The 115,343-nt window shown below is 59.9% G+C and carries 102 protein-coding genes and 6 pseudogenes (2 of these 108 running past the window's edge); 62 read left to right on the forward strand and 46 right to left on the reverse strand.

Going from position 1 to position 115,343, the window contains the following annotated elements; translation table 11 throughout:
- The 5 genes and pseudogenes from FZ934_RS21275 to FZ934_RS21295 all read right to left on the reverse strand — a co-directional run.
- Positions 1-1,231, reverse strand: partial view of an FAD-binding oxidoreductase gene (locus tag FZ934_RS21275; RefSeq protein WP_153272886.1) — the 5' portion only. It extends 179 nt beyond the left edge of the window; only the first 1,231 of its 1,410 coding nucleotides appear in the window; the start codon lies at positions 1,229-1,231; its stop codon lies beyond the left edge, outside the window.
- A 1-nt stretch (position 1,232) separates the two neighbouring features.
- A complete protein-coding gene (locus FZ934_RS21280) occupies positions 1,233-2,546 on the reverse strand; it encodes a cytosine deaminase (protein WP_153272887.1) in 1,314 nt (437 codons plus the stop codon).
- Positions 2,546-3,391, reverse strand: coding sequence for an ABC transporter permease (locus FZ934_RS21285; RefSeq protein ID WP_153272888.1), 846 nt, complete (start codon positions 3,389-3,391; stop codon positions 2,546-2,548). The genes FZ934_RS21280 and FZ934_RS21285 overlap by 1 nt, the downstream gene beginning before the upstream one ends.
- Positions 3,388-4,214, reverse strand: a pseudogene (locus tag FZ934_RS21290) (ABC transporter ATP-binding protein). Before FZ934_RS21290 ends, FZ934_RS21285 begins: the two are co-directional and overlap by 4 nt.
- Positions 4,215-4,276: 62 nt before the next feature.
- The gene (locus FZ934_RS21295) at positions 4,277-5,293 is read right to left on the reverse strand and encodes an ABC transporter substrate-binding protein (protein ID WP_153272889.1); all 1,017 of its coding nucleotides are present in this window, start codon (positions 5,291-5,293) and stop codon (positions 4,277-4,279) included.
- 185 nt (positions 5,294-5,478) lie between these two features.
- Here FZ934_RS21295 and FZ934_RS21300 point away from each other — a divergent pair, with 185 nt between their 5' ends.
- Positions 5,479-6,429, forward strand: a complete 951-nt coding sequence (locus FZ934_RS21300; RefSeq protein WP_153272890.1) for a LysR family transcriptional regulator — start codon at positions 5,479-5,481, stop codon at positions 6,427-6,429.
- Between the two features lie 3 nt (positions 6,430-6,432).
- On the opposite strand, the gene FZ934_RS21305 is transcribed toward FZ934_RS21300, so the two are convergent.
- Complete coding sequence (locus tag FZ934_RS21305; RefSeq protein WP_153272891.1) at positions 6,433-7,230, reverse strand: creatininase family protein; 798 nt, start codon at positions 7,228-7,230, stop codon at positions 6,433-6,435.
- 254 nt (positions 7,231-7,484) lie between these two features.
- Here FZ934_RS21305 and FZ934_RS21310 point away from each other — a divergent pair, with 254 nt between their 5' ends.
- Positions 7,485-7,622 (forward strand): DUF1127 domain-containing protein, encoded by a 138-nt coding sequence (locus tag FZ934_RS21310; RefSeq protein ID WP_113361522.1) that lies wholly within the window; start codon positions 7,485-7,487, stop codon positions 7,620-7,622.
- 300 nt (positions 7,623-7,922) lie between these two features.
- On the opposite strand, the gene FZ934_RS21315 is transcribed toward FZ934_RS21310, so the two are convergent.
- On the reverse strand, positions 7,923-8,702 hold the full coding sequence (locus FZ934_RS21315) for an alpha/beta fold hydrolase (protein WP_153272892.1): 780 nt from the start codon (positions 8,700-8,702) through the stop codon (positions 7,923-7,925).
- A 319-nt stretch (positions 8,703-9,021) separates the two neighbouring features.
- Here FZ934_RS21315 and FZ934_RS21320 point away from each other — a divergent pair, with 319 nt between their 5' ends.
- Positions 9,022-10,179: a CaiB/BaiF CoA transferase family protein gene (locus FZ934_RS21320; protein WP_153272893.1), complete on the forward strand. Its 1,158-nt coding sequence runs from the start codon at positions 9,022-9,024 to the stop codon at positions 10,177-10,179.
- Positions 10,176-11,306 (forward strand): extracellular solute-binding protein, encoded by a 1,131-nt coding sequence (locus tag FZ934_RS21325; protein ID WP_153272894.1) that lies wholly within the window; start codon positions 10,176-10,178, stop codon positions 11,304-11,306. Before FZ934_RS21320 ends, FZ934_RS21325 begins: the two co-directional genes overlap by 4 nt.
- A gap of 100 nt (positions 11,307-11,406) precedes the next feature.
- Here the strand turns inward: FZ934_RS21325 and FZ934_RS21330 are convergent, their stop codons facing one another.
- On the reverse strand, positions 11,407-12,195 hold the full coding sequence (locus tag FZ934_RS21330; RefSeq protein WP_153272895.1) for an IclR family transcriptional regulator: 789 nt from the start codon (positions 12,193-12,195) through the stop codon (positions 11,407-11,409).
- A gap of 169 nt (positions 12,196-12,364) precedes the next feature.
- Here FZ934_RS21330 and FZ934_RS21335 point away from each other — a divergent pair, with 169 nt between their 5' ends.
- From FZ934_RS21335 to FZ934_RS21385, 11 genes are all read left to right on the forward strand, one after another.
- Positions 12,365-13,681, forward strand: coding sequence for an ABC transporter substrate-binding protein (locus FZ934_RS21335; RefSeq protein WP_153272896.1), 1,317 nt, complete (start codon positions 12,365-12,367; stop codon positions 13,679-13,681).
- Between the two features lie 132 nt (positions 13,682-13,813).
- Positions 13,814-14,710 (forward strand): carbohydrate ABC transporter permease, encoded by an 897-nt coding sequence (locus FZ934_RS21340; protein ID WP_153272897.1) that lies wholly within the window; start codon positions 13,814-13,816, stop codon positions 14,708-14,710.
- Between the two features lies 1 nt (position 14,711).
- Positions 14,712-15,578, forward strand: a complete 867-nt coding sequence (locus FZ934_RS21345) for a carbohydrate ABC transporter permease (RefSeq protein ID WP_153272898.1) — start codon at positions 14,712-14,714, stop codon at positions 15,576-15,578.
- Between the two features lie 3 nt (positions 15,579-15,581).
- Positions 15,582-16,679, forward strand: a complete 1,098-nt coding sequence (locus FZ934_RS21350; protein ID WP_153272899.1) for an ABC transporter ATP-binding protein — start codon at positions 15,582-15,584, stop codon at positions 16,677-16,679.
- 5 nt (positions 16,680-16,684) lie between these two features.
- On the forward strand, positions 16,685-17,803 hold the full coding sequence (locus tag FZ934_RS21355) for a mandelate racemase/muconate lactonizing enzyme family protein (RefSeq protein WP_153272900.1): 1,119 nt from the start codon (positions 16,685-16,687) through the stop codon (positions 17,801-17,803).
- 3 nt (positions 17,804-17,806) lie between these two features.
- On the forward strand, positions 17,807-18,136 hold the full coding sequence (locus FZ934_RS21360) for an L-rhamnose mutarotase (protein ID WP_153272901.1): 330 nt from the start codon (positions 17,807-17,809) through the stop codon (positions 18,134-18,136).
- Positions 18,129-19,205, forward strand: coding sequence for a Gfo/Idh/MocA family protein (locus FZ934_RS21365; protein WP_153272902.1), 1,077 nt, complete (start codon positions 18,129-18,131; stop codon positions 19,203-19,205). The genes FZ934_RS21360 and FZ934_RS21365 overlap by 8 nt, the downstream gene beginning before the upstream one ends.
- Positions 19,206-19,217: 12 nt before the next feature.
- Entirely contained in the window at positions 19,218-19,670 is a 453-nt protein-coding gene (locus FZ934_RS21370; protein WP_153272903.1) for a MaoC/PaaZ C-terminal domain-containing protein, read from the forward strand.
- 24 nt (positions 19,671-19,694) lie between these two features.
- The gene (locus FZ934_RS21375; protein WP_153272904.1) at positions 19,695-20,429 is read left to right on the forward strand and encodes an SDR family oxidoreductase; all 735 of its coding nucleotides are present in this window, start codon (positions 19,695-19,697) and stop codon (positions 20,427-20,429) included.
- Between the two features lie 18 nt (positions 20,430-20,447).
- On the forward strand, positions 20,448-21,290 hold the full coding sequence (locus FZ934_RS21380; protein WP_153272905.1) for a fumarylacetoacetate hydrolase family protein: 843 nt from the start codon (positions 20,448-20,450) through the stop codon (positions 21,288-21,290).
- Between the two features lie 24 nt (positions 21,291-21,314).
- Positions 21,315-22,592, forward strand: coding sequence for an L-fuconate dehydratase (locus tag FZ934_RS21385; RefSeq protein WP_153272906.1), 1,278 nt, complete (start codon positions 21,315-21,317; stop codon positions 22,590-22,592).
- Positions 22,593-22,634: 42 nt separating this feature from the next.
- Here the strand turns inward: FZ934_RS21385 and FZ934_RS21390 are convergent, their stop codons facing one another.
- Positions 22,635-23,405: an SDR family oxidoreductase gene (locus tag FZ934_RS21390; RefSeq protein ID WP_153272907.1), complete on the reverse strand. Its 771-nt coding sequence runs from the start codon at positions 23,403-23,405 to the stop codon at positions 22,635-22,637.
- Positions 23,406-23,588: 183 nt separating this feature from the next.
- Here FZ934_RS21390 and FZ934_RS21395 point away from each other — a divergent pair, with 183 nt between their 5' ends.
- Together FZ934_RS21395 and FZ934_RS21400 are read left to right on the forward strand one after the other, a co-directional pair.
- Positions 23,589-23,801: a hypothetical protein gene (locus tag FZ934_RS21395; protein ID WP_153272908.1), complete on the forward strand. Its 213-nt coding sequence runs from the start codon at positions 23,589-23,591 to the stop codon at positions 23,799-23,801.
- Between the two features lie 29 nt (positions 23,802-23,830).
- Complete coding sequence (locus tag FZ934_RS21400) at positions 23,831-24,280, forward strand: hypothetical protein (protein WP_153272909.1); 450 nt, start codon at positions 23,831-23,833, stop codon at positions 24,278-24,280.
- A gap of 50 nt (positions 24,281-24,330) precedes the next feature.
- On the opposite strand, the gene FZ934_RS21405 is transcribed toward FZ934_RS21400, so the two are convergent.
- Positions 24,331-25,020 carry an ROK family protein gene (locus tag FZ934_RS21405; protein WP_432443654.1) on the reverse strand — a complete coding sequence of 230 codons (690 nt, stop codon included), beginning with the start codon at positions 25,018-25,020 and terminating at the stop codon, positions 24,331-24,333.
- A gap of 93 nt (positions 25,021-25,113) precedes the next feature.
- Entirely contained in the window at positions 25,114-25,725 is a 612-nt protein-coding gene (locus FZ934_RS21410; protein ID WP_153272910.1) for a nucleotidyltransferase domain-containing protein, read from the reverse strand.
- 586 nt (positions 25,726-26,311) lie between these two features.
- Here FZ934_RS21410 and FZ934_RS21415 point away from each other — a divergent pair.
- Together FZ934_RS21415 and FZ934_RS21420 are read left to right on the forward strand one after the other, a co-directional pair.
- Positions 26,312-27,484, forward strand: a complete 1,173-nt coding sequence (locus FZ934_RS21415; protein WP_194273864.1) for a M20 aminoacylase family protein — start codon at positions 26,312-26,314, stop codon at positions 27,482-27,484.
- Positions 27,485-27,674: 190 nt separating this feature from the next.
- A complete protein-coding gene (locus tag FZ934_RS21420) occupies positions 27,675-27,938 on the forward strand; it encodes a DUF982 domain-containing protein (protein WP_153272911.1) in 264 nt (87 codons plus the stop codon).
- A 63-nt stretch (positions 27,939-28,001) separates the two neighbouring features.
- Here the strand turns inward: FZ934_RS21420 and FZ934_RS21425 are convergent, their stop codons facing one another.
- Entirely contained in the window at positions 28,002-28,814 is an 813-nt protein-coding gene (locus tag FZ934_RS21425; RefSeq protein ID WP_153272912.1) for a helix-turn-helix transcriptional regulator, read from the reverse strand.
- A 188-nt stretch (positions 28,815-29,002) separates the two neighbouring features.
- On the opposite strand from FZ934_RS21425, the gene FZ934_RS21430 reads away from it, so the two are divergent.
- From FZ934_RS21430 to FZ934_RS21450, 5 genes and pseudogenes are all read left to right on the forward strand, one after another.
- Entirely contained in the window at positions 29,003-30,094 is a 1,092-nt protein-coding gene (locus FZ934_RS21430) for an ABC transporter ATP-binding protein (RefSeq protein ID WP_153272913.1), read from the forward strand.
- A 22-nt stretch (positions 30,095-30,116) separates the two neighbouring features.
- Complete coding sequence (locus FZ934_RS21435) at positions 30,117-31,280, forward strand: ABC transporter substrate-binding protein (RefSeq protein ID WP_153272914.1); 1,164 nt, start codon at positions 30,117-30,119, stop codon at positions 31,278-31,280.
- Between the two features lie 72 nt (positions 31,281-31,352).
- A pseudogene (locus tag FZ934_RS21440) lies at positions 31,353-32,217 on the forward strand (ABC transporter permease).
- A complete protein-coding gene (locus tag FZ934_RS21445; RefSeq protein ID WP_113361496.1) occupies positions 32,217-33,029 on the forward strand; it encodes an ABC transporter permease in 813 nt (270 codons plus the stop codon). Before FZ934_RS21440 ends, FZ934_RS21445 begins: the two are co-directional and overlap by 1 nt.
- Before the next feature lie 15 nt (positions 33,030-33,044).
- Complete coding sequence (locus FZ934_RS21450) at positions 33,045-33,806, forward strand: SDR family NAD(P)-dependent oxidoreductase (RefSeq protein WP_153272915.1); 762 nt, start codon at positions 33,045-33,047, stop codon at positions 33,804-33,806.
- Between the two features lie 3 nt (positions 33,807-33,809).
- Here FZ934_RS21450 and FZ934_RS21455 read toward each other — a convergent pair whose 3' ends face one another.
- Positions 33,810-34,709, reverse strand: coding sequence for a LysR family transcriptional regulator (locus FZ934_RS21455; RefSeq protein WP_153272916.1), 900 nt, complete (start codon positions 34,707-34,709; stop codon positions 33,810-33,812).
- Positions 34,710-34,828: 119 nt separating this feature from the next.
- Between FZ934_RS21455 and FZ934_RS21460 the strand changes: the two genes are divergently transcribed.
- The 4 genes from FZ934_RS21460 to FZ934_RS21475 all read left to right on the forward strand — a co-directional run bounded on the left by FZ934_RS21460 (position 34,829) and on the right by FZ934_RS21475 (position 38,880).
- Positions 34,829-35,761, forward strand: coding sequence for a VOC family protein (locus tag FZ934_RS21460; protein ID WP_153272917.1), 933 nt, complete (start codon positions 34,829-34,831; stop codon positions 35,759-35,761).
- Between the two features lie 105 nt (positions 35,762-35,866).
- Positions 35,867-36,556 (forward strand): hydrolase, encoded by a 690-nt coding sequence (locus tag FZ934_RS21465; protein WP_153272918.1) that lies wholly within the window; start codon positions 35,867-35,869, stop codon positions 36,554-36,556.
- A 66-nt stretch (positions 36,557-36,622) separates the two neighbouring features.
- Entirely contained in the window at positions 36,623-36,910 is a 288-nt protein-coding gene (locus FZ934_RS21470; protein ID WP_153272919.1) for a XapX domain-containing protein, read from the forward strand.
- A 92-nt stretch (positions 36,911-37,002) separates the two neighbouring features.
- The gene (locus FZ934_RS21475) at positions 37,003-38,880 is read left to right on the forward strand and encodes an amidohydrolase (RefSeq protein ID WP_153272920.1); all 1,878 of its coding nucleotides are present in this window, start codon (positions 37,003-37,005) and stop codon (positions 38,878-38,880) included.
- Positions 38,881-39,001: 121 nt separating this feature from the next.
- Here FZ934_RS21475 and FZ934_RS21480 read toward each other — a convergent pair whose 3' ends face one another.
- Together FZ934_RS21480 and FZ934_RS21485 are read right to left on the reverse strand one after the other, a co-directional pair.
- On the reverse strand, positions 39,002-39,154 hold the full coding sequence (locus FZ934_RS21480) for a hypothetical protein (protein WP_153272921.1): 153 nt from the start codon (positions 39,152-39,154) through the stop codon (positions 39,002-39,004).
- A gap of 138 nt (positions 39,155-39,292) precedes the next feature.
- A complete protein-coding gene (locus FZ934_RS21485) occupies positions 39,293-40,345 on the reverse strand; it encodes a glycosyltransferase 61 family protein (protein WP_194273865.1) in 1,053 nt (350 codons plus the stop codon).
- Between the two features lie 195 nt (positions 40,346-40,540).
- On the opposite strand from FZ934_RS21485, the gene FZ934_RS21490 reads away from it, so the two are divergent.
- Positions 40,541-41,512: a DMT family transporter gene (locus tag FZ934_RS21490; RefSeq protein ID WP_153272923.1), complete on the forward strand. Its 972-nt coding sequence runs from the start codon at positions 40,541-40,543 to the stop codon at positions 41,510-41,512.
- A 27-nt stretch (positions 41,513-41,539) separates the two neighbouring features.
- Here the strand turns inward: FZ934_RS21490 and FZ934_RS21495 are convergent, their stop codons facing one another.
- From FZ934_RS21495 to FZ934_RS21540, 12 genes are all read right to left on the reverse strand, one after another.
- On the reverse strand, positions 41,540-42,193 hold the full coding sequence (locus tag FZ934_RS21495) for an isochorismatase family cysteine hydrolase (RefSeq protein WP_153272924.1): 654 nt from the start codon (positions 42,191-42,193) through the stop codon (positions 41,540-41,542).
- 17 nt (positions 42,194-42,210) lie between these two features.
- Positions 42,211-42,753: a hypothetical protein gene (locus FZ934_RS21500; protein ID WP_153272925.1), complete on the reverse strand. Its 543-nt coding sequence runs from the start codon at positions 42,751-42,753 to the stop codon at positions 42,211-42,213.
- Between the two features lie 64 nt (positions 42,754-42,817).
- Positions 42,818-44,113 (reverse strand): epoxide hydrolase family protein, encoded by a 1,296-nt coding sequence (locus tag FZ934_RS21505; RefSeq protein ID WP_153272926.1) that lies wholly within the window; start codon positions 44,111-44,113, stop codon positions 42,818-42,820.
- Between the two features lie 124 nt (positions 44,114-44,237).
- The gene (locus tag FZ934_RS28260; protein WP_246738004.1) at positions 44,238-44,699 is read right to left on the reverse strand and encodes a sensor histidine kinase; all 462 of its coding nucleotides are present in this window, start codon (positions 44,697-44,699) and stop codon (positions 44,238-44,240) included.
- A complete protein-coding gene (locus tag FZ934_RS28265) occupies positions 44,696-46,117 on the reverse strand; it encodes a PAS domain-containing protein (protein WP_246738005.1) in 1,422 nt (473 codons plus the stop codon). The genes FZ934_RS28260 and FZ934_RS28265 overlap by 4 nt, the downstream gene beginning before the upstream one ends.
- Before the next feature lie 35 nt (positions 46,118-46,152).
- Positions 46,153-46,860 carry a PAS domain-containing protein gene (locus FZ934_RS28270; protein ID WP_246738006.1) on the reverse strand — a complete coding sequence of 236 codons (708 nt, stop codon included), beginning with the start codon at positions 46,858-46,860 and terminating at the stop codon, positions 46,153-46,155.
- A 114-nt stretch (positions 46,861-46,974) separates the two neighbouring features.
- Positions 46,975-47,340 carry a response regulator gene (locus tag FZ934_RS21515; RefSeq protein WP_153272927.1) on the reverse strand — a complete coding sequence of 122 codons (366 nt, stop codon included), beginning with the start codon at positions 47,338-47,340 and terminating at the stop codon, positions 46,975-46,977.
- Positions 47,337-49,988, reverse strand: coding sequence for a PAS domain-containing sensor histidine kinase (locus tag FZ934_RS21520; RefSeq protein ID WP_153272928.1), 2,652 nt, complete (start codon positions 49,986-49,988; stop codon positions 47,337-47,339). Before FZ934_RS21520 ends, FZ934_RS21515 begins: the two co-directional genes overlap by 4 nt.
- 141 nt (positions 49,989-50,129) lie before the next feature.
- The gene (locus FZ934_RS21525) at positions 50,130-50,501 is read right to left on the reverse strand and encodes a response regulator (protein WP_153272929.1); all 372 of its coding nucleotides are present in this window, start codon (positions 50,499-50,501) and stop codon (positions 50,130-50,132) included.
- Positions 50,498-52,837 carry a PAS domain-containing protein gene (locus FZ934_RS21530; protein WP_246738007.1) on the reverse strand — a complete coding sequence of 780 codons (2,340 nt, stop codon included), beginning with the start codon at positions 52,835-52,837 and terminating at the stop codon, positions 50,498-50,500. The genes FZ934_RS21525 and FZ934_RS21530 overlap by 4 nt, the downstream gene beginning before the upstream one ends.
- Positions 52,838-52,889: 52 nt before the next feature.
- On the reverse strand, positions 52,890-53,549 hold the full coding sequence (locus FZ934_RS21535; protein ID WP_153272931.1) for an MEDS domain-containing protein: 660 nt from the start codon (positions 53,547-53,549) through the stop codon (positions 52,890-52,892).
- Positions 53,550-53,815: 266 nt separating this feature from the next.
- Positions 53,816-54,484 (reverse strand): VOC family protein, encoded by a 669-nt coding sequence (locus FZ934_RS21540; protein WP_153272932.1) that lies wholly within the window; start codon positions 54,482-54,484, stop codon positions 53,816-53,818.
- Between the two features lie 249 nt (positions 54,485-54,733).
- Here FZ934_RS21540 and FZ934_RS21545 point away from each other — a divergent pair, with 249 nt between their 5' ends.
- The 3 genes from FZ934_RS21545 to FZ934_RS21555 all read left to right on the forward strand — a co-directional run bounded on the left by FZ934_RS21545 (position 54,734) and on the right by FZ934_RS21555 (position 57,295).
- The gene (locus FZ934_RS21545; protein WP_153272933.1) at positions 54,734-55,543 is read left to right on the forward strand and encodes an SDR family NAD(P)-dependent oxidoreductase; all 810 of its coding nucleotides are present in this window, start codon (positions 54,734-54,736) and stop codon (positions 55,541-55,543) included.
- Between the two features lie 92 nt (positions 55,544-55,635).
- On the forward strand, positions 55,636-56,664 hold the full coding sequence (locus FZ934_RS21550; RefSeq protein ID WP_153272934.1) for a D-cysteine desulfhydrase family protein: 1,029 nt from the start codon (positions 55,636-55,638) through the stop codon (positions 56,662-56,664).
- A 37-nt stretch (positions 56,665-56,701) separates the two neighbouring features.
- Positions 56,702-57,295: an NADPH-dependent FMN reductase gene (locus tag FZ934_RS21555; RefSeq protein WP_153272935.1), complete on the forward strand. Its 594-nt coding sequence runs from the start codon at positions 56,702-56,704 to the stop codon at positions 57,293-57,295.
- Positions 57,296-57,631: 336 nt separating this feature from the next.
- On the opposite strand, the pseudogene FZ934_RS21560 reads toward FZ934_RS21555, so the two are convergent.
- The 4 genes and pseudogenes from FZ934_RS21560 to FZ934_RS21575 form a co-directional block, all read right to left on the reverse strand.
- Positions 57,632-58,617 (reverse strand): annotated as a pseudogene (locus FZ934_RS21560) (enoyl-CoA hydratase/isomerase family protein).
- A gap of 35 nt (positions 58,618-58,652) precedes the next feature.
- Entirely contained in the window at positions 58,653-59,123 is a 471-nt protein-coding gene (locus tag FZ934_RS21565; RefSeq protein WP_153272936.1) for a RidA family protein, read from the reverse strand.
- The gene (locus tag FZ934_RS21570) at positions 59,117-59,842 is read right to left on the reverse strand and encodes an SDR family NAD(P)-dependent oxidoreductase (RefSeq protein WP_153272937.1); all 726 of its coding nucleotides are present in this window, start codon (positions 59,840-59,842) and stop codon (positions 59,117-59,119) included. The genes FZ934_RS21565 and FZ934_RS21570 overlap by 7 nt, the downstream gene beginning before the upstream one ends.
- A 406-nt stretch (positions 59,843-60,248) precedes the next feature.
- Entirely contained in the window at positions 60,249-60,929 is a 681-nt protein-coding gene (locus tag FZ934_RS21575) for a response regulator transcription factor (RefSeq protein WP_153272938.1), read from the reverse strand.
- A gap of 325 nt (positions 60,930-61,254) precedes the next feature.
- Here FZ934_RS21575 and FZ934_RS21580 point away from each other — a divergent pair, with 325 nt between their 5' ends.
- Both FZ934_RS21580 and FZ934_RS21585 read left to right on the forward strand, forming a co-directional pair.
- A complete protein-coding gene (locus tag FZ934_RS21580) occupies positions 61,255-61,929 on the forward strand; it encodes a type 1 glutamine amidotransferase domain-containing protein (RefSeq protein ID WP_153273978.1) in 675 nt (224 codons plus the stop codon).
- Positions 61,930-61,947: 18 nt separating this feature from the next.
- Positions 61,948-62,412: a YybH family protein gene (locus FZ934_RS21585; RefSeq protein WP_153272939.1), complete on the forward strand. Its 465-nt coding sequence runs from the start codon at positions 61,948-61,950 to the stop codon at positions 62,410-62,412.
- A gap of 284 nt (positions 62,413-62,696) precedes the next feature.
- On the opposite strand, the gene FZ934_RS21590 is transcribed toward FZ934_RS21585, so the two are convergent.
- From FZ934_RS21590 to FZ934_RS21610, 5 genes are all read right to left on the reverse strand, one after another.
- Positions 62,697-63,737 (reverse strand): alpha/beta fold hydrolase, encoded by a 1,041-nt coding sequence (locus tag FZ934_RS21590; protein ID WP_153272940.1) that lies wholly within the window; start codon positions 63,735-63,737, stop codon positions 62,697-62,699.
- 773 nt (positions 63,738-64,510) lie between these two features.
- Positions 64,511-65,395, reverse strand: a complete 885-nt coding sequence (locus tag FZ934_RS21595; RefSeq protein WP_246738008.1) for an N-acyl homoserine lactonase family protein — start codon at positions 65,393-65,395, stop codon at positions 64,511-64,513.
- Positions 65,396-65,638: 243 nt separating this feature from the next.
- A complete protein-coding gene (locus FZ934_RS21600; protein ID WP_153272941.1) occupies positions 65,639-66,592 on the reverse strand; it encodes an aldo/keto reductase in 954 nt (317 codons plus the stop codon).
- Between the two features lie 330 nt (positions 66,593-66,922).
- Positions 66,923-67,711, reverse strand: a complete 789-nt coding sequence (locus FZ934_RS21605) for a hypothetical protein (protein ID WP_246738009.1) — start codon at positions 67,709-67,711, stop codon at positions 66,923-66,925.
- Positions 67,712-68,253: 542 nt separating this feature from the next.
- The gene (locus FZ934_RS21610; protein ID WP_246738010.1) at positions 68,254-68,595 is read right to left on the reverse strand and encodes an RT0821/Lpp0805 family surface protein; all 342 of its coding nucleotides are present in this window, start codon (positions 68,593-68,595) and stop codon (positions 68,254-68,256) included.
- Between the two features lie 310 nt (positions 68,596-68,905).
- Between FZ934_RS21610 and FZ934_RS21615 the strand changes: the two genes are divergently transcribed.
- Positions 68,906-69,535, forward strand: coding sequence for an outer membrane protein (locus FZ934_RS21615; RefSeq protein ID WP_153272943.1), 630 nt, complete (start codon positions 68,906-68,908; stop codon positions 69,533-69,535).
- A gap of 360 nt (positions 69,536-69,895) precedes the next feature.
- Here the strand turns inward: FZ934_RS21615 and FZ934_RS28710 are convergent, their stop codons facing one another.
- Entirely contained in the window at positions 69,896-70,426 is a 531-nt protein-coding gene (locus FZ934_RS28710) for a formate/nitrite transporter family protein (protein WP_432443661.1), read from the reverse strand.
- 172 nt (positions 70,427-70,598) lie between these two features.
- Between FZ934_RS28710 and FZ934_RS21625 the strand changes: the two genes are divergently transcribed.
- From FZ934_RS21625 to fabI, 18 genes and pseudogenes are all read left to right on the forward strand, one after another.
- The gene (locus tag FZ934_RS21625; protein ID WP_153273980.1) at positions 70,599-71,843 is read left to right on the forward strand and encodes an MFS transporter; all 1,245 of its coding nucleotides are present in this window, start codon (positions 70,599-70,601) and stop codon (positions 71,841-71,843) included.
- A 377-nt stretch (positions 71,844-72,220) separates the two neighbouring features.
- Positions 72,221-73,270, forward strand: a complete 1,050-nt coding sequence (locus FZ934_RS21630) for a LacI family DNA-binding transcriptional regulator (RefSeq protein ID WP_153272945.1) — start codon at positions 72,221-72,223, stop codon at positions 73,268-73,270.
- Positions 73,267-74,271 carry a Gfo/Idh/MocA family protein gene (locus FZ934_RS21635; RefSeq protein WP_153272946.1) on the forward strand — a complete coding sequence of 335 codons (1,005 nt, stop codon included), beginning with the start codon at positions 73,267-73,269 and terminating at the stop codon, positions 74,269-74,271. Before FZ934_RS21630 ends, FZ934_RS21635 begins: the two co-directional genes overlap by 4 nt.
- 8 nt (positions 74,272-74,279) lie before the next feature.
- Positions 74,280-75,893, forward strand: a complete 1,614-nt coding sequence (locus tag FZ934_RS21640; protein WP_153273981.1) for an acyl CoA:acetate/3-ketoacid CoA transferase — start codon at positions 74,280-74,282, stop codon at positions 75,891-75,893.
- Positions 75,886-76,664 (forward strand): annotated as a pseudogene (locus tag FZ934_RS21645) (enoyl-CoA hydratase/isomerase family protein). Before FZ934_RS21640 ends, FZ934_RS21645 begins: the two are co-directional and overlap by 8 nt.
- Complete coding sequence (locus FZ934_RS21650; RefSeq protein ID WP_153272947.1) at positions 76,664-78,184, forward strand: aldehyde dehydrogenase family protein; 1,521 nt, start codon at positions 76,664-76,666, stop codon at positions 78,182-78,184. Before FZ934_RS21645 ends, FZ934_RS21650 begins: the two are co-directional and overlap by 1 nt.
- 87 nt (positions 78,185-78,271) lie before the next feature.
- Entirely contained in the window at positions 78,272-79,531 is a 1,260-nt protein-coding gene (locus FZ934_RS21655; protein WP_153272948.1) for an ABC transporter substrate-binding protein, read from the forward strand.
- A 184-nt stretch (positions 79,532-79,715) separates the two neighbouring features.
- Positions 79,716-80,663: a carbohydrate ABC transporter permease gene (locus FZ934_RS21660; protein ID WP_153272949.1), complete on the forward strand. Its 948-nt coding sequence runs from the start codon at positions 79,716-79,718 to the stop codon at positions 80,661-80,663.
- Complete coding sequence (locus FZ934_RS21665) at positions 80,660-81,604, forward strand: carbohydrate ABC transporter permease (RefSeq protein ID WP_153272950.1); 945 nt, start codon at positions 80,660-80,662, stop codon at positions 81,602-81,604. The genes FZ934_RS21660 and FZ934_RS21665 overlap by 4 nt, the downstream gene beginning before the upstream one ends.
- 3 nt (positions 81,605-81,607) lie before the next feature.
- A complete protein-coding gene (locus tag FZ934_RS21670) occupies positions 81,608-82,723 on the forward strand; it encodes an ABC transporter ATP-binding protein (protein ID WP_153272951.1) in 1,116 nt (371 codons plus the stop codon).
- 14 nt (positions 82,724-82,737) lie between these two features.
- Positions 82,738-84,288: an FAD-dependent oxidoreductase gene (locus FZ934_RS21675; protein ID WP_153272952.1), complete on the forward strand. Its 1,551-nt coding sequence runs from the start codon at positions 82,738-82,740 to the stop codon at positions 84,286-84,288.
- A 19-nt stretch (positions 84,289-84,307) separates the two neighbouring features.
- Positions 84,308-85,963 (forward strand): GMC family oxidoreductase, encoded by a 1,656-nt coding sequence (locus FZ934_RS21680; RefSeq protein ID WP_153272953.1) that lies wholly within the window; start codon positions 84,308-84,310, stop codon positions 85,961-85,963.
- Between the two features lie 28 nt (positions 85,964-85,991).
- Positions 85,992-88,073 (forward strand): FAD-dependent oxidoreductase, encoded by a 2,082-nt coding sequence (locus FZ934_RS21685; RefSeq protein WP_153272954.1) that lies wholly within the window; start codon positions 85,992-85,994, stop codon positions 88,071-88,073.
- A gap of 551 nt (positions 88,074-88,624) precedes the next feature.
- Positions 88,625-89,368, forward strand: a complete 744-nt coding sequence (locus tag FZ934_RS21690; RefSeq protein WP_153272955.1) for a DUF1236 domain-containing protein — start codon at positions 88,625-88,627, stop codon at positions 89,366-89,368.
- A 343-nt stretch (positions 89,369-89,711) separates the two neighbouring features.
- Positions 89,712-91,960 (forward strand): annotated as a pseudogene (locus FZ934_RS21695) (DUF3141 domain-containing protein).
- A gap of 41 nt (positions 91,961-92,001) precedes the next feature.
- Entirely contained in the window at positions 92,002-92,970 is a 969-nt protein-coding gene (locus FZ934_RS21700; RefSeq protein WP_153272956.1) for a phosphate acetyltransferase, read from the forward strand.
- 4 nt (positions 92,971-92,974) lie between these two features.
- Positions 92,975-94,147: an acetate/propionate family kinase gene (locus tag FZ934_RS21705; RefSeq protein WP_153272957.1), complete on the forward strand. Its 1,173-nt coding sequence runs from the start codon at positions 92,975-92,977 to the stop codon at positions 94,145-94,147.
- 30 nt (positions 94,148-94,177) lie between these two features.
- A complete protein-coding gene (gene fabI, locus FZ934_RS21710) occupies positions 94,178-94,960 on the forward strand; it encodes an enoyl-ACP reductase FabI (RefSeq protein ID WP_153272958.1) in 783 nt (260 codons plus the stop codon).
- Positions 94,961-95,054: 94 nt separating this feature from the next.
- Here fabI and FZ934_RS21715 read toward each other — a convergent pair whose 3' ends face one another.
- On the reverse strand, positions 95,055-96,389 hold the full coding sequence (locus FZ934_RS21715) for an aspartate aminotransferase family protein (protein ID WP_153273982.1): 1,335 nt from the start codon (positions 96,387-96,389) through the stop codon (positions 95,055-95,057).
- A gap of 142 nt (positions 96,390-96,531) precedes the next feature.
- Here FZ934_RS21715 and FZ934_RS21720 point away from each other — a divergent pair, with 142 nt between their 5' ends.
- On the forward strand, positions 96,532-97,080 hold the full coding sequence (locus FZ934_RS21720) for a cupin domain-containing protein (RefSeq protein ID WP_153272959.1): 549 nt from the start codon (positions 96,532-96,534) through the stop codon (positions 97,078-97,080).
- On the opposite strand, the gene FZ934_RS21725 is transcribed toward FZ934_RS21720, so the two are convergent.
- Entirely contained in the window at positions 97,077-97,862 is a 786-nt protein-coding gene (locus tag FZ934_RS21725; RefSeq protein ID WP_153272960.1) for a pyrroline-5-carboxylate reductase, read from the reverse strand. The genes FZ934_RS21720 and FZ934_RS21725 overlap by 4 nt on opposite strands.
- A gap of 329 nt (positions 97,863-98,191) precedes the next feature.
- On the opposite strand from FZ934_RS21725, the gene FZ934_RS21730 reads away from it, so the two are divergent.
- Complete coding sequence (locus tag FZ934_RS21730) at positions 98,192-100,285, forward strand: carboxy terminal-processing peptidase (protein ID WP_153272962.1); 2,094 nt, start codon at positions 98,192-98,194, stop codon at positions 100,283-100,285.
- A 225-nt stretch (positions 100,286-100,510) separates the two neighbouring features.
- Entirely contained in the window at positions 100,511-100,798 is a 288-nt protein-coding gene (locus FZ934_RS21735) for a DUF982 domain-containing protein (protein ID WP_153272963.1), read from the forward strand.
- An 852-nt stretch (positions 100,799-101,650) separates the two neighbouring features.
- Here the strand turns inward: FZ934_RS21735 and FZ934_RS21740 are convergent.
- The 5 genes from FZ934_RS21740 to FZ934_RS21760 form a co-directional block, all read right to left on the reverse strand.
- Positions 101,651-102,670 (reverse strand): alcohol dehydrogenase, encoded by a 1,020-nt coding sequence (locus FZ934_RS21740; RefSeq protein WP_153272964.1) that lies wholly within the window; start codon positions 102,668-102,670, stop codon positions 101,651-101,653.
- 146 nt (positions 102,671-102,816) lie between these two features.
- Positions 102,817-103,611: an aldolase gene (locus FZ934_RS21745; RefSeq protein ID WP_153272965.1), complete on the reverse strand. Its 795-nt coding sequence runs from the start codon at positions 103,609-103,611 to the stop codon at positions 102,817-102,819.
- Between the two features lie 39 nt (positions 103,612-103,650).
- A complete protein-coding gene (locus FZ934_RS21750) occupies positions 103,651-104,808 on the reverse strand; it encodes a M20 aminoacylase family protein (protein WP_153272966.1) in 1,158 nt (385 codons plus the stop codon).
- A complete protein-coding gene (locus FZ934_RS21755; RefSeq protein ID WP_153272967.1) occupies positions 104,805-106,058 on the reverse strand; it encodes a Zn-dependent hydrolase in 1,254 nt (417 codons plus the stop codon). The genes FZ934_RS21750 and FZ934_RS21755 overlap by 4 nt, the downstream gene beginning before the upstream one ends.
- A complete protein-coding gene (locus tag FZ934_RS21760) occupies positions 106,055-107,263 on the reverse strand; it encodes a diaminopropionate ammonia-lyase (protein ID WP_153272968.1) in 1,209 nt (402 codons plus the stop codon). Before FZ934_RS21760 ends, FZ934_RS21755 begins: the two co-directional genes overlap by 4 nt.
- 102 nt (positions 107,264-107,365) lie before the next feature.
- Between FZ934_RS21760 and FZ934_RS21765 the strand changes: the two genes are divergently transcribed.
- From FZ934_RS21765 to FZ934_RS21780, 4 genes are all read left to right on the forward strand, one after another.
- A complete protein-coding gene (locus FZ934_RS21765; RefSeq protein ID WP_153272969.1) occupies positions 107,366-107,848 on the forward strand; it encodes an Lrp/AsnC family transcriptional regulator in 483 nt (160 codons plus the stop codon).
- Positions 107,849-108,004: 156 nt separating this feature from the next.
- Complete coding sequence (locus tag FZ934_RS21770; protein WP_153272970.1) at positions 108,005-108,562, forward strand: TetR/AcrR family transcriptional regulator; 558 nt, start codon at positions 108,005-108,007, stop codon at positions 108,560-108,562.
- A 42-nt stretch (positions 108,563-108,604) separates the two neighbouring features.
- The gene (locus tag FZ934_RS21775; RefSeq protein ID WP_153272971.1) at positions 108,605-109,795 is read left to right on the forward strand and encodes an efflux RND transporter periplasmic adaptor subunit; all 1,191 of its coding nucleotides are present in this window, start codon (positions 108,605-108,607) and stop codon (positions 109,793-109,795) included.
- Between the two features lie 6 nt (positions 109,796-109,801).
- Positions 109,802-112,951 (forward strand): efflux RND transporter permease subunit, encoded by a 3,150-nt coding sequence (locus FZ934_RS21780; protein WP_153272972.1) that lies wholly within the window; start codon positions 109,802-109,804, stop codon positions 112,949-112,951.
- 71 nt (positions 112,952-113,022) lie between these two features.
- Here FZ934_RS21780 and FZ934_RS21785 read toward each other — a convergent pair whose 3' ends face one another.
- Both FZ934_RS21785 and FZ934_RS21790 read right to left on the reverse strand, forming a co-directional pair.
- On the reverse strand, positions 113,023-113,775 hold the full coding sequence (locus tag FZ934_RS21785) for a carbonic anhydrase (protein ID WP_246738012.1): 753 nt from the start codon (positions 113,773-113,775) through the stop codon (positions 113,023-113,025).
- 29 nt (positions 113,776-113,804) lie between these two features.
- The gene (locus FZ934_RS21790) at positions 113,805-114,233 is read right to left on the reverse strand and encodes a potassium channel family protein (RefSeq protein WP_246738013.1); all 429 of its coding nucleotides are present in this window, start codon (positions 114,231-114,233) and stop codon (positions 113,805-113,807) included.
- Between the two features lie 301 nt (positions 114,234-114,534).
- On the opposite strand from FZ934_RS21790, the pseudogene FZ934_RS27885 reads away from it, so the two are divergent.
- Positions 114,535-114,846, forward strand: a pseudogene (locus FZ934_RS27885) (calcium/proton exchanger); the annotation flags it as partial.
- Positions 114,847-115,025: 179 nt separating this feature from the next.
- Positions 115,026-115,343, forward strand: the 5' portion of a protein-coding gene (locus FZ934_RS21800; RefSeq protein ID WP_153272973.1) for a transcriptional regulator. It continues 105 nt past the right edge of the window; only the first 318 of its 423 coding nucleotides appear in the window; its start codon is at positions 115,026-115,028; its stop codon lies off the right edge, out of view.

The following is a 115,343-nucleotide window of genomic DNA, read 5'->3' on the forward strand; positions in this document are numbered from 1 at the left end:
GGGTGTAGCGATGCGGATTGAAGATCGGGCATCCGTGGTCCTGGTGGATCTTTATGATCTCCTCGAGGCGCTCCTCGCTCGTGTAGCGCACCAATGGCAGCCCGGAGCACTGGATCTGGCCGTCGAACTTGATGAATTCGAGATGGCCGGGTACCTCGTCGCCGAAGATCTCAACCATCTTGGCTACCTTCGCCACATGGTCCGGGCCCGGGTACTGGACCTGCAGGTAAGTGAAAGTGGGATCGACCTTGAGCGCCCGCAACGTCGTGTGGTTCCAGGCAAGCTCATAGGCGTGCGGAATACCCTTCATGCTCTCGACCTTGTCGGAGCGGAAGATGATCTCGCCCTTCTGGGCCGCGGTGAAGGCGCTGAAGGCATCCATCGCGTGCGGTGCGATCATCAGCACGACGACCGACTGGCCTTGGCGAATATAGGGTTTGTGCCGCGTGAAGTATTCGTGCGGGATGGGTGCCGCGATCGGCGCAATCTCCTTGACGAGAATGCCGTTGCACTTTGCCAGCGCGTCCGAGTAGCGCACCGCCGCCATGAAGTCGTCGTAGCCCACCAGCACATCGACCCAGTCATAGGCCGGTGCGAGCGGCATCTCGATTTCGGTAATGATACCGTTGGTGCCATAGGCGTGGCTGACCTTCTGCAGGTCCCAACCGGTGAGATCGAGCACCCGTGGCTCGGCCTCCATGGTAACGACGCGCAGGCGGATGATGTTGCCGATATCGCGAAGCCCGCCCCAGGTGATCGAGCCGACGCCGCCCGATCCGCCGGCAATGAAGCCGCCGATCGTCGCGGTTTGCGCGGTCGACGGATGGAAGCGCAGCTCCTGGCCCGAGTGGGCCTTGGTCTGTTTGTCGAGCTGGGCGATCACGATGCCGGGCTCGCAGATCACGCGCCCCGGATGGATCTCCTTGATCTTGTCCATCGCCGCGAGGTTGAGAACGATGCCGCCGGAGAGTGGCATGGCCTGGCCGTAATTGCCGGTGCCGGCGCCCCGCGGCGTTACCGGCACGCCATGGGCGAAGGCCACCTTGAGGGTCTGGATTACTTCTGCCTCGTTCTTCGGCGTCACGACCAGATCGGCAGTCACGCCATCGAGCTGCGCCTTCAGGATCGGCGAGTACCAATAGAAATCGCGGCTTTTCTGACGAACGAGCGCCGGATTGTCCTCGATGGCGATGCCTTCGAGTTCCTTCTTGATCTTCAGATAATCCGGCATGTCAGGCTCCAACGACGCTATCGAGTTCACGGTAATCAGGCAGGCTGCGGTCGATAACCTTGCCGCGGCGAAGCACGACGCGGTCAGACTGCGGGCGGGACAGAAATTCGCTCCAGCGACGGGCGCCGAAGAGCACGAGATCGGCAGGCCGGCCGATGCCGATGCGACCCATGTCGGGGCGCCCGGCGATGTCGGCAGGTGAGGTGGTAACGACGCGCGCGGCCGTATCCAGCGGATGATCGAGATGAAGAATGCGCACCGCTTCGCGGAACACTTCGACTGCATCGAGATCGCCATAGGCGTAGAAGGGATCACGCGTGTTGTCGGATGCGACCGCCGTGGTGACGCCGGCTGCCGCGAGCTCCTTGAAGAGTGTCACCCCGCGCCAGCGCGGTGTCCGGTTCGGATAGCGATCTTGCAGGTAGGCATTGCACATCGGCAGCGAAATGATCGAGATGCCGGCTTTGGCAACCAGCTCGACGGTCCGCTCGGCAACGCCGTCGTCCTGTCTTGCCAGCGAGCAGCAGTGGCCTGCCGTCACCTTGCCGACGAAGCGGTTGCGAAGAACGGCCTCGGCGATCGCCTTCAAGGTCTCCGCGCCGGGATCATCCGTTTCGTCGACATGAAGATCGACGTCGAGACCGTTCTCGGCCGCCGCATGAAAAAGTGTGTCGAGCTGTGTTGCGAGGTTCGGGCCCATCTTGGTGACACCGCCGATCAGTCCGGCCGCATCGCGAATGACCGCGACGAGATCGGCGAAATAGGCCTCGTCGGCCATGTCGTCCATCGGGAAGAGGGCGACGGCCTGGAGGGCGATCTTGTCCTTCCAGGCTTCGCGCATTTCGGCGAAGACCTCGAAGGAAATCCTGTGCTGGGGGGCAGCGGAGTCCAGATGCGTGCGGATCAGGCTCGTCCCGTGCGCATAGGCGGAGCGAAGCGCGAACTCCATCCGCTTGCGCACGTCGTCGGCCGACCAATGCGCCTCGCGGTCGGCGCCCACGGCCTGCAGCGCGCCCATGAACGTTCCGTCGGGGTTGCTGCTGCGTCCCCAGATGTGCCCCTTGTCGAGATGCGTGTGCACGTCGGCAAAGCAAGGCCAGACCATGCCTTCGCGGAGATCGGATTTCGCCAGTTCCAGGGGAGCGCTGCCGGCCGGCAGGATCGCAGCGACAAGGCCGTTTTCGATGACGATATCGGCTCGCACGAGGCCCTCGATTGCCGGCGCGTTGAAACCTTCGACGGCAATCGCTGGCAGCGTCGCATTGCTCAGCACGAAACGACCGGCATTCGGAGGTGACATGAAGGAGTATGTCATCAGTTTTCCCGCTTGAGGCTGCTCTCATGCCAGCGATGCAGGCTGAGCCAGGAGATGAAGGACGTGATCGCGAAAATCGCCACTCCGAGCAGCGAGAGCATCAGGAGCGCTGCGAAGAGGCGAGGGATGTTCATGCGGTACTGTGCTTCCAGGAGCCGGAAGGCGAGGCCGGAGCCGGCGCCCGCCGAACCGGCAGCGAATTCGGCGACTACGGCAGCAATCAGCGCAAGCCCTCCGCCGATGCGCAGGCCCGTCATGAAATAGGGCTGTGCCGCCGGCAGCTTCAGATAGAGCAGCGTTTGCCAGCGCGAGGCGCCATAGAGCTCGAACAGGTTGATCAGATTGTGATCGACGCTTTTCAGACCCTGCACCATGTTGGAGAGGATCGGAAAGAAGGCGACGAGAAAGGCGCAGATCAGCAGCGCCACCTGCGTCGATGGCGCGTAAATCAGGATCAGCGGCGAGATCGCGACAATCGGCGTGACCTGCAGGATGACGGCAAGCGGATAGAAGGCGATCTCGATCCAGCGCGATTGCACGAGGAAGACGGCAAAGCCGACTCCGCCGACAAGTGCCAGCAGCAGTGACATCAAGGTGATCTTGGTCGTTACCCAAAGTGCGGGCGCAAGCGTTCCCCAATCGCTGATAAAGGCAGCGGCGACCGCGCTGGGGCCAGGCAGAATGTATGGCGCCACGCCGGAGAGTTTGACATACAGCGCCCAGACAGCGACGAGAACAGCGACAGTCGCAAACGGCACGACAATCCGCAGCGCAAGGTCACGTCGTTTCGCCGTCATCGGGTTCGGCAATGCAGCCGCGGAGGCATCGGCAGTATCGGCGCTCATGCGTTCTCCTTTGCGGCGTTGATGGCGCCGATCAACGAGCGAGAGACAGTTTCGCAGGCCTGACGATACTCTTCAGAGGTGCGATAATAGGCGTCCCGCTTAAGGCTGGTCACCAACGGCAGATCGGCGTGAACACGTCCCGGGCGCGCCTTCATGACGACGATGCGGTTTGAGAGGTAGGCCGACTCGAAGACGGAATGAGTGACGAAAATCACTGTGATCCCCGTTTCCTTCCAGAGGCGCAGGACATCGTCATTGAGCTTCTGGCGGGTGATTTCGTCGAGCGCTGCAAAGGGCTCGTCCATCAGCAGCAGTTTCGGTTTTGTAACCAATGCGCGTGCAATGGATACGCGCATTTTCATTCCGCCGGAGAGTTCGCGCGGATAGGCTTCGGCAAAATCCTGCAGCCCGACCGTGGTCAGGACTTTCAAGATGTCCTCGCGCGCCGCGGTCTTCGATATGCCCGGAGCTTCAGGGGAAGGTGGACGTTGTCAAAGACGTTCTTCCACGGCATCAACGTCGGCTCCTGAAAGACGAAGCTGATGTCGCCCTCCGGCAGACCGCGTGCGTTGATGCGTGAACTCGGCCAGTCGATGGTGCCGGACGAGATGTCGCCAAGGCCGGCAATGATGCGCAGCGCCGTCGATTTTCCGCATCCCGACGGTCCGAGAAGGCTGATGAATTCGCCGCTCTCGACCGTCAGCGACATCCCCGACAGGGCGACCGTGCCACTGGAGAAGACCTTTGAGACGGATTGCATGGAGACAAGCGGTCTCTTGCGCGCGTCCTTGTTGGCAGAAATCTGAAGTGAGGCTGGAAGCATCGCCTGTCTCTCTCATGAGGGGGCTATCTTGCCGCCGAAGCGGCAAGATGCGTGTGGCGTGCTTACTTCTTCAGACCCAATCCGACGCCCTTGCAGACGTATTTTGTGGTGTAGGCCTTGGTGTAGTCGGTGTCGGCCTTGAGAACCTTGATGCCGACCATCTCGGCGAAGAACTTCTTGTAGTGGGCGTCGGTGATGCAGCCGATTCCCTTGTCGAGGGCGTCACCGGATTCGACGATGCCGTATTCCTTCATCTTGGCGATCGAGTAGGCGATCTGACCATCCGTCATCTCCGGATTGTCCTTCTTGATCAGCTCGTTCGCCTTGCTGTTGTCGCCGTAGAGATAGTTGTACCAGCCCTCGATCGAGGCATCGACGAACCGCTGCACCACATCAGACTTGGTGTCGATCACCGACTGGGTGGTGGTGATCATGGTCGAGTAGGGCGAATATCCGTTGTCGGCGAGAAGGAAAACCTTCGGCTCCCAGCCGGTCTGCTTCTGGATCTCATAGGGTTCGGAGGTCAGGTAACCCTGCTGGCCGGACTCCTTGTCGGCGAGGAATGGACCGGGGTTGAAGTTATAGGGTTTGTATTGCTCGTCCTTGAAGCCCGGGTAGTTCGCCTTCATCCACTCGAAGTAAGTCAGATAGCCGTCCTTGCCGAGAAACAGCGTCTTCAGCTTTGCGAGGTCCTCGAACTTCTCGATGCCGGCGTCGGGGTGCGCGATCAGAACCTGCGGATCCTTCTGGAAGATCGCAGCGACGTCGACAAGCGGGATGCCCTGCTCGACGGCGGAGAGTTCGCCCTGTGGCCCACCCATGTAGAAGTCGATCTTGCCGGAGATCAGCAAAGCGGTGTTTGCCGCGTTCGGGCCGCCTTGTACGATGGTCACCTCGAGGCCGTGCTTGGCATAGGTGCCATCGGCGACGGCCTGATAGAAACCGCCGTGCTCGGCCTGTGCAAGCCAGTTGGTGCCGTAGCTGACTTTGTCGAGCGCGTAGCCGGGAGCTGCAATCGCAGCGCTGAAACCAATTCCCAGAGCTGCGATAAATGCCATGTTATTCAAGGTTTTGGACATGGTCGACGTTCCCCTTTTTTAGGCCGTTCGAGCGCTCTTCGGCGTCCGATTTTCTTCATTTGAGCGATTGCGTTGCTGTTTGAAAAGCATCAAAATTCGTGCGCAACGATGCCTTTTTGGCATCTCTTGGCGCTCTTGTGCCTAATTTGTGCGTAGCGCTTAAAATTGATGCAACGAGGGGTCTTATGCTGCATTCCAGGAAGCTGCTCTATCTCAATGAGATTGCCCGCACGGGCTCGATCCGCAAGGCTGCGGCGCACTTGAACGTCGCGTCTTCCGCCATCAACCGGCAGATTCTAGCGCTTGAAGAAGAGATCGGTGCGCCGCTCTTCGAGCGGCTGCCGCGCGGACTGCGGCTGACGGCGGCCGGCGAACTGTGCATCGAACATATTCGGGAGGTTCTGAAGAACTACGATCGGCTGGAAGGGCGGATCAGGAGCCTGAAGATGCAGCAGGCCGGAAAGGTCCGCCTCGTCACGACGGTCGGCCTGGCGTCAGGGCCGCTTGCGGAGATCATCGCGAGATTCCAGTCGGAGCATCCACGCGTCTATTTCCAGATCAGGAACGATGCCGGCACGACCACGGTCAATCCGGTGTTGTCAGGCGATGTCGATATCGGCCTTGGTTTCAATATTCCGGCGACCCCGGGTATCCGCACGCTCGGCAACTTCGACATTCCAATCGGCGTCGTGCTGCCGCCTGGGCATCGCTTGATCGGGCCGGGGCCGATCAATCTCGGCGACATCGTTCAGGAGAGGCTAGTGCTTGCCCAATCGGGCACCAGCCTTCGCGATGTCATCAACCTTGCGCTCGCGCGGCTTGACGTTTCCGTCGAGCCGGTTCTGGAGAGCAATGCTTCGGAGATGTTGAAGAAGCTCGTCAAATGCGGCGCGGGCCTGACCCTGCTCAATCCGCTCGACGTGATTACCGAATGCCGCGCTGGCGAGCTTGTCTTCCGGCCGATCGCCGAGCCGCATGGTCGGCACCAGCCGATGAAGCTGTTTGCCCGTGCCCGCGCGCCGCTCGACGCGGCAACCAGCCTGTTCGTCGAATACCTGCTGGCCGAGCTGGCCGGTCTCGTTCAGGAACTGCGGTCCAAAGGACATATCGCTCCCGACAGGCCGTCGACCGCCTGAGGTCTAGCGAGAATAGAGATTGGTGAGCGGATAGCGCTTCAGGTCGCGGAGAAGTTCGACAAAGCCTTGCACCTGATGGCGGCAGATCGCTTCTCCCTTCTCGACGGTCCCCCGTGACGCGTCGCCTACCACGCCGTTGGGATTGAGATCGTGCGCGATCCAGGCCAGTGAATGCGGCGGAAGCGGCTGGATGAACTTCGATTGCTCCCGCATCCATTCGGCCTTGGATACGAAGTTCTCTGCCTTCTCCATGCGGACGAGATCCGGCCGGAAATGCAGCATGAGCGACGTTTCGACCTCTCCACCGTGGATGCCATATCGCGACTCGTGGTCGCTGATCATGCCGTCCGGGTGTCCGAAGCGACCCCATTGCGTGGAGACAACAGCCATCTGGTGACGCACGCGCAGTTCACGGGCGACAATGCCCATGATGTCGACATTGCCGCCATGCGAGTTGACGATCACCATCTTTCGAATGCCGGCCTCGGCCACCTTGGCGCCGATCGCTGTCCAGACCGGTATCAGCAGCTCGGCAGAAAGTGACAGCGTTCCCGGCCCATAGATATGCTCATTGGCCTTCCCGATTTCCTGAGTTGGCAGAACAAGGATATCCAGATCATCAGGTCGCTGGCGGCGAAGCTCGGCCAGCATGCCGTTGGCGATGGTGACGTCGGTTGCGATCGGCAGATGCGGCCCGTGTTGCTCGGTCGAGGCGATGGGCAGGATGGCGATTGTCGTGTCGGCCGAAAGGCCGGCGAAATCATACGTGTTGAGCTCGTTCCAATAGAATGGCGTCGCCATGCCCTATCCCTTTCACTGCGGTCCGATCAGTGACTAGGAAATAATCCAGCATGCGAAAAGCATCGATTTGTGTGCGTGCTGCTGCCTTTTTGTGAGCGATGCGAGTCCGGCCGCTGTGGGCGCCTGCCTCGCTCGGCATTTGGGCGCACCTGAACGAGATATTGCATTGCAGCATTACACCCATGCGAAATCTGAAATGCTCATTGAGAAGGCAAGGTGCTATATAATTGACCAACAACGATTAGAGGTGTGATATGAAAATAAGCAGCAAGATCAGCGAATTTATCCAGCTTCGCAAAGCATACCGTCAGCTCTCGCAGCTCGACGACGCGGCATTGAAGGACATCGGTCTGTCCCGCGGCGAAATCAAGAACGCAGTATTCGGTCGCTAAGCTTTAGCGATCGCCGGCGAGGGGATTGCCCCCGCCGTCAGCGACGCGTGCGGTGAGTTTTGCTGCCGTGCGCGATTGCGCCTCGCCTCGTGCGAGGCTGTTTCCGCGGGACGTAAGCCGTTCCTCGTCGGATCCGATATGAACCGGCAAATCTAGCCGATTCCTGTCATTGAATATACAAGGCATATCCTCATGCGATCCGCTGACCCCCGGCGCGCTCGCATGTGTCTGTTCCTATTCCAGCATTCTCGTTCGGGACCGGCCGTTGCTGTACGACCGGTCCGCTTCCCTGTGGGCTTGTCAATCAGCCGATGCTGCCTTCTCGATCAGCCGCGCGACGGTTTCAGGATGTGAAACCATCACGACATGGGATCCGCCTTTGACCACAACCGTTTCCTTTGATCCCGCGCGCTTTGCCATCCATTCGAGCGCGGCCGGCGGAATGTTCTTGTCGGCGTCGCCGTAAACAAACCAGGACGGGATGGTCTTCCACGCCGGCTTGCCGGCAGGCTCACCAAGCGCCGCTTCAGCGATCGGCCGCTGCGTCGCCGCCATCAGCTTGGCTTCTTCCTTCGGAACATCTGCGGCGAACTGCTGAGGAAACTTTGCCTGATCAATATAGAGATCGTGGCCGCCGTCAGGCAGGGCTACCGGCGGTGCGAGGGTTGGCGCCAGCGTGCTGCCGGGGAACTTCCCGCTGAGGGCAACCGCGCTCTCGCCGGCTTCGGGCGCAAAGGCGGCAACGAAGACCAGGCCCTTGACGTTGTCATGCCCGGTTGCCGCGTCCGATATGACGCTGCCGCCGTAGGAGTGGCCGACCAAAACGACCGGACCCTTTACACTCGTCAGAAGCGCTGAAACGGCCTTCGCGTCGCTGTTCACTCCGCGCAACGGGTTCGCTGCGGCGATGACGCTGTAGCCGTCGGCCTGAAGATCTTTGATTACACCATTCCAGCTGTCCGATTCCGCGAAGGCGCCATGAACGAGAACGATTGTGGGTTTGTCCGCGGAGAAGGCTTGTCCTGACAGGAGCAGGGTGGCTGCGGCGACGGTACCAAATAAACTATTGCGCAAAGACATTGGTGTTCCTCTCGGTTTCAAAAGACAGCCTGCTTAAACCGATCTCGCGTATCGCCAGTATGTCCGCCGAGGTGGCTTCCTGTATCCGTTTGTACCGGCGGTCCCAATGCTACAGTGCGATACAATCTTGCTTGTTTGGCGAACACGTTCCGTTGCTCCTCGTCCCGATTTTCACGAACTCATGTCTGTCTCGCTGCCCTTGGCGCCGTGATCTGCACGCTCGGCTTGCGATGTTGACAACCAAAATTCACTAGCTCATATATGAACTAATCATTCAGATAAGAATTATCTGTTGATGTGATGCCGTGGGAGGATAGGAATGCAAGACGATACCGGGCTGCTCGCTGGCCTCACTGTGGTCGACCTGAGCCAGTTTTTGTCCGGGCCATACTGCTCGCTGCGACTGCTTGATCTTGGCGCTCGCGTCATCAAGATCGAGAGGCCCGACGGTGGGGATCTTTCCCGCCGGCTCTATCTGAGCGACACAGAAGTCGGTGGCGATTCCACGCTCTTCCATGCCATCAATCGCGGCAAGGAAAGCCTCGCGATCGATCTCAAGAACGAAGACGACCTGGCATTCCTGCGCACGCTTTTTGCCAAGGCCGACGTGGTGATCCAGAATTTCCGGCCGGGTGTCGTCGAGCGTCTCGGGCTCGACTACGAGGCTGTGAAGGCGATCAATCCGTCGATCGTCTATGCGTCGATCAGCGGCTATGGCGAGGAAGGCCCCTGGGTCATGCGTCCCGGCCAGGATCTGCTCGCGCAAGCGCGATCAGGCGTCATGTGGCTGAACGGCGACGAGCAGCAGGGTCCTGTTCCGTTCGGACTTGCCGTCGCCGATATGCTGGCTGGCGCCAACACTTGCCAAGGCATTCTCGCCGCGCTCGTCCGGCGCGGGATCTCCGGCAAGGGTGCGCATATCCAGACGAGCCTCCTGGAGAGCCTTGTGGACTTCCAGTTCGAGGTGCTCACCACCCATCTCAACGATGGCGGTCGTGCGCCGAAGCGCTCGGATTTCCGCAGCGCCCATGCCTATCTGTCCGCTCCCTACGGCGTCTATCCGGCGAGTGACGGCTATCTGGCGATCGCAATGATGCCAATCGGTAAGCTCCAGGATCTGCTGGAGTTGGTTGAGCTGCAGCCCTATCGCGACGACAGCAAGGCCTGGTTCACCAAGCGGGATGAGATCAAGCAGATCATCGCGAGCCGCATCGCAACACACACAGTCGATCACTGGCTTTCCATACTGGAGCCGGCCGACATCTGGTGCGCGAAGGTCTTGCAATGGTCCGAACTGCTGCAGAGCGATGGCTTCCGCATTCTCGATATGCTGCAGACGGTTACGCGAGAAGATGATGTCTCCATCGACACGACCCGCTCCCCGATCCGCGTTAACGGCAAGCGTCCGACTTTAGGGCGTGCCGCGCCGCGGATTGGAGAACACAGCGCCGATATCCGCAGGGAGTTCGAAGCATGATTACCCTCAAGGGAATGACCTGGAGCCATCCTCGCGGGTATGATCCGATGGTTGCCTGTTCGCAGGACTGGCTGGAGAAGACCGGTGTTTCTATCACCTGGGACAAGCGGTCGCTTCAGGATTTCGAGAGTTATCCTGTCGAAGAACTCGCCCGCAACTACGACCTGATCGTCATCGACCATCCTCACGTGGGGCAGATCACCGCGGAAAACTGCCTCGCACCGCTCGATGAAGAGGGGCGGGAAGCGGCTTTCGCGGCCCTTGCCAAAGGCACGGTTGGCGCCTCGTTCCCGAGCTATAACTGGCAGGGAAGGCAATGGGCGTTTCCGATCGATGCGGCGACCCAGGTGCAGGCCTGGCGGCCTGATCGGATGGCCGCGGCGCCGGAGCAGTGGCAGGACGTCGTCGCGCTCGCAAAAGCGGGTGAAGTGCTGCTTCCCTTACGTTCGCCCCACTCGCTGATGTGCCTGTTCACGCTGGCGGGCCAGCTTGGGCGACCGTGCTCGGTCGATCGGGGAGGGCAATTCGTCGATCGCGAGATTGGAACGCAGGCGATCGAGATGATCCGCGAGCTGGCCGGTCTCATCGATCCGCTCTGCGTCACGATGGATCCCATTGCCGTCCTGGACCGCATGGCGGAGAACGGCTCGCGCTACAGTCTCGCGCCGTTGATCTATGGCTATGTGAATTACACGCTGCAAGGTTTCCTGCCCCATCGCATCGCCTTTGCCGACATTCCGCTTGCAGGTTCGAACGCTCCGGTCGGCTCTGCGCTCGGCGGCACTGGAATTGCGGTTTCAGCCTTCAGCGCGAATAGGCAGGCGGCGATCGATTTCGCCTATTGGATCGCCAGTGGCGACGTGCAGGCTGGCCCATACTGGCAAAGCGGTGGCCAGCCTGGCCATGCCGCCGGCTGGGAGGATGATGGAGCCAACGAGGCCACGTTGTCCTTTTATCGCAACACGAGAAAAACGCTCGAAGGCGCCTGGTTGCGGCCTCGGCACGATGGCTACATGCCATTCCAGGAGGCAGCGTCACAGCGGATCAATCAGGCGGTCATGGGCGCCGAACGTGCAGTCGTCGCGATCGATGATCTCAATCAGCTGTTCGAGAAAAGCTTTCTCTGATTTTTCAATGGAAGCGAGTGCCGCTCGTGTGGCGACATAGATTCAATGCGCGACGCCATGCCTGGCGACGCGCATACGAATCAATCATTCACAGGAAAATCTAGACTTCGTCGTCGCTCAGTCCGGCGCCGGCTAGTTCCGACAGGTTTCGCGTGGTCTGGCTGATCAGGTGCAATGTCGTCGATATGTCGGGAGCATCCGGGGTGTTGATCAGCGTGATATAGGGGACTGTCAGCGCGGCGATGGCCGTTCCGTCGGCGCTTAGCACCGGCGCGGACAGGTTGATGACGCCTGCTGTCTGTGCGCTCGGCATCATCTCGTAGCCGCGCGAGCGAATGAGATCGAGACGAGCCAGGAAATCCGGCGCGAGCCCTGCATCCTTTCCGTCGGCGCTGTTCTCGGCAATCATGCGCTCGCGCTCGACCTGCGAGCGGAAGGCCAGCAAAACATGGCCGGAGCCTGTGTCGAAGAGGCTGATTCGTGATCCGACCCGGATCGAGATCCCCCAATAGCCGGGCGCTTCCTGCTGAGCGATGACAACAGGGTTGCCGCGGTCGAAGACGACGAGCTGGTTCGCTTGCCGCGATGCTTCTGCCAGTTCGCGCATGAGCGGGACGGCGAAGGAGACGAGGCGGCGGACAGGCGCGTGCCGCTGCGCGAGGCCGAAAAGCTTCAGTGTCAACGAGAAGCGGTCGCCGTCGATTCGCGTGACGTAACCGCGTCTGACGAGACGGTCGAGCATGCGATAGAACTCGTTGGGGCTGCGATCGAGCCTCTTGGCGATTTCCGCTTGAGTGAGCCCGCCGTCAACGCCGGCCAGCAGCTCCAGGATATCCAGCCCCTTGTCCAGCGCGGGTGCCCTGTAACGATCGCTTTCCTCTTCCGACACGGGTTCTCTCCAGTGAATAACGAAATTCATATGCGGATAATTTGGGCCTGACAATCCCGGCTTTTCAGAAAGAACGCTATTCTTCAGTAAATGACTTGACGATGGGTGAATAAATGGTTTGTATATGAATGAAGCCCTCACTGGTGAGGGCTAACATCGGGAGGAGCAGATGTCGAGATTTCTAGCCGGCGTCGCAGCCGGCGCAGTCATGTGCGCGCTGGCGGGAGGCGCGTTCGCAGCAGAGCTGCCAGGTAAATACGAGGGCGTCACGATTGACGCAAAGCTCATTGGTGGTCAGCAGTACGAAGGCCTTTATGCCCGTATCGCTGAATGGGAGAAGGCCACCGGAGCAAAAGTGAATATCCTGTCGAAGAAGAACCACTTCGAGCTCGACAAGGAAATCAAGTCCGATATCGCGACGGGCAATATCACCTGGTGCGTTGGTTCCAACCACTCGTCCTTTGCGCCGCAGTATCCGGATATCTACACGGACCTGTCGAAGCTGCTTCCGAAAGAAGAGATCGACGCCTTCGTGCCTGCCAACATCAAGTCTTCGACGCTGGGTGGCAAGCTCGTAATGCTGCCGCGCGCCCAGTTCGACGTATCCGCTCTCTACTATCAGAAGAGCCTTTACCAGGACGAGGCCAAGAAGGCGGCGTTCAAGGAAAAATACGGCTACGAGCTGACCCCGCCGGACACCTGGCAGCAGGTCGCGGATCAGGCTGCGTTCTTCGCGAAGCCGCCTGAGTTCTACGGCACCCAGTTTGCCGGCAAGGAAGAAGCGATCAATGGCCGCTTCTATGAAATGCTGGTCGCCGAAGGCGGCGAGTATCTCGATGCTGACGGCAAGCCTGCCTTCAACTCGGAAGCTGGCGTTCGCGCACTCGACTGGTTCGTCAATCTCTACAAGGCGAAGGCTGTTCCGGCTGGTACGACGAACTACCTCTGGGACGACCTCGGTCAGGGCTTTGCATCCGGCACCATCGCGATCAACCTCGATTGGCCGGGCTGGGCAAGCTTCTTCAATGATCCGAAGTCTTCCAAGGTTGCAGGCAATGTCGGCGTGAAGGTGCAGCCGGCCGGCTCGTCCGGCAAGCGCACGGGCTGGTCCGGTCATCACGGCTTCTCGGTTACGGAAAGCTGCGCCAACAAGGATGCTGCCGCCTCGCTCGTCTGGTTCCTGACCAACGAAGACAGCCAGAAGCTTGAATCCGCCGGCGGTCCGCTGCCGACCCGTACCGCCGTGTGGGACTGGGATATCAAGCAGGCCGAGAACGATCCTTACAAAAAGGAAGTGCTGACGGCGTTCCAGGAAGCGGCAAAGCACGCTTTCGCCGTTCCGCAGACGCCGTCCTGGATCGAAATTTCCAACGCGGTCTACCCGGAGCTTCAGGCTGCCATCCTTGGCGACAAGAGCTCCAAGGAAGCGCTGGATACCGCCGCCAAGAAGGCGACGCAGATCCTCGAGGATTCAGGCGAGCTTTAATCGCCTGTTCGTGGCGCCGGTACGCCGGCGCCACATTTCATCATTCCCGTAAATTTGACGAGGACTGAGCGCTGCCGCTCGCCGGCAGGCATGGTCCTCCATTTGATTAGATAAGACAGGAGAAGCCAAGGCATGAAAGGCTGGAGACCCCCGGCGCCGTTTCTGCTTCTGCTGCCCGCCATCGTGGTGCTCGCGGCCGTCGTCATCATTCCGCTCGTTCTTTCACTCTATTCGAGCTTCACCGCGTTCCGGCTGACGCAACCGGCATCGCTCTACACTTTCGTTGGTTTCCGCAACTACACGCGCATTCTGACAGACATCGAGTTCTGGACCGCATTTGGCCGAACCGTGCTCCTGCTGACCGTCGCGCTTAACGTGGAAATGCTGCTTGGGCTCGGGCTTGCGATGCTGGTCGAGAAAGCCACGTCCGGTCAGCGGGCGCTGCGCACCATCATGATGTTTCCCATGATGTTCTCGCCGATCCTTGTCGGCTTCCAGTTCAAGTTCATGTTCAATGACAACATCGGGCTCATCAACAATGCGCTGCAGTCGCTTGGCCTGACCGACCGGGCAATCCCGTGGCTGATCGATGGGCAACTCGCCTTCGTGGCCATCCTGGTTGCCGAGGTCTGGTCTTCCACGTCCGTGTTCGCGATCCTGATCCTTGCCGGACTACTCGCCATGCCGAAAGAGCCGATCGAGGCTGCCCGCGTCGACGGCTGTACACCGTGGCAGACCTTTCGCTATGTCACCTGGCCGTTCGTCATGCCCTTTGCCTATATCGCGATGACCATCCGTTCCCTGGATGTCGCGAGAGCCTATGACATCGTCAAGATCATGACGGATGGCGGCCCGGCGAAGCGTACCGAACTGCTTTGGACGCTGGTATCGCGCACAGCCTATGCCGATGCCCGGATGGGGCTTGCCAACGCCATGGCTTACGCGGCGATCCTGCTGTCCATCGTCTTCACCGTCTATTTCTTCCGCAAGCTTTCGGCGGCGCGGACCCAGATCGCCGCGGAGTGGTGAGATGAACGAAAACTCAAAAGCGCGCTACACCGGTCTCGTCCTTTCGGTCGCTCACAAGATCGGTCTTTTCCTCGCCATGGCGGTCATCTGCATGCCTGGCCTGTGGATCGTCCTCTCCTCGTTCCGTCCGACAGTCGAGATCATGTCGAAGCCGCCGGTCTGGGTGCCTCAGTCCCTGTCCGGTGACGCCTACGTCGCCATGTTCTCCGGCCTCGGCCAGGGCGGCATTCCGATTGTCAGCTACTTCACCAATTCGCTCATCATTTCCGTGACGTCCACGGCAATCGCGCTCGCGATCGGCATGGCAGGCGGTTACGCCTTCGCCCGCTTTCGCTTCCGTGCAAAGTCGTCGATCTTCCTCGGCCTGATGCTGACGCGCACGGTGCCCGGGATTGCGTTGTCGCTGCCGCTGTTCTTTGTCTATTCGAAGCTTGGCATTATCGACACGCACTTCGGGCTGATCATTGCCTATGTCGCGCTGAATGTGCCGTTCACCATCTGGCTGATCGACGGCTTCTTCCGGCAGGTGCCGAAGGATCTGGCCGAGGCGGCTCAGATCGATGGCTGCACGCGCTGGCAGGCTTTTTGGCAGGTCGAGTTTCCTCTTGCCGGTCCCGGTATCGCCTCAGCTGGCATCTTCGCCTTCCTGACGTCCTGGAACGAGTTCGCGCTTGCTTCGCAGCTTACGCGCTCGGTCAATTCAAAGACCCTGCCGGTCGGATTGCTGGACTACACCGCCGAATTCACCATCGATTGGCGCGGCATGTGCGCGCTGGCCGTGGTCATGATCATTCCCGCCCTCGTTCTGACCTTCATCGTCCAGAAGCATCTGGTTTCCGGCCTCACCTCCGGCGCAGTCAAAGGATAAACCATGGCAACCGTCTCCCTCGAAAAACTGGTCAAGCGCTACGGTTCCCTTGACGTTGTCCACGGTATCGACCTGGAAGTCGCCGATCGCGAGTTCATTGCTCTCGTCGGCCCATCGGGCTGCGGCAAGTCCACGACGCTTCGAATGATCGCCGGTCTCGAGCCGATCTCTGGCGGAAACCTGAAGATCGACGGCCGCGTCGTCAACGACCTGCCGCCTCGTTCACGCAATCTCGCCATGGTCTTCCAGTCCTACGCGCTTTACCCGCACATGACGGTACGCGAGAACATGGGCTTCTCGCTGAAGATATCTGGCATGAAGCCGGAGGAGATCGTCCCGCGCGTGGATGAAGCGGCGCGGACGCTCGACCTGACTCACCTCCTCGACCGTCGCCCGTCGCAATTGTCGGGCGGTCAGCGCCAGCGCGTTGCCATGGGTCGCGCAATCGTGCGCAACCCTGATGTCTTCCTCTTCGATGAGCCGCTGTCGAATCTCGACGCGAAGCTCAGGACGCAGATGCGCGTCGAGATCAAGAAGCTTCATGCCAAGGTCAAATCGACGGTCATCTACGTTACCCACGACCAAGTCGAGGCGATGACGCTTGCCGACCGTATCGTCATCATGCGCGACGGCCGCATCGAGCAGGTGGGAACGCCGGAGGATGTGTTCCAGCGCCCGCAGTCGAAGTTCGTCGCAGGCTTCATCGGATCTCCGCCGATGAACCTCAAGGATGCCGAGATCGCGGACGGGCATGTGGTGTTCGAAAACGGCGACCGTCTCCCGATCCCGGCGCGCTTCCGCGACCGGGTGAGCGCCGGCCAGAAAATTACCTTCGGCCTTCGCCCCGATGACCTTTATCCCGCCGGTCACGGTCTCCACTCCGGCCACGAAGCCGACGTCCATTCGCAGGATCTGGCGGTGACGCTGACCGAGCCGCTCGGAAACGAAACGCTGGTGTTTTCCGATTTCGGAAATGCCGAGTGGGTCGGCCGCATGTTGAATCCCCGCTCGCTGCGGCCCGGCGAACGGGTGAACTTCTGCTTCGATCTTGCACAAGCTCATCTCTTCGACCGCGACAGCGGCCGCACGCTGAGGGTCTGACGATAATGGCCAAGATCGAGCGCATCGAATTGAGGATGGTCGACCTTCGCCCGAAGGTCGAGCGTACCGACGCCATCCAGAGCTTCGTCAGTCAGGAAACGCCGCTCGTCACCATCACAGACAGTGATGGTGCCCGCGGCACCGGTTACAGTTACACGATCGGCACTGGCGGTTCCTCCGTCATGCGTCTTCTCGCCGATCACCTTGCGCCGCGCCTGATTGGTCGCGATGCCGACCAGATCGAGGCAATCTGGCACGAACTTGAGTTTGCGACTCATGCAACGACCATCGGCGCCATCACCTCGATCGCGCTGGCCGCGATCGACACGGCGTTGTGGGACTTGCGCGCTCGGAAACAAGGTCTGCCGTTGTGGAAACTTGCCGGCGGTGCGAAGGACCGCTGCCCGCTCTACACGACCGAGGGTGGCTGGCTGCACATTCCGACCGAGGCGCTGGTCGAGGATGCCCGCGATGCGAAATCCAAGGGCTTCACCGGCTCCAAGGTGAAGATCGGCAAACCGCATGGCTCCGAGGATTTCGCGCGTCTGTCCGCCGTCCGCAAGGCTGTCGGAGACGGCTACGAGATCATGACGGATGCCAATCAGGGATTTACGGTCGACGAGGCGATCCGCCGGGCAGACCGTCTGCGTGAACTGGACCTCGGCTGGCTGGAAGAGCCCTTGCCTGCCGACGACATCGATGGGCACGTCAGGCTCAACCGCGCCAGCCCGACTCCTGTCGCCGTCGGTGAGTCTCTGTATTCGATACGTCATTTCCGCGAGTACATGCAGAAGGGCGCCTGCTCGATCGTGCAGGTCGATGCTGGCCGTATCGGCGGGATCACGCCTTGGCTCAAGGTCGCACATGCGGCCGAAGCCTTCGACATGCCGGTTTGCCCGCACTTCCTGATGGAGCTGCATGTCAGTCTCACCTGCGCTGTGCCAAACGGCAAGTATGTCGAGTACATTCCGCAACTTGACGATATCACGACCTCGAGGCTGAAGATCGAGCAGGGGATGGCGCTTGCCCCATCGACGCCGGGGCTCGGTATCGATTGGGACTGGGAGGCGATTTCGTCCCGTTCGATTGGAGAGTTCGAACGCGAGATCAGGCAGGGAGGTTAATCCATGACGCGCATGGGTATGGTCATCGGGCTGAAGCTCGAGAAGATCGAGGAATACAAGCGCCTGCATGCAGCCGTTTGGCCCGACGTGCTGGCGATGATCTCCGCGTGCAACATCCGCAACTATTCGATCTTCCTGAGGGAACCCGAGAACCTTCTGTTCTCCGTCTTCGACTACGTCGGCGAAAACTACGAGGCTGACATGGCCAAGATGGCTGCCGACCCGAAGACGCGGGAGTGGTGGGCGGTCTGCATGCCTTGCCAGGATCCGCTCCCAACCCGCAAAAGCGGGGAGTGGTGGGCTGGAATGGAGGAAGTGTTCTTCCATGGCTGAGTTCAACCCCGAAAGCCTGGTGCAATCCTGGCCGTTACCGTCAAAGCCACGCCCGATCGTCACGTTCGGTGCGGGCTCCATTGTCGGCGATGCGCACTTTCCCGCTTATCGCAAGGGAGGCTTGCCGATCGCCGGTCTCTATGACCCCGATTACGAAAAGGCGAGGGCGCTGGCGGACAAATGGGGTGTGACGGCATTCCGGACGATTGCGGACGCGGTTGCGGTCGAGAATGCGGTCTTCGATCTCGCGACGCCGCCGAATGCGCACGCTGCCGTTCTTGCAGCCCTGCCTGACGGAGCCGCGGCGCTTATTCAGAAGCCGATGGGCTCGGACCTCGCGGCCGCAAGCGAGATTCTGAAAATCTGCCGGAAAAAGAACCTGACGGCGGCCGTCAATTTCCAGCTGCGCTTCGCGCCGATGCTGCTGGCATTGAAAGACGCTATCGCCAAGGGAATGCTGGGTGAGGTCGTCGATTTCGAAGTGCACCTCGCGCTCGATACGCCCTGGGGTCTCTGGTCCTTTCTGGAGGGGCTGCCGCGCATCGAGATCGCGATGCATTCGATCCACTATCTCGACGCCATCCGTCAGATTCTCGGAGATCCGAAGGGCGTTCACGCCAAATCGATCGGCCACCCGAACCACAAGATGGCGCAGACACGTACCACGGCCATTCTCGATTATGGCGACAGGGTCAGATGTGCGGTCTCCATCAACCACGACCATGCCTTCGGGCGCAGGCACCAGGCATGCGATTTCCGGATCTGCGGGACGGAGGGTGCAGCCTACGTCCAGCTGGGTGTCAATCTCGACTATCCGAATGGCGAGCCTGACATCTTGGAAATCAGGTCGAAGGGCGGCTCCGAGTGGGTGGCGGTGCCGTTGAAGGGCACATGGTTTCCCGATGCCTTTGTTGGACGCATGGCGAACCTGCAGAGGTTTGTGTCCGGTGAGGACGATGAACTCGTATCCTCGGTCGAGGATGCATGGATGACGATGGCTCTGGTCGAAGCGGCCTACGAGTCGAGCGCCCGGCCGGCGACGCCGCTCGCAGCGCGCCCCGCGTTCTGAGGATTACAGACGATGGAACAGACGAAATATTTCGAAGACTACGAGATTGGTGCCGGCAGGGTAACCAATGGCCGGACGATCACCGAGACGGACTTCGTGGTCCATGCCGGCCATACGGGGGATTTCTTCCCACACCATATGGATGCCGAGTTCATGAAGACCCAGCCGTTTGGCCAGCGTATCGCCCACGGGACGATGGTGTTCTCGATCGGGGTCGGGCTGACGGCAAGCGTCATCAATCCGGTGGCGTTTTCCTACGGATACGACCGCATGCGCTTCGTGAGGCCGGTTTTCATCGGCGATACCATCCGCACGCGCGTGACGATAACCGCGAAGGAGGACGACCCGAAGCGGGCCGGCCACGGTCGTGTGGTGGAACGCACCGAAGTCATAAACCAGAGGGATGAGGTCGTGCTTGCCGCTGACCACATCTACGTCGTCGAGCGCCGGCCAAAGGCCGCCTGAAACAAGCAGACAAGGAGGCGACCAATGTCCCGTTCCCTAGAAAACAAGCGAGTCCTCGTCACCGCCGCCGGTCAGGGCATCGGTCGCGCCAGCGCACTGGCCTTTGCCCGCGCCGGCGCCAAAGTCGTCGCAACTGACATCAACGCCGAAGCCTTGGCGACCCTGGAAGGTCAGGCCGGCATCTCGGTGCGCCGCCTGGATGTGCTGAACGGCGAGGCCGTCAACGCGGTCGTTAGCGAAACCGGTCCGTTTGACGTACTCTTCAACTGCGCCGGCATCGTCCACAGCGGGACGGTTCTTGAAATGCCGGATGCTGACCTAGATTTTGCCTTCGACCTCAATGTGCGGGCCATGGTCCGGACGATCCGCACCGTCCTGCCGGGCATGCTGGAGCGAAAGGATGGTGCCATCATCAACATGGCATCGGTTGCCTCGAGCGTGAAAGGGGTGCCGAACCGGGCTGCTTACACCATCACGAAGGCTGCGGTCGTTGGCCTGACCAAGTCCATCGCTGCCGACTACGTGGGGCATGGTATTCGCTGCAACGCCATTTGCCCCGGTACAGTCGAAAGCCCTTCCTTGCAGGATCGGCTGCGCGCACAGGGAGACTACGAGGCCGCGCGCAGCGCGTTTGTGGCGCGTCAGCCGATCGGCCGAATTGGTACGCCTGAGGAAATCGCCGACTTGGCGGTCTACCTCGCCACCGCCTCCTACACGACCGGCCAAGCCTATGCCATCGACGGCGGCTGGACCATCTGACGACGGAAAGGACTAATCATGAAACTGATGCGCGTCGGCCCGATCGGCCAGGAGAAGCCCGCACTTCTCGACAAGGACGGCAAGATCCGTGATCTTTCAGCCCATATCACGGATGTCGGCGGTTCTGCGATTTCGCAGGAAGGCCTGGCGAGGATCGCTGCCCTTAATCCGGCCTCTCTTCCCGAACTTGCAGCTGAGCGGATAGGCGCCTGCGTTGCCGGTACGGGCAAGTTCATCTGCATCGGCCTCAACTACTCCGACCACGCCGCTGAGAGCGGTATGGCCGTTCCGCCGGAGCCAGTGATCTTCATGAAGGCCACGTCGGCACTTTGCGGCCCGAACGATGACGTGTTGATCCCGCGAGGCTCCGAAAAGACCGATTGGGAAGTCGAACTCGGCGTCGTTATCGGCAAGACGGCCAAATATGTGAGCGAAGCGGAAGCGCTTGATTATGTTGCCGGCTACTGCGTCTCTCACGACGTCTCGGAGCGGGCCTTTCAGACAGAGCGCGCCGGCCAATGGACCAAGGGCAAGTCCTGCGACACCTTTGGACCAATCGGTCCCTGGCTCGTCACGAAAGACGAGGTTCCCGATCCCCAGAAGCTTTCCATGTGGCTGACGGTCAACGGACAGAAGATGCAGGACGGCAGCTCGGCGACCATGGTCTACGGCGTCGCGTTCCTCGTCTCGTATCTCTCGCAGTTCATGTCGTTGCACCCGGGCGACGTCATTTCCACCGGAACGCCCCCAGGTGTCGGCATGGGCATGAAGCCACCGCGCTACCTCAAAGCCGGTGATGTCGTTGAACTCGGCATCGAAGGGCTCGGGTCGCAGAAGCAGACTTTCCGCGCCGACGCCTGATACCAACCAAAAAAGAGCATCCTCATGACCACGATCACCAGCCTACGTTCGATCGACCTGCGCTTTCCCACGTCGCAGAGCCTTGACGGGTCCGACGCGATGAACCCGGACCCGGATTACTCCGCTGCCTACGTCGTCCTCGAGACAGATCAGCCGGGTTTGGAGGGGCATGGCCTTACCTTCACGATTGGCCGCGGAAACGAGATCTGCTGCGCTGCTATCGATGCAATGAAGCACCTGGTGGTGGGGCTCGATCTGGAATGGATTCGCGATAATCCCGGCCGCTTCTGGCGGCATGTCACGAGCGACAGCCAGTTGCGCTGGATCGGACCCGACAAGGGAGCGATGCATCTCGCGACCGGCGCGGTGGTCAACGCGGTCTGGGACATCATGGCCAAGCAGGCCGGCAAGCCGGTCTGGCGTCTGGTCGCGGACATGAGCGCCGAGGAAATCCTCTCCATCGTCGACTTCCGTTATCTGACCGATGCGCTGACACCCGAAGAAGCCCTTGCCATCCTCAAGAAGGCTGAGATCGGAAAGGCCGAGCGCATCGCCACTCTCGAGAAGGAGGGGTATACCTGCTACACGACGTCTGCCGGTTGGCTGGGCTATGACGACGAGAAGCTACGTCGCCTTTGCCGGGAGGCCGTCGACGCCGGGTTTACCCATATCAAGATGAAGGTCGGCCGCGACCTTGAAGATGACAAGCGCCGCTTGCGCATCGCACGCGAGGAAATTGGCGACGACCGCTTCCTGATGATCGACGCCAACCAGGTTTGGGATGTCGGTCAGGCGATCGATTGGGTCAAGGAACTGCAGCCTTACAAGCCCTATTTCATCGAGGAGCCGACCAGCCCGGACGATATTGCCGGTCACAAGGCGATCCGTGAGGCGGTTCATCCGGTCAAGGTCGCGACCGGCGAGATGTGCCAGAACCGGATCATCTTCAAGCAGATGATCGCCGGCGGCGCGATCGACATCGTGCAGATCGATTCATGCCGCATGGGCGGTTTGAACGAGGTGCTGGCCGTTCTGCTGATGGCGGCGAAATACAACCTGGCGGTCTGGCCGCATGCCGGCGGGGTGGGTCTGTGTGAATACGTTCAGCATCTCTCCATGATCGACTACCTTGCCGTGTCAGGCACAAAGGATGGTCGTGTGATCGAATATGTCGATCACCTCCATGAGCACTTCCTTGATCCCTGCCGGATCGAGAATGCCGCATACATGCCACCGGTCATGCCGGGCTTCTCGATCGAGATGAAGCCGGAGTCGATCGAACGCTACACCTTCCGCGGCTGAGCCATTATCGTCGATCGGCTGCCACAGCCGATCGACGAATTGTCAGCGCAGCACGCCATCTCCGCCATTGATGAAGGTCGGCGTTCCCTTGATATGTCGGCGCTCGCTGAGCGGGAACAGCATCAGGTCTGCGACATCCTCGGGGCGTCCGGGCTCCCCGGGGCGGATCGGCACGCTTCCCTGGGGCCAGATCACGGGGACCTCCGTTCGCTCGGGGTGACGTACTTCGGTGCGGTCTGAGATTTTGGTATCGATCGCGCCCGGACAAACCACATTGATCCGGATCGCGAAGCGGGCGAGCTCCAACGCCAGCTGCTGCGCTATAGCGACTTGCGCCGCCTTTGTGGCGCTGTAGGCAGTGGCGCCTGGATTCGTGAACGTCCACGTGCCGTTGATCGAGGATACGATGACGATCGATCCGCCGCCGTTGGCCTTCAGGCAGGGAACCGTCTTGTTCAGCGTGACGTAAGTGCTTGTGAGGTTCATGCGCATGGTCCGGTCCCATTCGTCCGCATGCAGATCGTCGATCGGTGCCCATGTGCCGTTGATGCGGGCGTTGACGACAACACTATCCAGGCCCCCGAAATGCCCCATGGTCTGCTGTATGGCCTCGTCCATCGGTTCCTCGGACGAGGCATCGGCTTCAATGGCGGTCGAGCGGCCACCATTGGCAATCATGCTGGCTGTCTGGTTCGCCTGAGCATGGTCGAGATCCAACGCCGCAACACCGGTTCCATTTCGGGCAAGCGCAATTGCGGCCGCCCGCCCGATACCCGATCCGGCACCTGTAACAAGACAGACCTCTGTCGGCATCAAATCTTCTCCTTGAATGCTGAGACACGGCTTCTCGCTGATAGGCCGTGGACCTACCGAGCCGATATCGTCTTCCAGTCAGGAATGTATGCCTGGCACGTTCGTTCGGACGAACAGCATTGGTGGACCTCGGAACAAAGTCGGATGTCAGCTGTTCGCCACTCATAGCGTGGAGGAAAGGCAATGAGACCGAAGGCTGAAACCGACGCTGCGGGCCAGTTCGCGCCCTCGCAGGCCGACCGGAAAAGCACCGGCGTTCATAGCGCCAAACCCACCGTCATAACCGGATCCGAGGACGCCACGGTGAACCGCGTGCGACCGGGTGGCACGAAGGTGAAGGATTGGAGCATCAACTATGACATTGCGGATGTGAGACACGACAACGATCAGAGTTAGCCGGAAAGCAGAAAGAAGGAGAAAGAACCATGTCAAATGTCGTCAAGACAGGCGCGAGCGGATACAACAACGCAACCAGCAAAACGACGTTCGGGCGATCGGTCGAAAGCCAGGCGCAGGTGAACGATGCGCAGGCGCTCGGAACGTTGGCGTCCGACGGACCGATCAATGTCTACCGTCTCGAGCCGATCGCAGCGTCTGATGATCCGAGATGGGGCAATGCCACCAACCACGGCGTGGTGACAGTCGCCGCCAGAACGGCGGGAGAGGCCCGGATCGTTGCGGCAAGTCGTGAACTCGATTTCATGGAGATCGACGCGGCGCCGGCCGAAGACGTGACAACATCCAATGCCAGCGCATTTCGCGATGACAAGCTCTATACGGTCATTGAAGTCGAACGTGGACGGAGCGACCTCGAGCGCGGTGTCATCAGCGGCGAGATTTCGGTGGATACAGTCGTGCCGGTACAGGTCAAGTAGCGGCTAACCCAGCAAATCTGGGCCAGCTTTTAAAGGCGATCAAGCTTGGCCTATAAGACAAGCTGTTCGTTCTGCCAAAGCCGCAAGCCACCCTGGAAGGCGAGGCGGTTGTCTCCGCGACGGCATCCCTCGGGAAGCTCGTCGAGCTTGTCGACCTGGCCTCCGCCGATCACGATATAGTCCGGCTGCAGTGCGGCCTTCAGGCGAGCAACGACGTCGAAGACGTCCTTCTTCCATTTCTTCGGACCATTGGCCTTGAAGCCTCGCTTGCCGACGTGGTCCTCGAATGTCCCGTCTTTCTTGTAAGGCAGGTGTGCGAGTTCAAGCGGTTGCGCCACGTTGGCGATAATCATTGCCGAACCAAGTCCTGTCCCTAGTCCCAGAAAAAGAAGTCGTCCGCCTTCGTAGCTGCCGATCGCCTGCATCAGTGCGTCATTGACGATCTTCGCGGGTTTTCCAAGCGCTGCGGTGAAATCGAAGCGATCCCATCCGCCGCCCAAATTGGCAGGCTCGCCGAGAGGACGATTGTCGCGAACCGGTCCGGGGTAGCCGATCGAAACGACGTCGAATTCGATGCCCGACGCCAGTTCCTGTACCGCTTCGACCGCGTGCTGGGCGGAGAAATCGGGGCCGGATTTCATTTTTCGTTCGTCCACCCCAGGAGCGTAAATCTTGATGTTTGAGCCGCCGACATCGACGACAAGGACCCTGGTCGTGTTTTGGTTGGCTTGGTCCATCATGAAAGCCCTCGCATCTCGGTGAGAGGAAACGGCATTGCGCCGGTTTCCGTTCCATTTTCAAAGTCCCGCTCGGGAACCATCATGCCAAATTCTCTAGAGAAGCGCGAGCCAGGCGTGGCCTGGGTGGGCATGATTCAACCAGAATCGCAAATTGGACCTGTCTTGCGACGAAAGGCTCGGAAGCGAGGTTTGGAAATCATGCTCATCCTTCGCCCTGCAATACTTGGCCTTGAACAGCAGCACGGCTGATGGAGCGAGGTATGGGATACCAGCCTGGTTGCGTCGAACCATCGCCGCGCGAGGGACGCTGATTGCCGTGTCGCGCTTGTAGACCCAATCTGACGGTGTGCCATGCTCCAGCATCATGTCGACGCGCCAGCAGGAGTTCGCAATGTCGGCTCCCCAAAACTGGGAAACGTGGGCCGGAGGTGCTGCATGTTGTGCGATCGGATCGACTTCGCCGGCATGGACGCTGAAAAAGCTGAGCTCTTTCAGGTGTTGGCGAAAGGCGCTGAAGTCTTCTGGCAGGATCGCGAATTCCAGATCTTCGTGCGCCCGCGTCTGGCGACCCAGCGACAAATCGAGCGCCCATCCGCCAACGACGTACCAGGTCAGGTCGAGCCCGGTCAGGCGCTCCATCAGCTGTTGGGGATGCCAGGCTTGCCAGCATTCTTGAGGAGGCGGGCTATGCAACAAGGAATTCATTAGGGTGCTCAAAACAAGCGATTTGGCGAGCGCTGAAGCGCAGCGCTCGATCTACGAGCCTTGGTGACAGCTTTGCAAGGTCAAACGACGGTTAGGATGCCTTTCCAGCGTGGGGACTACTGCCTCCGCTTGAAGTCAAGCCAGACTACATTATCGCTGCCCGCGCGATCGTCCGCCGCGTGTTCCTCCAAGGGCTGAGGGCCGTTCGGGATGGCATTGGTGTCTGCGCAGCTTCGACTTTCGGCCCGAAGGTCGCGAATGGTGCAGGACAGGTGCGCGATCACCTTTCGATAAAACGCCACGATCTGCTGGTGCTCATCGCGCGCTACGTATCTCTGGTTAAACCAATCACTCATGATCAACTCGCCATTTGTCATATCACCAAACGACGGGACCGAGCGCATGTTCCGGCGCGGTTCCGTTATGGCTAATTTTTTGTAAATATCTCGTGGCGTTAAGCGCAGTTTTTTAAGTAACTGACTAGATTGGCGCCCGGTGACAAATACATTGCCGGGAGACGACGGTCGTCCTATGACCTTCCCCGACCTGCGGGATCCGCCGCTTTCCTCCGATGACGAGAATGATCATGACCATCCACCAATCTGTCGACAGCGTTGCTGATGAAGCCAAGGAATGGCGGCGCCACATTCATCAAAACCCCGAACTCCTGTTCGACCTGCCGGAGACGGCCGCCTTTGTTGCCGAGAAGTTGCGGCAATTCGGTTGCGACGACGTCGCGACTGGTATTGCGAAATCGGGCGTGGTTGCGGTCATCGAGGGGCAGAAAGGTCCGGGAAAGACGATCGGTCTGCGCTGCGACATGGACGCCTTGCCGATGTCCGAGCAGACCAACCTGCCATATGCCTCCAAGGTGGCAAACAGGATGCATGCCTGCGGTCATGACGGCCATACCGCAATGTTGCTCGCCACGGCAAAATGCCTCGCCTCGGCACGCGATTTCGCCGGCAAGGTCGTGTTGATCTTCCAGCCCGCCGAAGAGGGCGGTGGTGGTGCACGCGTCATGGTCGAGGAAGGCCTTCTCGATCGATTTGGGATCGACGAAGTCTACGGCATGCACAATGAGCCGGGCCTCGACATCGGCTCCTTCGCAACACGCAGTGGCCCGTTCATGGCCGGCGCCGACCGGTTCGTCGTGACGATCAATGGCAGGGGTGGACACGCGGCATCCCCGAACCTCACACGGGATCCGGTTCTGGTGAGTGCCCATATGATCACGGCACTGCAGTCGATCGCCTCGCGCTTTACTGATCCTTTTGATCCGGTCGTCGTCTCGGTTACCTTCATGGCCGGTGGAAACGATCAGGCGCTCAACGTCATTCCCGCTTCTGCGAAGATTGGCGGCACGATCAGAACGATGCAGCCGGAGACGCGAGCGGCGGTGGAGCAGCGGTTCCGCGATATCGTTGCCATGACCGCAAAGCTCTTCGAGACGGAAGCCGAGATCACCTGGATTCCAGGCTACCCGGTGACTGTAAACGACATCGAGAGAACCAAGGCAGCCGCCGCGGCTGCGGCTAAGGTTGCAGGCGAAGAACGCGTCGATACCAGCTATGCGCCTTCGATGGGAGCGGAGGATTTCGCCTACCTGTTGGAAAAGCGGCCCGGCGCGATCATCCTAATCGGGAATGGCGACAGTGCCTATCTTCATCACCCGGCCTATGACTTCAACGACAAGGCGATCGCTCATGGCGTCAGATATTGGCTGTCGCTCGTCGAGCAGGAGTTGGGCGCTCGGTAAGTGATGAAGTCGTCTGAATCGAAATGGTGAGAACAAGACTCAACGTGTTGATATCTTGGACTATCGCCCGTTGAAGCTCACCTATTCTGCTAGCTGTCAAATCCTGTAGCTCTCGGCAATGGCCGAGCATCGCTGTCGGCACGTCCCTTGCAAGGTTTCTAATATATGAACCTTCAAGGGACCTGTTGTAATGAATTGGAACACTGGTAGCGACTTCGCACCCTTGATGCTGGTGATGAGCCGCGGAGAGAAATACAGGTTCGTCGGCTCGCTTCTGGATGTCGCGGAGACACTTATCGGCGCCTGGCCATGTGATGACGGTGACGAATACATGGAGGCGGTCAAGGTCTGCCTGGAGGCAATCGAGGGAAGCCTCTCAGCGGAAGACGCCCGCTCCGCGCTCATCAAGGCCGCTGGCGAAGCGAGCATTCCAGTAATAGCCGTCTTGCACTAAACGGGAGCGTACGGCAGAAATATCAAGTATTTAACCTCGGTGGCTCACGTTTCGCTCGCAGGCCTACTGAAAGTGCTTGAGGTAGAGGGAAAGCAGCTGCGTCTGAGAGGAGATGCCAAGCTTCCGATAGACGTTGCGCCGATGGACCTTCACGGTCCCGGTCGAGATGCTGAGCTTAAGGCCGATTGATTCCGAGGAGTGTCCTTGCAGAACCAGTTCGACGATCGCCGCTTCACGGCTCGTGAGATTGAGGTCACGCCAGACGGCGTCTGAGGCCCCCAGGCTTCCGTCCTGCTCCCGCCTCTGACGCCGCTTTCCATGCGTCGCCAGTTGTGCGTCGAAGCGGGACGCCAGCCCTGCCCAGTAGTGGCGGACCATGCTCGCCACCAGTGGTTCGACTTTCCGCAATATCGCAAACTCTCCGGAGGGAAACGGCCCGGTCTCTTCGCGGCGCATTAGGGAGAGGACGATGGTGATGTCGTCTTCTGCATTGACGAAGAAGCCGATCTCCTCCGCCAGCCCCGTCTGGACGTAGTATGTGCGATAGTACTCGCTCGAGAAGAAGCGATCTGGTGCGAGCTCACGCATGCGCATGACGCCTTGGCGACGCTCTCGCGCCGTATGATAGAACGGATCGAGGAGGTAGGGACCTGCCTGATAGAGGGTCACGAAGACCACATGCTCCTCGGCATCGAACGTGCTGAAGAGATCGATGGGGCGTTCTTTACCGCGGTAGGCAAACACCACGACATAGTCGAAGCGCACCAGCGCGGCCATCATCCGACGGAAGGTTTCGCCGAACTCGGCATCCGACATCGACACCTTTCCGACCGTGCCATCGAAGGCGCTGAACAATGCTTCAAGGTCGGTACTCATCGATGGATTCCTTCAGCGCCGCGCCAACGGACGGCTCGGTCCTTATACACCTTCCACGAAGCAATATGCGCGAAAATACCTCTCTCGGGGTATATACCTTGCCGGAAGCCGAGGCTTACTCTTTCCTTAACGACGGTGGCATTAAGGCAGCGTAGACTGCCCATCACAACCAACCGCAGGGAACAGACGTGGCATCCGCTTCGACGAACGATATCGAATTTTGTTCGGTCACAAAGAATTATGGCGCTGTGACCGCTGTGACGGACATCAATCTCAATGTGCCCAAGGGAGCGTTCCTTGCGCTGCTTGGGCCGTCTGGTTGTGGCAAGACGACATGCCTGCGCATGATCGGCGGCTTCGAGCAGCCGAGCGAGGGCAAGGTGCTCATCGACGGGCGCGAGATGAATGGCGTCCCGGCCTATCGGCGCCCGGTCAACATGGTGTTCCAGCACTACGCCCTGTTTCCGCATTTCAATGTCGAGCAGAACGTTGCCTACGGCCTGAAGCAGATGCGTCCGAGGATCGAGGCGGCTGAAATTAATCGGCGCGTCGGCGAAGCGCTTGAGATGGTACGCCTCGGCGGCTTCGCGAAGCGGCGCATTCATGAAATGTCAGGTGGCCAGCAGCAGCGCGTTGCGCTGGCACGCGCGATCGTCAACCGTCCTTCCGTGCTGCTGCTCGATGAGCCACTCGCAGCGCTGGACAAGAAGCTGCGTTCCGCGATGCAGATCGAGTTGCAGACGCTGCAGCGTGAGCTCGGCATCACCTTCGTCCTCGTCACCCACGACCAGGAAGAGGCACTGTCGATGGCAGATGTCGTGTGCGTCATGAGCGCCGGTCAGATCCGGCAGCTAGGAACGCCTCAGGAGGTCTACGACCGTCCTGCCGATCTTTTCGTCGCGGATTTTGTCGGCAAGACGAACCGCATCCACGCGCAAATGGAAGCTGACGGGACGACGCTTCGGCTGGCTGATGGCTCGGCCGTCGCCTCCAGCCGGCGCCTCGCGCCTGGAGAGGCGATTGCCGCCGTTCGGCCTGAGGCTATTCACCTTTCGCGCGATAAGGTTTCCTCCGGGGTCTCCTTCAGGGGGACGGTCACGCATCGCATATTCCTCGGTTCGTCAGCCGAATACGCGGTGACCGTGCCTGGGCTCGGTGATTTCCTGATCACCGCCGATCGGCGCGGCGCTAACGAAAGCGACCTCGTCGAACCGGGCGAGGAGGTTTTCATGGGGTTTGACCCCGCAGCGATACACGTCTTTCCAGCATCGAATGCATAAACCAAAAAAAGGGAACAGCATCATGAGCAAGGATTACAAGGACAATCTTCCCATTTCAGCCGAAGGCTTCATGGACGAGTTCATGCGCCTGAAGCGTGGTTCGGTCAGCCGCCGGCATTTCCTCGGCGTCACCGGTCTTGGTCTGGCGACAGCCGTCCTGTCACGTTTCCCCGGCGCGCTTTCGTCGCCCGCGCAGGCTGCCGAAGGGCTCGGCACGCAGATGTCGATTGCCACCTGGCCGAACTATCACGATCCCCAGACCTTCGAGAATTTCAAGGCAGCGACGGGCGTCGCCGTGGAAGTGAACGTGTTCGGCTCGAACGAGGAAATGCTCGCCAAGCTTCAGGCCGGCGCCTCCGGTTGGTCACTGTTCGTGCCCACCAATTATACCATCTCGACCCACCACAAGCTTGGCCTGATCGAGGAACTCGATCTTTCGAAGATCGGCAATTTCAGCCAGAAGGACGAGAGCCCGCGCTTCACCAAGGAAGGCCAGATCGACGGCAAGACCTACGCGGTTCCGAAGAACTGGGGCACCACAGGGTTTTCGGTCAACACATCAAAGATCAAGACCAAGCTCTCGACCTGGAAGGACTTTTTCGAGATTGCTCAGACGGAAGCAGATGGCCGCGCCATGGTGCACGACTATCAGCTGACCACAATCGGCAGCGCGCTGGTTTCGCTCGGCTACGACTTCAATTCGATCAAGCCGGAAGAACTCGCCAAGGCGGAAGAGCTGCTGGTCAAGGTCAAACCGCACCTGTTTGCCATCAACTCCGATTATCAGCCCTCCATGCGCTCCACCGATGCATGGCTGACGATGTGCTGGACGAACGACGGCGCTCAGCTGAACCGCGACATGCCCGAGCTTGCCTATGTGCTCGGCACCGATGGCGGTGAGATCTGGACCGACTACTACGCGATCCCGAAGGACGCACCGAACAAGCCGGCTGGCTATGCGCTTCTGAACTACCTCATGGATCCGCAGAACGCCGTGAAAGAGCACATCGCAAACGGCGCCCCGACCACGGACGCTCGCGTGATCGCGCTTCTGCCGAAGGAGATCACCTCCAACAAGATCGTCTATCCGGATGAAGCCGCATTGACGCCGCTGGAATTCGGCGCGGCCGTGACGTTGACCGACCCGGGTCGTGCCGAGCTGATGGCACGCTTCAAGTCGGCTTAAAACCACGAGCCTCCGGTCCCCGCATTGTCGGGGACCGGACAGCCTCACGCAATCGTCGGACACAAAGACGCAATGCCACTCATTGTTGCCACCAAACGGCGCCTCGTGACCGCCGCCCTCGTTGGGCCGCGAGCCTCTGGCTGTTCGTCTTCCTGGTTCTGCCATTTATCGCCATCATCGTCTTCGCGTTTGGCGAGCGTGCGCCCGAGGGCGGTTATCAGGCAGCGTTCACTTTCGCACAATTCGCCAATCTCGGCTCCCGATCCGCGGCTTTCGTCAATACGCTGATCCTGGCGCCGATCGGGCGGCGGCTTGCCTGCTCGTCGCCTATCCGGTTGCCTACTATCTCGCCGTCAAGGCAAGTCCGCGGCATCGGCTGCTGCTAGTGTCGCTGGTCGTCGTGCCGTTCTGGACGAGTCTTCTGGTTCGCACGTATGCATGGATGTATCTCCTTGGCGCACGCGGCATTCCGCATCTGCTCGAATTCTTCGGCATCGAGAACGTCCGCCTGATCAATACGCCGGGGGCTGTCCTCCTCGGGATCGTCTATGGCTATCTTCCGCTGATGATCATGCCGATCTACGTCAGTCTCGAGAAGCTGGATCGTCGTCTTCTTGAAGCCTCGGCCGATCTGGGGGCGAGGCCTGCATCGACCTTCTTCGGCATCACGTTGCCGCTTTCGCTGCCCGGCGTCATGACAGGCGTGGCGCTCGTCACGATCCTTCTGCTCGGCGAGTATCTGATCCCGCAGCTGCTCGGCGGCGGCAAGGTCTTTTTCATCGGCAATGCGCTGGTGGATCTGTTCCTGCAATCGCGCAATTGGCCCTTCGGCTCGGCGATTGCCGTGACGCTGGTGGCCGTTGTGGTTGTCGTTCTTCTCGTTGCCATGCGCATCGCCTGGCGTGTCGCCGGAACCCGCCAGGTGGATCTCGTCTGATGCGTGCGCTCGTTACGTTTGTCTATCTGTTCCTGTATACGCCGATTGCGCTCGTCGTATTGTTCTCCTTCAATGCCGGCCGCAACGCGAGCGAGTTCGTCGGCTTCTCGACGCAATGGTATGGCAGAGCGCTTTCCAACACTTTCCTGATGGAAGCGTTGCGGAACAGCCTGATCATCGCCTTCACCAGCGCCGCTTTGGCCGCGATCTTCGGCACGATGGCGGCGATCGGAATGGAACGCCTTGGATCACGGGCGCGCGCCGTCTTCGACGGCCTGTTTGCCGCCGCGATCGTCGTGCCTGGCGTGGTCATCGGCATTGCCACCCTGGTGGCGCTGGTCGAGGTCTTCGGTTTCGTCAACCCTGTCATCGCAGCTCTTTGGCCGGGCGACCAACCGCCACGGCTGGCGCTTGGGTATGGTTCGATCATCGCTGCGCACGGTCTTTTCACCATGGCGCTGGTCACGATGATCGTGAAAGCACGCATCGCAAGCCTTGGGCGGGACATTGTCGAGGCGTCCAGCGATCTCTACGCGACGCCCCTGACGACCTTCCGGCAGATCGTGCTTCCGCAGATCATGCCATCGATCCTCGCGGGATTTCTGCTCGCCTTCACCTTCTCCTTCGATGATTTCATCATCGCCTTCTTTGTCGCAGGCTCGAACACGACGCTGCCGATCTATGTCTTCGCGTCGATCCGGCGCGGTGTAACGCCCGAGATCAACGCAATCGCGACGATGGTGCTGCTGGCATCACTCGCCCTCATTCTCATCGCGCGCTTCTTGATGCGTGAAAAGACAACGAAAAACTGACCGGGGAAACATGCCATGATACTCAAGGATCGCGTTGCCATCATCACAGGGGCGGGCTCGGGCATCGGTCGGGCCGGTGCGCTCATCATGGCACGGGAAGGCGCCCATGTGGTCGTTGCCGATATCGATGGCGCGAACGCGAACGAAACGGTGGACGAGGTCACAGAGGCGGGTGGGAGCGCCGAAAGTCTCGTCATCGACGTGACCGACGATCAGGCTCTGCAGACTGGGATCGAGGCAGTTGCGTCGCGCCATGGCCGCATCGATATCCTGCACAATCATGCCGGAGCACAGGTCGCCGGTGACCTGGAGCAGGTTGCAGTTTCCGGTTTCGACAAATCATGGGGCCTGAATGTCAGAGCCCATTTCATGGCCTCTCGCTTTGTGATGCCCTTCATGAAGAAGGCCGGCAAGGGCGTCATTCTCAACACTTCCTCGTCATCGGGCGTGCTGTACGACCGCGAAATGATCGCCTACACCACGACGAAGCATGCCGTGATCGCCATGACGCGGCAGATGGCGGGCGATTTCGCCAGGTTCGGCATCCGCGTGAACGCGCTCTGCCCCGGCTGGGTGGACACCCCATTCAACGAGCCCTTCATCGCGCAGATGGGAGGGCGGGAATCCATCGAATCCTACATCAGCAGCAAGGTGCCGCTCGGCCGCTGGGCGAATGTGTCCGAGATCGCCGAACCCATTCTCTTCCTGGTGTCCGACCGCTCGTCTTACATGACCGGGCAGATTCTGGTCGTCGACGGCGGCGAAACAGTCGTCTGATCTCTAGTCGAGCATGACCATGAAGGACGGGATCTGCTCTTCGAAGAATTTCGAGAAGGTGGCTATGCGGGGCGGCAGTGCCTGATAGGGCGGATAGTAGAGCGTCAGCCAGAGGTCTGGTGGCGACCAGCCCCTGAGAATGTGAACAAGCCGGCCTGTGCGCAGATGCTCGGCGATATGGAAACCGGGAAGCAGTGCGACTCCGGTTCCGTCTGCGGCCATGTCGGCCAGCACCTCGCCATTGTTCGCGCTGAATGCTCGGCCCGCCGATATCGTCATGCTTGAACCACCGTCCGACAATTGCCAGGTCTCGCGGCGGCTTTCGCCGCTATAGGCGAGGCAATCGTCCGGTGTCAGCTGGTTGGGGTGCTCCATCTCCGCAAAGCGGCTTCCTGGCGCGGCGACAAGGATCCGAGGCACGACCCGGATCTTGCGCCAGATCGTGAATTTGTCTGAAGGTGCCGATGAGATGCGGATCGCGAGATCGTAGTCGTCGTCGACGATATTCACGAGGCCATCAGACAGAGAGATCTCGAAGCACATCTTCGGGTAAAGCTCCCGAAAACCGGACAGGATCGGTGGCAGGACCGTCTTGCCGAGCCATGTCGGCGCGCTGATCCGCAATCGGCCCTGGTCTGCCTTGTGGGCGTTCTTGACATCACGCCTGGCGCTCTCGAGCGCTTCCACCGCCGGCTGGATCTGGGCCGCGAAGACGGCGCCATCCGTCGTCAGCGAGACCTGCCGGGTCGTTCGCACGAAAAGCTGAACGCCGAGATCCTCCTCCAGCGCGGCAATCGCGCGTGTGACGCCAGCTGGCGTCATGTCCAGTTCGCGAGCGACCTGCGCGAAGTTCCGCTTTTCGGCCGCGAGGAGGAAGGTTTTGAGAGCCTTATAGTCGTTCATCTCATTATTTCAAAAAACGCAATTCATTCGCAATTAATATTGCAATTCCGGAGATCAATCAACCGGGCTACACCTGTCTTCATCGAAACGGACACCGGCAAGACAGAAAGGTTCGGGCCATGATCAAGGACATCAAGGGACTGCATCACGTTACATCGATGGCATCGGATGCACGTCAGAACAACAGCTTCTTCACCGATACCCTCGGACTGCGTCGCGTCAAGAAGACCGTCAACTTCGACGAGCCGAGTGTCTACCACCTGTACTACGGCGACGAGAAGGGTACGCCCGGCACCGTCATGACGTATTTCCCCTTTCAGCACATGATGCAGGGCCGCCCAGGCGTCGGCGAAGTGGGAGAGACACAGTTCGCGGTTCCGAAGGGGGCTGTCGGGTTCTGGAAGGAGCGTCTGCTTTCGCGGGGTGTCAAGGCCATCGAGACGGACTCAGCCTTTGGCGCAAACCGCATTCGCTTCAACGGCCCTGATGGTGACGGGTTTGCCCTGGTCGAGGTTGACGGCGACAACCGTACGCCATGGATCAGCGAAGGTGTCGCTGACGGCGTTGCGATCCGCGGCTTTGCCGGCGCTCGCTTCCATCTGCACGATACCGCAGCGACCGAAGAATTGCTTGGTTTCATGGGCTACCAGCGTGCCGATACCGACAAGGGCGTCACGCGCTTCGTTATCCCCGAAGGCAACGGCGCCGATACGATCGACCTGGTCGCTCTTCCAAAGACGCCCTTTGCCCGCCAGGGAGCTGGTTCGGTCCATCACATTGCGTTTGCGGTCGACAACCGCGCCAAGCAACTCGAGGTGCGCAAGGCGCTGATGGATACCGGCTATCAGGTGACGCCTGTCATCGATCGGGATTACTTCTGGGCAATCTACTTCCGCACGCCGGGTGGTATTCTGTTCGAGGTTGCGACCAACGAGCCGGGCTTCGACCACGACGAGGATACGGCTCATCTTGGTGAAGCACTGAAACTGCCGGGCCGCTACGAGGCTTTCCGCGAGCAGATCGAAGCGAACCTGGAGCCACTCGCCGCCTGACCGTTGCTGGCGGCGATAACGAGCAAATCACTTTCTGATCGTTCAAGATTTTAGACCCATTTTGCCGCATGTGCGGCTGCCAACCGACCCAAAGGGAGACACGACATGTCCAACAAACTCCAGGTTCTCACCCCGCAGAACAGCCAGCTGATCTTCATCGACCAGCAGCCGCAGATGGCTTTCGGCGTTCAGTCGATTGACCGGCAGACCCTGAAGAACAACGTGGTTGGCCTCGCCAAGGCCGGCAAGATCTTCAACATCCCGACCACCATCACCACGGTCGAAACATCATCCTTCTCCGGCAACACATTTCCGGAATTGCTTTCCGTGTTCCCGGAAAACGACATCCTGGAACGGACCTCGATGAACTCGTGGGATGACCAGAACGTTCGCGACGCCTTGGCCCAGAACGCCGCAAACGGCCGCAAGAAGGTTGTTGTCTCGGGTCTATGGACAGAAGTCTGCAACACGACGTTCGCGCTGTCCTGCCTGAACGACACCGACTACGAAATCTACATGGTGGCCGATGCCTCCGGTGGCACCTCGCTCGATGCGCACAAGTATGCAATGGACCGGATGGTTCAGGCTGGCGTCATTCCGGTGACCTGGCAGCAGGTCCTGCTGGAGTGGCAGCGTGATTGGGCTCGCAAGGAGACCTACGACGCCGTGACCTCGCTGGTTAAGGAGCATTCCGGAGCCTACGGCATGGGCATCGACTACGCGGTTACCCACGTTCACGGTGGCACAGAGCGCGTCAGCCATGGAAAGCGGATCGGTCCGAAACCCGCCAAGTAAGCTTTCATCGCCGCTTTGACATCACCCGCTGGTGTTGGAGCGGCTTCGACAACTGAGGCTCATCCCATGAAACTTTATCTTCTGTCGCTCGGCGCCGGTCTTCTGGTCGGCATTGTCTACAGCCTGCTGAACGTAAGATCGCCGGCTCCGCCTGTTGTAGCCCTGGTCGGTCTCCTGGGCATCCTCGTCGGCGAGCAACTCATTCCCTTTGCCAAGACGATCTGGAGCAAGGAACCTGCAGCCGTTTCGTGGATCAACCAGATCAAGCCGCACATGTTCGGCCATCTGCCGAAGGGCAGCGGAAACAAGGATCTGGCGGCTGGGCCTGGTGCGGCTGCCAAGTCGGATAGCTGAGACAACGAGGAGGGAGCAGGGCCGACCGGTCCCGTTCCCTCCCGTACTTATTTCATCGAACTCATTGTCGAACAGGGAGCCTGGAGTTGACCATGCACGCCGACGTCATCCTTCACCACGGACTAGTCACCACCCTTGACCGCAGCAATCCGACGGCAAGCGCCGTTGCTATCAAGGACGGCAAATTCCTCGCCGTCGGCCATGACAAAGAGATCATGGAGCTTGCCGGGCCGGATACGAAGATCGTGGACCTCAAAGGCAAGCGCGTTCTGCCCGGGCTGATCGACAACCACACCCACGTCGTTCGAGGCGGCCTGAACTTCAATATGGAATTGCGCTGGGATGGCGTTCGCTCGCTTGCCGATGCAATGGACATGTTGAAACGGCAGGTGGCGAATACCCCGCCGCCGCAATGGGTGCGCGTTGTCGGCGGTTTTACCGAACATCAGTTCGCGGAAAAGCGCCTCCCGACAATCGACGAGATCAACGCGGTTGCGCCCGATACGCCGGTCTTCCTGCTGCATCTTTACGATCGCGCCCTGCTGAATGCGGCTGCGCTCCGCGCCGTCGGCTATACCCGCGACACCCCCAATCCTCCCGGTGGCGAGATCACCCGCGACGCCAACGGCAATCCGACAGGCCTGCTTCTCGCGAAGCCGAATGCGGGGATCCTCTACTCCACCCTCGCCAAGGGACCGAAACTGCCTTTCGACTATCAGGTCAATTCGACCCGGCACTTCATGCGTGAGCTGAATCGCCTCGGCGTCACCGGCGTCATCGATGCCGGTGGTGGCTTCCAGAACTATCCGGATGACTATGCTGTTATCCAGAAGCTTTCCGACGAAAACCAGCTCACGGTTCGCCTCGCCTACAACCTCTTTACCCAGAAGCCGAAGGCTGAGAAGGAAGACTTCCTCAATTGGACATCCTCGGTGAAATACAAGCAGGGAACGGACTATTTCCGTCACAATGGCGCCGGCGAAATGCTGGTCTTTTCTGCCGCCGATTTTGAAGATTTCCGGCAGCCGCGGCCGGACATGCCGCCGGAGATGGAAGGCGAGCTCGAAGGCGTCGTGCGCGTTCTCGCGGAAAATCGCTGGCCCTGGCGTCTGCACGCCACCTATGACGAGACGATCTCCCGTGCATTGGATGTCTTCGAAAAGGTCAATCAGGATGTGCCGCTTGAGGGCCTGAACTGGTTCTTCGATCACGCGGAGACGATCTCGGATCGTTCCATCGATCGGATCGCAGCGCTTGGCGGTGGTATCGCTGTCCAGCACCGGATGGCCTACCAGGGCGAGTACTTTGTCGAGCGCTATGGCCACGGCGCCGCTGAGGCGACGCCGCCGATTGCTCGCATGCTCGAGAAGGGCGTGAAGGTATCCGCCGGGACCGACGCGACGCGCGTCGCTTCCTATAATCCCTGGGTCTCGCTCGCATGGATGATCACCGGCAAGACGGTTGGAGGCATGCAGCTCTATCCGCGCGCCAATTGCCTGGACCGCGAAACGGCACTGCGGATGTGGACGGAAAAGGTCACCTGGTTCTCGAACGAGGAGGGGAAAAAGGGACGGATCGAGAAGGGGCAGTTCGCGGACCTGATCGTACCGGACAAGGACTTTTTCTCCTGCGCCGAGGACGAAATCTCCTTCCTGACCTCGGAACTGACGATGGTCGGCGGCAAGATCGTCTACGCCGCGCATGGTTTCCAGGCGCTCGATGAAAATGATGTGCCTCCCGCAATGCCGGACTGGTCGCCCGTCCGGAAGTTCGGCGGCTATGCAGCCTGGGGCGAACCGGATGGCGCCGGCCAACGGTCGCTGAGGCGAACGGCAATCGCTACGTGCGGCTGCGCCAACGATTGCGGTGTCCACGGCCACGACCACGCCGGTTCATGGACCTCGAAATTGCCGATAGCGGACCTGAAGGGCTTCTTCGGTGCGCTGGGCTGCTCCTGCTGGGCCGTCTGAGCTCCCAGAGTTTCTGAAAGCCGATTGGCGGGCAGCGATCGTCGCTGCCCGCTTTTCAGATGGTTTGGTGTCTGTACTTTCGCCGGCGCGATCGCCGCATTCTTTTGGTTCGGCGCTTCGATCACCCGTGCCGCTTGAAGAACTGCACCTCGCGTTCGTGCTTTTCAGCCTGTTCACGTGTTTTGAACGTGCCAAGATTGCGGCGCTTGTGGGTATTCGGGTCGACCTTGCGAGAGTACAGGCGATATTCACCGGATTTCAATTTTCGGATCATTTGCTTCCTCCTGCCTTTCCAGACAAATGCGTCGGGCGCGCAGCGGTTCCTCAGGCGGGAACTCGAAGCGAAGGAAGAAGGAATCTCTCCGGCGAAGAGGTAGGCTAGCTCCGATCTGTCGAACGATCGGTTTTGCAACTAACTGTGTGCGGAGAGCATATCCGCAGTCTTCACCACGTCATCAGGACGAATGCTGAAGGACGTCTTGCCTCCTTCGCCGACGACAAAGCCGTAAGTCATATCAAGCGCGTCAGCATAGTCCTTCCACAGATTGGCGAAGCGATATGGCGGTTGAAGTGTGAGTATCGCTCCCTTGTTCGCCATGGTCAGGACGCCATGAGCGATGTTGCTACCCTCCACCGAACAGATCAGAGAGGCACCGGACATTCGCTCGACGATTTCGGCGACGGTCAGCCTGGCTGGGTCCACGACGTCAAACCCTTCCCTGGTGAGCCGCTCCGTCAGTTCGGCTTCGTTCTCCAGTAGACGGCGCTGGCCGGTCGCCTTTCTGCTGATAAAGATGCGGCGCCCGTTCGGCGCTGTTCCGCTGGACATGGCGCGTTCGCGCAAAGCGGTAATGCGAGCACGTCTGTTCGCAGTCATGCCGTAATCCTGAAAGACCCAAGCCCTTCGAATGAGCGCCGCATCCAGGACAGGGAAATCGAGGCCAAACAGCTCGTAATAGGCCTTCGAGTGCGGCCAGTTGTCGGAGGAGCTTCCCCGTGCGAAGTAGGTCGGCGCGATTGTGTCAGCAAGCATCGCGGTTGCGGCATCATCGATGACGTGATGGGCGAAGTACCTGTCTCCGATTGCCGTGGAAGGCAACGCGCATTCGTCGATGCTAACGGCGCGTTTCCAGATTGCCCTCGAAGCGGGCCTGATCACCTGCCGGTGGCGCATGCCTCTCGCGTAGAGATCGCCATCGACGTAGTGAGCATTCTCGATCAGATAGGCGAGCGTGGCTGCATGCTCGACGGAGCCGGCCGAAATACGCGCCATCTCGTACTCACGGGTCGTTTCGAATTGTACTTCGCGCACACGGTCCAATTGGTTCGGGAGATAGATCGCCGCTTCGCGGCTGCCCCGCTCAGCTGGCGATACGACAAGGGTCCGGCTCGCTATCTCGTCCAGGTCAGGTGCCCGGCCTATCTTTCTGCGCAGCACATGAAGGTAGTTTCGATAATGCAGCACTGCCATTTCCCCAACGGCAAATACCTTTGCCGTTTCAAGGTGATCTCTTCACCGGATGTTATTTGAGATGAAGCCCGGCTGCGACGTATCACTTGGTTGAATAACCCACCTGTTGGGGAGCGGCCGGGGAAGCTTTGCGGCAACGGATATACGCCCTATGGGCGGCGCCAGGAAACTGTGGCATAACATATGGCCATGGCTATGCATCTCCTGGCAGTCCATCGCGATGGAGGCAGGGCGGAACAGGCGACGAGCAATTCGCTTTCGATCGCCTATTCCGTCGGCGTGCTATGCTGGCTGCTGTCGGCGGGCGTCTATATCGCCGCCAAATGGGTATCGCCGGAAATGCCGCCCTGGGCGCTCTGCTTTTGGCGCGTGCTGATAGCCTGGGCGATCCTGATGCCGATGGTCAGCAGCCACTTCGGCGACATGGTCGCTCTTCTGAAAAAGCGAGCGCTGGAAATCATTATTGTCGGCGGCATGGGACTTGCGATCTGCCAGGGAATGATTTTCGTCGGACTTGAACATGCCGACGCCACAACAGCCGGAATCATCATCGCGCTGATCCCGATCATTACGATGATCCTCGCCCGTTTCATTCTGGCCGAGCCCATGGGACGCTGGCAGGTTGTCGGGTCCGTTCTCGCGTTCCTCGGGATCCTTGTCATTATCGTGAAGGGCAACCCCGCCGCCCTCATGCGCTTGGAATTCAACCCAGGAGAGCTCTGGATCATCGCCGGGGCTTTCTGCTTCAGCCTCTACACCGTCCTTCTTCGTCGCGCGAAGTTCGATATCGATCGCCTCTCGCTCCTGGTCTTGCTTCTCGGTGCCGCGGTGCTGACGGCGCTGCCTCTATACCTTATCGAGCTTGCGTCCGACGACCGCACGACACTGACCACCAGCGGCTTTGTCGCGCTTGCCTATGTGGCAATTCCGGGCGGCGCGCTGATGTATTATCTCTTCAATCGGAGCATCGAGACGCTGGGGGCAAGCCGGGCGGGCGTGCTCCTCTACATTCAGACGATCTTCATCGCGATCCTTGCTTACCTGATCCTCGGCGAGCAGCTGCAGTTCTACCACCTCGAGGGCGCGGCGCTCATTGTCGCCGGCCTGCTGCTCATCATCTTCCTCAAGTCGAAGGCCAGCGCTGAGGTAAAGACTGCATAAGGCGCCGGCTTTGGGCGATCCGGCGCTCTACTCGGCTGCGGCCCGGCTTTGCACGGCGGAAATGGCCTCTAGGACTTCGCTCGTGCTGATGATCGCGTTCGCGTAGTTCGGCATGTTGATCTCCAGCGCTGCGCGCATCATCTCGTCCGAATAGTCCGCGACCGCATCCTTCACCACCGTCACGTCGTATCCAAGCTCGGCCGCGAACCGCACGGTTGCCTCGATGCAGGTGTGTGCGATCAAACCGATGACGATAAGCCGTTGGATACCCTGCCGTTTGAGCAGGTTGTCCAGATCGGTGTTGGCGAAACCGCTCGAGCACCAATGTTCTTGAGCGACGGTTTCACCCGCCAGCGGAACGAACTCGGCTCGGAACTGACCGCCCCAGGTGCCGTCCTGGAAGCTCTTGCGGTGCCATGCAGCGCGCTGGATCGGCGCGATATATTTCCAGTTCTCGTAATCACCTTCGCGATACCGATGATGCATGGCGAAGAAGACACGGAGGCTGGCACCGCGCGCGGCTTTCAGGATCTGCTCCATATGCTCGACGCAGTGGTTGGCCTCGGCGACAGCCTGAATGCGAGGCCAGATCTTGCCGCCTTCCGAGATGAAGTCGTTGTAGGGGTCGACCACCAGCAGACCGGTATCAGCCGCGTCGAATGGAACGGTTAAGTGCGTCATCGTCGATCTCCCCGTTCTCAGGCGGCCTTGGCGGACATCTGACGCAGAGCGAAACGTTCGATGCTTGCCGCAAACAATGGTGTCTCGCCCTTGTTGTGGGCAATCGACATCGGCTGGCGCTGGGTGCGGAAGATCTCGAACGGAATGCCCTGGCGCTCCAGACCCGCGAGCATCTCGTCGGTCGCGAAGGACTGGACGCGATTGGTGAATTCGCAGCGATCCTTGTCGAGTGCCTTGACGCTGAGCTCCCAGGTCACGTGAATGACCACGCGGCCCGTCGGGGTGAAGACGTCGGAGTCGGAGTCGAGGATGAGATGGGTCTTCTCGCCTAGCGTCTCGTGATAATGCTGTACCATAAGGCTGCCACCGATCGTCTCGACGTTGATCGACATCCGCGTGCCGTCAGGAGCCGTCGTGAAGCCGGCCGCGATATGGGCGGGCGAGCAGCCCTGGTATTCCTTTTCCGGGAGAGAGAAGCACCAAGCCGGAATGTCGATCTTCTCGATCGGGGCGTTGATGATTGCGCTGAAGCTGGAGTCCACGATCTGATTGTCACGCACTGTCATTCTCCTTGATTGCGGGGTGGAGGTGATGGAGGCGGCGCAGGTACTGGCGCCGCCTCCATCAGATCTGGTCGCGAAGCGACTTGAACGAGGCGCGGAGCTCCGAAGTGAAGAGCTCAGGCTGTTCCCAGGCCGCGAAGTGACCGCCCTTCGGCGGGCGATTGTAATGAATAAGGTTCGGATAGGCTTTCTCGGCCCAGCTCTGCGGCGCTTGGTAGATCTCGTCGGGAAAGGCGCTGACCGCAACTGGGATCTTGATGCCGCGAGGATCGAAGAACCCTCCGCTGGGGTGGTGGGCGTTGTCCCAATAAAGCCTTGCCGACGAAATCGCGGTGTTCGTCAGCCAATACAATGTGACGTTGTCGAGTACGTCGTCGGGGCTCAGGCCTTCCTTCCCGCCGTCGATCGACCGCGCGATCATTCGGTAGCTGCGGATATCGTGGTCGAGCATCCAGGCAGCTAGTCCAACGGGCGAGTCGACGATGCCGTAAAGCGTCTGGGGTCGGTTGTTCATTTCGATCGCGTAGCCGAGGCCGTTCTTGTTGAAGTCGTCGAGCTGATCCCAGGCCCTCTTTTCGTCGGCCGACAGGCCCTCCGGCGGTGTCCCGGCGGCCAGCGATTTGGAAATTTCGGCCGGGACCGTGGCGGCCATGTTCGTGTGAATGCCGAGAAGTCCGGGAGGCTGCTGTACGGCCATGAGTTCGGTCACCGCATTGCCCCAGTCGCCGCCCTGCGCGACATACTTCGTGTATCCGAGACGCTCCATGAGCACGGCCCAGGCTTTTGCGATCCGCGGCGGGTTCCATCCGGTCTCCCGAGGCTTGCCGGAAAAGCCGTAGCCGGGCAGGGAGGGAATGACGACGTGAAAGGCGTCGGCTTCGGTACCGCCATAGGCTGTCGGATCCGTCAGCGGCTTGATGATCTTCAGCTGCTCGATCACGGAGCCTGGCCAGCCGTGGGTGATGATGATCGGCAGCGCGTTTTCGTGCTTCGACTTCACATGGATGAAGTGGATGTCGAGACCGTCGAGCTCCGTGGTGAACTGCGGGAACGCATTGAGACGGGCTTCGACCTTGCGCCAATCGTGGCCTTTCCAATGTTTGGCGAGCTTCTTGATCGTGCCGAGGCGAACGCCCTGGCCATCGTCCGACACGTTTTCCTCATCCGGCCACCGCGTGGCCGCGACGCGACGGTGGAGATCAGCGAGCTGCTCGTCAGTTGCGACAAACTTGAATGGCTTGATCCCGGGAGCGGCACTCGTGGCGGCGAATGCCTGTGGGATCATGCCCATCGCGCTTGCGGTCGCGGCGGTTGCGAGAAGGGTTCGACGCGTGACGGTCAGCTGAATCTTGGACATGGCATCCTCCTGGGTGTTGCTTGTTTTCCGAGCAGGAGGGTCACATCGATGGGGCGGCCTCACCATTGCACAAAGGTATCGACGACACCTTGGTATCGGTCCGAGAGTTTGGTCCTGGACGCCGTTATACGAAGGTTGGCGAGGTCTCTGCCGCAGCCAAATAGGCGGGGAGGGAAAAGTGGATGGTTACGCCAGGGCCATCATTTGCTTCAGCCCACAGTCTGCCGCCATGGTTTTCGATGATCGAGCGGCAAATGGTGAGACCGATGCCCATCCCATCCGTTTTCGTGGTGTAGAACGCCTCGAACAAGCGCGAAGCGGAATCCGTTTCAATTCCTATCCCGTTGTCAATGACGGCTAAGCCGACAAGACCGTCGTCGTCGATCCGGGTACGGATCTCGATCATTTTCAACCGATCCCGAATGCCTTTGACGGCATCGATCGAGTTTCGGAGCAGGTTGCTGATGACTTGCTGGAGCTGCACACGGTCACCGTTGACTGGAGGGAGATCCCGCAGAAACGAGGTCCGGATCACGACGCTGTTTCTCCTCTGATCGTTGGCCAGAAGGGCGATGACCTCATTCACGGCGTCGTGGAGGTCGAGCTTTCCAAAGCTGATCGTACGCTTGCCGAATAGCGCTCGCAGCCTGACGATGACTTCGGTAGCCCTGTTGGCATCGCGAATGGTGCGTCGAGCCGTTTCGAGTGCCGTCTCAATATTGGGGGCTCCATCGATAGCATCCGCAGGCATGTGCCGGCGTTCGTGAGGATCCCCGAAATCGGCTGGTTGACTTCATGGGCGATTGCCGCGGACATCTGGCCAAGGCTAAGGAACCCGGTCAGCCGCGCAAGCTCGGCACGGAGCTGGTCGCCTGCCTCCTCCGCCATGCGTTTCTGAGTGATGTCTTGGATGGCACCGAGCGATTCTCTGTGTCCGTCCTGGTGGTCAATCGCCTGGCTGATCACCCGGATATGCTTGATGGCGCCTTCGCGGCTCAACAACCGCAGCTCATAATCTAGGTTGCCGCCGACCTCGCGAACCGAGTTCATCTTTTCAGCCAGAAAACCGAGGTCGTCAGGGTGGATTCTTTCCCTGATCTGTTCAAGTGTGACGCGCTCACCGTCCAACTCGAAAATCCTCAACCACTCATCGGAGAGCGTCAGCGCGTCGGTCTGTACGTTCCAAGAGAATGTGCCGGTGCTGCTGACGGTCTGTCCTGCAGCGAGGAACGCCCTGCTCCTCCTTAGCTCCTCCTCGACATTCTTGCGATCGTCTATATCCGTGAGGAGGCCATACCAGCGAACGATCTTGCCTTCGGCGTTCCTGAGGGGCTGGCCGCGGACCTGGAACCAGCGAAACGCACCATCGTGACGGCGATACCGGCTTTCGTAGTGGTAGGGTTCACCGCTTTCAAGCGAGCCCATGAACTTATCGATATTGATCTGTACATCGTCGGGATGGGTGATGCCATTGGTGGCCCAGCTTTGGACCTCTTCCAGCGGTATGCCGAAATAGTCGAGGAGCTGCTGGTTGCTTCCATCAAGCGTGCCGTCGGGGGTGGAAAGTATGATCATCCCAGGCACCATATTGACGATGTGACGGAATTCCCTCTCGCTGTCTGCCAGCGCACTCTCGGCGCGCTTACGGTCGTCGATATCGTTGAGGAGAAAATACCACCTTATCGTGGATCCCTCGTGATCTCGCACCGGATTCCCCCGGACTTGGAACCACCGATACACGCCATCATGGCGGCGAAGCCTTTCCACTACCTCATAGGACTGAGCCGAAGCGACCGCTTCGGCAAACAGCGCAACGGCTCGGGCGCGATCGTCCGGATGAATGATGTCGTTGGTTTGCCAGTTCTGGTGCTCGGCAAAATCATAGCCGAAGAAGCGCAGGGATTGGTCGTTCACAGTCTCCACCGAACCATCGGGTCGGAGCACAATGATCAAGCCAGGAAGCGAATTGACAATCAGATGAAGTTGGCTCTGGCTCTCGCGCAATGCATCGGCGGCCCTTCGCCGATCGTCGATATCGGTCAGCAGCCCGTACCAGCGGATGATATTTCCGCCTTCGTCTCGAACGGGCAGCCCCGAATCTGGAACCATCTGAACATGCCGTCATGGCGTCGGAAGCGAGTCTCGAAATCGTATGGATCGCCGGTCCTGAGTGATGAGGTGAACGTGTCGATGCAGTGTTCCAGGTCGTCGGGATGGGTAATGCCATTGGTCGCCCATTGGGCAACCTCTTCGAGGGGCATCTGGAAATAGTCGAGAAGCTGCTGGTTGCTTCCGTTCAAGCGCCCATCAGGCGTAAAGAGCGCGACCATCCCGGCGATAGTGCCGAGGATCAATCTTGCCTCGCGCTCGCTCTCGGCGAGGCTGAGCGCGGAAATCTTGCGGTCGTCGATATCAGTTGCGATGGCGCACCACTTTGATATTTCACCCGAAGCCGCCCTGATGGGTCTGCAGCCGATAAGAAACCATCGAAGACGACCATCTGTGCTTCGCAGGCGCACCTCGCATTCGCGAGCCTCTTTCCCCGTGCCGGCATGCAGGGTCGCAGTCAGCGAAGGCAAATCGGTGGGCTCGACCACATCCTCCCAGCTCCAATGATCCTTCATCGACCACCGCAGCCCCGTGTACTCTTCCCATCGATGGTTTACAAAATCGACGCGGCCATCTGCACGCACAGTGAAGACGATATTTGGAAGTGCATTCAAGACTTCGCCGAAATCCGCTTCCATATCCGACCCATCGCGCACCCGGGAGCTGAAGCTTACATCATGTTGCAGCAGATCGCCTAACAGTGGCGGCGCAGCCTTTTGAGCCCTCTTCGATACATCGAGAGGGCGTAGTCATTAAGCTATAGCGCGGAGTGCTTCCTGCAGTTCATCGTCACCGAACGGCTTGAAGAGACACTCAAGGGCTCCTTCATTCAGTAAACGGGTCCGCAGGATTTCATCCTTGAGTGCCGTAATAAAGATGGTCGGCACCCGCTGGCCTCTCCTCGATAGCTCCTTGTAAAGCTCCGGTCCGGTCATGCCGGGCATGGCGATATCGAGTATCATGCCGTCGCTGATCTTGAATGCCTCCGCGTTCAGGAATGCCTCCGCAGAACTGAAGGCATCGACACTGAAGCCGAATGAGCGAAGGAGGTCTGGCAGCGCTTCTCGAACGGACTCGTCGTCATCGACCACGGAGAGATGTTTCTGTCTGTTTGTCATTCTGCCCTCCCTGCAAGCTCAGTTGCGGGTACTAAACTCTCTGCGTCACGATCAGTCCGCCCGTGCGGCTGGTGAGCGGGAACGGAAAAGCCGACAGTCGCTCCGTACAGCGCATTGCTCTCTGCCCAAAGGCGCCCATTGTGATTTTCAATGATCGAACGGCTGACCGACAGCCCGATCCCCATTCCATCGGGCTTGGTCGTGTAGAAGGCGTCAAAAATTCGCTCGGTGCCGTCTACGCCGAAACCAATTCCGGTATCTTGAACGATCAGCTGAACCTCTGCACCGCTCGCTTCGGTCTTGAGGACGATGCGGCCCGCTCGATCCTTAACCGCTGAGGTTGCTTCAATCGCGTTTCGGAGCAGGTTCATGATAACTTGCTGCAATTGCACACGGGCGCCGGCAACGCGAGGGAGGCCGACGCCGAAGTCGGAAACGACCGAGACTCGAGCTCGCTGGATGTCGCTGAACGCAAGAGCGATCACTTCGCTGGCAACCTCGTTCATGTCGATCGGCTCAATCGCGGGTGGCTTCCGACTGAACAGAGCCCGCAGCCGGACGATGACATCGGCTGCGCGGTTCGCGTCACGGATCATGCGCCGCGCGGTATCCTTGGCGATCTCCAGGTTTGGAGGTTCGGACGCAAGGACGCGAAGACACGTGCTGGCATTGGTCACGATGCCAGCCAAAGGCTGGTTCACCTCATGCGCAATGGATGCGGTCAGAACACCAAGACTCGTGACGCGGGTCACATACGACAGCTCCGTGCGAACTTCATTGAGAGCTTCTTCGGCCATGCGGCTTTCCGTGAAGTCTTGCACAGCCCCGGTGAGCTCCTGCTCGCCATCCTTGTTCTTTTCGCTGTGCGCCAGAACACGCACATACTTGACCGACTGATCCGACATGATGAGCTTGATGTCGTAGTCGAAATCGGTGTTCCCATCGCGCGCTCTTTCGATCACCTTGCGCACGGTGAGGACGCTGTCGGGGTCGAGCCGGGATAGCACGGTTTGCAGGGTTACAAGGCTGGTCGGCTCTACGTCGAATATCCGATACGTTTCCGCGGACCAGACTATTTCACCCGTGTCCAATCGCAATGAGAAGCTACCGGTCTTGCTCAGACGCTGTGCGTCGGCCAAAAAGGCTTCGCTCCTTCGAAGCTGTTCTTCAGTGCGCTTCCGATCGTCTATGTCAGTCAACAGGCCATACCAGCGGACAATCTGTCCCTCGGCATCACGAAGCGGCAAACCTCTCAGCTGGAACCACCGCCAAACTCCGTCATGGCGCTGAAAACGGGTCTCGTAATCATAGGGCTCACCGGTGACTATAGCCTCCATGAAGCTGTCGATACATACCTGCAGGTCGTCTGGGTGTGTAATCCCGTTGGTCGCCCAATTGTCGAGTTCAGCGATGGGGCGTTGGAAATAGTCGATGATCTGTTGATTGCCGCCGATCAGCTTTGCCTCCGGGGAGAAGATCGCAATCATTCCTGCGATGCCGTCTACGATAAAGCGGGATTCGCGTTCTCGATCCGCGAGCGCTTGCTCGGCCCGCTTACGGTCGTCGATGTCAACGTGCAGGGCGTACCAGCGTACAATTCGGCCATCGTCGTCCCTCAATGGTGAGCCAGTCACCTGGAACCAGCGATGAACTCCATCAGCTCTCCGAAGCCGAACTTCGAGGTCATAGGGTTCGCCAAGAGTAACAGCCCGATCGACCGCGTCGAGCATTCTCGGCATATCATCGGGGTGAACGACATTGGTGCTACCCCATTGGCGGAGCTCCTCGAGCGATCGGCCATAGTAGCGCAACAGTGGACCGTTGATCGCCTCTACTTCGCCAGTGACGCCAATGACGCCAATCCCGGCCGGAATGCTTTCAAGGACCACACGTGCTTCACGTTCGCGCGCGGCCAGCTCCAGTTCGGCGTGCTTGCGATCGTCGATGTCAACAAGCAAGTGGAACCACCGCAGTATCGTTCCGTGGGTATCTCTCAATGGCAATCCAAGCACGTTGTGCCAGCGGTAGATCCCATCCCAGCGCAAATGCCGGCTTTCGACATTGTAGAAGGTGCCCGTGCGGTGTGCTTCGAGCTGATCTTCGATCGTATCTCGAAGATCCTCGGGATGGACGACTTCAGTCGCCTTCCATTTCTTCAACTGTTCGAGGGTCATGCCGAAATATTCAAGCGCCGGATTGTTGAGCGCCTCGACATCTCCGGTAGGCGTGGTGACGGCGACCGGGACGGGGATACTATCGACGATGCGCTGAAAATCGTTGTCGTCATGATGCCTGATGCAATCTGCGGTACGTTCGGTGGCAATCCCGTACCATCGACGAGCATCACCGGCGTCTTCCATGGGATTGCACCGAATAAGGAGTGAGCGACTGGCACCATCAGGAAGCTTGATAGGCACGTCCATCTGGAACGGTTCGGCAAGCGCCAGCATCGAGCGAAAATTCTCTGGAAACGTCGAGGCACAGGCAAGTTCAGGATCTATCGGCCAACTCCAGCCGTCAGCGCCAGAAAGCGGGATACCGGTGAATTCTGCCAAGCCCTTGTTCACAAAATCGATAACGCCGCTGGGCAGGGCGGTGAAAACCATACCCGGCAAAGTGTCGAGAACTCGAACGAGCCCCGCTTCCATGACTGTCCTTTCGAGCTCAGCTTACGCAGATAGGGTATGATTACAGCAACCTGCCGTATATTATCCTAAGGTGTTGGTGTAGCGATGCGGGAGCGGCAACCTGCGGCACTTCATGTGAGGATCGGAAGTTTTGCGTTCTGGTTAGGCCAACGCCAGATCCAATGCTTCCTGAAGGGCCACGTCGCTGAAGGGCTTGAACAGACAGGCAATCGCGCCGCTCTGGAGCAGCGGAATTTTCTCGTTTTCATCCTTGTGTGCAGTGATGAAAACGATCGGAATTGTTTCCCCCCTTCTGACCAGTTCCTCCTGAAGCTCAGGACCGGACATTCCGGGCATCGCGACGTCGAGCACGAGGCAATCGGTCTTTTCCAGCCACTCGGAATCGAGAAACTCTGCCGCAGACGAGAACGCGCGGACATCAAACCCAAAGATCCGGATGAGATCGGGAAGGGCTTCCCTTACGGACTCGTCATCATCGACGACCGAAACGAGTGGCTCATGCAATTTGCTCATGAATTTAGTTCCGAAAGCGGCCGCTCACTTCCTGCGCCCCCGTAAATCGGCAGCGAGAAGCTGAAAATGGCGCCGCCGGAAGGATTAGCCTCCGCCCATATTCTTCCCCCATGGGCCTCGATTATCGAGCGGCTCACTGAAAGCCCGATCCCCATGCCGTTGGGTTTCGTCGTGTGAAATGCATCGAATAAACGCTCGATATCCACAAGTGCGAGGCCGACCCCCTGATCCTCTACTGCGACCTTGATTTCGCGGTGCTCGAACGCCGTACGAACGAGTATCTTTCTCTGCAGTGGGTCAATATCCGTCATGGCGTCGGTCGAGTTGCGAAGAAGGTTCATTATAACCTGCTGCAGTTGAACACGGTCTCCCATGATAAGAGGGGGTGCAGCCGAAAGTTCCGCCGTTAAAGTAATTCTTCCGCGCTGCAGGTCGTTGGCAAGCAATCCAAGTACCTCGCGGATGGCTTCGTTGAGATCGAGTTGCTCAACCGTCGCCACGCCTCGTTTGAAGAGATTTCGCAGGCGCGTGATAACGTCGGATGCGCGATTCCCATCCCGGATGGTTCGTTTTGCTGTCTCGACCGCCCCATCGATGTTTGGAGGCGATCCGGACAACATGCGGAGGGAGGCACTCGCGTTCATGATGATACCCGATAACGGCTGGTTGACCTCATGTGCAATCGACGCGGCCATTGTGCTCAGGCTCATCACCCTGGCCAGTTGCGCCAGTTCGGAACGCAGCTTGTCGCGCGCCAATTCCGCTATCCTTTGCGCCGAAACATCCTGCACGGCGCCGATGCATTCGTTCGAACCGTCAAGATGCCTGATTATGCGCCCAACCACCCGGACGTGCTTCACCTGCCCATCGACGAAGAGCCGAATTTCATAATCCGGGTTGTCGCCACCCTGCCTGACTTCAGCCATCTGGGCTGCGAGCAGAGGCAAATCTTCTTCATAGACCCTTTGGCCAATTCCATCGAAATCTACGACCTTTCCGGGTTCGAAGCCGAAGATGCGGTTAAGCTCGTCCGAGAAGGTGATCTCGTCGGTCTCAACCTTCCACGAGAACGTTCCCGTACGGCTAATTCGTTGTCCCTCGCTTAGCAGGACGTCGCTTCGCCGCAGATTTTCTTCGGCGATTTTCCTTTCGGTGATGTCGGCGACCGCACCGATAAACTCCGGATTTGCCGGGTCAGCACCGATGTTCTGTAGAACCACATGGACATACTTTATGGCCCCGTCGGACATGATAAGTCGGTGCTCGAGGTCCACATTCTGACCGTAGTTCATCGCGTTCGAGATCAAGTCCCGCACGATCGACAAATCTTCCGGATGGCAGCGATCGAACATCATTTCCACGGTCGGCGAAGTACCCACCGCTTGCCCCGCCACACGGTATGCCTCGTCGGACCAATAGATTTCTCCGGTAGCGGGCCTCCACCACACACTCCCTGTCACCGTCAGCCGCTGGGCCTGCGTCATCAATGCCGCGCTCCGGCGCAACTCTTCCTCAACCCGCCTACGATCGTCGATGTCAGTGTTGGTGCCGTACCATCGAACGACGGATCCATCCTCGCCATGCACGGGATTGGCGCGGAACAGGAACCATCGGTATTGTCCATCCCATCGCCGGAGCCTAGCCTCGGTTTCTCCGGGTGCACCGGAAGCGAGTAATCGCGTCCAGACGCTTTGGAGCCGTCCCGAATCCTCGGGATGCAGGGCCGCTGCCCATCCCCATCCCGCAGCTTGCTCGGTCGTTATCCCTAGATACGTCAGGAAGTGTGCATTGAAGAAATCTGCCCGGCCGTCCGGAAGCGTCGACCACGCCATCACCGGTATCGCGTCTACAACCTTATTGAGCTCACGGGCTGCGGCCGCGCGGGTGTCTTCGCGGACTCTGAATGCCTCGGCGACCGCGATGGCAGCCTGACTGGCGGCAACGTGCACGACGATCCGATCCTGCTCGCTTGGAAACGAAGGCAGGCTCGATCCGGCAACAAGAACACCAATTTTCCCTTGGATGCCGAGTTTTTCAGTGAGCAATCTGAAGGTGGATCCGCCCCTCTCAAACTCGGCGTGGTGAGGCCAATCGCCGACGCTCGTTCCGAAGGCCGCTAACAAATTTGCGAGAAGGGTGGAGGGGGCACGGACATCAGTGTCGCTAAATCGCCCCATCAGCATTTCGGGCTGATCCCCATGTCTGTCGACTCTAAGCAGCAAGAAGTCGACGTCTAGGATCGCCCGCAGTGCATCAAGCAGGGTGCCGGCAATGCCATCTACGTCACCCCCAGCCCACGTTGCCGGAAGTGCCGTGATGCTGAGAATATCGTTCATGCAACGTCGGAGCCTATCGTTCTCAGACGCCACCACGATCATGTCCGGCATGTCATTCAGCAGCGACCGACTGCTCCTCTTTTCCGGAACGCCTTGCACGCAACTCCTTCAGAAACTGCGCTGGCGGGATAAAGAAAGGGTTCTCCCTGAGGATGCCACCGATCACGACAAGCGGATGTGTCCGCAATATATCCACGATCGTGTCACCGCCGAATTTGGCAAGGTCATAGACGCAGATCACGACGTCGTCGTGCTGGCTCCAGAGGTCGTTGACCCGAGATTCAAATTCGATGAGATCTTGCAGATGCGCCTGCCCATCGGCTGCCCAATCCATATCGCAGACGATACGGCTTAGGGGATATTTCGCATCGGCGTTGCCGCTCGCCAGCGCCGTGAATGCCTCCACCATACGGTCCTGTTCAAATCGTCCGTTCTGGAGATAGGTGTCGACCGTGCTGCGGATTTCGAGCTGTCCAGAACGTTGCGACGCCTCTGTGTCGATCCCTTCACAACGCAAACGCGCGATGTGTTCTTCGCGCTTGTCTGCGCCGACCAGGTGGATGGCCCTGTGATCACATTGAAATCCATCGCATATGAAGGGGGCAAGAACGTCGAAGGCGTTTTCGGCGCCATTGAAGAATGCACACACGTGCCGATGGGTTCCAAGGCTGGCGCCCGCAAAGCGGATAGTGTCGGGGAGCGCCTTTGTCACGCGACCCCGCTTGGACGTGCTGATCTTGTCTGGTTGTTATCCTTCATCCGCACGCCATTCCAATCCATGGGCGTGAAAGCTGCATTATGGGCTTTCGGCTGTCTATTGTCCAATGGTGTTGGATGCGGAGTGATACGACGTCTGGCTGCCGCTGCCCCGAAGCTAATGCGCCGGCTACGGCGATCACGCGCGCGCAAAGGGTCGAGGAAGGCGACCGTGATCTCGCGGAATCGGCAAAACGAGTGCACCGGCCCGCGAGTTGAGGCTCAGGTCGGCAACGTCGATCCGGCTTGCTCGGCGAGCATATATTCCGAATACCAATCCGGCCAGTTCTCGTCGTGGTTCCCGCCAGTCCGCTTCTCGTGCTCACCGTGAGCGGTGGCGGCTCGGCGAAGGGCGCCTGCGAGATCTGTGGCAGACGTATAGGCCGCTCCCTTTGCATCGATGCGGCCCGGGAGGCGCGTCGTCACCTCTTGAAAGACCCAGCCGTTCCCGTCCGGATCGCTGAACGAGGCGAAGGAGCCATAGCTGGCGCGTGACGGATGCGGGCCGGCCAGTCGACCCTCGGTCCCGCGGCGATGAAAGAGCCCGCCGGCATCATGGAAGACGCCACTCATTTCAGCGCCGCGCGAGGCCAGGGCGGCATGAGCCAATTCAATGTCGGATACGATCAGATGAAGTCCTTGTGCCGAACCCGGCTGAGCGGAAGTGATCTTCGATCCGAAAATGACCGAGCAGGGGGATCCCGGAGGCGTGACCTGCACCACTCGGAAGCCGTCGTTTCCAGATACGTCCGCGTCGAGCCGCCACCCGAGACCGGTGTAGAACGATTTGGCGCGGTCGACGTCGGAGACCGGAATGACAATGACTTCGAGCTTCATGTCGACGTTGCCCTCTACCGTCGTCGTGGCTCTGACGCTTTCCTGAATCGTCATTTCGCTTCCCCTTGAATTCGGCGACACCTGCCGCGACGGGGGAGACGATGCACTCGCGCCGATCGGCTGTCCATTATCCGATGGTGTCGACTGCTGGCCCATTTCGCCCAATCCATAAGTATCGCCGATACCATCGTGCAATAGCGTCTGAGCCACTACCTGGCGAACCCTAAACCGCTGTCTGACAACTGCCAAATTCCTGACGACCCTCAGCTCGTTTCATCCGATGAACAAAAAGGGAGACCTGCAATGACCATCACCGGCAAAGGCACTGCGCTTATCACGGGCGCGTCGTCTGGACTTGGAGCGATCTATGCTGACCGCCTCGCACGCCGAGGCTACGACCTCGTGCTGGTGGCTCGGAACCAGGACGCTCTGAATAGAGTTGCAAAGAACTTGTCGAGTTCCACCGGACGGAATGTCACTACCGTCCGCGCCGACCTCGAACAGCGGAACGATTTGCTCAAGGTCGAAGGAATTCTTCGAAGCGATCCGACTATAACGATGCTCGTCAACAACGCAGGCGTCGGCGCCGTCGAGCCGCTTCTCATGTCTGATGTTGAAGCCATGGAGCGGATGATCAAGGTCAACGTCACCGCGCTGACGCGTCTCGTCTACGCAGTGGCTCCATCGTTTGTCGCCCGCGACAACGGCACCATCGTCAACATGGCCTCGGCACTGGGGATCGCGCCGGAGATTCTCAACGGCGTTTACGGTGCGACCAAGGCGTTCGTCATCGCCTTGACCTTCTCACTGCAGAAGGAGTTGGCTGAGAAAAACATCAGGATCCAGGCTGTGCTCCCAGGCGCAGTGGGAACACCGTTCTGGGATGCCTCGGGCGGATCTCTGGATCGGCTCCCAAGCAACATTGTGATGAAGCCCGACGATACGGTCGATGCTGCTCTTGCGGGGCTGGACATGGGCGAGTTGATCACGCTGCCATCCGTGCCTGACGAAGACGATTGGAATGCCTATGAGGCGGCACGTCAAAAGCTGATGCCGAATCTGTCACGTAGTGTTCCGGCTTCTCGGTATGGCATTCCGACGGCGGCGCACTAGCTGCGGTCGTGAGTGGTGACTGTCGTGTTGCAAGCTTCATTTTCATGTATGGCAGGGAAGCCGAAAAAACCGTGACATTTGAGGGTAATCCAATGACTGACCACGATCCTTTGCGCAGCCTTCCTCGCGAGCGACTGATGAAGGGGCCGACTCCAATCCAGCGCCTGGCGCGTCTTGAAGAGGTCCTGGGCGAGCGCAGCCGCGGCGTATCGATATGGGCGAAGAGAGACGATCTCATGGAGCTCGGCGGCGGCGGCAACAAGGTCCGCAAGCTCGAGTTTCTCATAGGGCAGGCGAAGGCGGAGGGTTGTGACACTCTCGTTGTCACAGGGGGCGTTCAGTCCAACTTTGCGAGATTGGCGGCGGCCGCTTGCGCGAGGACTGGCCTCGCTTGTGAGTTGGTGCTAGCCCAGATGGTCCCTCGCAACACCGAAATCTACCAGGCTAACGGCAACGTCCTGCTCGACCGATTGTTCGGGGCGCGCATTCACATCCTGAACCCTGGCGAGGATGCGGCCGGGTTTGCGGCGCTCCGGGTGGCGGAGATCGGCGAAACCGGCAGGAAGGCATTCATGGCGCCCCTCGGCGGCTCAACGACAGTCGGTTGCCTGGGCTATGTGGACTGCGCTTTCGAGCTTGCTCGACAATCGACTGAGATCGGTGTCACGTTTGACCAGATCGTCATTCCAAATGGAAGCGGCGGGATGCATGCCGGCTTGGCCGCCGGTCTGGTGATCGCGGGTTCCCACCCCTCTCGGATTGCCGCACACACGGTGCTTTCGCCGGCGGAGAAGTGCTTGACCGCAACAGCGGAAAAGATCGACGCGGTTCTGAAGTTCCTGTCGATCGATGCAAGAGTGGCTCCGGCCGATCTTCGGATCAGCGAAGCGCAACTTGGAGAAGGGTACGGGATGCCGACGAGCAGCATGATCGAGGCGGTCGAGCTTCTTGCCAGATCCGAGGGTCTGCTTGTTGACCCAGTCTACGGCGGCAAGGCTTTCGCTGGTTTGCTGTCCGACATCGAAAGCGGAGCAATTGCGCCGCAATCCAACGTTCTCTTCATCATGACCGGTGGTTCTCCCGGTCTTTACGCCTACGCCGACGTTCTCACCGCAAAGTAGTTGCCAACCGACCCCCATGACCAACAAAGAGGTTCGCATGTCTAGGAAACCGAAAATTGCCCTCATCATTGGCTCCACGCGCCCGACCCGGTTCGCCGATAAGCCGGCACAATGGATGCTGAAGCAGGCCCGGCAACGTGGCGATATCGACGTCGAGGTTGTCGATCTCCGCGATCATCCGCTGCCGTTCTTCGATGAGGTGGCTTCGAACGCATGGGCGCCGAGCAAGAGCGCCGAGGCCGTCCGCTGGCAGGAGACCGTGGGCCGCTACGACGGCTACATCTTCGTGGTTTCGGAATACAATCGCTCGATCACTGGCGTTCTCAAGAATGCGCTCGACCAGGCCTATGTCGAATGGGGCCGCAAGCCCTTCACTGCCATCGCTTACGGAAGCATGGGCGGTGCACGGGCACTCGAACATCTGCGCGGTATCGGCGTCGAACTCCAGATGGTTTCAACGCATGCCGCAGTGCACATCGGCGCCGGCGATTTCTTCGCGACGTCTCCGCTCGGCGGCAACAAGCCGATCGAGGAGATCGAGGCCAACCTTCTGCCTTCGGCGAAGACTGCGCTCGATGAGTTGGTCTGGTGGGCGAAGGCCACCATGGCGGCGAAGTCAGCGGCCGCATAAGCATTCCAAGAGCAAGTAGCTTTCGCTAAAAAAGTCTAGCGAAAGCTACCGTTAGTCTGAATGAGGCTCTCTCGACCCAAGGCGGCCGGTGGCCCATTGCTTCACGAAAATCAACGCGATTGAGCAGTAGGCGGCGCTTTTGCACGCCGCGAACCTATCACCATCGTGGTGGATGAGATCTTCTCTCGGTTCCGCGAGATCGGTCACCGCCTGCAATGGCCTGGTTCATTGCGGTTGCTTGCGCGGCAAGCAGGAAAGGATGACCGTAGCAACGCGATTGTTTAGCGTGTCGGCACCCGCGCAACCTGCCGAACCGATGCGTGGGTGCCGCTTGGCCTACTTCTCAGCCAAGGTTCCGGTATAATGGCCGAGCCGTGTTTCGATGTCCGGGTTGGTCTGCAGCCCATCTCCATCAACCTGCCGATTTTCTGTTGCGCGACGGGTCGCTGCACCGAGGAGATGAATGCATCCCATCCGGCTCCGATCTCAGGATCCGAGGGAAGGCTCGCAAAGTCGACGAGGCGCTTGGTGTCGGCGATGGCCTGGCGGTCGAATCCGGAGATGCGAGTGGCCAGCGCATCGACGAACGGGTCGAGCTTGTCGTCGTCGAAGGAACGGTTGACGTAGCCGTACTCCTCGGCGAGGTCGCCATTCACGTCGTCGGATCCCAGGAGCACCTCGAGCGCGCGTCCGCGTCCCATCAGCCTGGGGAGCCGGGCCATCGGGCCGCCGCCCGGAACAAAGCCGGAGCCGACCTCCCATTGAGAAAGGATTGCCTTTTGCCTGCTGGCGAACCGCATGTCGCTGGCAAGCGCGAGCTCGCTACCGACGCCCGTCGCCCGGCCGCGGATCAGGGCGATCGAGACGATAGGTGCTTTGCTTATGCGAACCAGCATGTCGGGCAGGGGATGTAACCCCGTGCGCCCCGCGGGAAGGCCGGTCGATTCAGCGAGCGGAGGGGTGAAATTGTAATGGGTCAGGAAGAATCCCGGCACAGCACTGTCGAAGACGACGACCCTAAGATTCGGGTCCGTCTCGATCTCGGCGACTACCTTCTCCATCTGCGGGATGGTTTCCGGACCGAAGATATTGAACGGCGGATTATCGAAGGTCACGCGCCAGTAGCCGGGCGTGCGCTTTTCCACCCGGATTTGCGGGCGTTCGCTTTCGGATTGGGATTTCGCGTCCGCCGGCCGATCGGACTTTTCGGCCACGATTGCCTGTCCGGAGAGCGCGAGTGCGGGAAGCATCAGGAGAGCCGCGGCCGTCAGAAATTTCGATGACATTGCGACTCCAGTCGATCTCGGAGTTCTGATTTTCATAATTGCCTCCATTTGAGCTTGGGAAAGGGGCGTTGCTAGGAGTCGATCTCCAGAACCAGTTCGACTTCGACTGGCATCCCCAGAGGAATACTGGAGACGCCGAGCACGATGCGGGGTGGGATGCGCTTCTCGCCGAAGATGGACAGCAACAGTTCCGAAGCGCCGTCCGCCACTTTCGGATGGTCACGAAAATCGTCCGGTGCCGCGATGTAGACGCCGAGCTTGGCGATCGTTCGTATCCGGTCCAGGGAACCGAGATGCGACCGCGCCGCGGAAAGTCCGCTCAAGCATGCGGTTCTTGCGGCATCGTAACCTTCGGCGATGGACAGTTCCTTGCCGACCCGGCCGATGTACAAGGGCGCGTGCCCGACGACGGGGAGCATCCCGCTGAGAAACAGCAGGGAGCCGATTTGAACCGCCTCGACGTATGCGCCAAACGGCGTTGGAGGAGGGGGGAGGACCAGTGCTGTCTCGCGCATTCTGGCCTCGGCGCTCGGGGCTACCATTTGCCCAGATGTGCGCCGTTGTCGACGTGCAGCACCTCCCCGGTGATGTTGGACGATTCCGTGAGATAGACGACCCCGTCCACAATCTCCTGGACCGCGGTTATCGTGCCCATCGGCGACAGTGAGCGCAGATAGTCCCTGGAGCCGGTGGCATGCAGCGGCGTATCAACGACGCCTGGCGAGACCGCATTCACTCGGATGTTGTCGCTTGCAAATTCCAATGCGAGGCTCTTGGTGATCGCGTTCAGCCCGCCCTTGGTGATCATAGGCAGGGATGCCTTCACGCCGGCGATCGGATGATCGGTCAGCGACGAGGTGATGGTTACGATACTTCCCCCCGACCTCTGCCGGAGCATCTGTCCGACGGCATGCTTCGTGAAGTGGATGAAACCTTCAATGTTGGTGGCAGAGAGCTGACGGAAGTCGTCGATGGTGTATTCGAGAAAGGGTTTGGTGAAGAATACGCCGGCATTGTTCACGAGCGCGTCGAAGGAGCCGAACTGTTCGATAGCTCTTTGCGAAACGCGTTCGGCGGTTTCAGGGTCGCTCACATCGCCATCGACAAGTTCCAGCCTACCGGCGCGATCGAACGACGTCGCCTCGCTGATCCGCCGCGACGTTCCGACTACATTCCAGCCTTTATCGAGGAACGTCTTGACCAGTCCGGCCCCGATGCCTTGCGATGCACCGGTAATTACCACGGTCTTGTGCACACTCATTCGTGCTGCCTCCATTTGCTTGCGCGCGAGCTACCCCAGCCAGCGAAGAGGCGCCGGGGCATCACACTTTAGATTTTCAGGGGCTGCCCCAAGGGGCGCTGTTGGAGACCTTCGCGCCAAGGGCCTGCAGACGCTATTGTACCAAGGTGTCTCCGATACCTTTGGATCAGGCCGAATGTTGAAAGCGAAGGTGACCCGATTGCAGGACGATGGGTTGGGCGAGATTTGCGGTGATATCCGCTACGAGGAGCGCATTTACCTGGCGCGTTTTTTCGAGGACGCGCGGGAATGGGATCGGGAAGAGCGCGAAGCGAGATACCTACGCATGCCTCGGCGTAGGGCCTGCCGGCTCGAGGCGCATCCTCGAAGCGGCGATCGTGAAGGTCCATCGCTAGTGGCAGGAATGCTAGTAGAGTTCTCTGCCATCTTCGATCCGAAGCTTTGCGGCCATGTTCACAAGGTCCGGGAGAGACCGGGCACTCATCTTCCGCATGACCTGGCCACGATGCGCCTTGACGGTGATCTCGCTGATGTCGAGTTCGAAAGCAACCTGCTTGTTCAGAAGTCCCTTCACCACACCGGACATGACTTCGCGCTCCCGCGGGGTCAGGGCATCGTAGCAGGCTTGGAGTCGCATCAATTCTTCTTCGCCGCGAATGAGCGCCTCGCTCTGGGCAAGGGCCGATTGTATCGCCTCAAGCAGCGCCTCGGCGTCGATCGGCTTCGTCAGGAAATCGAGAGCGCCGCCCTTCAGAGCCTTAACGGTCATAGGGACGTCGCCAAAGCCGGAAACGAATATGATCGGTGTTCGGTTGCCGCTCTTGGTGATCATAAATTGAAGATCCAACCCGTTCAGACCGGGCATATTCACGTCCAGGACGAGGCAGCTCGGTCCCGCAGTCGGCGTTGCGGCCAGAAATGCCTGGGCAGAGTCGAAAAGAACCGGGCGGCATCCCGTCGAGCCGATCAGAAGCTCCAGGGATTCTCGAACCGAAATGTCGTCGTCAACCACGAACACCGTCGGCCCGTCCGGGGCGTTCAAAGGCGAGGTAGTCACGTGAGTCATCGCCGAGACCATCCGGTACATTTGCTGCCTCCTTGAAGAGGGCGCCAACCTATCGAGTGCAAAGACTATATCACGAGTGGGCACGGACGATACTGCCCCGATTACTCGTATGCCGCCACCCCTCAACCGGGAGCATGCGCGTTTATGGGCGAAAATCCATTGTACGATGGTATCGGCAGTCCGTGCCACGCTCTCGACGACACCATCGTACAATGGCACGCAGGCCGGCTCTTGAGCATGCTGAAAGGGTCAATCGAGCGTGCTGATGCTGTCCATGGAGTTCGCTTCTGATCGCCAGGGACCGGACAAGACGCCGAACGTCGTCAAATATTTCAAGGAGATAACGATGAGCAAGATCCTGATGGTTCTGACTTCGCATGATCGGCTTGGTGATACGGGCCGAAAGACGGGCTTCTGGCTCGAAGAGTTTGCTGCGCCCTACTATGTCTTCAAGGACGCCGGCGCGAGCATAACCGTGGCTTCGCCGAGAGGTGGGCAACCACCCATCGACCCAAAGAGCGACGAGCCCGGCAACCAGACTGATTCCATGGCCCGGTTCAAGGGCGACAAGGATGCGCAGGCAGTCCTTGCGAACACCGTTCGGCTTGCGACCGTCGATGCCAAGGACTTCGACACGATCTTCTATTCGGGCGGGCATGGCCCGATGTGGGATCTCGTCGAAGACCGGAAGTCGATCTCGCTCATCGAAGAATTCTATGGTTCCGGAAAACCCGTGGCCGCAGTTTGTCACGCGCCGGCCGTCTTTCACCACGTGACCTTCCAGGGGCAACCGCTGGTGAAGGGTAAGCGAGTCACGGGCTTTGCGAACTCTGAAGAAGAAGCGGTTCAACTGACGAAGGTAGTTCCCTTCCTCGTCGAAGATGACCTCAAGGCGCTTGGCGGGCGCTATGAAAAGGTAGGGGATTGGGAAAGCTTCGCCATCGTGGACGGTCGTCTGATCACCGGCCAAAACCCTGCCTCATCGACTGCGGCAGCAAAATCGCTGCTTGGCTTGCTCTGATCCGTGTGAGGCCGAGAAATGCAAACTCATCTCCTCGAGATCGCTGGCGCCGAGCCCAAGGCTGAAGACGGTAGTCCCCTTGATGCCTTGATCGAATTCTACCAAGCGTTCAATGCTGGCGATCTTCACGGCCTTGAAGCCGTCTGGCTTGGAGGAGAAGCCCCAAGCATGGATAACCCCATCGGCGGCATCCGGCGTGGTTGGGGGGAGATCGCGGAAGGTTACTCCAAGCTCTTCAACGGGCCGGCGAACCTCCATGTCACCTTCCATGATTTCACCAGTCAGGGAGGAAACGATTGGCATCTCTTTGTCGGCAGGGAGCGCGGGAGTTGTGTAACCGCAGCCGAAAGGCTCGAAATCGCGTTTCGAACGACGCGCTGGTTCGTCAGGCAAGACAATGGCTGGCGACAACTCCATCATCATGGTTCGGTCGAAGACCCTGATATGCTTCGCGATTATCAACGGCTGATCTTCGGCCGATAGCTCGAAGGAGTGGCGGTGTAGATCGCCGCTCCTTGTGGCACCCCGTCTGAACCGTGGCTTCTTGAAGCCTCCGAACCGGCGAGCGGCCTAAGTTCCGTTCCATTGAGGTGGACCTCGCCTGTCGATCTCACTAGCGTAGGCGTTTGCCACGAACGCGATCGACGGATCGATCCTGTCGCGAGGTTGCCCATCTCTTCGGTCCTGATTTCTGAAGCTTGTGCCCAGGACTTCGATAAAGCGCTATCGGAGTTCCTGGGCGGGCCGATGGCCGCTAGGCGCTTGGCCTAAGCCCATGTATCGACGTCGAGAACCGCTTGCGCAAATGCGGCGGGAGCCTCTTGAGGAAGATTGTGACCAATACCGCCCGATATCTGGCGGTGTTCGTACTTTCCTTTGAACTTGCCCGCATATGCCTTTGGGTCGGGGTGCGGCGCACCGTTGGCGTCACCCTCCATGGTGATCGTCGGGACCGAAATTTCCGGAGCCGTGGCAAGCTTTGCCTCGTACTTATCGAACCGCTTCTCTCCTGCCGTCAGCCCCAACCGCCACCGATAGTTGTGGGTTACGATCTCGACATGATCCGGATTGAGGAAGGCGGTCGCGCTTTGATCGAACGTGGCATCATCGAAGCCCCATTGCGGAGAGGCCAGTTTCCAGATCAGCTTCGCAAAATCGTTCGTGTATTTCGCGTAGCCCTCACGTCCGCGGTCGGTTGCGAAGTAGTACTGGTACCACCATTGCAGTTCAGCGGATGGCGGCAGAGGATTTCTTCCGGCGGCCTGGCTTCCGATCAGATAACCGCTGACCGAGACCAGCGCCTTGCACCGTTCGGGCCAAAGCGCAGCGACGATGTCAGCCGTGCGAGCTCCCCAATCGAAACCGGCAATGGTGGCCTGATCGATTTTGAGGACATCCATCAGTTTAATGGTGTCGATCGCGAGCGCTGACTGTTGGCCGTTGCGTTTGGTCTTTTTCGAGAGGAACGTGGTGCCGCCATATCCGCGAAGAAAGGGAATTATCACCCGATGCCCCTGTGCTGCCAATATCGGCGCGACTTCTGCGAAACTGTTGATGTCGTACGGCCAGCCGTGAAGTAGGATCACGGGTGAGCCGTTCTGCGCGCCGACGGCTGAGTAGGCGACTTTAAGATCGCCGGCATCGACAGTTTCGTTTGCTGTCAAGGGAGCCACGGTCTTCTGAACGCCGCTGGCCTGCTGCGCACGAGCGGTTCCGGCGATGGCGCCCAGCAGTCCGGTGGCTGTCAAACCCAAAGCGGCGCCGCCCAGGGAGCGGCGTGTCAGGCTGGCAATCTCGATGTTGCTCATGGTTTCGTTCTCCAGGGTAAGGCAAAAAGCACTTGTCCGCGATCGCGGCTGTTTGCGCGCGCTATCGACTGAGACTTTGGAGAGATGGACCGCGCTCCGCTACTAAACGAAGGTCTTGGTCATACAAAGGTATCGGCGATACCTATGTGCAATCCCGGACGGGACGCACTCGATTTATTCATTCTCCAGGATGGCGCTGAAACGCACGCATAGGAGATGACGATGTCGCATGATTACAAACCGTCGGGTTCCTCGTTCCCCGGGTTTGCGCTCCTAGTGGCTATCGCTGCCTTGGTTGTTGTGTTGGTGTCCGTGAGACAGCCGACGCAAGCTGCGCGGGTTTGGATTCCGGGTGCCTCGGCGGGCACAAATAGCCCGAGCCAAGGCGCGATCGCGAAATGTGCAACAACCTGCAGATCGATCGATCCCGCATAACACGGCTTGGATGGCGCAAACGCGTGAGAGCTTTTCCCTAGGCGGGCGGCCTCTTGGTCCCGAAGAAGTCTCGATGATGCGCGGGATTGTCAAGGAATACTGCGCACTGCGCCGCTGCGACAGGCAGGGAGATGTTGCGGAGGATGCCGCTCGATATCTGGTCAGCCTATATCAGCGCGGTTTAGGCCGCGAGGACCTTAGGAAGCTGCTTTTTGAAGAATGGGGTTAGGCTGGCCGAGGACGCCAGCGGCCTGGCCAACGGACGGTTCGCTGACAATGAACGGTGGCCGTGCCGCCGAAGCGCCAGCTTTCTGACGCATCAAACGGTTGCCTCTCTTTCAGTTGTAGAAATCAGGCAGAAGCTTGAGCCCGTCCGCCTGATGCTTGTCGTGATTGATAAAGAGCTGCGCATCGAATTCGCGCATGATTTGCTTGATCCGGTCCATGGACGAGATGGATTCGGGCTTGTCGACATTCAGTGCGGGAACGATGTCGCGCTCGAAATTGTCCTCAAGGTGAGCCACATCGCCGGACAGGATGACGTAACCGGTCTTGGCCAGATGAACCATCAGCGACTGGCTTCCCGGTGTATGCCCCGGTGTCGATAGCAATCTGACACTGCCGTCGCGGAACAAATCGACATCTCCGGTCACGAGTTCGAGACGGCGAGGATGTCCGAGCAGTTTCCGGGCGAGTCGCACGAGAGTGTTGAGGTTCGGGTCTGAAGGCGGAGGCGAATTGATCCAATTGTATTCGGCTTGCTGCATCACGACCGTCGCGTCCGGGAAAAGTCCGACGTTTCCGATATGGTCGCCGTGCGTATGCGAGACAAGGACATAGTCGATATCGGCGGGCTTCAGCCCGATTTGAGCGAGTTGTGATGAGATCGTCTTGTCGAGATGATAGACGATCAGACTGGAAAGTGTAGACCAGCCTTTGGGGTCGCCGATCGCAGCCTCCGGCACGCCGGTATCCCACATGATGTACTCGTTCCCATGCTGGATGAGATAGCATGTCGATGAAAACTCAATCGACTTGCCCTTGTTCTCGCCGGGCGTCCAAACGGACTCGTCGTTCGCCAGGGAATGACCGCAGTCCACCCTGTACAGCCGGTCAATGGTCGCCGAGCGCCTATCGTCGCCAGCAGTGACAGGGTCGTCAGCTTGCGCATAGGGCACAACAGCAACGCAGAATGCGGCCGCGATTGGCCAAATCAACCTCATTTGTGCCTCCTTGTTTTCGAAGCGCTGAACTTCAAAATGTCTCGGGAAGCCGCAGACCTCTCGATCGCGGAGCGGATAACTAGCATTACGGTTCGTTGAACAAGGTCGACCGAGAGGTTCGGCTCGACAATCAAAATTTAGGTGCGAAGTTCGGGGCGACGTATTGCACTTAGGTATCGGCAGTCATTCCGATCGCTTGGGAACATGCAGGAGCGTTGAGCATCCGCGCTGTCGCGCGACACCTCAGTTAAAGGCGAGAGAGGTAAACCGGCCCCAGACGGTTTCAGGTATGACTTGTGCAAGACCAGAGGCGGCGCTGCGGATTCTCTCATGCCGCGTCGTTCCGAGCAGCGCCGATGCAACCAGCGTGTTTCTCAAGGGAAACTGTACCGCGGCCGTATCGATGCTGATATTCGCGTCATCGGCAATCTGGCGGGCGGCTTGAGCGCGGGCGGCGACGTCCTCGCTGATCGTTCCCGAAGCAGCCTCGCGCCCGACAAGCGCGCCGCTGTTGAAGAGGCTTCCGACGATCATCGGCGTGCCTGACCGTTCGCACATTCCGATGACGCGCGTTCCCGCCGTCCGATCGAGAAGGGTGTATCGACCGTTCAACAGAAGGCAATCGAGCTTCACGCGATGCATGACGTCGATGCAGGCGCCGACGTCATTTACTCCCAAGCCGAAGGCGGCAATCTCGCCCGAAGAGCGCAGCCGCTCGAGCGCCTTCACCCCGGTATCGAGAAACGCCGGGAGATGGCGCCGATAGTTCGAGAAACCGAGCGTCGATGGCTCGAGATCGTCGACGAAGAGCATGTCGATCTTGGCCAAGCCCAAGCGGCAGCGGCTGAACTCGACGGATCGCATGATGCCGTCATAGCTGTAATCGAGGTCGATCTCGAAGGGCATGCGGGGAGGCGAGATCGACACGGATGGCCGCAGGAGCTTCCCGACTTTCGTCGATATCACGTACTCGCCGGGCGGTTTGTCCCTCAGGAAATCGCCAAGAACGCGTTCTGCCGCGCCCGCACCATAAGCGGGAGCGACGTCGAAGTAGCGTACGCCCGCCTCCCAGGCAGCTGACAATGTTTCCAGCGCCTCTTCTCGAGTGATCGGTCGATAGGCGCCGCCGAGGCCGGCACAACCGTAGCCAAGTTCAGAGAGTGCGAGGGAGGTCCCCGCCAGTGGACGATGCTTCAAAGCCTATTGCCTTATCCCAAGCGCGCCGCCGGTGGCGCCCTTCAATCAACTGTGCCGCGTCCACGAAAATGGTGCCATGAACCACCCAAACACTGAACTTTCTTCACGGAATCCAAGTTCTTGGTCCGCGATCCAAACTACCGCGCCAAGAGCGTAAAAAAAAGCCTGATTGAGACGGGTTTGCATAGGGAGATGTATATGCAGGAGCCCAAGCAAGCTCACGAATGCTGCTCAGGGACAAAGAGAAAGCCACGGAGCCGTTTTCAAGATTTTCAGATCAGGCGTCAGGATTGAGCCATCGTCTTAGCAAGGAGCGGCTGCGGCCCGCGATCAGAACCGCACATGTACGCCGAGGATCGGTCCGTGCTGGATCATATCATATGTGAAGCCGTCATTGCTGTAGTCGACCCCCTGCGCGCGATAACCGGCAACAGCCGACACCGTTTCGTTGAACTGGTAACCGATCGCACCAAGCACATCCCAATCGAGATCGGCCCCGCCGCCGCCGATCATCGCCCAGCCTGTGACAAAGACTTTGTCGGTGAATGAATGATTTCCCTTGAAGCCGACCAGGCCGTCCACCCAGTTGGCGTCGTCAGAGCGCGAGATGTCGCCGACGAGGCCACCGCTCAGGCCGATACGCGTCTCGGCGTGCCAGAAACGCGCACCCGCCAGCACGTCGAACCTCGTCTGCTGGTCTTCGTAAAGCGTGTAGGCACCGCCGACCATGGCCGTGAAGGTCACGGACTTGAGGCTCACCTCGTCGGCGACCACGCCGCGAGGCGTCGCGGAGTCCGTCGTCACCTTCACATAGCTGAGGTCGGTGAAAATGCTGTATCTGTCATAACGGGCGTCGCCCGCCGCCATGAAGGCGAAGTCGAGATCGGACAGGATGTCGCTGAAATTTTCGCTGACATCCACCGTCGGCAGACCGAAAACCGCTGACTTGCCGTCAAGGCCGGCCGCCCAGAAGTAGGGCGAGAAGGAGAAGGACCAGCCGTTGGCGCTCTGTGGTACGGGTTGCGGAGCGGAGGCCGGAAGTAGGTCGGCGGCGAATGCCGAGGAGGAAATGGCAAGTGCAGTGACAATGCCGGCTGCGTACCCAATCTTACGAAACATCAGCTTCCCCCGAAGGCTGCGGTATGAATGGACTTGTCGTCAACCGGAGCTTGATCCCCTTTGAGCGGGAATGAAAGAGATCGTGCACGACAAGAGACGCATGGGGTGAAAATTGCACTCGGGTGTTGCATGCCCGCTACTCGTTGGAGCGGCTTGGATCAAGCGATCTCGGTGCGGACGAAATCACTGAACTGGCTGGTCGGATAGGACGCCGTCTTCGTCCGGTTCGACCGCGTGGCTATCGATGGTCCGTCCATCTGACGAGAAGAATGATCCAGCGTGGCCTTTCGCCTGAAGCTGTGCCGACCTTGGATCCGTAGCGATCGATCGCGTCTAGTAGGCCAAACGAAAAAGCCCCGCTTCGAGCGGGGCATCCGTGCTGAAATTACGTGGCGATTATTGGTGTATGATTAAACGTTCAATCTTGCTCCAAGCTCTCCGACTGGTTGCCGGTGTGCGTCGCGGATGACCCACCGGAGCTGCTTTCTGCCGACTTCCAGCATTTGCCGCTTTGTTCTGTTCAAGCGACGCCCACACGGCAACTAGCGGATAGCCTTGGTGTCGCCTCCGACCTTCCAACCGTCTCCCGCAGGGCAGGCCACACCGTTAAAACGGGTGATGCCTTCGAGTGATTGACGACTGGTGATGAAGCCGCGACATCCGTTGGCCTCACCTTGGCCGGCGTCGATATGTTCAATGACGCCGACGCTTCCAGTCGATGGGTTGGCCCAAGCAAGCGCGGTTGCGCCGACCTCTCCGCGGCCGACCGTATCGGCGATTACCGCCTGGTCGGTCAAAGGCGGCGCGGACGGGGTGTTGGCTTGGGCAAGGGGCGTCTCGAGGGGCTCCGTATGCGAGCATGCCGTTAGAACCGCAATGCTCATCGCCGTGATCAGGTGCTTCGAAAACATCCGTCGGATAAAGCGTGGAAGCCCGCATTTGGCAAGTTACCAATTGTTCACAATAAAGCGAGCTGCCGGTGGCTACTACGTCATGGTTGCCGCGTTGAAGGCCGGGCCTTCGGCAAACGGGGTTCTAAACATGCTCTCCAACTCCGCCAGGCTCACAAACAAAAACAAAAGGAATCGACAAGCCCGACCATTGTCATTGTTGTTTGATGAGCCCTGCTTTCCGGGATTCCGAGGCTTTCGCGGTCGTTTCTGGACAGTACTGAAAAGTTCAATGGAGAATAGGATGAAGGGTCTTCTCATCGTCGCGGCTTCCCTGACCGCGCTTAGCATCTCAACATCGGCCTTTGCCGCTGACGCCGTCGATCAGATCCCGGCCCCGCCAGTCGCCACCGACGCCAGCTCGTTTACGTGGGACGGCTTTTATCTTGGCGGGATCACAGGTTACGGATGGGGCACCGGAAAGGTTGTCGGCCTGGGCTCCGACAGCTTCGACGGTTGGCGCCTTGGCGGTTTTACGGGCTACAACTGGCAGTTCTCGAACGGCTTCGTTGCCGGTGTGGAAGGTGATCTCAACTACGATTGGTCCGACAAGGACTACGGCGGAGGCACGAAGCTGAAAAGCGGCTTCTCGGGTTCGGCCAGAGCTCGAGCAGGCTACGCAATCGATCACACTCTGATCTACGCCGCAGGTGGTTGGACGGCAACCAACGCGAAGCTCAAGACGCCGGTTGGCAATGACAGCGACACGTTGAATGGTTGGACGATCGGCGCTGGCGTCGATCATGCGTTTACCGACAAGATTTTCGGGCGCGTCGAGTACCGCTACAACGATTTCGGCCGCGGTGATCTCTTGGGAACCAATGTCGACTTCAAGCAAAATGTCGTGCAGGTCGGCGTGGGTGTAAAGTTCTAACGCAGACTTGCCAGCAGCGGTTTGGGCGCCCGCGTGTTGCGTGGGCGTCTTCTGCTATTTGGGAATCTGCAAGGTGCTTTGGGCGTCGCGGTCTAGGTCGCAACCGGCTTCGCCGTCGCTGCGATACAGTGATTCTGTGTTGAAAGGACGTTCCTTCGGGTCCGCGACCGCATTCTTACCCATCGACCTTCATAACAGTAACGCCGCCCTATATCGTGCGACGGCCGATCTTCGGCGTTACGCCTCCCTTTCGACGGTGCGACCTTCGGCGCCTCGGTTCTTAAAAAGTGCCCCAATGCCAATAGCATCAGCGCGAAGATGACCGCCCCGGCCAAGTTGCCAAGCGTAACCCAAACGACGTTATATCCTGCACCTGCCCAACCGACATCGGTCGGATGATCTGCGATAAGTGCAAGTGAGAATGTAAAAAGATTTGCCCAAGGCGTATTCTTGAGGGCCGGCGATGAGAAGCACACACAAGGGGCACAACAGCGGGAGGATTATGGGGAACGTGGATTGGTAAAGATTCGACATCCACACGGCCAAGGAAAGGAGCCAGCTGCAGATTGCCGAACGTGCGAGAAGCTGAGCGATGCCAACTGTTTCCTTCTGCGCCAACGTCGAAAGGAATGCCATTCGGCCGTCGTCCAGCAGTGAACCTCCTCCTGCCAAGTGAACCACTGCAGCGATCGTTAAGGCTCCAACGAGGTTTCCGATCCACGTCACCGATAGGCCAACATTGCGTTGGGTAAGGAAATCCTTCGAACGAGTGCGCCTAGCGGTGAGATAAGAGCCGTTCCAGTGAAAATCGGTCAAGAACCAACATTGTTCATCAGCCCCAACTCGGAACCGGATCCCAATAGCCTGAGACCGAGCGAATCCATTACACATGTAATGGAAAAACGCTTCCCTGGTATGCTGCGAAATACTAATAGCGCTTAACTGCGTGCTGCGCCTCGGAAAGCCTTGAACAGCATTGACCCACCTCGACAGCAAGCGCCCCGTAACCAACCAAGAGCTGCAGCGTCTTCACCGGCACGAGCTGCGTACTAAGACATTGAGGATGCTTGGGATAGTTGGCGCGGGTGGGGCGCTCGTCTTCTACGACTTCGTAATTTTTGCGTTCCTCGCTGACCTTATCGCCCTAGTTTTTTTCCCCCCGGGGCTCCCGAACTGGCTGATCGCGGTGCAAACGTTTGGGATATTTGCGGCAGGCTACATTTTCCGGCCGCTTGGCGGGGTCGTTCTTGCGCACTTCGGCGACATCTTCGGGAGGAAGCGAGTATTCGCATTCTCCATACTGCTGATGGCTTTTTCCACGCTGGCGATTGGCCTCCTTCCCGGTTACCAGACGGTCGGGCTCATATCTCCGCTTATCCTGGTTGGACTGCGGATGCTGCAAGGTATTGCGATCGGGGGTGAAGTTCCCGGCGCTTGGACGTTCGCTGCTGAACACGTATCTCAACGTCGCGTCGGGGCGGCCTGCGGATTTATCTGTGCTTGGTTGGGGCTCGGCGTCTTCTTCGGAGCAAGCATCACGGCGATGATGTCTTGGCTGCTATCGCCAGAAAACATGCTGACCTTCGGTTGGCGGGTTCCGTTCCTGGTCGGCGGAGCGCTTGGTTTGCTGGCAGTGCGCCTAAGGCAAATGCTACAGGAAACGCCTGTGTTCGTTTCCCTTCGCGAGAGGAACATGCTCGTCCCGGAGCTTCCGCTAAAGGTCGTGATCAAGCGGCATTGCCGAGGGATCGTGATCTCGGTGCTTTGTACGTGGATACTTTCGGCGACCGTTGTGCTGCTCCTGCTAATGGTGCCGACGATTTTGCAACGTGTCTATGCCTTGGACCACCAGATTGCGCTCGTCGCAGCGTCCATAAGCACCATCTCACTCGTGATCAGCGTTATTTTAGCGGGCTTTGTTCTTGATCGGATTGGTGTCGGGAGGTTTTTCATTCTCGGCGGCCTCCTTATGCTGGTCGGCGACCTCGCCTTCATTAACATGACAGGCGTGACATCCGGTACCGTTTACCTGCTCGCTTCCTGTATCGGAATGTCTGGAGCGATCACGACGGGCGTGCCCGTGGTGATGGTGCTATGCTTCCCTCCAGAAGTGCGTTTTTCCGGGATATCTTTCTCCTATAACGTAGCCTACGCCGTGTTCGGTGGCATCACGCCCGTAGCACTGGCTGTCCTCTTGGGCGTTCAACCACACTTTCATACTTACTATCTGCTCTTTATAAGTCTTCTGTCGGTCGGATTAGGATTGTACTTTTTAGTAACCGGCAGCTTCGTCGAGCAAAGCGAATAATCTCAATTGAGGCGGCGCAGTTGGCGATGTTTACGGGGCATCTTGCTCGCTCAGCCGTTCCGCACGCAAAAGCGGCCGCCATCCCTCAGTTGGTCAGCAGGGCAGGCGAAGTCGTCTCCCATAAGGAGCTTATGGACCATGTCTGGCCAGACATGGGATCAAGCTCCGGATCAATTTCGCCAATTAGAACGTTCCAAATTTAACGTGTTCTTCCGTATCCGTTTTTCGTCGCATGACGAAAATAAAGACATTTAAAAGCAACATATTAGCAAATATTGTATTCGGGCTTGTGGGTTATCGGCGTTTCGTTCTTGACTAAATTGGAACGTTCCAATTATTGTCAGGTCGAAATGGCGGGTTCGCCATGGGAGGATCTCATGTCAAAAAGACGGGTTACCGTCATCGATATCGCGCGAGCGGCTGGCGTGTCCAAGTCGACCGTTTCGCTCGTTCTGCAGGGATCGTCTCTCGTCAACGATGGCACCCGCGCGAAGGTCAGCGCCGTCATGCGCGATCTGGGCTATGTCTACAATCGGGGTGCTGCCAACCTCAGGCAGTCGGCGTCGAAGTCGAAGATCATCGGCGTCGTGGTCAACGATCTGACCAATGGCTTCTTTGCCGAGCTTGCCGTCGGTGTCGACATGGTCGTGCAGTCGGCAGGCTTCGTGCAGTTTCTGTCAAATACCAGCGAGAGCCTTGACCGGCAGCGTGAGGTTATCGCCTCGATGCGCGAGCACGGAATATCCGGTCTCATCATGTCGCCGGCTCGTGGAACGGAGGCTGCGGACCTGAAGCCGCTGGTCGGCGCCGGAATCCCGGTGGTCGTCGCGGTTCGAAATGTCTCGGGAGCAAAGGCTTCATCTGTCATCTCGGACAATCGTGAGGGTGTCTTTGCCGGCGTGAAGCATCTGGCGTCGCTTGGCCATCGCCGCATCGCCTTTGTCGGTGGTTTCAGCGACACGGCCGTCTTTGAGGAGAGGCTCGCAGGCTATCGGGATGCGATCGAGACATGTGGCCTGCCACTCGACGAGGAGCTGATTGTGTCCGGTCCGCCATCAAGGGCAGGGGGCGCCGAGGCGGTCGCGCGGGTCCTGTCGATTGCCGACAGGCCGACAGCCGCCGTCTGCTTCAACGACGCTGTCGCCTTTGGCGTCTGCGATGGTCTGCGCGCACGCGGGTTGGAGCCTGCCAGAGACTTTGCCGTCGTCGGGTTTGACGACGTGATCGAGGCCAAGACGGCAGTCCCTGCACTGACGACAATTTCGGTCGATCCTCAGGGAATGGGCCGTCGCGCCGCTCAGTTGCTCCTGAAGCAGATCAATGCCGGCAAGGCGGAGCCGGAGGCCATTGTCTCATCGGTGCGGCTTGTCGTTCGCGAGAGTTGTGGGCGCCCTATTCACGATACGATTGGGAGGAAAGAAGCATGACGGTCAGGTGGGGTCTGGTTGGCGCCAGCACGATTGCGCGCGAATGGGTGATCAATGCCATCCGCGCCGCCGGCGGAGACGTCGTGAACGTCATGAGCTCGAATGCCGAGCGTGGTGCCGCCTTTGCAAAAGAGAACGGCATCGGCAGGTCCACCGACAATCTGGCATCGCTGCTGTCCGACAGTGACGTGGATGCTGTCTACATATCGACGACAAATGAATTGCATCGCGACCAGGCGATCGCAGCGGCCAATGCCGGCAAGCACGTGCTTTGCGAAAAGCCACTGGCAATGTCGGTCGAGGACGCGAAGGCGATGATGGCCGCTGCGGATCAGGCGGGTGTCGTGCTGGCGACCAATCATCACTTGAGAAATGCCTCCACCCACGCAGCCATGCGCGAAGCCATCGTGTCAGGGCAGATCGGACGGCCTCTCGCAGCCAGGGTGTTCCATGCTGTCTATCTGCCGCCGCATCTGCAGGGCTGGCGCTTGGAACGGCCGGATGCAGGTGGCGGCGTGATCCTCGATATTACCGTCCATGACACGGACACCCTGCGCTTCATTCTGGCAAGCAATCCGGTCGAGGTGACCGCGTTCGCCCAGGAAGGCGGGATGGGCAAGGCGGGTATCGAAGACGGCGTCATGGGTGTCATGCGGTTCGAGAATGGTGTGATCGCCCAGTTTCACGATGCCTTCACGGCAAAGTATGCAGAGACAGGGCTTGAAATCCACGGCACCGAGGGTTCTCTGATCGCGCGAAATGTGATGACGCAGCGCCCGGTCGGCACCGTCACTCTCAAAAACGCCAGTGGCGAGCGGGCGCTCCCGACCACCGACAAGAATCTCTACCAGACCGCTCTTGAGGCGTTTCATCGCGCCGTTGCAGGGAACGGACAGCCGGCTGCAACGGCTGAGGACGGTATCTGGTCCCTGGCAACAGGATTGGCCGTCGTCGAATCCGCCGCGACCGGCAAAGCCGTCCAAATTCAAACAGGACTTTGAGCAGCATGATGAGCAAGCACATCAGCCCGGCAGAGGCCGCAGCACTCATACCCGACGGGGCCGTGGTTTCCGTTTCGTCGTCGAGTGGCCTTGGATGCCCCGACCTGATGCTGAAGGCGATCGGCGAACGCTTCGATGCGACCGGCCATCCGTGCAATATCACGACGCTCCACCCGATTGCCGCTGGCGATATGAGCGGCATCAAGGGTGTGGACTACATCGCGAAGAAGGGCTTGCTGAAGCGGATCATCGGCGGCTCCTATCCGTCCGGCCCGTCAAGTGCGGAGCCCCCGCTGATCTGGCAGATGATCACCAACAACGAGATTCCAGCCTATAACATTCCGTCCGGCATCCTCTTCGACATTCACCGCGAAGCGGCCGCCAAACGACCGGGCGTTCTGACGAAGGTCGGTCTCGATACCTTCGTCGATCCCAGGCGCCAGGGCTGCGCGATGAACGAGCTCGGGTCGCGCGAGGCGGTCGTCAAACGCGTGCCGTTCGAAGGGGATGAATACCTCTTCTTCCCCGCGATCGTACCGCAGGTCGCTATCATCAGGGCGACGACAGCGGACGAGCGCGGCAACCTGACCTATGAGCACGAGGGCGCCTATCTCGGCGGGCTCGACCAGGCGCTCGCGGCGCGCAACAACGGCGGGATCATCATCGCGCAGGTCAAGCGGATTACCAAGGAAGGATCGCTGAAGCCGCACGATGTGCGTGTGCCCGGCATGCTCGTGGACTACGTGATCGTCGATCCCGATCAGAAACAGACCACCCAGACGCTTTATGATCCGGCAATCTCCGGCGAGATTTTCCGCCCACTGGAAAGCTTCCGCGTGCCGGAGTTCAACATCCAGAAGGTGATCGCCCGCCGCGTCGCGCAGGAGCTCGAGGCCGGCAGCTGCGTCAATCTCGGCTTCGGTATTTCTGCCAATGTACCTCGCATTCTCCTTGAGGAAGGGCTGCACGGAAAAGTCACCTGGGTCATCGAGCAGGGGGCGGTTGGCGGCGTGCCGTTGCTCGACTTCGCCTTCGGCTGTGCCTCCAATGCCGACGCCTATATGCCTTCGCCTTACCAGTTTACCTATTTCCAGGGCGCAGGCTTCGACGCATCGCTGCTGTCGTTCCTCGAAATCGGCAAGGACGGCTCGGTCAATGTCTCCAAACTGTCGTTCCGGCCGCATGTCACGGCGGGGGCCGGAGGCTTCGTCGACATCACCGCGCGCGCGAAAAAGATCGTCTTCTCAGGCATGTTCAATGCGGGCGCAAAGCTCGGTATCGAAAACGGCACGCTGGTGATCGAGAAGGAAGGCAAGCTGAAGAAGCTCGTCAACGAGGTCGAGCACGTCACCTTCTCCGGCAGGCGGGCAGTCGAACAGGGCCAGGACATTACCTATGTCACCGAGCGCTGCGTCATGAAGCTGACGCCTGCAGGCATCGTCCTGACCGAGATCGCGCCGGGTGTCGACGTCAAGGAACATATCCTCGATCAGTCGGAGTTTCCGCTCATCGTGGCGGATGACCTGAAAGTCATGGACGCCAGGCTCTTCGGCACCGATACGATCGGCCTTGCACTTCCGACGAGGAAGGCGCGCGTGCTTGAGGGGGTGTTCCATGACTAGCGGCACCGTCAAGGTCGCCTTCGAGGGACACGCCGCGATCATGACCGTGTCGCGACCGGAGAAGCTGAACGCTCTCGATCTCGACATGCTGAAGGCACTCTCGATCGCGGCCGACGAGGTCGAGGCGAACACCAATGCGCGTGTGGCGATCCTGACTGGCGAGGGCAAGGGTTTCTCGGCAGGCGGCGACATCAAGGCCTGGGGCGGCATGCGTCCGGAAGAATTCGGCCACGCCTGGGTCAGGCATGGCCATCGTATATTTGAAAGACTGGCGACGCTGCGCGTGCCGTTGATCGCCGCATTGAACGGACATGCGCTGGGCGGCGGTCTCGAACTTGCTGGTCTTGCCGATATCCGCATCGCCGAAGAGCAGATCAAGATCGGCCTTCCGGAGACCGGGCTTGGCATGGTGCCCGGCTGGTCGGGAACGCAGCGTCTCGTCAAGCGGTTCGGAGCCCAGGTCGTGCGACGCATGGCCCTTGGCGGCGAGATCTTCACGGCAGAGCAGGCACGAGAGCTCGGTATCGTCGATCTTGTCACGACATCAGGAAACGCCGTCGAGGCGGCAAAGGAATACGCCGGGCGTATCGCCGCAAGGGCCCTGCGGCCCTCGAGATCGTCAAGCTCATGATTGCTTCGGCAAGCGGCGAAGACAATGGGTCAGCTGTGGAAGCTCTGGGTTCAATCCTGGCTGCCAAGACCGGCGACCTCAAGGAAGGCGTGGCGTCTTTCAGCGAAAAGCGCCCGGCACAGTTCAAGGGAGAATGGTAATGACGGTTCTGGTCACGCCGAAGGCGCTTGTCGATCATCGCGCTCGCGACTTCAAGATGCTGATCGACGGTCGGTGGGAAGAGGGAACAACCCAACCGATCGAGCGCGTCGCGCCGAGCCACGGCGTCATTGTCAGCCGCTATCCGGCAGGAACAAAGGCCGATGCGGAGCGGGCGATTGCCGCAGCCCGCAACGCCTTCGACAATGGTCCCTGGCCGCGGATGACGGCGTCCGAGCGTTCGGCCGTCCTCTTGAAGGCTGCCGATCTGATTTCGGACCGCTCAGAAGAATTGGCCTACCTTGATGCGATAGAAGCGGGCAAGCCGATCTCACAGGTGAGGGGCGAGATCGCCGGCTCCGTTGACATCTGGCGATACGCTGCTGCCCTTGCGCGCGACCTGCATGGCGAAAGCTACAACACGCTTGGCGATGGCACGCTTGGCGTTGTGCTGCGCGAGGCGATTGGTGTCGTATCGATCATCACGCCCTGGAACTTCCCGTTCCTCATTGTCGGCCAGAAATTGCCCTTTGCACTGGCTGCGGGCTGCACCACTGTGGTCAAGCCGTCCGAGCTGACGTCGGGATCGACGCTCGTGCTCGGCGAGATCCTGCAGGAAGCGGGCGTGCCGGCCGGCGTCGTCAATATCATTACGGGCACCGGGCCTGAAGTTGGCGCGGTCATGACCTCGCATCCCGAGGTCGACATGGTCTCTTTCACCGGCTCGACCGGCGTCGGCAAGTTGACGATGACCAATGCCGCGCAGACCCTGAAAAAGGTCTCGCTCGAACTCGGCGGCAAGAACCCGCAGATCGTATTCCCCGACGCAGACCTGGATGCCTTCATCGATGCGGCGGTGTTCGGTGCCTATTTCAATGCCGGAGAGTGCTGCAATGCCGGTTCGCGATTGATCCTGCACAAGAGCATCGCATCCGACGTCGTCAAACGCGTCGCAGAGCTTGCCAGGGAGGTAAAGGTTGGCGATCCGCTCGACCCGAGCACGCAGGTTGGCGCGATCATTACCCCTCAGCACCTGCAAAAGATCTCGGGTTATCTCGCTGGCGCCAGGGAGAGCGGGGCGACGGTCGTGCACGGCGGCGAGGCGCTTGATTTCGGGATGGGCCAGTTCATGGCGCCGACGATCCTCGATGCGGTCACCCCTGACATGGCGGTCGCGCGCGAGGAGGTCTTCGGTCCGGTTCTGTCGGTGCTGACCTTCGAGACGACGGCGGAAGCGATCAGCATCGCCAACTCGATCGACTATGGCCTGTCAGCCGGCGTCTGGAGCCGCGACTTCGATACCTGCCTGACGATCGGCCGCAAGGTCAGGGCAGGTACGGTCTGGATGAACACCTTCATGGATGGCGCTTCCGAGCTTCCGTTTGGTGGCTACAAGCAGTCGGGTCTCGGCCGCGAGCTCGGTCGCCATGCGGTCGAGGACTACACCGAGACGAAGACACTGAACATGCATATCGGCGCCCGCACGAGCTGGTGGATGCCGAAGAGGGAGACGCCGGCTTAACCGGCAACGAGACTGCGCCTGAGGAGGGCGGGTGATCGATGCGGGAATGATCCCGCATCACCAAACTTGCACGATGGGAGGATTTTCATGTTGAAGTTGATGAGTTCGACGGCGATTGCGGGAATGCTTTTGCTTGGGGCTGGTATTGCGCATGCTGCGGATGTCAAGGAAGTGCAGATGCTGCACTGGTGGACGTCTGGCGGCGAGGCTGCTGCGTTGAACGTGCTGAAGGGCGATCTTTCGAAGGAGGGGTATGCCTGGAAGGACGTTCCGGTTGCCGGTGGTGGCGGTGACGCGGCGATGACGGCGCTGAAGGCGATGGTTGCGGCCGGCAACTATCCGACGGCATCGCAGATGCTGGGCTATACGGTTCTCGATTATGCCCAGGCGGGCGTGATGGGCGACTTGACGGAGACGGCGAAGAAGGAAGGCTGGGACAAGTCGGTTCCGGCAGCCCTGCAGAAGTTCTCGGTCTATGACGGCAAGTGGGTCGCAGCCCCCGTCAACGTGCACTCGGTCAACTGGCTGTGGATCAACAAGGCTGTCATGGACAAGATCGGCGGCACCGAGCCGAAGACCTTCGACGACCTGATCGCACTTCTCGACAAGGCGAAGGCGGCCGGTGTCGTGCCGCTGGCGCTCGGCGGCCAGAACTGGCAGGAAGCGACGATGTTCGATTCCATCGTGCTGTCGACCGGTGGGCCGGAGTTCTACAAGAAGGCCTTCAACGACCTCGACGAGGAATCGCTGAAGTCGGACACGATGAAGAAGTCGTTCGACAACCTTGCCAAGATCGTCACCTACGTCGACCCGAACTTCTCCGGCCGTGACTGGAACCTTGCGACCGCCATGGTCATCAAGGGCGATGCACTGGTGCAGGTGATGGGCGACTGGGCCAAGGGTGAGTTCGTGGCGGCCAAGAAGACGCCGGGCAACGACTTCCTGTGCTACCGCTTCCCCGGCACCGACGGCAGCGTGATCTACAACTCCGACATGTTCGGCATGTTCAACGTCCCCGAGGACCGCAAGGCGGCACAGGTGGCGCTGGCGACGGCAACGCTGTCGAAGAGCTTCCAGTCGGCCTTCAACGTCGTCAAGGGCTCAGTTCCTGCTCGCACCGACGTTCCCGATACCGACTTCGACGCCTGCGGCAAGAAGGGGATCGCGGATCTGAAGGCGGCAAACGACGGCGGTACGCTGTTCGGTTCGCTGGCCCAGGGCTATGGCGCGCCTCCGGCAATCGCCAATGCCTACAAGGACGTGGTGTCGAAGTTCGTGCACGGCCAGATCAAGAGCTCCGACGAGGCTGTGAAGCAGCTCGTCCAGGCGATCGACGACGCCAAGTAAGTCAGGCCCAGGAACTCGGCCCAGTAAGTCGGGCCAAGTAGTCACGCCGGGTCAGTTCCCGGCGTCCATGACGAGCCCTTCTCCGGCCATGGTCGGGGAAGGTGCGCTCGCCAGTGTCTTTCTGAAGCCAGTACCTTCTGAAGTCAGTGCTTTTCTGAAGAACGTGCCTTTCTGGAGAATGCCAATGAGTTCTGTTGCGACAACAGAACCCGCCATCGCGCGCGGGACAAGAGCTTCCATTCGAGGGCGGATGCAGGACGCGCTGCCGAAGATCGTGCTTGCGCCGAGCTTCGCGATCACCGTCATCTTCGTCTACGGCTTCATCCTCTGGACGATCTATCTGTCCTTTACCAATTCCAAGACCTTTCCGTCCTACGCGATCACTGGGGCGCGCTCCTACCAGCGCCTGTGGCGGTGGACCTTCGAGAGCGACCCGCCGTCCAGCTGGTACACCTCGATCACCAACATGGGGATCTTCGGCGTCCTCTATATCGGCATCTGCCTGGCGCTCGGCCTGCTGCTGGCGATCCTGCTCGACCAGAAGATCCGCGGCGAGGGCATCCTGCGGCCGATCTTCCTCTATCCGATGGCGCTGTCCTTCATCGTCACGGGCGTTGCCTGGAAGTGGTTCCTCGATCCCGGCCTCGGGCTTGAGCAGACGCTGCACCAGCTCGGCTGGACGAGCTTCCACTTCGACTGGATCAAGAACAAGGACTTCGTCATCTACACCGTGGTCATCGCCGGCGTCTGGCAGGCGTCGGGCTTCGTGATGGCGATGTTCCTGGCGGGGCTGCGCGGCATCGACGGCGAGATCATGAAGGCGGCCCAGATCGACGGGGCAACGACGGTGCAGCTTTACCGCCGCATCATCATCCCGCTGCTCAGACCGATCTTCCTGTCGGCCTTCATCGTGCTCGCGCACATGGCGATCAAGTCCTACGATCTGGTGGTGGCGCTGACCTCGGGCGGGCCCGGCGGCTCGGCCTGGCTGCCCTCCAACTTCATGTACGAATACACCTTCAAGCGCAACGAGATGGCGGTCGGCTCCGCAAGTGCTGTGATCATGCTGATGACGATCTCGGCGATCATCGTTCCCTACCTCTATTCCGAACTGAAGGAGAAGGGCCGATGAGCGCGCTCTCCACTGCGCTGGCGCCCTCGCGCAGCACCGCAAGCAGCCGCTGGATCAGCCGGGTCGTCATCTACGGACTGCTGGTCGGCTTTGCCCTGTTCTACCTGACGCCGCTGTTCGTCATGCTGGTCACCTCGTTCAAGACCATGGACGAGATCCAGAACGGTAACATGCTGGCCCTACCGCAATCGCCGACGATCGAGCCCTGGTTCAAGGCCTGGGGCGAGGCCTGCGTCGGGCTCACCTGCGCCGGCATCAAGGGCTACTTCTGGAACTCGATCAAGATGGTGGTGCCGGCGGTGGCGATCTCCACCCTGGTCGGGGCGCTGAACGGCTATGTCCTGACCAAGTGGCGCTTTCCCGGCCATACGCTGGTCTTCGGACTGATGCTGTTTGCCTGCTTCATTCCCTTCCAGTCGGTGCTGTTGCCGATGGCGACCATCTTGGGCAGCCTCGGGCGCTTCGGCGTCACCCTGCAGAACCTGACCGGCTTTGCCTTCGGGCTTGGCAATTCCACCGTCAACCTGGTGTTCGTCCATGTCGTCTACGGGCTGGGCTTCACGACGCTGTTCTTCCGCAACTACTACGAGGCCTTCCCGAGCGAACTGGTGAAGGCGGCCCAGGTCGACGGCGCCGGCTTCTTCCAGATCTTTTACCGCATCATGCTGCCGAACTCGCTGCCGATCATCGTCGTCACCGTCATCTACCAGTTCACCAACATCTGGAACGACTTCCTGTTTGCCTCCGCCTATGCCGGCACCGGGGACGTCATGCCGATGACGGTGGCGCTGAACAACGTCGTCAACACCTCGACCGGGGTGGTGGAATACAACGTCAACATGGCAGCGGCGATGATTGCCGCGCTGCCCACGCTCCTCGTCTACATTCTCGCCGGCCGCTACTTCGTGCGCGGACTGATGGCGGGCGCCGTCAAAGGATAAACCATGACCTTTCTCAAGATCACCGGCCTCAGAAAGCGCTTCGGCGCCCTTGAAATCCTCAAGGGGATCGATCTCGAACTGGAAAAGGGCGGCTTCCTCGTCCTGGTCGGCCCGTCCGGCTGCGGCAAGTCGACGTTGCTGAACACCATTGCCGGGCTGGAGACGATCACCGAGGGCGACATCCGGGTCGAGGAGCGCAGCATCGCCGACCTGCATCCCTCCAAGCGCGATATCGCCATGGTGTTCCAGAGCTACGCGCTCTATCCGAACATGACGGTGGCGGGCAACATCGCCTTCGGCATGGAGATGCGCGGCGTGCCGGCCGCCGAGCGCAAGCAGGCGATCGACAAGGTCGCCAAGGTGCTGCAGATCGGCCATCTGCTCGAGCGCAAGCCGAGCCAGCTGTCGGGCGGCCAGCGCCAGCGCGTCGCCATGGGCCGCGCCCTGGTGCGCGATCCGAAGCTCTTCCTGTTCGACGAACCGCTGTCGAACCTCGACGCCAAGCTGCGCGTCGACATGCGCACCGAGATCAAGCGCCTGCACCAGACGACGGGCAAGACCATCGTCTACGTCACCCACGACCAGATCGAGGCGATGACGCTCGCCACCAAGATCGCCGTCATGCGCGACGGCGAGGTCCAGCAGTTCGGCACCCCCGCCGAGATCTACAACAACCCGGCAAACCTCTTCGTCGCCGACTTCATGGGATCACCCGCCATGAACCTCCTCGCAGGGACAATCGTCAAGGAGGACAACGGGCTCGCCGTGTCGCTCGAACGACCGGGTGGCGAGGCGATGAAGCTTCCGGTGTCGCCGGCGATGATGTCGCTGTCGACCTATGTGAACCGCAACGTGATCTTCGGCATTCGCCCGGAAGCGCTGACCGACCCTGAAGGGGCCGACCGGAATGCGCAATCCGTCAGCGAAAACGACTGCCTGATCGACGTCGTCGAGCCCGCCGGATCCGACACCTTCGCCGTCACCAAGCTCGGCGGCAAGGAGGTCGTGGCAAGGCTCCGAGCCGACGCCCGCATCCGCGCCGGCGAAACCGCACGCCTCGCCTTCAATCTCGACAAGGCTGTCTTCTTCGATCCCGAGACCAAGGTTCGGATAGCTTAGAGGCTGGATTTGCCATGAACGTCACTCCCGATATCGTCATCATCGGTTCAGGCATCGGCGGTTCAACCGTCGCTGCCGGGCTGGCCGCGACCGGCGCTGAGATCCTGATACTGGAGGCTGGCGACCATATCGCCGACCGCCCGGAGAACAGGGATCAAAGAGCGATTTTCCAGCGTGGCCACTTTCGCCCGAAAGAGACGTGGTACGAGGCCGGTGGCGCGGGGTTCAATCCCGGCAACTATTACAATGTCGGTGGCAACTCGAAGTTCTTTGGGGCGGTCCTGTCACGATATCGGCGGGAAGATTTTGACGAGATGGTGCATCAGGAAGGTGTTTCGCCAGCCTGGCCATTCCCCTACGACGTACTCGAGCCTTGGTATAGCAAGGCCGAAGCGCTCTATCAGGTTCGCGGTGCGATCGGCGACGATCCGACCGAGCCTCGCCATTCCGGCGGATACGACTACCCACCGGTTCCCGACGAGCCGCCAATCGCCGATTTGCGTTCTCGCCTGAAAAGAAGGGGACTGCATCCGTTCTCGCTGCCGCTCGGCATCGATATCGATCGGTGGCTCGCCAAGGCGCAGACGCCATGGGATGCGCATCCGAATTCACAGGACGGGAAGATGGATGCGGAGACGGCAGCCCTTGCCGTTGCCCTGAAATACCCCAACGTCCGGCTCCACACGAATGCGCGCGTCATTGCGCTCAAGACGGGCAAAAGCGATATCATCGAAACTGTCGTCTATGTCGCCGAAGGCAGGACGCAGACGGTGACGCCTCGGATCGTCATCCTCGCAGCCGGGGCCGTGCAGTCTGCGGCTTTGCTGCTGCGCTCGGCAAACGACCGCTTCAGAACCGGTCTTGCGAACTCGTCGGACCAGGTTGGCCGCAACTTCATGAACCACAATTCGTCGGCGGTGATCGGCGTATCACCGACATTCAAGAACACGTCCATCTATCAGAAAACACTGGCGTTCAACGACTTCTACCTGTCTGACGGCAACGGCGGGCCGCCACTTGGTAACGTCCAGCTGCTCGGTCGTGTCTCCGGCAAAATCCTGAAGGGTTCACTGCCCCAGGTCCCGGAATGGATATTGGATCAACTCACGAAACACACCGTCGATTTCTACGCGATGAGCGAGGATGTCCCCAACCCGGAGAGCCGCGTGATGGTCGATGGCGATCGCATCGTCCTTCAGTGGCAGCGGACGAACTGGGCGGCCCATCTCGCTCTTGTCGCCAAGCTGAAGGACATCCTGAGGTCGATCGGCTTTCCAATTGTTTTATCGAGAGCTTTTGACAAGCGGACGCCCTCGCATCAATGCGGAACGGTGCGTATCGGCAATGATCCGACCTCAGCTCCGCTCGACCCGTTCTGCAGGGCATACGACCACCAAAATCTCTTCGTCGTTGACGCTAGCTTCCTGCCGACATCCGCAGCCGTGAACCCGGCGCTGACGGTTGCCAGTCAGGCGCTTCGGGTTGCCGACCATATCGCTTCGAAGGACTTGGGAGCCGACACGTCTGTGGCTGTGCCGACGGGTCCTGCCAACCAATCGTTTTAGCATTCAACAGGGCAAGAAGATGCGTTTCGATTATATCATTACAGGCGCCGGTCCTGCCGGTTGTGTGCTCGCAAACCGGCTGAGCGAGGACCCTGATGTCAACGTGCTTCTCCTCGAAGCGGGCGGCGGCGACTGGAATCCGCTCTTCCATATGCCCGCGGGCTTCGCGAAGATGACGAAGGGCGTGGCGAGCTGGGGCTGGGAGACCGTACCGCAGAAGCACATGAAAGGCCGAGTGCTACGATACACGCAGGCCAAGGTGATTGGCGGCGGCTCTTCGATCAATGCACAGCTTTATACGCGCGGCAACGCGGCGGATTACGATCTGTGGGCCGGCGAAGACGGCTGCGAGGGCTGGGACTATCGCTCGATATTGCCGTATTTCAAGCGGGCCGAAGACAACCAGCGCTTTGCCGACGACTATCATTCCTCTGGGGGCCCGCTCGGCGTTTCCATGCCGGTTTCGCCCCTGCCGATCTGCGATGCCTACATCCGGGCGGGGCAGGAGCTTGGTATTCCCTACAATCACGATTTCAATGGCCGGCAGCAGGCGGGCGTCGGCTTCTACCAGCTGACGCAACGCAACCGGCGTCGCTCCTCGGCATCGCTTGCCTACCTCTCTCCGATCAAGGATCGCAAGAACCTGACCATCCGGCTTGGATCACGGGTGTCGCGGATCGTGATCGAGAAGACGCGGGCCGTGGGTGTCGAAGTCGTTGGTCGCAACGGTGTCGAGATCCTGAGAGCCGAGCGCGAGGTGCTAGTGTCTTCGGGGGCGATCGGCTCACCGAAACTGCTTCTTCAATCAGGTATCGGTCCCGCCGACCACCTGCGATCGGTCGGCGTCGACGTCGCGCATGACCTGGCGGGTGTCGGGGGGAACCTGCAGGATCATCTCGATCTCTTCGTGATTTCCGAATGCACCGGCGACCATACCTACGACGGCGTTGCGAAGCTCCACCGAACGCTGTGGGCCGGTATCCAGTATGCGCTATTTCGAACAGGGCCGGTCGCCTCTTCGCTGTTTGAGACAGGTGGCTTCTGGTATGCGGATCCGAACGCTCGCTCGCCCGACATCCAGTTCCATCTCGGTCTGGGCTCCGGCATCGAGGCCGGTGTCGAACGTCTGAAGAATGCCGGGGTGACGCTCAATTCCGCCTATCTGCATCCGAGGTCGCGCGGCACCGTGCGGTTGTCAGCCGCCGATCCAGCGGCCGCTCCGCTAATCGATCCGAACTATTGGTCGGAACCACACGACCGCGAGATGTCCCTCGAGGGGCTGAAGATCGCGCGTGAGATCATGCAGCAGGCCGCTCTCAAATCCTACGTTCTTGCCGAACGTCTGCCTGGACCGAAGGTCGCGACCGAAGAACAGCTGTTCGACTACGGCTGCGCCAACGCCAAGACCGACCACCATCCGGTCGGCACTTGCAAGATGGGCACGGGCGCGGACGCTGTCGTCGGCCTCGACCTCAAGGTTCACGGGCTGGAGGGGCTGCGTGTCTGCGACTCCTCGGTGATGCCGCGCGTGCCCTCGTGCAACACCAATGCGCCGACGATCATGGTTGGTGAAAAAGGGTCAGATATCATTCGCGGGCTCCCGCCGCTTCCTGCGGTGATCTTCGCCGACGAGCGCAACGAAACGCGCCCGAGGGCGCGCGCCAGCGTTCGCTAGGCAGGCAGAAGCTAGGGGTGGAACGGCCATGAGCATCGATGTCGCACAGCATATTCTCGACGCCCTCACGGATGTCGATATGCCCCGACTAAAGCCGGAACGCGCGCCTTTCGAGGCGGCGAACCTCGCCGGCATCGCGGTGCCTGTCTATCGCGCCGGCTGCGTTGTCGTCGGTTCGGGTGCAGCTGGTCTTCGCGCAGCCGTCGAGCTGAAGCGTCGCGGCGACGATGTCATGATCCTCAGTCAGAGCGCCTGGGGCGGCACATCGGCGTGCTCAGGCTCCGACAAGCAAACACTGCATACGGCCAATACCGCCGATCAGGGCGACAACTACAAGGCCATGGCGCGGGCGATACGCGCCGGTGGCGCGATGGACGAAGACACCGCCTATGTCGAGGCGGTCGGTTCTGGCCGCATGATGGCGTCGCTGCAGTATCTCGGCCTGCCGCTGCCCCAGGATCCCCTGGGCGGCACGCTTCGATATCAGACCGACCATGACGAGGTGGGGCGCGCGACAAGCTGTGGCCCGCGAACCTCTCGTCTGATGGTCAAGGTTCTGGCGGAGGAAGCCATTCGGCTTGATGTTCCGTTCTATAATCACACGACCGCTGTGCAGATCCTGACGGAGGGTGCGCAGGAGGCGCGGAGGGTCGTGGGTGTTGTCGCAATTCGCGCGCATGACCGGACGGAAGCAAATCCACTCGGCATCGCCGTGTTCGCAAGCGATGTGGTCGTGCTCGCCGCCGGTGGGCCGGGAGAACTCTATCGCGATAGCGTTTATCCGAATGGCTGCTTCGGCTCGCTCGGGATCGCGCTTGAGGCGGGCCTCGAGCTGGTTAATCTGACTGAGAGCCAGTTTGGCATCGGAACAAGGCGCGAGGGCTTTCCGTGGAACCTCTCCGGCACCTATGTCCAGGCGATGCCTCATATCTATTCCGTCGATGCCGAGGGGCGAGAGCATCACTTCCTCGCGAACTATTACCGCAGCACGCAGGAACTGGCCTCGAATGTCTTCCGGAAGGGTTACCAGTGGCCGTTTCACTCGACACGGATGCTGGATTTCGGTTCAAGCCTCGTTGACCTCGCGATCTACCGGGAAACGACAGCCGGTCGCCGCGTATTCATGGATTTCAGCCGCAACCCGTTGCCCGTTACCGGTGACCTGCCGTTCGATCTCGGACGGCTTGATGACGACGTCATGGCCTACCTGAACAATGCAGGGGCGGGGCAGACGCTGCCGATCGACAGGCTGCGTCACATGAACCCGCTGGCAATCGAGCTTTACCGGCGATACAAGATCGATATCGCTACCGCTCCGTTGGAGTTTGCGGTCAACAACCAACACATGAACGGCGGCATCAGGGTCGACACATGGGGACGCAGCAGCCTGACGGGCTGTTATGCGGTGGGAGAGGCGGCCGGAACCCATGGTGTGACGAGACCGGGAGGTGCCGCGCTTAACGCCGGCCAGGTGTTTGGAACCCGGGCCGCGGAACATATCAGCGCGAGTGGCCGAGCACGAACGGCAGCCGCCGGAGGCATCGCCGAGATTGCCGAGGCCGGTGTTCGCGGCATTCTCTCCGTTCTCAAGGACGACAGCCCGTTCAACGCCAAGTCCGTCCGCGAGGATGTGCAGGCGCGCATGAGCGACAAGGCGGGGCTGATCTGCGATGGTGAAAATGTCCGTGAAGCCCTGAGTGCAGCTCGCAGCCTCAACGCCGACATCAGGCGAAGTGGGATTACTTGCGGACGCGCGGCGGAAGCGGCGCGTGCTTTGCAATGGCGTCATATGGCTTTGGCCTCGGAAGCCGTACTTTCAGCACTGGACATCTACATATCGAAGGGCGGCGGAAGCCGCGGCGCACGCGCGATATGCGATCGCGCGGGAATGGCTTTGCCAATGGGCCGCGACGGTCCGTTGGAAGAGTTCCGTTTTCGCGAGGAGAGCGTTTCGGACCGCCAACAACAAATCGTGGTGCGCCTGAATGGAGAGACGTTGGAAATCTCCACGCGTCCAAATCGCACCTTTGATGAGACCAGCAGATCGTTCTTCGAACGGGATTGGCCGGCATGGTTGACCGGCCGGATCTACGACCTCGGCGGTCGTTGATTTGAGAGGCTGGCTCCTCTCGGAGCTATGGTCCCGCAAAATCGTTCATTCGGGCATTCCAAGAGCATCGTCGTTTTCCCGCGGGCCGGACGATCCCGGCACCCGAGGTCGTGCGCGAAGGTATGGGCCTTCACAATCGGGGGCGAAAGCCAGCCAACGCAGCCCGCGGACTGCGACCAATGTCCCATAGCGACCCGGACTGAAGTCCCAGTCTTGGAACAGCCGCCGCGCTGGCAAGTTCGATTCTGCAGCGGAACAAGCCGCGCCAGGATGGAGGACAATGACTTGAATGCGAAGAAACCAGAGATGGCAGAAAGCCTCCTCCTGATAGCAACGCCTGCCCTTTCAGATCGTCCGCGGTGGGGCATGCCCCAGAGCGCGAAGTGTTCGCGCATAATCGCCGACGACCGACGCGTGATCGTTTCAAACTACTTCTGAACGTTTGCCCACGTCATCCGACGGACGCCTCCGGCAGTCCTTTCCAACAAGCGGCACACAGGTGGTGCATGAAGCGCCAACGACCCGATGTGCCGACGTCTAGGAGACAAACCATGAAAAGCAACCATCTGGCCATGATGCTCACGGCCCTTTCTCTCAGCGTATCGCCCCTCGCCACCCACCCGGCTGGTGCACAGCAGGACACGCAGAACAGCGGCCAGGCGCAGACGGGTGGGGGTGCTCAGACCGAGCAACCTCAATCAGGTGCCAGCGGCGGCACAGGAGCCGACTGTTCCTCGCCGGATGCCTCGGGAGCCTGCCCACAGGCCAAGGGCGGGGCATCGGGAAATTCGTCCACCGAAACCAAGTCCGGTTCCGGTTCGCAGGATGAAACTGGAGGTGCGACGACCACTGAACAGAAGCCAAAGTCAGGCTCGTCAGACAGCAGCGGATCGGCGACGTCAGGTTCGAGGAGCAAAACCCAGAGCGGCAGTGCTGAGACACAGTCCAACGACCAGAATTCATCACCGAGCAAGAACAGCTCTACCGAAACCAACAACAATACGACGACGAAGCAGACGTCGAACAACACGATGAATGTGAACATCACCGTTGAGCAGAGAACGGAGATTCGCCAGGTGGTGAAAGAGGTCCATGTTCAGCCGGTCAGGGAGGTGAGCTTTGCCGTATCGGTCGGGACCAGAATTCCGAAAAAGGTCCGGCTTGAACGCCTGCCGCCGCGTATCGTGAAGATCGTGCCTGAATATGAAGGCTACGAGTTCTTCATTCTCGCGGACGGTCGGATCATCATCGTCGATCCATCCGCGCTTACGATCGTCTACATCGTCACCGCGTAACTCGGCTGGAACCGAAGGCGTCCTGAGCGCCGTCGGTCCTGCACATCATGGCCGCAGTCTGTCCAGGGCAGCTGCGGTCATTTCTCGTTACGGGAAAAGAGCCTATCGGGAGCGACCTAGCCCCGCGATCGTCGGTCGCCCCTCCGCCGGCAGCGCACCCAGCCGCGTATGCTACCGTAAAATACGTTGGTGCGGCGACGCGGCATGCTTATGCTGCAAGTGCTAAGAGCGGCGGCGGATTCTGGGGCGTCCGCGCGTTCACAGAGCGGACGCAGAGCGAGACTACTATCCTGAGCATAGGAACCTAACTCTCGACAAGAGGGTGAACCGAGGGAGCTTTGGCATGCGGTACTCTTCCTATCTTCCCACAGCTGATTTTGTCGCTCAACTTGGCCCGGCCGGCTATGCTTTTGACTATGCCCTGGATGCTGCCCAGCGCAGCGTTCTGTTCCTTGATGTCATGCGCAAGCGCGGAAACCAATACCGGGCCCATGCCGAAACGACGGCACCCCATGTCCTGAGTTTCACGCCGGAAATCGTCCTCGACGGGCGCACCTTGGATCGGCCTGTCAATTACGCACTCGTGCGGATCGTCCCGCCTGCCGGGGTGGAAGTCGACCAGACCCGCCGGCCCTTCGTCGTTGTCGATCCGCGGGCGGGGCACGGGCCCGGCATTGGCGGTTTCAAGGCCGACAGTGAAATCGGCGTCGCCCTGAAAGCCGGTCATCCATGCTATTTCATCGGTTTCCTGCCGCAGCCCGTCGCCGGCCAGACGATCGAGGATATCGCTCTGGCGGAAGCGCGATTTTTGGAGACGGTCATTGCGCTGCATCCCCAGGCGGACGCCAAGCCCTGCGTTATCGGCAACTGCCAGGCCGGTTGGGCCGTCATGATGCTGGCTGCCATGCGTCCGGAACTCTTTGGATCGATCATCATTGCGGGGGCTCCGTTGTCTTATTGGGCTGGCGAGCGCGGCAGATATCCGATGCGCTATACGGGTGGGTTGCTGGGGGGAGCTGGCTGACCGCCTTGACCAGCGATCTCGGCTGCGGGCAGTTCGACGGCGCTTGGCTGGTTCAGAACTTCGAAAACCAGAATCCCGCCAATACCCTCTGGACGAAACAATATAATCTCTATTCGAAGATCGACACCGAGGCGCCGCGCTACCTCGGCTTCGAGGAATGGTGGGGCGGACATGTCAGCCTGAATGCTGACGAAATCCAGTTCATCGTCGACGAGCTTTTCGTCGGCAACAATCTCGCCGCGGGGCGGATCGAGGCATCCAATGGCGAGTTAGTCGATCTCCGCAATATTCGCGCGCCGATCGTCGTCTTCTGCTCGAAGGGAGACAACATCACGCCGCCCGCGCAGGCTCTTGGATGGATCCTCGATCTTTACGATGATGTGAACGAAATCCGCTCGCACGGGCAGACGATCGTCTACACGGTCCACGAAACGATTGGCCATCTCGGGATTTTTGTGTCGGCGAGCGTTGCCCGCAAGGAGCACGGGGAATTTTCCAGCAACATCGACCTCATCGACGCGCTGCCGCCGGGCCTTTATGAGGCGACTTTCGAAGCCCGGACCGACAACACCATCGGCGGCGATCTTGTCGAGGGCGACTGGATCATGCGCTGCGAGGCCAGGACGCTCGACGATATCAGGGCACTCGGCTGCAACAGCGCGGCCGATGATCGCCGCTTTGCCACGGTCGCGAAGGTATCGGAGATCAACCTTTCGCTTTACCGCACCTTCATGCAGCCTTTCGTTCGGGCAATGGTGCCGGAGTGGGTCGCAGATGGCTTCCGCGAGATGCATCCCCTCAGGCTGCAATACGAGCTCTTTTCCGACGTCAATCCGCTGATGGCGCCCATCGCCGACCTTGCCGTCGATATCGAGGAGGAGAGACGCCCTGTTGCCGCAGGGAACCCGTTCCTGGGCCTGCAGCAGGCATTTTCCCGCCAGATCGTCGAGGGACTGGAGGCCTGGCGCCAGGGAATGGAGATCCTCAGCGAGGCAACGTTCCTCTCGGTCTACGGATCGCCGCTCCTACAGGCCGCAGTCGGCATCGATCCTTCCGATGCAAAGCCTCAGCGCCGTGCCGGCAAGACCGCCCTTCATCGCCAGGTTCTCAAGACGAGGATCGATGAGCTCAAGGCGCGGATCGGCGTCGGTGGGCTTAGGGAAGCCCTTGCGCGCAGCTTGCTCTATGTCGCGATGGCGAGCGGGACAGCAGACGAACGTGGATTTGCGGCGATCCGCAGGATGCGGAAAGCAAAGGACGACATGTCGGCAATGACGCTTGCGGAATTCAAGGCGCTGATCCGCGACCAATTCCTGATGCTGGTCATCGACGAAGAGGCAACGGTTGGCGCAATCCTCCAACTGCTTCCGGCCGACGAAAACGCCCGCCGCGACGGCTTGGCGTCCCTCCATGCCGTTCTGAATGTCCGTGGGCCGCTTTCGGAAGAGGCCGAACGGCGTTGGCAAAGGATCGTCGCCTTCTTCGATCTTCCTTCGGAACCGGCAGCCGAGCCCGCTTCGCCGCCGCCCAAGCCGACGCCGTTGAAGGCAGTGAGGCGCGCAAACTAGTCAGCCTTCGAAAACCTGCCCTCGGAACGGAGCATGTGCAAATGCCTGACATGGACAGCATTGCGGAAGAAACCGGCCGTCATCAGAAATACGAACGGCTGATCGCGAAGGCGAAAGAGGTCGCGCAGATGCGAACCGTCGTCGCTCATCCGTGCGACGAGTCGTCGTTGCGCGGTGCGGTCGAAGCGGCAGAGGTGGGATTGATGCGCCCGATCCTTGTCGGTCCGGAAGACAAGGTGCGCGCTGTCGCCAAGTCCCACGACCTCGATATTTCTTCTCTTGAACTCGTCGATACCGCGCATAGCGATGCCGCTGCGGCCAAGGCGGTGGAGATCATCCGGGAAGGCGGTGCCGACCTGCTGATGAAGGGAAGCCTGCACACGGACGAACTCATGCGAGCCGTGACATCCTCGGCAACCGGACTGCGAACCGCGCGCCGGATCAGCCACGTCTTTGTCATGGATGTTCCGCACTATTCCGAAACGCTGTTCATTACCGATGCCGCTATCAACATCGCGCCGGATCTCGATGCCAAGCGCGACATCATTCAGAACGCCATCGATCTCTTCACCCAGATCGGGCTCGGCGAACCGCGTGTCGCGATCCTCTCGGCCGTCGAGACCGTCACGTCGAAGATACCTTCCACCATCGATGCGGCGGCGCTCTGCAAGATGGCGGAGCGTGGGCAGATCACCGGTGGCATCCTCGATGGCCCGCTTGCTTTCGACAATGCGATCGATCCGGAGGCGGCCCGCATCAAGGGCATAAAGTCTGCGGTTGCCGGGCGGGCGCAGATTCTGGTCGTCCCCAATCTCGAGGCTGGCAACATGCTGGCGAAGAACCTGACGTTTCTGGCAAGGGCGGATGCCGCAGGCATCGTGCTGGGCGCGCGTGTGCCGATCATCCTGACGTCGCGCGCGGACTCGGTTCGGGCACGCCTAGCCTCATGCGCCGTCGCGGTTTTGCTCGGCGACGCTCGCCGTCGTACCGCGCCGATACAGGGCGGTTGACGCGATGGATACCATCCTCGTTGTGAACGCCGGCTCCTCGAGCCTCAAGTTCGAAGTTTTCGCTGTCGCGGGGGCGCTCGAGCGGCTGGTGAAGGGGCAGATGGAGGGCATCGGAACCACGCCACACCTCACCATCAAGAGCTCTACCGGCGAGCGCCTGGAGAACGAAACCTATCCGGCCGACGTCGTTCCGGATTTGCCCGCGGCAATGCGTCTGGTTGGGGAGTTGCTGCGGCAGCGGCAGGCGGGCCGGCTGATTGCCGTTGGTCATCGGGTCGTCCACGGTGGCCCGAACCATTCGCGACCGGCGCGCATCGATGCCGAGTTGCTCCGCGAATTGGAACGCTATGCACCGTTGGCGCCGTTGCACCAGCCCAACAATCTCGCGCCGATCCGCGTGCTTCGGGAGCGCCAGCCGGAACTCGCGCAGATCGCCTGCTTCGATACCGCCTTTCATCGCGGCCATGATCCGATGACCGATCACTATGCGATTCCCGCGCGTTTTTTCGATGAGGGCGTCAGGCGCTACGGGTTTCACGGGTTGTCCTACGAATATGTCGCCGACCGGCTTGCCGAGATTTCGCCTGGGCCGGGAAAGGGCAGGGTGATCGTGGCTCACCTGGGCAGCGGCGCATCCATGTGCGCACTGTACCAGGGTGTGAGCGTCGAAAGCACGCTTGGCTTCACTGCCCTCGATGGTCTTCCGATGGGTACGCGATGTGGCCAGATCGATCCGGGCGTCTTGCTCTATCTTCTCCAGCAGCATGTTATGTCGGCGGGACAACTGCAGGACCTCCTCTACAAGGAGTCCGGCCTCAAGGGGCTTTCCGGCGTCAGCAACGACGTGCGCGACCTGCTCGCCAGCGAAGAGCCGGGCGCCAGCCTTGCACTTGACCATTTCGTGCATCGCATCGGATTGAACGCAGGTGCATTGGCGGCAGCGCTTGGCGGACTGGATGCCTTCGTGTTTACGGCCGGTGTTGGTGAAAACTCCCCTGTCATGCGCGCTCGGATTGCCCGGAAGCTGGAATGGCTGGGAGCAGCGCTCGATCCTGCACGGAACGAAGCTGGCGACCTCGTTATCTCGAGCGGCAGCAGCAAGATCCCGATCCTTGTCGTGCCGACGGACGAGGAACTGATGATTGCGCGGCACACGCTCGCGCTTATTACGGCGTAGTTCACGCCAACAGTCAAAGAGAGGCCTGAGATGATCCCTGAAGTGAAAGCCAAGCTTCTTGAAGGAAAGCGCGGTCTGGTGGTCGGCATTGCCAACGATCAGTCGATCGCATGGGGTTGCGCCAAGGCATTTCGCGCCTTGGGCGCGGAACTCGCCGTGACCTATCTCAACGACAAGGCCAAGCCCTACGTCGCGCCCCTGGCCGAAGCGCTGGAAGCGCCGATCTTCATGCCGCTGGATGTCGCAGCGTCTGGGCAACTCGAGGCCGTCTTCGATCGTATCGCCGAGCAGTGGGGCGAACTCGATTTTGTTGTCCATTCCATCGCCTTTTCGCCGAAGGCTACGCTACAGGGCCGCGTCGTCGATGTCCCGCAAGACGGGTTCCTGAAGACGATGGACATTTCCTGCTGGTCGTTCATCCGGATGGCGCATTTGGCTGAACCGTTGATGAAGCGTGGAGGCTCGCTCTTCACCATGACCTATTACGGCAGCCAGATGGTGGTGAAGAACTATAATATCATGGGTGTCGCAAAGGCGGCGCTAGAGAGTGCAGTTCGCTACATTGCCGCGGAACTTGGGCCAAAGGGTATTCGCGTTCACGCGATCTCGCCGGGTCCGCTTGCAACGCGGGCCGCGTCAGGAATCCCTGAGTTCGACGAACTCCTGAACAAGGCCCAGGAAAGGGCTCCGACCCGGAGCCTCGTTTCCATCGACGACGTCGGCATGGCGACGGCCTTCCTGGCCCACGATGCCGCGCGGCTGATAACGGGCGATACCATCTACATCGACGGCGGATATCACATCATCGACTAGGCTGGCGGCATCGCATTGTCGCCGATCCTGCCTTGCAGTCCGTTGGTATGGCGGTTGGGCGCCCGCGGCCGGTATCGACCACGGGCAACCAGGATTATGCAGCGCGTTTGAGCGCCTCACCAATCACCGAGACGATCTCGTCTATCTGCTGCGTTTCGACGATCAGCGGCGGCGACAGCGCAATAATGTCGCCGGTCACGCGGATCAGCAGGCCCTTCTTGAAGCAGTCGACAAAGACATCGTAGGCGCGTGTTCCGGGTGCGCCGTCGCGCGGCGCAAGTTCCACGGCACCGACAAGTCCGAGGTTGCGGATGTCGACCACATGGGGGTGGCCCTTCAGGGAATGCAAGGCATTCTGCCAGTGCTCTGCGACGCCGGACGCCCGGGTGAGAAGCCCCTCTTCTTCGTAGATCTCAAGCGTTGCAATGCCAGCGGCACAGGCCACGGGATGACCCGAATAGGTGTAGCCATGGAACAGCTCGATTGCGTTTTCCGGGCCAACCATCAGGCCGTCATAGACCTTGCGGCTCGCGAAGACGGCTCCCATCGGGATCGCGCCGTTGGTCAAGCCCTTTGCCGTGGTGACGAGATCTGGAACGACGCCGAAATAATCGGTCGCGAACGGCGTTCCGAGGCGGCCAAAGCCGGTAATGACTTCGTCGAAGATCAGCAAAATACCATACTTGTCGGCGGTTGCGCGGAGCTTCTGCAGATAGCCCTTCGGAGGCAGGATGACGCCTGCCGAGCCGGACATCGGCTCGACGATGACAGCGGCGATCGTCTCGGCGCCATGCAACTGGACAAGACGCTCGAGGTCGTCGGCGAGTTCGACGCCGTGCTCCGGCAGACCCTTCGAGAAGGCATTGCGCTCGACATCGAGGGTGTGCCGCATGTGATCGGCTGGGATCTGCGGGAACATGCGGCGATTGTTGACGAGGCCGCCGACCGAGATGCCGCCGAAGCCGACACCGTGGTAGCCCTTTTCCCGGCCGATGATACGGGTGCGGGTTCCCTGGCCGATCGCGCGCTGGTAGGCGATCGCGATCTTCAGGGCGGTGTCGACCGATTCAGAACCGGAGCCGGTAAAAAAGACGCGATCGAGTTTCGCGTCCGGCCCACCAGGGGCGATCTTCGCCAACTTGGCGGCGAAATCGAAAGCAATCGGATGCCCCATCTGGAAGGTTGGCGCGAAATCCATCGTCGAGATCTGGCGTTCCACTGCCTGGGAGATTTTCTTGCGACCATGCCCGGCGTTGCAGCACCAGAGACCTGCGGTACCGTCGAGAACGCGATTGCCGTCGACGTCGGTGTAGTACATGCCCTCGGCGGATGCGAGGAGACGCGGCGCCGCCTTGAACTGCCGGTTCGCCGTAAACGGCATCCAGAAGTTATCGAGTATCGGGGCGTTCGTCCTGTTGATCTGATCCATCATGCTCTCCTTGGGCTCTGTGAACAATTCGGGCATTTCCAAACGACGAACAAGCCCTTTTCTTCACCACGGTAAGATATTGAAAACATGAGAGTGGGTGGCTATAGTTTGAGCTATTCTGAACAACACAAACGGTGCCGTGATGACGTTCGATATCGGGAATCGCCTCCGCTACGTCAGGACCGCCCATAATCTGTCGCAGCGCGAGCTGGCGAAGAAGACCGGCGTCCCCAACTCGACGATTTCGCTCATCGAATCGAACGCATCAAATCCTTCGGTGGGCGCGCTCAAGCGGATCCTCGATGGGATCCCGATCGGTCTTGCGGAGTTCTTTTCGGTGGAACCAGCAACCCCGAAGAAGGCCTTCTATGCCGCCGAGGAACTCGTGGAGATCGGCAAGGGGGGCATCTCCTACCGGCAGGTTGGCGAGAGCATGTTCGGCCGAAGCCTGCAATTGCTGAAGGAATGCTATCAGCCCGGGACTGACACCGGCAAGGTTCCGCTCGTGCATGAAGGCGAAGAGGGTGGGATCGTCCTGTCGGGGCGGCTGGAGGTTACGGTCGACAACGAGCGACGCATCCTCGGGCCGGGCGATGCCTATTATTTCGAAAGCCGTCGTCCGCACCGGTTCCGCTGCGTCGGCCCGGTCGCCTGCGAGGTGATCAGCGCCTGCACGCCGCCGACATTCTAGCTGTCTCGGCCCTCGATGCGGGCAAAGACCCGATCCAGCGCCCGATGCAGGCCGGTCCGGGCGCCGGCGTTCTCGAAATCGACCAGGACCTGCTCGTTGAGGCCGCCCTTCGTCGCAAATTCGTTGCTGAGTTCGGTGAAATCATGCACGCCGGGCACATTTGCACGCTGGGCCAGGCTTTCGAACAAGGGCGCGAGAAAGGCACCGGCCTTATTCGCATCGAGACCGTTCGCCTCGAGCCATGTGGCGGCCATGTCCATCACGCCGAAGTAAGTCGACATCAGCGCGGTTGCGGCGGCGAGCAAGTCGTATTCCTTCCTGCTTTCGCATTCGACCGCACTTCCCAGTACGTTGAACAGCGCCGCTACCGCCTGATCGGGCGGGAAGATTGCCGTCACGCCCTGCCGATCGGCCACGAACGGCAAGGGTATTGCCTGAACAAGATGGACGTCGGCGTCGATCCATTCGAGCAGGCTGTCGCGCCGTGTGGCCGCGACGACGCCGATGACGGCTTGGCCGGCTCTGAAACGAAGCTGCCGGATGACCTCCTCGGCAATCTGAGGGCGAATGGCCAGGACCACGACCTCGCTACGGTCTACGACGGCCTGGTTGTCCGGAGCGATCTGGACAGCGCTGAATTCGGCGGCAAGACGCGCGGCGATCTCGCTGTTGCGGGGAGATACATGCACCTCCTGCACTGCTGGTGGCTCGCGCAGCAGACCTCGCACCATGGCCTCGCTGATCGCGCCGGTGCCGACGAAACCTATGCTCTTTTCAACCATAAGCTTACTCCGCACGCGATGAGGACCAAGAGAGGTGTCGCCGGGTCCGCTCAAAAGATCAGGCGCAATCTAACTTTTCCGCCTGGTGTTGTCGACACTATGTATCGGACAGCGCGAGTGGCATCGCGGCCCAATCTCGCTTGGTTAGGCAATCAGAAGGCGGTCATCAAGCTGCCATCGTGGCGGACGCAGCGCCGGTGTCTGGTGCTATTTGTATCGATTTTCGGTCGATATAATCGAGTAGTACGTCAGCACGGTTGCCAAAAAACCATAATTACCCCACCTAGATCCTTCACGGACATCGGTACTTAGAACTGGATCATAGTTGAATGCGCGTACAATACGTTTTTCTTAGTTTATTTCTTGCAGTCGTACCGCACGCATATGCCGAAGTCACGGCACCACCTGTTTTGGCACCCCAGCAGCAACAGGCCGAGGCCGCTCAGCTGAGTGCCCAGTTTCTGACGCGTTATAGCTACAAGACCGTTCCCTTGGACGATGCCTTGTCCGCCAAGATTATGGATCAATTCATCAAGTCGCTCGATCCAGACCGCGCGCTTTTCCTGCAATCCGACATCGACAAGTTCATGGCCGGGCGGAACGATATTGATGATGCGATCATCGGCAAGGACCTCAAGATCCCGTTCTCGATCTTCAACGTCTATGAGCAGCGCGTCGTCGATCGCATGAATTATGCGCGCGGCCTGCTCAAGCAGAACTTCGACTTCACAGCCCAGGAAGACTACTCCGTCTTGCGCGACAAGGCGCCTTGGCCGCAATCGGAAGCCGAGAGCAACGAACTTTGGCGCAAGCGCGTCAAGGGAGACTGGTTGCGCTTGAAGCTCGGTGGCAAGACCGATGCGTCGATTCGCGAAACGCTCGACAAACGCTATGCGAATGCGCTCGATCGCGCCTACAAGTACAAGAGCGACGATGTATTCCAGTCGTTCATGGAGGCCTACACCACCACGGTTGACCCTCATACCGACTACTTCGGCGCGACGGCCTCTGCCGACTTCAATATTTCCATGAAGCTCTCTCTGTTCGGCATCGGCGCGGTGCTGCAGGAGCGCGACGACTACACGACCGTCCGCGAACTCGTCGCCGGCGGCCCTGCCCAGTTGTCCGGCAAGCTGTCGGTCGGAGACCGCATTACCGGTGTCGGGCAAGGCGAGAAGGGCCCGATAAAGGAAGTCGTGGGCACACGCCTTGACGAGGTTGTGCAGATGATACGCGGAGCCAAGGGTTCCGTCGTGCGCCTCGATATCTTGCCGGCGGATGCGGGCGCCGATGGAAATCATCACGTTATCAGCCTGGTGCGCGACAAGATCAGCCTCGAAAAGCAGGCTGCGAAGAAGACAGTTTTGTCCGCGAAGGTCGGTGAAGCGACCAAGAAGATTGGTGTGATCACCTTGCCGGCGTTCTATGAGGACTTCGACGCACGCCGCAAGGGCGACAAGGACTACAGAAGCGCCAGCCGCGATGTTTCAAAACTTCTTGGCGAATTGAAGCAGGACAAGGTCGATGGCGTTCTGATCGACGTGCGCAACAATGGCGGCGGTTCGCTGGACGAGGCGATTGATTTGACCGGCCTGTTCATCGGCCGCGGACCGGTCGTTCAGCAGCGCGCAAGCGACGGGAAAGTCGCTGTACGAAGCGCCGATTTCCCGGCTCCGGTCTGGACAGGGCCGCTCGGCGTGCTGATCAACCGCGGGTCTGCTTCGGCATCCGAGATTTTCGCAGCGGCAATCCAGGACTATGGACGCGGTGTGATCATCGGCGAGCCAAGCTTCGGCAAGGGAACCGTCCAGACCGTCGTCGATCTTGATCAGGTAGCACACAACAGCAAACCTCAATTCGGCGAGCTGAAGGTTACGATTGCGCAGTTTTTCCGCGTGAACGGCGGGACGACACAGCTGCGCGGTGTGACCCCTGATGTCATGTTGCCCGGACTGTCCGACCCCGCGACCTTCGGTGAAACGAGCTATGACAACGCGCTGCCATGGGCTCAGATCAAGCCGGCGAACTATAAGCCCGCCGACACCGTCGCTGCTTTGCTGCCGACACTGCAGAGCCGTCACGAAGCACGCGTCGCCGGAGATCCTGATTTCCAGCGGTTGCTGGGCGACATTGCGGATCTCAAGGCGCAGCGGGAAAAAGGGGTTGTGTCTCTCAACGAGGCAGAGCGCCGCAAGGAAAAGACGGCTCGCGAGGCTCGCTTGAAATCTCGAGCGCAGGCGGACGGGGGTGTTGATCCCGGCGACGATGATGGCCTGCAGTCCAACGAACGCAGCCTCAGTGCCGATCTTGCCATCGAGAATGCCCGCAAGAATGCAAAGGATGTCCTTCTGAACGAGGCTGCTGCCATTCAGGCCGATGCGGCGGATCTGCTGGGGCAATCGGGAAATGCCGTCAAAAAATAGCAGAACCGACGAGCCAACTATGTGATCATGTCGCTGTCGCAGCGGCATGATCATCGAAGCGCTTGCCACGGGAGAGACCGGCGCCCGCTGCGCTCGTGGTTCAAGCTCCAAGGCGGCCAGATCTCAAAGTCGATCTTTGTTCCCGGCGAAGAATATATTCCGCGCACCTAGACAAACGAATCATTTCGCATTTTAGTGATTCGAAATATGTCAAGGGGTATCGCCGTGGACGCCGATCTGCCTGTTTTCATCAAGCCTCTTCAGGTCGAAATTGACGGGACCGGACGCTATCGAAAGGCAGATACTGTGGGCCAGCTCGCCGCCATGCTTCTGAGCAGCAAGTGGCACCATCGCGGCGGTACCAAGTTCCACAGCGCTCTGATGCGATCCGTCGAGGCGCTGGAATTTTACACCGACGCCGAGACCGCAAGGGCTGCTTTTGTCGAAGCCGCGCACGAGGCAGGTATGCACGTCCTGCCTGATGACGTGCCGCGAATGAAGAGAGTGAGCTGAGTGCGAGGGCCGCCTCATCGATGAGCGGCTGTTAAGCCCTGACGTTAGCGCAGACCAAATGCTGCAACGTCATCCGGGGTCGACATTTCTCTTCTGCGGTGACGGGGACTTCTTGCCCGAGCGCCGAGAAGCCTATCAAGCTCGCGCTGGCCCGAGCCAAATCGTGCGATCAGTCGTTCTGCTTCGCCAACATCCAAGCAGTAGCGGTAACTCAATGAACTAACTGTATATTTCCTGGTGTCGTCTGCGGGCATTTGTTGCTCCTTTCAATAACGGAACGAGCCCACGCTGCAGACGTTCCTTCACCCTCGATAACGTGACAACACCGTTTGTGATCCCGACGGATGGCGACAGCGGCGCGCAGCGTGCGCGCTCGCGGGTTCAGAAAGCAGTTGCGGGGAAACCGGATGTGGTGGCGAACCGGTCCCGGCCACTAGGCTTTTTAATCAAACTCTTACCGCAAACAGCTAGAGTGCTGCATCCTAGTCTGACGGCATCGGGTATGGCGCATCTTAGCTCTTCTATCCGCCCGCGCTTCTGATTGTCACGAGAAGCCCACTTCGGCATGGCGATGTGGATCGGTGCCGTCATATCGATGGCGATGTCGGCCGAAATCGAGCCGGGCGTGTATTTCGACCTTCGCGCCGGATTGGTCGTCTCCGCCGCGTTCTTCGGCGGCGCCGTCGCTCTGTATGCACCCGAGGATGCCGGTCGTGATTGCGCGAAGGTCTTTACACTGCCAACAGAGCCTTCAAAGCCGGCAGATGCGTGTCCGGAACCCTATAGCAAAGCCATACCGGTCTTCGCACCCGTTGCGACGTCGCAAGCATGTTCGTCTTGCGGGCGAACGGGCTATTTGCCCGTCGTCACGACCATCCGGAAACGCGCCGCGCCGCTCATCATCCGCTCATAAGCCTCGGCAGCACGCTCGAGCGGCATTGTTTCGATCATCGGACGGATGTCGGAGAGAGCACTGAAGGCAAGCGTGTCTTCCGAGTCGCTTGAGGTTCCCGACGGCCAGCCCTGGATACCGCGACGCCCACTGATCAACAGGAGCGGCGAGACCTCGATCGGATCGGAGGAAACGCCCACCACGATCATCTTGCCGCCGACCGCAAGCCCGCCGAGTGCCGCGTTCATCGCCTGCGAATTCGTGACGGTGGAGAGAATGATGCTTGCTCCACCGATTTTGCTGAGTTCCGCCGCAACGTCCTTCGTTGTGCTGTCGATATAGACGTGAGCGCCGAGTTCACGGGCCAAGGGTTCCTTGTCGGCACCACGCGCGATGGCCACCGTTCGGCATCCCATCTTCGCAGCGAATTGCACGCCGAGGTGACCGAGGCCGCCGATGCCAAGGACCGCGACCGTATCGCCCGGCCGCACGCCGCTGTTGCGCAACGCATTGAAGGTCGTGATACCGGCGCAGAGAAGCGGCGCTGCCTCCGCCGCATCTAGCTCGTCCGGGATAGCAGCCAGCGCTTCAAATGGCGCGATCATGTATTCCGCGTAGCCGCCGTCATAGCTGATCCCTGGAATCTGTGCGTTCTCGCAAGTGACGAAATCGCCGCGGCGGCATGAAGAGCAATGCCCGCAATGGCCACCGTGCCAGCCAACTCCAACCCGTTGACCAGCCTTCCAATTCGGCACGCGCTCGCCGACCTTTTCTATCACGCCGACCACTTCGTGGCCGGGGACGCGGGGGTAGGCGATACCGGGGAACGCCCCCATGACTGTGAAAGCATCGCTATGGCAGACACCGCAGGCCTGGACCTTGATCAAAACCTGGCCGGCTGCAGGAGATGGAATCTGGCGCTCGACCAGTTGTAACGATCCCTTGGCATTCTTCACCTCGACAGCGCGCATGTTTGGCATGGAGTGCTCCTCTCGTTGCCTCACGCTCAGCCAGAATGGCTTCGCCCACCAGAACAGTCTTCGGTATGCCTGCGGCATCTAGAGCAGCGATGCCGTTGTTCAATCCGACAGCTGGCTGGGTACGCCAAACGATGGGTATCAGCCGATCAGCTGCTGTATTCGGGTTGGAGCCGCTCCAGCGTTCTCTTGATCGATTGCAGATGCAGGCGGGCTGATTCCGGGTCGCCTTCCCGCATCTGGCGGTACGCCGCCTCCGCGATCTCAGGGGCGACGGGAAGGACTTCGCGTCCTGTCGAGAGAGCCAATGTCTGCACTTCGCAGGCTCGCTCCAGATAATAGAGATCGTCCCACGCCTCGGCGATATTAGGAGCGCAGACCATGACACCGTGATGCTTCATGAACACGATGTCGGCGTCGCCGATAGCAGCAGCAATGCGGTCGCCCTCGCGTTCATCGAGAGCAAGCCCATTGTAGTTCTCGTCGACGGCGGTACGGCCGTAGAACTTCAGCGCGGTCTGGCCGGCGAAGATCAGGGGTGAACCCTCCGTCATCGAGAGTGCCGTGGCATACGGCATGTGAGTATGGAAGGCGGCCTTTGCGCGCGGAATACGCTTGTGAATGCGGGCGTGAATGTAAAAGGCCGTTGCCTCAGGCTTGCCTTCCCCGGAGATGACGTTGCCATGGAAATCGCAGACAAGCAGCATCGACGCGGTCAACTCGCTGAAGGCATAGCCGTAGGGGTTGACGATGAAGAGATCCTCGTAGCCCGGAACGACCGCCGAGAAGTGGTTGCAGATGCCTTCTTCCATTCCGTATCGCGCCGCCATGCGGAAGCAGGCTGCGAGATCAACCCTTGCCTGCCATGCCTCCTCCGTATCGAGCTTCGGCTGGTTGGGGCCACTCGAACGTGAAATCGAAGGCGTGGTCAGCGAATGGGCCATCTGGTGTTCCTTGTTCTTGGCGTATTGGCTTGGGCAAGTTCATGCAACGGGCAGGCGCTTTCGGGCAATTGCTGCATGGAAGTTCGCTCCATGCAACAGGCCCTCGTCGTTGAAGTCGTAATTGGGATTGTGAAGGGGCGCGGAATCCTTGCCGTTCCCGAGGAAGACGAAACAACCCGGAGCCTTCGTGAGGAACTGGGCAAAGTCCTCCGATCCGGTCATCGGTTTCGTCGCGACCTTCACATTTGAAGAGCCGTAAAGGTCGATTGCGACCTCAAATGCCTGATCGGTCAGAGCGGGGGCGTTGAGAAGCGGAATGAACTCACGTGTATAGTGGACGGATGCTTCGACATTGTAGGCAAGCGCAGTTCCCTCGGTGATGATCCGCATCTGCTTTTCGATGGTCTCGCTGATCTCGCTGCGGAAGCTGCGCGCGTCTCCAAGGATGCGCGCTGTTCCGGGTAACGCGTTCCTGGTGCCGTCAGTGATCAGTTCTGTCACCGAGACGACTGCGATGTCGGCGGGCGCGACGCGGCGCGAGACGATTGTCTGGAGGTTGGTGACCAACGCACAGGCGGCAACAAGGACCTCGTTGCCCCAATGCGGCTGAGCTGCGTGGCCACCGACGCCGCGCAGGACGATCTCAAAATTGTCCTCGGCGGACATGATCGCTTCCGGCCGTGTCTCGAAATGTCCGACGGGCATGCCGGGCATGTTGTGGATGCCGTAGATTTCGTCGAACGGATATTTATCGCAGAGGCCATCGGCCATCATCGACAACGCGCCTTTTCCCCATTCCTCGGCGGGTTGGAAGATGAAGCGGACGGTGCCATCGAAGCCGCCGTCGGCCGCAAGCATTTTCGCGGCCCCGAGCAACATGGCGGTGTGACCATCGTGACCGCAGGCGTGCATGACGCCGTCGTTCCGGGATTTGTAATCCTTCTCGCCTTGTTCGCTGATACGAAGCGCGTCCATGTCTGCGCGCAAGGCAATCGCGCGGTTTCCGTTGCCACGCCGAAGCGTGCCGACAACGCCGGTCCCGCCGATCCCTTCAGCGATATCGTCGAGGCCGAACTCCCTGAGTTTGGCTGCGACGAATGCAGACGTCGCCTTCTCTTCGAAGCCGAACTCCGGGTTGGCGTGCAGATGTCGCCGCCATTCGGCCATCTCGACCTGCAGCTTTTCAAGGTCGGTCATTGGGCGCCCTCCGAGGCGAGTTTTCGCACGACGTCGAGCAGGACATTCGCCCCGGAGACAAGGTCGGCGTCGGGCGTGACCTCCCGGGGATTATGGCTGATGCCGGCAATGCTCGGAACGAAAATCATCGCCGAAGGGGCGATCCTTGCGATCATCTGCGCGTCGTGGCCGGCGCCCGATGTGATGCGGCGCGAGCGGAGGTCGCGAGCCGCCGCGGCTTGCTCGACAAGGGTTACGATGCCCTTGTCGAATGTCACCGGCTGAAAGCGGGCGAGCCGTTCGGTGGTGACTGATACCTGTTCGTCAGAAGCGATCTCGACAAGGAAGGCCGCAAGGGCTGCCTCTTCGGTTTGAAGACGATTCTCATCGGGATCACGCAAATCCACCGTGAACGTTGCCTTCGACGGAATGACGTTGATGGCATTCGGTTCGAACGCGATGCATCCAACCGTCGCAACCATCGGACTGTTGGAGTTCCTGGCTTGGTCGCGGAGGAAGGTGATGACCCGCGCCGCAGCCAATCCGGCATCGCGCCGCATCGAGATCGGCGTCGTTCCGGCATGGTTCGCGTCGCCTTCGATCGTGATCCGCTGCCACGAGATCCCTTGCAGGTTCTCGACGGCGCCGATCGGAATTCCTTCGCGCTCGAGAACCGGTCCTTGCTCGATATGGAGCTCGACGTAGGCGCGTGGACGCAGGAAGCCAGGCTCCTGCGGACCAGCGTAGCCTATTCTTGAGAGCTCATCACCGAGAACCGTCCCGTCGTTGCCAACAGTTGCCAGGGCCGCGTCAACGTCGAGGCCGCCCGCGTAGACGAGGGACCCCATCATATCGGGTGCGTAGCGCACGCCTTCCTCGTTGGTGAAGGCGGCAACGACGATCGGGCGGGCTGGCATGAACCCTTCCTCCTTCAGCGTCTCGATAACCTCCAGGCCGCCGAGAACGCCATAGCAACCGTCGTAAATCCCGGCGTTGATGACCGTATCGATATGGGAGCCAATCATGATGGGCGCATCGTCCACCAGCTCATAGCCGACGGGCCGCCAGATGCCGAACATGTTTCCGATGCGGTCCACCGCAACCTCGAGACCGGCATCCCGTATCCAGGACGCTACGCGATCCCGCCCAAGCTTCTCGGTGTCGGAAGCGGCGAGCCTGACAAGGCGACCGTCCGCCTCGCGACCGATATCGCCGAGTTCACGCAGGCGCCGAAGCAAGCGTTCGGAACGAATAGAGTTGTCACTGCTCACCCTGCATTCTCCAGATTGCCGCCGATGACCTCAGCGGCAGCGATTCCGACGATCTCAGCGTATTTCTCCGGATCTGTCGCGCCCTCCGTGTTTATCGTCAAGACGCGCGACTGCGGTCCGAGGCCGAGCGCAGTCCGGATATCCGGATCGGATGCGGCTTTCATCAATCCGGCGAGGCCTACACCACCGCTTTCGCCCGCCACGATTGCAGGGTCGCCGGAAAGTGGTCGAGCCAGACGCCTCATGACGGCGATTGCGTCCTCCTCATCGAGCGTCATGAACGCGTCGGCCACACGGGAAAGGATGCGCCAGGCAACGAGCGACGGCTCGTAGCATTCGAGCATGGCCATGACTGTCGGTTCACCGTGCGGCACCGAAACCGGGTGCCCCGCCTTGGCGGATTCGAAAATGCAGGCCGCGCGCGCCGGATCAACCACGGTAAAAATAGGACGTTCATCGCCCAAAGCCACGGAAAGATGGCCGGCGACCGCAGCCGCGATACCGCCGACACCTGCCTGAACGAAAACATGGGTTGGTGGTTCGGGCAAGGCGCGAAGTGCCTCACGCACGATCGCGGTATAACCCTGCATCACCAGCCCCGGAATGCGCTCATATCCGGGCCAGGACGTGTCGGAAACGATCGTCCAGCCATGCTTTTCGGCCACCCTGGCTGCCTCTTTGACCGACTCGTCATACGTGCCGTCGACGCGGACCATCTCTGCACCGAACCGCGCGATCGCAGCCACACGCTCGTCGCTCACGCCCGCATGGACGAAGACCACGGCCCGGGCGCCGACCAGTTGTGCGCCCTGGGCGACGGATCGCCCGTGGTTGCCATCCGTTGCGCAGGCGAATGTCATCGTCGCCGCAACGCTCGCGACTTCGGGCGTTGCAAGTTCGGCAACGTCGACCTGTCGGCGGAGTTTCTCCGTTGCCTTATCGAGAACGAGCCGGATGACTGCGTAGGAGCCGCCAAGTGCCTTGAAGCTGCCGAGCCCGAGCCTATGGCTTTCGTCTTTCACGTGGATGCTCGCCACCCCGATCTTGTCAGCAAGGTTCGGCAACGCGACCAGCGGGGTGGTGGCATTGTCGTCCCTGAACGTGAGGAAACGCTCGACCTCAGTTGCGGCCGGTAGACCCAGGGTTTCTGCATCACGCGGATCGAGGGGGGATCGATAGAGAGAATTTGCATTGGTCAGGAACATTGGCACCTCGCTGAGTTGCTGAAAACTTATTGCAATCGAGGCGAAATTTGCGCTGATTATCGGTGACTGATTTGCAAGTTTGTTTCGTTACGGGAGTGTGAGATGGACAGAAGCCCGGCCCGGATCGCGCTTGACGATTTCGACCGAAAAATTCTGGCGATCCTCCAGAAGGACAATCTGACGCCGCAGCGAACGATTGGCGATGCAGTCAACCTGTCAGCACCAGCCGTCCAGCGGCGGATCAAGAAGATGACCGAGGCCGGCGTGATCCAGGCCAACGTCGCAGTCGTCGATCCCGCCGCTTTGGGTCATCCCATCACCATTTTCGTGGAAGTCGAGATCATCAGCGAGACCGCGGACCAGATCGAGGATGCCAAGCGCGAATTTGCCGCCACGCCCGAGATCCAGCAGTGCTATTATGTGACGGGCGAGGTCGACTTCCTGCTTGTGATCGTCGTGGCGAACATGGCCGCCTACGAGGCGCTGACGAAACGGCTGTTCTTCGGCAACAACAACGTAAAGCGCTTCCGGACATTTGTTGCCATGGAACGCATCAAGGCAGGTTTGGAAGTCCCGGTCCGCTAACTGGGGGTGCGGTTTGGTGGCGTTCATAGGATGCGGGTTACGGGCAATGCCGAGGCGCTGTTGCCCAGTTCATGATAATTTTTATCCGAACGTTCGTTTTTTGTTGCATTTATATACGAACGTTCGGTAATAAGCGCCACATATCTGGAGACTGCCATGGGTCGAACGAGAAAGATAAGTGACGACGACATTCTCGACGCGGCCGAGCGCGTCGTCGTTCGCCTGGGCGCCGTCGGGCTTTCGATCGATGCCGTGGCTCAGGAAGCGGGGGTCAGCAAGGCGCGGGTCGTCTATGATCACAAATCGAAGAGTGCGCTTCTTGAGGCTCTGGTCGATCGCAAGGTCAAGGCGGACCTTACTCACATAGAAGCGTGCGTCGAGGCAGCGGTCGACACGCCGCATCCGGAGCTCTTCGGGCGCATTGCGTCTGCCGAAAAAATCCTCGACGAAACCGATCGGGCCGTCGCGATGGCGGTCAGCGCCTCGATGTCCAACGACGAGAAGCTTCAAAGGATGATGCGTGAGTGGACCGATCTCGACCTGAAGATGATGGCAAGCGGCAAGCGGCCAAAGGCCGCGCTGATGGCCTACCTCGCCCTTTCCGGCTTTTTCTGTACCGAGCTTTTCGCCTTCCATACCTGGCCGGAGACAGAGCGCGCGAGCATCCTCGACGGTATCCGATCAATCTACCTTTCCTATTCGGACAAGACCTGACGCCACGCTGAGGCGCAACATACAGCAAAGGAAACCAACAAAATGCAACGCAGCAGCCAACTGCCGCGCCTGAAGGCGTGCCTTTTCGCCACTACATTCACTGTGCTCGCCACAGGTTCCTCTCTGGCACAGCAGGGGGGCGAGATGCCGCCGCCCGTGGTGGCCGTGGTCGAACTGAAGGGCAAGGACGTTCCTGTTGTCAACGAACTGCCGGGCCGCATTGCAGCGACCCGCACATCCGAGGTGCGTGCCCGCGTCTCCGGCATTCTGCAGGAACGGGTCTTCGAACAGGGTGCGACCGTGTCCAAGGACGATGTTCTTTATCGTATCGATCCGCGCATCTTCCGCGTGCGTGTGGCGAGCGCGGAAGCGACGCTACAGCGCGCAAAGTCGACGCAGGAGAATGCTAGGCTTCAGCTTGAGCGTCAAAAGAACCTTCGCGAGCGTAACGTTGCATCCGGCATCGAATACGACACGGCGGCGGTCAATCTTGCCCAGGCGAACGCCGATGTCGCTGCTGCCGAAGCAGGCCTCGACGAGGCAAAGATCAATCTCGAATATACCGAAGTACGCGCGCCGATTTCCGGCGTCATCGGCGGCGCTCTTGTCACCGAGGGTGCGCTCGTGACTGCTGATGGCACGTCGAATCTTGCGCTGATCCAGCAGGTCGATCCTGTCTATGCCGACTTCACCCAGTCTGCCCAGGAACTGCTTAACCTCAAGCGCGCAGTCGCCGCCGGCAAGCTTGCGAGCGCGGCTCCGGGAGAGGCGCGTGTTCAACTGGTGTTCGACGATGGCTCCTTGTACGGCGAGCCCGGCAAGCTGCTGTTTGCAAACGCAAGCGTCGATTCCAACACCGGACAGGTTACCCTCCGGGCTGAGTTTCCGAACAAGGCAGGTGATCTGCTGCCTGGGATGTATGTTCGTGTGCGCATCGAGCAGGCGGTCCGCCAAAATGCTTTCACTGTCCCGCAGCGGGCCGTGATCCGTGACGACAGCGGGCAGGCGCAGGTCTACGTACTCGGAAACGACAATGTTGCCGAACTGCACAAGGTCACGCTCGGCCAGGCTCTGGATGCCGAGTGGGTCGTGGAAGATGGCCTGAAGGCCGGCGAGACCATCATCGTCGATGGCGTCCAGAAGGTTCAGCCGGGCGCCAAGGTGGCACCCGAGCCTTGGAAGCCCGCCGAGAAAGAGAAGAGCTCGTCGCAACCGACGCAGGCCTCGGAGTAATCAAGCATGGCACAATTGTTTATCCGCAGGCCGATCCTGGCCTGGGTCTTCGCGCTGTTCATTTCCATCGCCGGCCTGCTGGCGATCCCGTTTCTGCCGATCGCTCAATATCCGAAGGTTGCGCCCCCGCAGCTGACGATCTCGACCTCCTATCCCGGTGCGTCTCCGCAGGAAATCTACCAGGGTGTGACGCGCCAGATCGAAGACGAGCTGAATGGCGTCGACGGACTGATGTATTTCGAGTCCACTTCCGATAATTCCGGCTCGGTGAGCATCAACGCCACCTTCCGCGCCGGGACGAACATCGACCAGGCATCGGTTGACGTCCAGAATGCGATCCGGCGCGTGGAAGCCAGGCTTCCAAGCACGGTTCGCACACAGGGCGTGACCGTCGAGGAGGCGAGCTCCGGCTTCCTCATGATTGTTTCGATGACATCCACCGATGGCAGCCGCGACGAAGTGGAGCTCGGCGACTACATCAATCGCAGCGTGATCGGCGAAATCCGACGGATCGAAGGTGTCGGCCGCGCTCAGCTGTTTGCCGCGCAGCGCGCCCTTCGCGTCTGGATCGATCCGGACAAGATGGTCGGGCTCAATCTCAACACTGATGACATCAACGCGGCTATCACCGCCCAGAATGCACAGGTTGCAGCCGGCCAGATCGGCGCCAGCCCGAACCCCGTCACACAGGATCTGACGGCAACCGTTCTCGTAAAGGGGCAACTTACGACGCCCGAGCAGTTCGGCGAGATCATCCTGCGAGCCAACCCGGATGGCTCGACAGTCCGGCTGAAGGATGTCGCTCGCATCGAACAGGGTGCGGAATCCTACAACTTCACGAGCCGCCTCAATGGTCAGCCGTCCGCTGCTCTTGCCGTGCAGTTGTCATCGACCGGCAACGCGGTTGCTGTCTCGGCTGCCGTGAAGGCGAAGATGCAGGAACTGAGCCGCTTCTTCCCGAAGGGCGTCGAGTATTCGGTTCCTTACGACACAAGCCCGTTCGTGTCGGCATCGATCGAGAAGGTGATCCATACGCTGATCGAGGCAATAGCACTCGTGTTCATCGTCATGTTCGTCTTCCTGCAGAACTTCCGCTACACAGTCATCCCGACGCTTGTCGTGCCGGTGGCGCTGCTCGGAACCTGCGCCGTCATGTACGCGACAGGTTTCTCGATCAACGTTCTGACCATGTTCGCCATGGTGCTCGCCATTGGCATCCTCGTCGACGACGCCATCGTCGTCGTTGAAAACGTCGAGCGCATCATGGCCGAGGAGGGGCTGTCCCCGAAAGCGGCGACAAAAAAGGCAATGGGCCAGATCACCGGCGCCATTCTCGGTATCACGCTGGTTCTGTCCTGCGTTTTCATCCCGATGGCATTCTTCCCCGGCTCGACAGGCATTATCTATCGACAGTTCTCGCTGACGATGGTTGTCTCGATCCTGTTTTCGGCTTTCCTCGCGCTGTCGCTGACGCCGGCGCTGTGCGCAACCTTCCTTAAGCCGATCAAACAGGGTCACCATGAGAAACGGGGAATAGGCGGCTGGTTCAACCGCAAGTTCGAGCGACTGACCTTGGGCTATTCGGCGTCGGTGACCGGCATGGCACGGCGCGCGGGCCGCATGATGATCGTCTACCTCGCACTGCTTGTCGGTCTCGGTTACCTCTTCGTCAGCCTCCCGACATCATTCGTTCCGAATGAAGACCAGGGCTTCCTGATCGTCGATATCCAGGGACCGCCGGAAGCGAGTGCGAACCGCACGATCGAATCCATCAAGCAGATCGAGGCCATCTTCAGGGCGGAGCCGGCGGTCGCCAACATCGTGGCGATCCAGGGCTTCAGCTTCTCTGGAAATGGTGCGAATGCAGGCCTCGCGTTCGTAACCTTGAAGGACTGGTCGGAACGCGGCGAGGGCAATTCCGTCGATGACATTGCCAACCGTGCCAACATGCAACTGTTCGCTCTGAAGGACGCGACGTCGTTTGCCCTGTCGCCACCGCCGATCGAAGGCTTTGGCACCACCGGCGGCTTCTCCTTCAGGCTCCAGGATCGAGCAGGATTGGGACAGGCGGCTCTCACCAAAGCCGCTGGCGAACTGATGGCAAAGGCAGCCCAAAGCCCGATCGTCACGGGTGTGCGCATGGAGGGCCTGCCCGATGCCGCGCAGGTGATGTTCGTCATCGATCGCGAGAAGGCAAACACGTTCGGTGTGACCTTCGCCGACATCAACAACGCCATCACGGCAAACCTCGGCTCGTCCTACATTAACGACTACCCGAACAGGGGACGGATGCAGCGGGTTATCGTGCAGGCACAGGATCGCAGTCGCCTGCAGATCGAGGATGTCCTCAAGATCAATGTCCGCAATGCGAGCGGCGGTATGGTTCCGCTCTCCTCCTTTGCGATCGCTGAATGGCAGAAGGGGGCGCCGCAGATCGTTGGCTACAACGGCTATCCGACCGTGCGCATCTCCGGCGCTCCGGCACCGGGCCAGTCGTCGGGTGCGGCAATCGCCGAGATGGAACGACTTGCCTCGAAGTTGCCCGAAGGCTTCGGCTTCGAATGGTCGGGACAATCGCTCGAGGAAATCACGTCGGGGAGCCAGGCTCCATTCCTCTTCGGGCTCAGCATCCTGTTCGTCTTCCTGCTGCTCGCCGGCCTTTACGAAAGCTGGTCGATCCCGCTTTCGGTCATGCTGGTCGTGCCGCTCGGTGTCATAGGTTCGGTCCTTGCGGTGATGGTTCGGGACATGCCGAACGACCTCTATTTCAAGGTCGGGCTGATCGCCATCATTGGACTCTCGGCGAAGAACGCGATCCTGATCGTCGAGTTTGCAAAGGACTATTACGCGCAAGGGAAATCGCTTCTCGACTCGGCGGTCGAGGCCGCGCGCGTGCGCTTCCGGCCGATCGTCATGACGTCGCTGGCATTCACGCTTGGCGTCGTTCCGCTGGCGATTGCCACGGGGCCGAGCGCGGCAAGCCAGAACGCCATCGGCACCGGCGTGCTTGGTGGGATGATCTCGGCGACCGTGCTTGCGATCTTCTTCGTGCCTGCCTTCTTCGTCTTTGTCCTCAAGCTCATGCGGACGAAGCGTCCTGTCGAAGAGGACGGTGTTGAGGCCACGCCTCAATCCGCGGAGGCCACCCGTCCCTGATGGGTAGGCAGTAAATTCCGAAGCATGAAAACGGCAGCCGTGACATTCCCGACACGGCTGCCGTTGCCGCACTAGGTGAGCAGGGAGACGACGCCGCTGGCAACATCGTAGCGGCCTGCGACAACTTTCAGCTCGTTGTCCTTCAGAGCCTTTGCGATGATCGTCGATGTTCGGCTGAGCAGAGTGGCTTGGATCTTCGCATTCACATCGATGGCGGCATCGAGGTTGTCGCCTGCTGCATTCACTGCCGGCCAGATTGGCGCATAAAGGGCTCCGATCTGTCCCGGAACGGCCTTGCCCTCAATGGTCGCTTTGACCGCACCGCAATTGCTGTGACCAAGGACCATGAGCAGCTTGGCTCCAAGAACGGCAATCCCGTATTCGAGGCTGGCCGTAACCTCCGGCGTCGCGATATTTCCGGCGATCCGAACGACGAAGAGGTGTCCGATGCTCTGGTCGAACACAAGCTCGACCGGCACCCGGGAGTCTGCGCAGGATAGGACGGCGGCGAATGGCTCCTGCTTCTCCGCTGTTTTCGATTTGAGGATCGAAAGGTCCTCGTTGGGGGATTGCAGGCGTCCTTCGGTAAAGCGCTTGTTTCCATCAAGCATTGCCTGGAGCGCCTGATCCGGTGTCAAGGTGCTTTGTGCGACCGCCGGTCTCGATGACGACATTGCCGCACCGGTGATCAATCCCGTTGCACCGATAGCACCACAAATGAAGCTGCGGCGGGAAAAGGCGGTCTCGCTGATCTGTTCCGTTCCGTCTTTCAAGCAACCAAAACAACCACAGGACATGCGATGATCGTGCGCGAAATTCTGCATGGTTCGACTCCTGACGTTGAGGCGGACCCTCAGAAACCGTCGCTTCTGGAATCCGCTCGGAAATAGAGCTTTTGAATGGTCGCCATGATCAGAGCAGTCGCCCACCCAAAGACAATCCATCCATTGACCGCCTCGAAGACGGAGAGCTGCCGCCAGTCCTTTCCAAGAACGATGTCGCCGTATCCCACCGTTGTGAACGTGGCGGTCGAGAAATAGGCAGCATCCTCGAAGGTCGGCAGGGCACCCAAGGCGTAGTAGACGAAGGCCCAGAGACAGATGTCGAGCACGATCGGCACCATCAGGTAGCTGACCCATACGACCGTTGCGGCTGTGGCGTGGCGACCAAGGTACTCGGGGTCGATCCGCCTGAAGGTGCGCAGCCCCACTTCCATGAAAAGGGCCTGTATCGAGACCGTCGCCGCAATCAATCCGATCGCAAGAAGAAGTTTGGCAATCACGATGCCTCCAAGCCGATATCAACAAGACGATGGCACGCGATCGGTCGGATTGTCGTTCATCATGCCCAACCCTACCAGGGCAGAGCATAGCGTTTGGTACACTTCATGCATTGAGCAGGATCAACGCGAGACTGGAATAGCGCGTCCGCATGCGTAATTTGCCGGGTCTTGATCCCGGTCAATGCCTGATGCCCCAAGGACTCTGTAGACTTCCCGGACGCGTTGGAACCAGACGGAGCCTGTCGTGCAAAACGCTCGGTCCACACCGGGAGCCTCGAGGCTCAATGCAGCAAGGGACGCGGTGATCGGTGAGATCCGAAACGCACCGCTCCTTGCTCTCCTAATCTTTGTGCCGGTGGTTCTCATCACAGAGATGGCTTCGCCGGAAGCGCACACGCTTCTGTTCTTTCTGTCCGTGCTTGCGATCGTGCCCTTGGCGGCACTCCTCAGCCGCGCGACGGAAGCCGTATCGACGCGAACCGGAGATGCTGTCGGAGGCCTGCTGAATGCAACGCTTGGAAACCTGACGGAGCTTGTGATTTCGCTCGCAGCCCTGCAAGCCGGCCAGTACCTGTTGGTGAAGGCATCCATTGCCGGCGCGATTGTCGCGCACGGACGCGCGTCTCCAACGAAGCATCCGAAGGCTCGGCCTTTCGCCGGATGAGGCGGAAAATGCGCCGCATAACGCCGACATCCCCCAGATTCGCCGACAAAAACGAATGTCGGTGGCGTGCCCTCCTTGACACCTTCATCAGCGCAGCAAACTAATTCCTTGTTGCACAGGAGGAGCACATGGCCGACGAAACCAGCATGACGAGCACTGCCGATACCGTAAGCGCCGATTCTGCGCCGAAGGCTGCGGAGCCGAAGAAGACGCGTGCGCCGCGCGCCAAGAAGGCAACCTCTGACGTTGCGAGCTCCGGCGCGAAGGTCGCCCCTCCTGCATCAGCTGCCGCTGCGGCAAAGACTGGCAAGCGGACGCGTGCTGCGCGGGCCAAGCCGACGGTCGCGGAAGTTTCAAGCGCCGTGAAGAAGACCAGCAAGCCGCGCGTCGCCAAGCCTGCGGTCGCAGCGAAGAAGGCACCTGCTTCCGCGAAGGATGAGATGGCT

The organism is Rhizobium grahamii (assembly GCF_009498215.1).
GTDB lineage: Bacteria > Pseudomonadota > Alphaproteobacteria > Rhizobiales > Rhizobiaceae > Rhizobium > Rhizobium grahamii_A.

Excerpts from the sequence above, each read along its gene's own strand:
- FZ934_RS21335 (WP_153272896.1), top strand. The coding sequence starts at position 12,365 with ATGTCGAGATTTCTAGCCGGCGTCGCAGCCGGCGCAGTCATGTGCGCG.
- FZ934_RS21370 (WP_153272903.1), top strand. The coding sequence starts at position 19,218 with ATGGAACAGACGAAATATTTCGAAGACTACGAGATTGGTGCCGGCAGG.
- FZ934_RS21725 (WP_153272960.1), bottom strand. The coding sequence starts at position 97,862 with ATGGTTGAAAAGAGCATAGGTTTCGTCGGCACCGGCGCGATCAGCGAG.
- FZ934_RS21730 (WP_153272962.1), top strand. The coding sequence starts at position 98,192 with ATGCGCGTACAATACGTTTTTCTTAGTTTATTTCTTGCAGTCGTACCG.
- FZ934_RS21775 (WP_153272971.1), top strand. The coding sequence starts at position 108,605 with ATGCAACGCAGCAGCCAACTGCCGCGCCTGAAGGCGTGCCTTTTCGCC.
- FZ934_RS21660 (WP_153272949.1), top strand. The coding sequence starts at position 79,716 with ATGAGTTCTGTTGCGACAACAGAACCCGCCATCGCGCGCGGGACAAGA.
- FZ934_RS21580 (WP_153273978.1), top strand. The coding sequence starts at position 61,255 with ATGAGCAAGATCCTGATGGTTCTGACTTCGCATGATCGGCTTGGTGAT.
- FZ934_RS21395 (WP_153272908.1), top strand. The coding sequence starts at position 23,589 with ATGAGACCGAAGGCTGAAACCGACGCTGCGGGCCAGTTCGCGCCCTCG.
- FZ934_RS21785 (WP_246738012.1), bottom strand. The coding sequence starts at position 113,775 with ATGCAGAATTTCGCGCACGATCATCGCATGTCCTGTGGTTGTTTTGGT.
- FZ934_RS21480 (WP_153272921.1), bottom strand. The coding sequence starts at position 39,154 with ATGATCCGAAAATTGAAATCCGGTGAATATCGCCTGTACTCTCGCAAG.
- FZ934_RS21465 (WP_153272918.1), top strand. The coding sequence starts at position 35,867 with ATGTCCAACAAACTCCAGGTTCTCACCCCGCAGAACAGCCAGCTGATC.
- FZ934_RS21425 (WP_153272912.1), bottom strand. The coding sequence starts at position 28,814 with ATGAGTACCGACCTTGAAGCATTGTTCAGCGCCTTCGATGGCACGGTC.
- FZ934_RS21505 (WP_153272926.1), bottom strand. The coding sequence starts at position 44,113 with ATGTCCAAGATTCAGCTGACCGTCACGCGTCGAACCCTTCTCGCAACC.
- FZ934_RS21355 (WP_153272900.1), top strand. The coding sequence starts at position 16,685 with ATGGCCAAGATCGAGCGCATCGAATTGAGGATGGTCGACCTTCGCCCG.
- FZ934_RS21530 (WP_246738007.1), bottom strand. The coding sequence starts at position 52,837 with ATGAACGATATTCTCAGCATCACGGCACTTCCGGCAACGTGGGCTGGG.
- FZ934_RS21445 (WP_113361496.1), top strand. The coding sequence starts at position 32,217 with ATGCGTGCGCTCGTTACGTTTGTCTATCTGTTCCTGTATACGCCGATT.
- FZ934_RS21565 (WP_153272936.1), bottom strand. The coding sequence starts at position 59,123 with ATGGTAGCCCCGAGCGCCGAGGCCAGAATGCGCGAGACAGCACTGGTC.
- FZ934_RS21495 (WP_153272924.1), bottom strand. The coding sequence starts at position 42,193 with ATGACGCACTTAACCGTTCCATTCGACGCGGCTGATACCGGTCTGCTG.
- FZ934_RS21360 (WP_153272901.1), top strand. The coding sequence starts at position 17,807 with ATGACGCGCATGGGTATGGTCATCGGGCTGAAGCTCGAGAAGATCGAG.
- FZ934_RS21490 (WP_153272923.1), top strand. The coding sequence starts at position 40,541 with ATGGCTATGCATCTCCTGGCAGTCCATCGCGATGGAGGCAGGGCGGAA.
- FZ934_RS21670 (WP_153272951.1), top strand. The coding sequence starts at position 81,608 with ATGACCTTTCTCAAGATCACCGGCCTCAGAAAGCGCTTCGGCGCCCTT.
- FZ934_RS21515 (WP_153272927.1), bottom strand. The coding sequence starts at position 47,340 with ATGACAAACAGACAGAAACATCTCTCCGTGGTCGATGACGACGAGTCC.
- FZ934_RS21310 (WP_113361522.1), top strand. The coding sequence starts at position 7,485 with ATGAAAATAAGCAGCAAGATCAGCGAATTTATCCAGCTTCGCAAAGCA.
- FZ934_RS21635 (WP_153272946.1), top strand. The coding sequence starts at position 73,267 with ATGACGGTCAGGTGGGGTCTGGTTGGCGCCAGCACGATTGCGCGCGAA.
- FZ934_RS21380 (WP_153272905.1), top strand. The coding sequence starts at position 20,448 with ATGAAACTGATGCGCGTCGGCCCGATCGGCCAGGAGAAGCCCGCACTT.
- FZ934_RS21325 (WP_153272894.1), top strand. The coding sequence starts at position 10,176 with ATGATTACCCTCAAGGGAATGACCTGGAGCCATCCTCGCGGGTATGAT.
- FZ934_RS21625 (WP_153273980.1), top strand. The coding sequence starts at position 70,599 with ATGCTTGGGATAGTTGGCGCGGGTGGGGCGCTCGTCTTCTACGACTTC.
- FZ934_RS21610 (WP_246738010.1), bottom strand. The coding sequence starts at position 68,595 with ATGAGCATTGCGGTTCTAACGGCATGCTCGCATACGGAGCCCCTCGAG.
- FZ934_RS21410 (WP_153272910.1), bottom strand. The coding sequence starts at position 25,725 with ATGAATTCCTTGTTGCATAGCCCGCCTCCTCAAGAATGCTGGCAAGCC.
- FZ934_RS21280 (WP_153272887.1), bottom strand. The coding sequence starts at position 2,546 with ATGACATACTCCTTCATGTCACCTCCGAATGCCGGTCGTTTCGTGCTG.
- FZ934_RS21715 (WP_153273982.1), bottom strand. The coding sequence starts at position 96,389 with ATGGATCAGATCAACAGGACGAACGCCCCGATACTCGATAACTTCTGG.
- FZ934_RS28270 (WP_246738006.1), bottom strand. The coding sequence starts at position 46,860 with ATGGAAGCGGATTTCGGCGAAGTCTTGAATGCACTTCCAAATATCGTC.
- FZ934_RS21555 (WP_153272935.1), top strand. The coding sequence starts at position 56,702 with ATGTCTAGGAAACCGAAAATTGCCCTCATCATTGGCTCCACGCGCCCG.
- FZ934_RS21300 (WP_153272890.1), top strand. The coding sequence starts at position 5,479 with ATGCTGCATTCCAGGAAGCTGCTCTATCTCAATGAGATTGCCCGCACG.
- FZ934_RS21590 (WP_153272940.1), bottom strand. The coding sequence starts at position 63,737 with ATGAGCAACATCGAGATTGCCAGCCTGACACGCCGCTCCCTGGGCGGC.
- FZ934_RS21525 (WP_153272929.1), bottom strand. The coding sequence starts at position 50,501 with ATGAGCAAATTGCATGAGCCACTCGTTTCGGTCGTCGATGATGACGAG.
- FZ934_RS21285 (WP_153272888.1), bottom strand. The coding sequence starts at position 3,391 with ATGAGCGCCGATACTGCCGATGCCTCCGCGGCTGCATTGCCGAACCCG.
- fabI (WP_153272958.1), top strand. The coding sequence starts at position 94,178 with ATGATCCCTGAAGTGAAAGCCAAGCTTCTTGAAGGAAAGCGCGGTCTG.
- FZ934_RS21400 (WP_153272909.1), top strand. The coding sequence starts at position 23,831 with ATGTCAAATGTCGTCAAGACAGGCGCGAGCGGATACAACAACGCAACC.
- FZ934_RS21575 (WP_153272938.1), bottom strand. The coding sequence starts at position 60,929 with ATGTACCGGATGGTCTCGGCGATGACTCACGTGACTACCTCGCCTTTG.
- FZ934_RS21630 (WP_153272945.1), top strand. The coding sequence starts at position 72,221 with ATGTCAAAAAGACGGGTTACCGTCATCGATATCGCGCGAGCGGCTGGC.
- FZ934_RS21550 (WP_153272934.1), top strand. The coding sequence starts at position 55,636 with ATGACTGACCACGATCCTTTGCGCAGCCTTCCTCGCGAGCGACTGATG.
- FZ934_RS21520 (WP_153272928.1), bottom strand. The coding sequence starts at position 49,988 with ATGGAAGCGGGGCTCGTTCGAGTTCTCGACACTTTGCCGGGTATGGTT.
- FZ934_RS21540 (WP_153272932.1), bottom strand. The coding sequence starts at position 54,484 with ATGACGATTCAGGAAAGCGTCAGAGCCACGACGACGGTAGAGGGCAAC.
- FZ934_RS21350 (WP_153272899.1), top strand. The coding sequence starts at position 15,582 with ATGGCAACCGTCTCCCTCGAAAAACTGGTCAAGCGCTACGGTTCCCTT.
- FZ934_RS21420 (WP_153272911.1), top strand. The coding sequence starts at position 27,675 with ATGAATTGGAACACTGGTAGCGACTTCGCACCCTTGATGCTGGTGATG.
- FZ934_RS21615 (WP_153272943.1), top strand. The coding sequence starts at position 68,906 with ATGAAGGGTCTTCTCATCGTCGCGGCTTCCCTGACCGCGCTTAGCATC.
- FZ934_RS21655 (WP_153272948.1), top strand. The coding sequence starts at position 78,272 with ATGTTGAAGTTGATGAGTTCGACGGCGATTGCGGGAATGCTTTTGCTT.
- FZ934_RS21750 (WP_153272966.1), bottom strand. The coding sequence starts at position 104,808 with ATGACCGACCTTGAAAAGCTGCAGGTCGAGATGGCCGAATGGCGGCGA.
- FZ934_RS21765 (WP_153272969.1), top strand. The coding sequence starts at position 107,366 with ATGGACAGAAGCCCGGCCCGGATCGCGCTTGACGATTTCGACCGAAAA.
- FZ934_RS21665 (WP_153272950.1), top strand. The coding sequence starts at position 80,660 with ATGAGCGCGCTCTCCACTGCGCTGGCGCCCTCGCGCAGCACCGCAAGC.
- FZ934_RS21570 (WP_153272937.1), bottom strand. The coding sequence starts at position 59,842 with ATGAGTGTGCACAAGACCGTGGTAATTACCGGTGCATCGCAAGGCATC.
- FZ934_RS21315 (WP_153272892.1), bottom strand. The coding sequence starts at position 8,702 with ATGTCTTTGCGCAATAGTTTATTTGGTACCGTCGCCGCAGCCACCCTG.
- FZ934_RS21340 (WP_153272897.1), top strand. The coding sequence starts at position 13,814 with ATGAAAGGCTGGAGACCCCCGGCGCCGTTTCTGCTTCTGCTGCCCGCC.
- FZ934_RS21780 (WP_153272972.1), top strand. The coding sequence starts at position 109,802 with ATGGCACAATTGTTTATCCGCAGGCCGATCCTGGCCTGGGTCTTCGCG.
- FZ934_RS21640 (WP_153273981.1), top strand. The coding sequence starts at position 74,280 with ATGAGCAAGCACATCAGCCCGGCAGAGGCCGCAGCACTCATACCCGAC.
- FZ934_RS21470 (WP_153272919.1), top strand. The coding sequence starts at position 36,623 with ATGAAACTTTATCTTCTGTCGCTCGGCGCCGGTCTTCTGGTCGGCATT.
- FZ934_RS21455 (WP_153272916.1), bottom strand. The coding sequence starts at position 34,709 with ATGAACGACTATAAGGCTCTCAAAACCTTCCTCCTCGCGGCCGAAAAG.
- FZ934_RS21295 (WP_153272889.1), bottom strand. The coding sequence starts at position 5,293 with ATGTCCAAAACCTTGAATAACATGGCATTTATCGCAGCTCTGGGAATT.
- FZ934_RS21320 (WP_153272893.1), top strand. The coding sequence starts at position 9,022 with ATGCAAGACGATACCGGGCTGCTCGCTGGCCTCACTGTGGTCGACCTG.
- FZ934_RS21675 (WP_153272952.1), top strand. The coding sequence starts at position 82,738 with ATGAACGTCACTCCCGATATCGTCATCATCGGTTCAGGCATCGGCGGT.
- FZ934_RS21365 (WP_153272902.1), top strand. The coding sequence starts at position 18,129 with ATGGCTGAGTTCAACCCCGAAAGCCTGGTGCAATCCTGGCCGTTACCG.
- FZ934_RS21305 (WP_153272891.1), bottom strand. The coding sequence starts at position 7,230 with ATGGCGACGCCATTCTATTGGAACGAGCTCAACACGTATGATTTCGCC.
- FZ934_RS21705 (WP_153272957.1), top strand. The coding sequence starts at position 92,975 with ATGGATACCATCCTCGTTGTGAACGCCGGCTCCTCGAGCCTCAAGTTC.
- FZ934_RS21680 (WP_153272953.1), top strand. The coding sequence starts at position 84,308 with ATGCGTTTCGATTATATCATTACAGGCGCCGGTCCTGCCGGTTGTGTG.
- FZ934_RS21405 (WP_432443654.1), bottom strand. The coding sequence starts at position 25,020 with ATGATGGACCAAGCCAACCAAAACACGACCAGGGTCCTTGTCGTCGAT.
- FZ934_RS28710 (WP_432443661.1), bottom strand. The coding sequence starts at position 70,426 with ATGTGTAATGGATTCGCTCGGTCTCAGGCTATTGGGATCCGGTTCCGA.
- FZ934_RS21385 (WP_153272906.1), top strand. The coding sequence starts at position 21,315 with ATGACCACGATCACCAGCCTACGTTCGATCGACCTGCGCTTTCCCACG.
- FZ934_RS21760 (WP_153272968.1), bottom strand. The coding sequence starts at position 107,263 with ATGTTCCTGACCAATGCAAATTCTCTCTATCGATCCCCCCTCGATCCG.
- FZ934_RS21545 (WP_153272933.1), top strand. The coding sequence starts at position 54,734 with ATGACCATCACCGGCAAAGGCACTGCGCTTATCACGGGCGCGTCGTCT.
- FZ934_RS21585 (WP_153272939.1), top strand. The coding sequence starts at position 61,948 with ATGCAAACTCATCTCCTCGAGATCGCTGGCGCCGAGCCCAAGGCTGAA.
- FZ934_RS21345 (WP_153272898.1), top strand. The coding sequence starts at position 14,712 with ATGAACGAAAACTCAAAAGCGCGCTACACCGGTCTCGTCCTTTCGGTC.
- FZ934_RS21390 (WP_153272907.1), bottom strand. The coding sequence starts at position 23,405 with ATGCCGACAGAGGTCTGTCTTGTTACAGGTGCCGGATCGGGTATCGGG.
- FZ934_RS21700 (WP_153272956.1), top strand. The coding sequence starts at position 92,002 with ATGCCTGACATGGACAGCATTGCGGAAGAAACCGGCCGTCATCAGAAA.
- FZ934_RS21605 (WP_246738009.1), bottom strand. The coding sequence starts at position 67,711 with ATGTTTCGTAAGATTGGGTACGCAGCCGGCATTGTCACTGCACTTGCC.
- FZ934_RS21435 (WP_153272914.1), top strand. The coding sequence starts at position 30,117 with ATGAGCAAGGATTACAAGGACAATCTTCCCATTTCAGCCGAAGGCTTC.
- FZ934_RS21375 (WP_153272904.1), top strand. The coding sequence starts at position 19,695 with ATGTCCCGTTCCCTAGAAAACAAGCGAGTCCTCGTCACCGCCGCCGGT.
- FZ934_RS21745 (WP_153272965.1), bottom strand. The coding sequence starts at position 103,611 with ATGGCCCATTCGCTGACCACGCCTTCGATTTCACGTTCGAGTGGCCCC.
- FZ934_RS21475 (WP_153272920.1), top strand. The coding sequence starts at position 37,003 with ATGCACGCCGACGTCATCCTTCACCACGGACTAGTCACCACCCTTGAC.
- FZ934_RS21740 (WP_153272964.1), bottom strand. The coding sequence starts at position 102,670 with ATGCCAAACATGCGCGCTGTCGAGGTGAAGAATGCCAAGGGATCGTTA.
- FZ934_RS21650 (WP_153272947.1), top strand. The coding sequence starts at position 76,664 with ATGACGGTTCTGGTCACGCCGAAGGCGCTTGTCGATCATCGCGCTCGC.
- FZ934_RS21450 (WP_153272915.1), top strand. The coding sequence starts at position 33,045 with ATGATACTCAAGGATCGCGTTGCCATCATCACAGGGGCGGGCTCGGGC.
- FZ934_RS21770 (WP_153272970.1), top strand. The coding sequence starts at position 108,005 with ATGGGTCGAACGAGAAAGATAAGTGACGACGACATTCTCGACGCGGCC.
- FZ934_RS21460 (WP_153272917.1), top strand. The coding sequence starts at position 34,829 with ATGATCAAGGACATCAAGGGACTGCATCACGTTACATCGATGGCATCG.
- FZ934_RS21595 (WP_246738008.1), bottom strand. The coding sequence starts at position 65,395 with ATGAGGTTGATTTGGCCAATCGCGGCCGCATTCTGCGTTGCTGTTGTG.
- FZ934_RS21685 (WP_153272954.1), top strand. The coding sequence starts at position 85,992 with ATGAGCATCGATGTCGCACAGCATATTCTCGACGCCCTCACGGATGTC.
- FZ934_RS21415 (WP_194273864.1), top strand. The coding sequence starts at position 26,312 with ATGACCATCCACCAATCTGTCGACAGCGTTGCTGATGAAGCCAAGGAA.
- FZ934_RS21720 (WP_153272959.1), top strand. The coding sequence starts at position 96,532 with ATGACGTTCGATATCGGGAATCGCCTCCGCTACGTCAGGACCGCCCAT.
- FZ934_RS21690 (WP_153272955.1), top strand. The coding sequence starts at position 88,625 with ATGAAAAGCAACCATCTGGCCATGATGCTCACGGCCCTTTCTCTCAGC.